At 43.6% G+C, this 115343-nt stretch carries 95 protein-coding genes, 6 tRNA genes and 1 riboswitch (1 of these 102 running past the window's edge); of the genes, 14 read left to right on the top strand and 87 right to left on the bottom strand.

Features of this window, described 5'->3' with window-relative positions:
• The 3 genes from pyk to DW251_RS07035 form a co-directional block, all read right to left on the bottom strand.
• Window positions 1–1254: the 5' portion of a pyruvate kinase gene (pyk, locus tag DW251_RS07045; RefSeq protein ID WP_118300564.1), read on the bottom strand. 201 nt of this gene lie to the left of the window's left edge; the window shows 1254 of its 1455 coding nt (coding positions 1–1254); it begins with the start codon at window positions 1252–1254; its stop codon lies off the left edge, out of view.
• Window positions 1255–1383: 129 nt separating this feature from the next.
• Window positions 1384–2256, bottom strand: a complete 873-nt coding sequence (locus tag DW251_RS07040) for a hypothetical protein (RefSeq protein WP_118300563.1) — start codon at window positions 2254–2256, stop codon at window positions 1384–1386.
• A gap of 35 nt (window positions 2257–2291) precedes the next feature.
• Complete coding sequence (locus DW251_RS07035) at window positions 2292–3233, bottom strand: magnesium transporter CorA family protein (protein ID WP_118300562.1); 942 nt, start codon at window positions 3231–3233, stop codon at window positions 2292–2294.
• Between the two features lie 297 nt (window positions 3234–3530).
• Between DW251_RS07035 and DW251_RS07030 the strand changes: the two genes are divergently transcribed.
• Window positions 3531–7790, top strand: coding sequence for a 2-hydroxyacyl-CoA dehydratase (locus DW251_RS07030; protein ID WP_118300561.1), 4260 nt, complete (start codon window positions 3531–3533; stop codon window positions 7788–7790).
• Between the two features lie 465 nt (window positions 7791–8255).
• On the opposite strand, the gene glyA is transcribed toward DW251_RS07030, so the two are convergent.
• From glyA to DW251_RS06995, 6 genes are all read right to left on the bottom strand, one after another.
• On the bottom strand, window positions 8256–9503 hold the full coding sequence (glyA, locus tag DW251_RS07025; protein ID WP_021869596.1) for a serine hydroxymethyltransferase: 1248 nt from the start codon (window positions 9501–9503) through the stop codon (window positions 8256–8258).
• Between the two features lie 350 nt (window positions 9504–9853).
• Complete coding sequence (gene recJ / locus DW251_RS07020) at window positions 9854–11575, bottom strand: single-stranded-DNA-specific exonuclease RecJ (RefSeq protein WP_118300560.1); 1722 nt, start codon at window positions 11573–11575, stop codon at window positions 9854–9856.
• 163 nt (window positions 11576–11738) lie between these two features.
• Window positions 11739–11812, bottom strand: a tRNA-Arg gene (locus tag DW251_RS07015).
• Window positions 11813–12294: 482 nt separating this feature from the next.
• Window positions 12295–13758 (bottom strand): alanine/glycine:cation symporter family protein, encoded by a 1464-nt coding sequence (locus DW251_RS07005; protein ID WP_118300558.1) that lies wholly within the window; start codon window positions 13756–13758, stop codon window positions 12295–12297.
• A gap of 33 nt (window positions 13759–13791) precedes the next feature.
• Window positions 13792–14970: a MalY/PatB family protein gene (locus DW251_RS07000; protein ID WP_118300557.1), complete on the bottom strand. Its 1179-nt coding sequence runs from the start codon at window positions 14968–14970 to the stop codon at window positions 13792–13794.
• Window positions 14971–15092: 122 nt separating this feature from the next.
• Window positions 15093–15566, bottom strand: a complete 474-nt coding sequence (locus DW251_RS06995) for a MarR family transcriptional regulator (protein ID WP_118300556.1) — start codon at window positions 15564–15566, stop codon at window positions 15093–15095.
• Between the two features lie 185 nt (window positions 15567–15751).
• On the opposite strand from DW251_RS06995, the gene DW251_RS18250 reads away from it, so the two are divergent.
• A complete protein-coding gene (locus DW251_RS18250) occupies window positions 15752–16525 on the top strand; it encodes a hypothetical protein (RefSeq protein ID WP_243034895.1) in 774 nt (257 codons plus the stop codon).
• Between the two features lie 76 nt (window positions 16526–16601).
• Here DW251_RS18250 and DW251_RS17905 read toward each other — a convergent pair whose 3' ends face one another.
• From DW251_RS17905 to DW251_RS06890, 18 genes are all read right to left on the bottom strand, one after another.
• Window positions 16602–16940, bottom strand: coding sequence for a hypothetical protein (locus DW251_RS17905; protein ID WP_182433590.1), 339 nt, complete (start codon window positions 16938–16940; stop codon window positions 16602–16604).
• A gap of 281 nt (window positions 16941–17221) precedes the next feature.
• A tRNA-Gln gene (locus DW251_RS06970) sits at window positions 17222–17294 on the bottom strand.
• 49 nt (window positions 17295–17343) lie between these two features.
• A tRNA-His gene (locus DW251_RS06965) sits at window positions 17344–17417 on the bottom strand.
• Window positions 17418–17449: 32 nt separating this feature from the next.
• Window positions 17450–17523: transfer RNA gene (locus DW251_RS06960), tRNA-Arg, on the bottom strand.
• A gap of 114 nt (window positions 17524–17637) precedes the next feature.
• Window positions 17638–18276 carry an ECF transporter S component gene (locus DW251_RS06955; RefSeq protein ID WP_118300553.1) on the bottom strand — a complete coding sequence of 213 codons (639 nt, stop codon included), beginning with the start codon at window positions 18274–18276 and terminating at the stop codon, window positions 17638–17640.
• 225 nt (window positions 18277–18501) lie between these two features.
• A riboswitch (FMN riboswitch) is annotated at window positions 18502–18620 on the bottom strand.
• A 68-nt stretch (window positions 18621–18688) separates the two neighbouring features.
• Window positions 18689–18759: transfer RNA gene (locus tag DW251_RS06950), tRNA-Gly, on the bottom strand.
• A gap of 28 nt (window positions 18760–18787) precedes the next feature.
• Window positions 18788–18862: transfer RNA gene (locus DW251_RS06945), tRNA-Pro, on the bottom strand.
• 188 nt (window positions 18863–19050) lie between these two features.
• A complete protein-coding gene (locus DW251_RS06940; protein WP_021871253.1) occupies window positions 19051–19548 on the bottom strand; it encodes a metallophosphoesterase in 498 nt (165 codons plus the stop codon).
• The gene (gene rdgB, locus DW251_RS06935; protein WP_118300552.1) at window positions 19545–20150 is read right to left on the bottom strand and encodes an RdgB/HAM1 family non-canonical purine NTP pyrophosphatase; all 606 of its coding nucleotides are present in this window, start codon (window positions 20148–20150) and stop codon (window positions 19545–19547) included. The genes DW251_RS06940 and rdgB overlap by 4 nt, the downstream gene beginning before the upstream one ends.
• Before the next feature lie 30 nt (window positions 20151–20180).
• A complete protein-coding gene (locus DW251_RS06930) occupies window positions 20181–21719 on the bottom strand; it encodes a lectin like domain-containing protein (protein WP_347474627.1) in 1539 nt (512 codons plus the stop codon).
• A complete protein-coding gene (locus DW251_RS06925) occupies window positions 21712–22881 on the bottom strand; it encodes a class I SAM-dependent RNA methyltransferase (protein WP_021871256.1) in 1170 nt (389 codons plus the stop codon). Before DW251_RS06925 ends, DW251_RS06930 begins: the two co-directional genes overlap by 8 nt.
• Before the next feature lie 86 nt (window positions 22882–22967).
• Window positions 22968–23522 carry a phosphodiesterase gene (gene yfcE / locus DW251_RS06920; RefSeq protein ID WP_021871257.1) on the bottom strand — a complete coding sequence of 185 codons (555 nt, stop codon included), beginning with the start codon at window positions 23520–23522 and terminating at the stop codon, window positions 22968–22970.
• Between the two features lie 101 nt (window positions 23523–23623).
• Entirely contained in the window at window positions 23624–23935 is a 312-nt protein-coding gene (locus DW251_RS06915; protein ID WP_021871258.1) for a rhodanese-like domain-containing protein, read from the bottom strand.
• 208 nt (window positions 23936–24143) lie between these two features.
• Window positions 24144–24326 (bottom strand): hypothetical protein, encoded by a 183-nt coding sequence (locus DW251_RS06910; protein ID WP_021871259.1) that lies wholly within the window; start codon window positions 24324–24326, stop codon window positions 24144–24146.
• A 512-nt stretch (window positions 24327–24838) separates the two neighbouring features.
• The gene (locus tag DW251_RS06905) at window positions 24839–25561 is read right to left on the bottom strand and encodes an NlpC/P60 family protein (protein ID WP_118300551.1); all 723 of its coding nucleotides are present in this window, start codon (window positions 25559–25561) and stop codon (window positions 24839–24841) included.
• Between the two features lie 227 nt (window positions 25562–25788).
• Window positions 25789–26508 carry a C40 family peptidase gene (locus DW251_RS06900; RefSeq protein ID WP_118300550.1) on the bottom strand — a complete coding sequence of 240 codons (720 nt, stop codon included), beginning with the start codon at window positions 26506–26508 and terminating at the stop codon, window positions 25789–25791.
• 173 nt (window positions 26509–26681) lie between these two features.
• A complete protein-coding gene (locus DW251_RS06895) occupies window positions 26682–27215 on the bottom strand; it encodes a hypothetical protein (RefSeq protein WP_021871262.1) in 534 nt (177 codons plus the stop codon).
• Complete coding sequence (locus tag DW251_RS06890; protein WP_118300549.1) at window positions 27215–29152, bottom strand: fructose-1,6-bisphosphatase; 1938 nt, start codon at window positions 29150–29152, stop codon at window positions 27215–27217. Before DW251_RS06890 ends, DW251_RS06895 begins: the two co-directional genes overlap by 1 nt.
• A 189-nt stretch (window positions 29153–29341) precedes the next feature.
• Here DW251_RS06890 and DW251_RS06885 point away from each other — a divergent pair, with 189 nt between their 5' ends.
• Window positions 29342–30145 (top strand): MBL fold metallo-hydrolase, encoded by an 804-nt coding sequence (locus tag DW251_RS06885; RefSeq protein WP_021871264.1) that lies wholly within the window; start codon window positions 29342–29344, stop codon window positions 30143–30145.
• 145 nt (window positions 30146–30290) lie between these two features.
• Here the strand turns inward: DW251_RS06885 and DW251_RS06880 are convergent, their stop codons facing one another.
• Complete coding sequence (locus DW251_RS06880) at window positions 30291–31469, bottom strand: iron-containing alcohol dehydrogenase (protein ID WP_118300548.1); 1179 nt, start codon at window positions 31467–31469, stop codon at window positions 30291–30293.
• 203 nt (window positions 31470–31672) lie between these two features.
• Here DW251_RS06880 and DW251_RS06875 point away from each other — a divergent pair, with 203 nt between their 5' ends.
• Window positions 31673–32743: a M23 family metallopeptidase gene (locus DW251_RS06875; RefSeq protein WP_118300547.1), complete on the top strand. Its 1071-nt coding sequence runs from the start codon at window positions 31673–31675 to the stop codon at window positions 32741–32743.
• Between the two features lie 47 nt (window positions 32744–32790).
• Here the strand turns inward: DW251_RS06875 and DW251_RS06870 are convergent, their stop codons facing one another.
• From DW251_RS06870 to murC, 24 genes are all read right to left on the bottom strand, one after another.
• Window positions 32791–34029: a DUF1015 family protein gene (locus DW251_RS06870; RefSeq protein WP_118300546.1), complete on the bottom strand. Its 1239-nt coding sequence runs from the start codon at window positions 34027–34029 to the stop codon at window positions 32791–32793.
• A gap of 57 nt (window positions 34030–34086) precedes the next feature.
• Entirely contained in the window at window positions 34087–35250 is a 1164-nt protein-coding gene (locus tag DW251_RS06865) for a phosphoglycerate dehydrogenase (protein WP_021871268.1), read from the bottom strand.
• Window positions 35251–35265: 15 nt separating this feature from the next.
• Window positions 35266–36348: a 3-phosphoserine/phosphohydroxythreonine transaminase gene (serC, locus tag DW251_RS06860; protein WP_118300545.1), complete on the bottom strand. Its 1083-nt coding sequence runs from the start codon at window positions 36346–36348 to the stop codon at window positions 35266–35268.
• A gap of 319 nt (window positions 36349–36667) precedes the next feature.
• Entirely contained in the window at window positions 36668–38350 is a 1683-nt protein-coding gene (gene ilvB, locus DW251_RS06855) for a biosynthetic-type acetolactate synthase large subunit (protein WP_118300544.1), read from the bottom strand.
• Window positions 38351–38391: 41 nt separating this feature from the next.
• Window positions 38392–40056 carry a dihydroxy-acid dehydratase gene (gene ilvD, locus DW251_RS06850; protein ID WP_021871271.1) on the bottom strand — a complete coding sequence of 555 codons (1665 nt, stop codon included), beginning with the start codon at window positions 40054–40056 and terminating at the stop codon, window positions 38392–38394.
• A gap of 79 nt (window positions 40057–40135) precedes the next feature.
• Window positions 40136–41221: a 3-isopropylmalate dehydrogenase gene (gene leuB, locus DW251_RS06845; RefSeq protein ID WP_118300543.1), complete on the bottom strand. Its 1086-nt coding sequence runs from the start codon at window positions 41219–41221 to the stop codon at window positions 40136–40138.
• A 168-nt stretch (window positions 41222–41389) separates the two neighbouring features.
• Window positions 41390–42025 (bottom strand): GNAT family N-acetyltransferase, encoded by a 636-nt coding sequence (locus tag DW251_RS06840; protein WP_021871273.1) that lies wholly within the window; start codon window positions 42023–42025, stop codon window positions 41390–41392.
• 18 nt (window positions 42026–42043) lie between these two features.
• Window positions 42044–44131 carry a M28 family peptidase gene (locus DW251_RS06835; protein ID WP_118300542.1) on the bottom strand — a complete coding sequence of 696 codons (2088 nt, stop codon included), beginning with the start codon at window positions 44129–44131 and terminating at the stop codon, window positions 42044–42046.
• A gap of 159 nt (window positions 44132–44290) precedes the next feature.
• Window positions 44291–45286: a hypothetical protein gene (locus DW251_RS06830; protein ID WP_118300541.1), complete on the bottom strand. Its 996-nt coding sequence runs from the start codon at window positions 45284–45286 to the stop codon at window positions 44291–44293.
• Window positions 45287–45498: 212 nt separating this feature from the next.
• Entirely contained in the window at window positions 45499–47058 is a 1560-nt protein-coding gene (gene rny, locus DW251_RS06825) for a ribonuclease Y (RefSeq protein ID WP_021871276.1), read from the bottom strand.
• A 140-nt stretch (window positions 47059–47198) separates the two neighbouring features.
• Entirely contained in the window at window positions 47199–47804 is a 606-nt protein-coding gene (locus DW251_RS06820) for a regulatory protein RecX (protein WP_118300540.1), read from the bottom strand.
• Window positions 47801–48916 carry a recombinase RecA gene (gene recA, locus DW251_RS06815; RefSeq protein ID WP_243034901.1) on the bottom strand — a complete coding sequence of 372 codons (1116 nt, stop codon included), beginning with the start codon at window positions 48914–48916 and terminating at the stop codon, window positions 47801–47803. Before recA ends, DW251_RS06820 begins: the two co-directional genes overlap by 4 nt.
• A gap of 722 nt (window positions 48917–49638) precedes the next feature.
• Window positions 49639–50634, bottom strand: coding sequence for a transporter substrate-binding domain-containing protein (locus DW251_RS06810; RefSeq protein ID WP_182433589.1), 996 nt, complete (start codon window positions 50632–50634; stop codon window positions 49639–49641).
• A gap of 48 nt (window positions 50635–50682) precedes the next feature.
• Window positions 50683–51405 (bottom strand): amino acid ABC transporter ATP-binding protein, encoded by a 723-nt coding sequence (locus tag DW251_RS06805; RefSeq protein ID WP_118300647.1) that lies wholly within the window; start codon window positions 51403–51405, stop codon window positions 50683–50685.
• A gap of 13 nt (window positions 51406–51418) precedes the next feature.
• On the bottom strand, window positions 51419–52072 hold the full coding sequence (locus tag DW251_RS06800; RefSeq protein WP_021871281.1) for an amino acid ABC transporter permease: 654 nt from the start codon (window positions 52070–52072) through the stop codon (window positions 51419–51421).
• A 23-nt stretch (window positions 52073–52095) separates the two neighbouring features.
• Window positions 52096–52524, bottom strand: a complete 429-nt coding sequence (locus DW251_RS06795) for a secondary thiamine-phosphate synthase enzyme YjbQ (protein WP_118300538.1) — start codon at window positions 52522–52524, stop codon at window positions 52096–52098.
• Between the two features lies 1 nt (window position 52525).
• Window positions 52526–53377, bottom strand: coding sequence for an amidohydrolase family protein (locus tag DW251_RS06790; RefSeq protein WP_118300537.1), 852 nt, complete (start codon window positions 53375–53377; stop codon window positions 52526–52528).
• Window positions 53378–53402: 25 nt separating this feature from the next.
• Window positions 53403–54212 (bottom strand): PfkB family carbohydrate kinase, encoded by an 810-nt coding sequence (locus tag DW251_RS06785; protein ID WP_021871284.1) that lies wholly within the window; start codon window positions 54210–54212, stop codon window positions 53403–53405.
• 264 nt (window positions 54213–54476) lie between these two features.
• The gene (locus DW251_RS06780; protein WP_021871285.1) at window positions 54477–55193 is read right to left on the bottom strand and encodes a GntR family transcriptional regulator; all 717 of its coding nucleotides are present in this window, start codon (window positions 55191–55193) and stop codon (window positions 54477–54479) included.
• 144 nt (window positions 55194–55337) lie between these two features.
• Window positions 55338–56381, bottom strand: a complete 1044-nt coding sequence (locus DW251_RS06775) for an acyltransferase (protein WP_118300536.1) — start codon at window positions 56379–56381, stop codon at window positions 55338–55340.
• A 112-nt stretch (window positions 56382–56493) separates the two neighbouring features.
• Complete coding sequence (locus tag DW251_RS06770; RefSeq protein ID WP_021871287.1) at window positions 56494–57696, bottom strand: ribose-phosphate pyrophosphokinase; 1203 nt, start codon at window positions 57694–57696, stop codon at window positions 56494–56496.
• A 107-nt stretch (window positions 57697–57803) separates the two neighbouring features.
• Window positions 57804–58781 (bottom strand): ATP-binding protein, encoded by a 978-nt coding sequence (locus tag DW251_RS06765; RefSeq protein ID WP_021871288.1) that lies wholly within the window; start codon window positions 58779–58781, stop codon window positions 57804–57806.
• 15 nt (window positions 58782–58796) lie between these two features.
• Window positions 58797–59876, bottom strand: a complete 1080-nt coding sequence (locus tag DW251_RS06760) for a DnaD domain protein (protein ID WP_021871289.1) — start codon at window positions 59874–59876, stop codon at window positions 58797–58799.
• Window positions 59877–60150: 274 nt separating this feature from the next.
• Window positions 60151–61536: a UDP-N-acetylmuramate--L-alanine ligase gene (gene murC / locus DW251_RS06755; RefSeq protein ID WP_021871290.1), complete on the bottom strand. Its 1386-nt coding sequence runs from the start codon at window positions 61534–61536 to the stop codon at window positions 60151–60153.
• 546 nt (window positions 61537–62082) lie between these two features.
• Here murC and DW251_RS06750 point away from each other — a divergent pair.
• Together DW251_RS06750 and DW251_RS06745 are read left to right on the top strand one after the other, a co-directional pair.
• Entirely contained in the window at window positions 62083–62715 is a 633-nt protein-coding gene (locus DW251_RS06750) for an ECF transporter S component (protein ID WP_021871291.1), read from the top strand.
• 84 nt (window positions 62716–62799) lie between these two features.
• Window positions 62800–63753 (top strand): P1 family peptidase, encoded by a 954-nt coding sequence (locus DW251_RS06745; protein ID WP_021871292.1) that lies wholly within the window; start codon window positions 62800–62802, stop codon window positions 63751–63753.
• Between the two features lie 96 nt (window positions 63754–63849).
• Here DW251_RS06745 and DW251_RS06740 read toward each other — a convergent pair whose 3' ends face one another.
• The 6 genes from DW251_RS06740 to DW251_RS06715 all read right to left on the bottom strand — a co-directional run bounded on the left by DW251_RS06740 (window position 63850) and on the right by DW251_RS06715 (window position 69798).
• A complete protein-coding gene (locus DW251_RS06740) occupies window positions 63850–65307 on the bottom strand; it encodes a sodium:solute symporter family protein (RefSeq protein ID WP_021871293.1) in 1458 nt (485 codons plus the stop codon).
• 198 nt (window positions 65308–65505) lie between these two features.
• The gene (gene gltA / locus DW251_RS06735; protein ID WP_118300535.1) at window positions 65506–66894 is read right to left on the bottom strand and encodes an NADPH-dependent glutamate synthase; all 1389 of its coding nucleotides are present in this window, start codon (window positions 66892–66894) and stop codon (window positions 65506–65508) included.
• On the bottom strand, window positions 66894–67784 hold the full coding sequence (locus DW251_RS06730; RefSeq protein ID WP_021871295.1) for a sulfide/dihydroorotate dehydrogenase-like FAD/NAD-binding protein: 891 nt from the start codon (window positions 67782–67784) through the stop codon (window positions 66894–66896). The genes gltA and DW251_RS06730 overlap by 1 nt, the downstream gene beginning before the upstream one ends.
• 64 nt (window positions 67785–67848) lie before the next feature.
• Window positions 67849–68760 carry an aldose 1-epimerase family protein gene (locus tag DW251_RS06725; RefSeq protein ID WP_021871296.1) on the bottom strand — a complete coding sequence of 304 codons (912 nt, stop codon included), beginning with the start codon at window positions 68758–68760 and terminating at the stop codon, window positions 67849–67851.
• Window positions 68761–68791: 31 nt separating this feature from the next.
• Window positions 68792–69289: a dihydrofolate reductase gene (locus tag DW251_RS06720; RefSeq protein ID WP_021871297.1), complete on the bottom strand. Its 498-nt coding sequence runs from the start codon at window positions 69287–69289 to the stop codon at window positions 68792–68794.
• A complete protein-coding gene (locus tag DW251_RS06715) occupies window positions 69286–69798 on the bottom strand; it encodes a dihydrofolate reductase (protein ID WP_021871298.1) in 513 nt (170 codons plus the stop codon). Before DW251_RS06715 ends, DW251_RS06720 begins: the two co-directional genes overlap by 4 nt.
• A gap of 242 nt (window positions 69799–70040) precedes the next feature.
• Between DW251_RS06715 and thyA the strand changes: the two genes are divergently transcribed.
• Window positions 70041–70871: a thymidylate synthase gene (gene thyA / locus DW251_RS06710; protein ID WP_021871299.1), complete on the top strand. Its 831-nt coding sequence runs from the start codon at window positions 70041–70043 to the stop codon at window positions 70869–70871.
• A 123-nt stretch (window positions 70872–70994) separates the two neighbouring features.
• Here the strand turns inward: thyA and addA are convergent, their stop codons facing one another.
• Window positions 70995–74792: a helicase-exonuclease AddAB subunit AddA gene (addA, locus tag DW251_RS06705; RefSeq protein ID WP_118300534.1), complete on the bottom strand. Its 3798-nt coding sequence runs from the start codon at window positions 74790–74792 to the stop codon at window positions 70995–70997.
• Between the two features lie 3 nt (window positions 74793–74795).
• On the bottom strand, window positions 74796–78272 hold the full coding sequence (addB, locus tag DW251_RS06700; RefSeq protein ID WP_118300533.1) for a helicase-exonuclease AddAB subunit AddB: 3477 nt from the start codon (window positions 78270–78272) through the stop codon (window positions 74796–74798).
• A gap of 53 nt (window positions 78273–78325) precedes the next feature.
• On the opposite strand from addB, the gene DW251_RS06695 reads away from it, so the two are divergent.
• Window positions 78326–78751, top strand: a complete 426-nt coding sequence (locus DW251_RS06695) for a hypothetical protein (protein ID WP_118300532.1) — start codon at window positions 78326–78328, stop codon at window positions 78749–78751.
• 82 nt (window positions 78752–78833) lie between these two features.
• Here DW251_RS06695 and hflX read toward each other — a convergent pair whose 3' ends face one another.
• Genes hflX through mscL form a run of 5 tightly spaced genes read right to left on the bottom strand, consistent with a single transcriptional unit; the run spans window position 78834 to window position 82630 of the window.
• Window positions 78834–80102 carry a GTPase HflX gene (gene hflX, locus DW251_RS06690; RefSeq protein ID WP_118300531.1) on the bottom strand — a complete coding sequence of 423 codons (1269 nt, stop codon included), beginning with the start codon at window positions 80100–80102 and terminating at the stop codon, window positions 78834–78836.
• A gap of 7 nt (window positions 80103–80109) precedes the next feature.
• Window positions 80110–81111, bottom strand: a complete 1002-nt coding sequence (locus DW251_RS06685) for a tetratricopeptide repeat protein (RefSeq protein WP_182433588.1) — start codon at window positions 81109–81111, stop codon at window positions 80110–80112.
• Window positions 81112–81115: 4 nt separating this feature from the next.
• Window positions 81116–81637: a dUTP diphosphatase gene (locus DW251_RS06680; RefSeq protein ID WP_021871305.1), complete on the bottom strand. Its 522-nt coding sequence runs from the start codon at window positions 81635–81637 to the stop codon at window positions 81116–81118.
• Between the two features lie 45 nt (window positions 81638–81682).
• Window positions 81683–82174: an anaerobic ribonucleoside-triphosphate reductase activating protein gene (gene nrdG, locus DW251_RS06675; protein WP_118300529.1), complete on the bottom strand. Its 492-nt coding sequence runs from the start codon at window positions 82172–82174 to the stop codon at window positions 81683–81685.
• A gap of 3 nt (window positions 82175–82177) precedes the next feature.
• Complete coding sequence (gene mscL, locus DW251_RS06670) at window positions 82178–82630, bottom strand: large conductance mechanosensitive channel protein MscL (RefSeq protein ID WP_021871307.1); 453 nt, start codon at window positions 82628–82630, stop codon at window positions 82178–82180.
• Window positions 82631–82831: 201 nt separating this feature from the next.
• Here mscL and DW251_RS06665 point away from each other — a divergent pair, with 201 nt between their 5' ends.
• Window positions 82832–83194 carry a helix-turn-helix transcriptional regulator gene (locus DW251_RS06665; protein WP_021871308.1) on the top strand — a complete coding sequence of 121 codons (363 nt, stop codon included), beginning with the start codon at window positions 82832–82834 and terminating at the stop codon, window positions 83192–83194.
• 226 nt (window positions 83195–83420) lie between these two features.
• Here DW251_RS06665 and nrdD read toward each other — a convergent pair whose 3' ends face one another.
• Window positions 83421–85553 (bottom strand): anaerobic ribonucleoside-triphosphate reductase, encoded by a 2133-nt coding sequence (nrdD, locus tag DW251_RS06660; RefSeq protein WP_021871309.1) that lies wholly within the window; start codon window positions 85551–85553, stop codon window positions 83421–83423.
• Between the two features lie 270 nt (window positions 85554–85823).
• Between nrdD and DW251_RS06655 the strand changes: the two genes are divergently transcribed.
• From DW251_RS06655 to DW251_RS06640, 4 genes are read left to right on the top strand one after another with little or no spacing between them, the layout of a single operon-like run.
• Window positions 85824–86732, top strand: coding sequence for a metallophosphoesterase (locus DW251_RS06655; protein WP_021871310.1), 909 nt, complete (start codon window positions 85824–85826; stop codon window positions 86730–86732).
• Between the two features lies 1 nt (window position 86733).
• Window positions 86734–87531: a segregation/condensation protein A gene (locus DW251_RS06650; RefSeq protein WP_118300528.1), complete on the top strand. Its 798-nt coding sequence runs from the start codon at window positions 86734–86736 to the stop codon at window positions 87529–87531.
• A 53-nt stretch (window positions 87532–87584) separates the two neighbouring features.
• Window positions 87585–88268, top strand: coding sequence for an SMC-Scp complex subunit ScpB (gene scpB / locus DW251_RS06645; protein WP_021871312.1), 684 nt, complete (start codon window positions 87585–87587; stop codon window positions 88266–88268).
• Window positions 88269–88278: 10 nt separating this feature from the next.
• A complete protein-coding gene (locus DW251_RS06640) occupies window positions 88279–88650 on the top strand; it encodes a helix-turn-helix transcriptional regulator (protein WP_021871313.1) in 372 nt (123 codons plus the stop codon).
• Between the two features lie 8 nt (window positions 88651–88658).
• On the opposite strand, the gene DW251_RS06635 is transcribed toward DW251_RS06640, so the two are convergent.
• The 18 genes from DW251_RS06635 to argC all read right to left on the bottom strand — a co-directional run bounded on the left by DW251_RS06635 (window position 88659) and on the right by argC (window position 110452).
• Window positions 88659–89435 carry a response regulator gene (locus DW251_RS06635; protein WP_021871314.1) on the bottom strand — a complete coding sequence of 259 codons (777 nt, stop codon included), beginning with the start codon at window positions 89433–89435 and terminating at the stop codon, window positions 88659–88661.
• Window positions 89407–91155 (bottom strand): sensor histidine kinase, encoded by a 1749-nt coding sequence (locus DW251_RS06630; RefSeq protein ID WP_118300527.1) that lies wholly within the window; start codon window positions 91153–91155, stop codon window positions 89407–89409. The genes DW251_RS06635 and DW251_RS06630 overlap by 29 nt, the downstream gene beginning before the upstream one ends.
• On the bottom strand, window positions 91152–92090 hold the full coding sequence (locus DW251_RS06625; RefSeq protein ID WP_243034894.1) for an extracellular solute-binding protein: 939 nt from the start codon (window positions 92088–92090) through the stop codon (window positions 91152–91154). Before DW251_RS06625 ends, DW251_RS06630 begins: the two co-directional genes overlap by 4 nt.
• Window positions 92091–92247: 157 nt before the next feature.
• On the bottom strand, window positions 92248–94038 hold the full coding sequence (locus DW251_RS06620; protein ID WP_021871317.1) for a histidine kinase: 1791 nt from the start codon (window positions 94036–94038) through the stop codon (window positions 92248–92250).
• Entirely contained in the window at window positions 94035–95474 is a 1440-nt protein-coding gene (locus DW251_RS06615; RefSeq protein WP_118300526.1) for a helix-turn-helix domain-containing protein, read from the bottom strand. The genes DW251_RS06620 and DW251_RS06615 overlap by 4 nt, the downstream gene beginning before the upstream one ends.
• A gap of 22 nt (window positions 95475–95496) precedes the next feature.
• On the bottom strand, window positions 95497–96336 hold the full coding sequence (locus DW251_RS06610; protein ID WP_021871319.1) for a carbohydrate ABC transporter permease: 840 nt from the start codon (window positions 96334–96336) through the stop codon (window positions 95497–95499).
• Window positions 96336–97202, bottom strand: a complete 867-nt coding sequence (locus DW251_RS06605; protein ID WP_243034893.1) for a sugar ABC transporter permease — start codon at window positions 97200–97202, stop codon at window positions 96336–96338. Before DW251_RS06605 ends, DW251_RS06610 begins: the two co-directional genes overlap by 1 nt.
• A gap of 40 nt (window positions 97203–97242) precedes the next feature.
• Complete coding sequence (locus DW251_RS06600) at window positions 97243–98253, bottom strand: aldo/keto reductase (protein WP_021871321.1); 1011 nt, start codon at window positions 98251–98253, stop codon at window positions 97243–97245.
• Between the two features lie 39 nt (window positions 98254–98292).
• A complete protein-coding gene (locus DW251_RS06595; protein ID WP_021871322.1) occupies window positions 98293–99246 on the bottom strand; it encodes a uroporphyrinogen decarboxylase family protein in 954 nt (317 codons plus the stop codon).
• A gap of 106 nt (window positions 99247–99352) precedes the next feature.
• Entirely contained in the window at window positions 99353–100711 is a 1359-nt protein-coding gene (locus tag DW251_RS06590) for an extracellular solute-binding protein (protein WP_118300524.1), read from the bottom strand.
• A gap of 383 nt (window positions 100712–101094) precedes the next feature.
• On the bottom strand, window positions 101095–102171 hold the full coding sequence (locus tag DW251_RS06580) for an ABC transporter ATP-binding protein (RefSeq protein ID WP_021871324.1): 1077 nt from the start codon (window positions 102169–102171) through the stop codon (window positions 101095–101097).
• Window positions 102172–102174: 3 nt separating this feature from the next.
• Window positions 102175–103884, bottom strand: a complete 1710-nt coding sequence (locus DW251_RS06575; protein WP_118300523.1) for an iron ABC transporter permease — start codon at window positions 103882–103884, stop codon at window positions 102175–102177.
• A 171-nt stretch (window positions 103885–104055) separates the two neighbouring features.
• Entirely contained in the window at window positions 104056–105240 is a 1185-nt protein-coding gene (locus DW251_RS06570; RefSeq protein WP_118300522.1) for an ABC transporter substrate-binding protein, read from the bottom strand.
• A gap of 177 nt (window positions 105241–105417) precedes the next feature.
• Window positions 105418–106656: an aspartate aminotransferase family protein gene (locus DW251_RS06565; protein ID WP_021871326.1), complete on the bottom strand. Its 1239-nt coding sequence runs from the start codon at window positions 106654–106656 to the stop codon at window positions 105418–105420.
• Entirely contained in the window at window positions 106649–107539 is an 891-nt protein-coding gene (argB, locus tag DW251_RS06560; protein ID WP_021871327.1) for an acetylglutamate kinase, read from the bottom strand. Before argB ends, DW251_RS06565 begins: the two co-directional genes overlap by 8 nt.
• A 93-nt stretch (window positions 107540–107632) precedes the next feature.
• Entirely contained in the window at window positions 107633–108856 is a 1224-nt protein-coding gene (argJ, locus tag DW251_RS06555; protein WP_347474632.1) for a bifunctional glutamate N-acetyltransferase/amino-acid acetyltransferase ArgJ, read from the bottom strand.
• A 65-nt stretch (window positions 108857–108921) separates the two neighbouring features.
• Window positions 108922–109386 (bottom strand): GNAT family N-acetyltransferase, encoded by a 465-nt coding sequence (locus tag DW251_RS06550; protein ID WP_021871329.1) that lies wholly within the window; start codon window positions 109384–109386, stop codon window positions 108922–108924.
• A 25-nt stretch (window positions 109387–109411) separates the two neighbouring features.
• Complete coding sequence (gene argC / locus DW251_RS06545; RefSeq protein WP_021871330.1) at window positions 109412–110452, bottom strand: N-acetyl-gamma-glutamyl-phosphate reductase; 1041 nt, start codon at window positions 110450–110452, stop codon at window positions 109412–109414.
• Between the two features lie 315 nt (window positions 110453–110767).
• On the opposite strand from argC, the gene DW251_RS06540 reads away from it, so the two are divergent.
• Window positions 110768–112000 (top strand): argininosuccinate synthase, encoded by a 1233-nt coding sequence (locus tag DW251_RS06540; protein ID WP_021871331.1) that lies wholly within the window; start codon window positions 110768–110770, stop codon window positions 111998–112000.
• 117 nt (window positions 112001–112117) lie between these two features.
• Here DW251_RS06540 and DW251_RS06535 read toward each other — a convergent pair whose 3' ends face one another.
• From DW251_RS06535 to yfcC, 3 genes are all read right to left on the bottom strand, one after another.
• Window positions 112118–112786 (bottom strand): Crp/Fnr family transcriptional regulator, encoded by a 669-nt coding sequence (locus DW251_RS06535; RefSeq protein WP_021871332.1) that lies wholly within the window; start codon window positions 112784–112786, stop codon window positions 112118–112120.
• A gap of 150 nt (window positions 112787–112936) precedes the next feature.
• Window positions 112937–113257, bottom strand: a complete 321-nt coding sequence (locus DW251_RS06530; RefSeq protein ID WP_021871333.1) for a cyclic-di-AMP receptor — start codon at window positions 113255–113257, stop codon at window positions 112937–112939.
• Window positions 113258–113383: 126 nt separating this feature from the next.
• Entirely contained in the window at window positions 113384–114895 is a 1512-nt protein-coding gene (gene yfcC, locus DW251_RS06525; RefSeq protein ID WP_021871334.1) for a putative basic amino acid antiporter YfcC, read from the bottom strand.
• Between the last annotated feature and the right edge of the window lie 448 nt (window positions 114896–115343).

The following is a 115343-nucleotide window of genomic DNA, read 5'->3' as shown; positions in this document are numbered from 1 at the left end:
AAGCATCATCTGACGGACAGTAGTAGTGCTTGGGGACATACCGATGATACGTGCTGCCGGTCTCCACTTGGAAAGCATCATGGATGTAAATCCTGTAATACTTGGAGCAATGATGTAATCAGCACCGATGTCATGTGCGGTAGAAACAGAAGCGGAGCAAACTGCATTGGAGATATTCTTCATATTCTCCTCAGTTACTTTACGACGGCGGTATGCGCTGTAGTCTAAGTAAGCTTCCGTCTCTTCAACGATAGATACCATCATCTTTAATGCGTCAACCGGATATTTACCCATAGCAGTCTCACCGGAAAGCATTACTGCGTCAGTACCGTCATAAACAGCGTTGGCAACGTCCGTAACCTCTGCTCTGGTAGGTCTTGGATTGCGGATCATGGAGTCTAACATCTGGGTTGCAGTGATAACAGTCTTGCAGGCCTCGTTGCACTTGCGGATGATCTCCTTCTGGATATGAGGAACTTCCTGTGCCGGGATCTCAACACCCATATCACCTCTTGCTACCATGATGCCGTCTGCAACTGCAATGATCTCATCTAAATTATCAATACCTTCTGCATTTTCGATCTTAGCGATGACTTTGATGGCAGAACCTTCAGAATCCAGCATAGACTTAATCTCACGGATACAGTCAGCAGTACGGACAAAAGAAGCTGCAATAAAATCAAAGCCCTGCTTGATGCCAAAACGGATATCTTCTTTATCTTTTTCAGTCAGCGCCGGAAGCTTGATCTTTACATTAGGAACATTTACACCCTTTTTCTCACCTAACTCACCACCATTGATAACAGTACAAACAATCTCTGTACCTTCTACCTTTTCCACTTCCAGCTCGATCAGACCGTCATCGATCAGGATCTTATTTCCGGCTGCAACGTCCTCATTCAGGCCAGAGTAGTTTATATGGGTAATAGTCTCATCACCAATGATCTCTCTGGTAGTTAAAGTAAAGGTCTGTCCTTCCTTTAAAGAAACTTTTTTTCCATCTTTTAATACACCGGTACGGATCTCCGGTCCCTTTGTATCAAGAAGAGCTGCTACCGGCCGGTCCAGTTCCTTTCTTACTTCTTTTAAGATTTCCAGACGGCTCTGATGCTCTGCATAATCACCGTGGGAGAAGTTAAAACGAGCTACGTCCATTCCATTTTTAGCCAGTTCCAGCATAATGTTCTTGTCATTTGTGTTGGGGCCCATAGTGCAGACGATCTTAGTTTTCTTCATGTTTTCAAATTCCTCCATAAATAAATGTTATTGGGGTTAATAGTATATCCGCTCTTCTACTGCCTTTTTATGCCCCTGAAACAAAGATAAAAAATCCCAGGGCAAGTGGGGATCTGCAGTATGGGAGCGCAGAGTATGCTGTTCACATTAATTATCTACATTATTGTTATCAGCATCCTCTTTTTTGACATGCTTGTGTGTATACAAATGATCCATGCAATATTCATAATTGCCTTCACATTTAGAACAATAACGGAATTCCATACCAGGACTGTCTTTATCTGTGCGTCCGCAGACTGCACATTTATGCCCTCTTTTTACCACCTTCATTTTCTGGGTAGTCTTCTGGAACTCCTGGGATCGTTTCTTCTGCTTAAAACCGGAAGGACCTGCAAAGGTCATCCAGCCAAAGAATACGCCAATAAGGATCAGACTTAAAACGATCTCGATCTTCTCGATCAGTCCGCCTGTAATAAAGGAATAAATATAAATTCCTGCCTCTGCCACTGCGATCCAGCTTGCCTTTAATGGCAGTACCATCATAAACAGTACCTGCATATCCGGAAACATCAGGGCAAATACAAAGAAGAAGGAATAAACCAAATAAGTTGGGAACAGTGGCAGTGAAAGCCCTGTTACCAGGTAAATGCCAATGGCAACAACCGAATGAAGGAGCACACCTCCGATAATGTAGCAGTTAAAGCGAAATCTTCCCCATACCTGCTCCACAATGGTACCAAAAGCACGGATACAGTAAATGCCAAGGGCGTTCATCAGCACAAACATAATGGCATCAGAACCTGTAATGGCCGGTGGATACACTAAAAATGTAACAATACGCCAGATCTGACCGTGAAGGATAGCCGCCGGGTTTAAGATCAGATAATTCATCACAAACTGCGGTGCTACCAGGAAAAGGACCACTCCAAGGATCTCCAGGGCGCATACAATATCAATGATACTTCTGAACCCCAGGAAATTTCCGTTCCGGCGTTTCCAGTTATTGGAAAATTTTCCCATTCAAAAACTCCTTTTTTAAACTGATTTAACTGATTTTAAAACAGATCTTTCTTATTAAATATATAAGCAACGATCAGTGTCAATACCAGTGTAAAGAAAAGCACGATGCCAAATCCATAAGGATGCTCTGCAAAAGGCATTCCGCTGGCTCTTACGTTCATACCGTAAAAACTTGCCACCATAGTTGAAATGGACATAACAATGGTAACGGTTGCCAGGAATTTCATAACAATGTTTAAGTTGTTTGAAATAACAGATGCAAAGGTATCCATGGTACCACTTAAAATGCCATTGTAAATGCTGGTCATCTCCATAGCCTGCTTATTCTCTACGATTACATCTTCCAGAAGATCAGTATCTTCCGGGTACTTCTTGATCTTGTCAATCCTTAATAACTTCTCCAGCACCACTTCGTTGGAACGAAGGGAGGTGGTAAAGTACACCAGTGATTTCTGAAGTTCTAACAGTTCGATCAGTTCCTCATTTTTCTGGGACTGGTGAAGTTTGTTTTCAATGACTTCACTCTTTTTATCGATAATGCGCAGGTACTGCAGATACTGGGTTGCATTTTTATAAAGGATCTGTAAGATAAACCTTGTTTTCATAAATGTGTGGAAATCTCTGACTCTTCCGTCCATAAAGGCAGTAAGGATCGGGGTCTCCTCCAGGCAGACGGTTATCAGCACATCCTTGGTGGTAATGATCGCCATAGGAATGGTCACAAACCAGTCTTTCCCGTTTCTTTCTTCTATAGAAGGAATATCCACCAATATCAGCGTATATTCATCTTCTGCTTCAATACGTGAGCGCTCTTCCTCATCCAGAGGTGCTTTCAGGTGGTCCGGATCGATCTGGCAGGCATCAGCAATCTCTAAGATCTCTGATGCAGTTGGATTGGTCAGGGCGATCCAGCAGCCTGGCTGCATCTCCTCTTTTTCGTGCATTGCACCGTCTTCTGTCTTGAAAATCCGTATCATGCGAAATCTCCCCCATTTTGAATTTTCACCCTACTCATTATAGTGACTGGCCCGGTTTTTGTCAAATCGTTTCATATTTTTTCAATTCTTCACAAATTCTTAACCCCCTTTAACAATTGCCAAGTAAAAGGTATTGTGTTAGACTGTAATGTGCTTTTTTGGGCTTTTCGCCCGGAATTGCAGTAAGAGACATGATGTTCTAACAAACAATTACGTTTCATAAGCTATAGGATGTACTCTCAGAGTCTTGAAAGTACATCAAATCACGAAGGAGGTAAGGGGCTATCCCCATATACTATGGATCAGACTACAACTTATTACACCCTGGGGATCGATATCGGTTCAACAACTGTCAAAGTTGCATTACTGGATCAGGATCTTCATATTATATTCTCCGATTATGAGCGTCATTATGCCAATATTCAGGAAACTCTGGCAGGCCTTTTAAAGAAAGCCTTAAACCAGACCGGCCCCATTGATATTATCCCGGTGATCACCGGCTCTGGCGGCCTTACACTTTCATCTCATTTACACGTTCCTTTTGTCCAGGAAGTTGTAGCAGTTGCATCTGCTCTCCAGGACTATGCGCCACAGACCGACGTAGCCATTGAGTTAGGCGGCGAAGATGCCAAGATCATTTACTTTACAGGGGGCATCGACCAGCGTATGAACGGTATCTGCGCAGGAGGAACCGGGTCTTTCATTGACCAGATGGCATCCCTTTTGCAGACCGATGCTGCTGGACTGAATACATATGCAAAAGATTACAAGGCTATCTACCCAATTGCAGCCCGCTGCGGTGTTTTCGCGAAATCGGATATCCAGCCGCTGATCAACGACGGCGCTACCAGAGAGGATCTGGCTGCCTCTATTTTCCAGGCAGTAGTAAACCAGACCATCAGCGGTCTTGCCTGTGGTAAGCCCATCCGTGGAAATGTTGCCTTTTTAGGAGGACCTTTGCATTTCCTTCCTGAACTGAGAAAAGCCTTTGTTCGCACGCTGCATCTGACTCCGGAGCAGACCATTGCACCGGATCACTCCCACCTGTTTGCAGCTGTAGGCGCTGCCATGAACCCAAAGGAAGGCCAGGAGCCGGTAGCTATTACCGACATGATCGACCGGCTTTCCAATGGCATTAAAATGGATTTTGAAGTAAAGCGTATGGATCCTCTGTTTAAGGATCAGGCAGAATATGATGCTTTTATCGCAGATCACGGCCACAACCATGTGCGCTCCGGCGATCTTTCTTCTTACAAAGGAAACTGCTATCTGGGCATTGATGCCGGTTCTACCACTACCAAAGCAGCTCTGGTGGGAGAAGACGGCACTTTATTATACCGTTTTTATGATAATAATAATGGAAGTCCTTTAGCAACTGCCATCCGTGCAGTAACAGAGATCAAAGAACAGCTTCCTAAAACAGCCCATATTGCTTACTCCTGCTCTACCGGATACGGGGAAGCCCTTTTAAAGGCTGCTCTTATGTTAGATGAAGGAGAAGTTGAGACCATTTCCCACTATTATGCAGCTGCTTTCTTTGAGCCGGAAGTTGACTGTATCCTGGACATAGGCGGACAGGATATGAAGTGCATTAAGATCAAAGACGGAACTGTAGACAGCGTACAGTTAAATGAGGCATGTTCCTCAGGATGTGGTTCTTTTATTGAAACTTTCGCAAAAAGCTTAAATTACAGCGTAAAAGATTTCGCAAAAGAAGCATTATTTGCCAAAAATCCTACAGATCTTGGTACCCGCTGTACTGTATTTATGAACTCCAACGTAAAACAGGCACAGAAAGAGGGCGCAACTGTTGCTGATATTTCCGCAGGTCTGGCTTACTCTGTTATTAAAAATGCTTTATTTAAGGTGATCAAGATCACCAACGCCTCTGATCTTGGAAAACATGTAGTTGTGCAGGGCGGTACCTTCTATAATGACGCCGTTCTTCGCAGCTTTGAGAAGATCTCTGGCTGCCGTGCAGTCCGCCCGGACATTGCCGGTATCATGGGAGCTTTCGGCGCAGCACTGATCGCAAAAGAACGTTTCCACATGGCCGGTGAAAAAGAGACCACCATGCTGCCTCTGGATAAGATCATCGGACTGCAGTACACCACCTCTATGACCAGGTGCAAAGGCTGCAATAACCATTGCGTTTTAACCATCAACCAGTTCGGAAGCGGACGCCACTATATTTCCGGGAACCGATGCGAGCGTGGTCTTGGACTTGCAAAAGCAAAAAAAGAGATCCCCAACCTGTTTGGCTACAAATATCACAGAATGTTCGACTATGAACCGCTGCCTTTAGATAAAGCAGACCGTGGCGTGGTTGGTATCCCGAGAGTTTTAAATATGTATGAAAACTTCCCATTCTGGGCTGTTTTCTTTAAAAAGCTACGCTACCATGTAACACTTTCCCCACAGTCTACCAGACAGATCTACGAACTGGGCATTGAGTCCATTCCAAGTGAGTCTGAGTGTTATCCGGCCAAGCTGGTACACGGCCATATTTCATGGCTCATACACCAGGGCGTGAAGTTCATCTTCTACCCATGTATCCCTTATGAGCGAAATGAAAGCCCGGAGGCAGGAAACCATTACAACTGTCCAATGGTTACTTCTTATGCGGAAAACATTAAAAATAACGTAGAAGAATTAGAAACAGAGCATGTAGATTTCATGAACCCATTCATGGCATTTACAAATGAAAAGATCTTAACAGACGGTCTGGTACGGGAATTTGGAAAAAAATTCCAGATCCCGGAAGCTGAGATCCGTATGGCAGCCCACGCTGGCTGGGAAGAACTGCTGGCATCCCGTTCTGATATGGAGAAAAAAGGGGAAGAAACTCTTTCCTGGATGAAAGAACACGGAAAGCGGGGCATTGTACTGGCCGGAAGACCTTACCATGTAGACCCGGAGATTCACCACGGTATCCCGGACCTGATCGCTTCCTATGGTTTTGCCGTGCTGACAGAAGACTCTGTTTCCCATATGGGTAAAGTGGAGCGGCCTTTAGTTGTCACCGACCAGTGGATGTACCATTCCCGTCTTTATGAAGCTGCAAGCTTTGTAAAAACCAGAGATGACCTGGATCTGATCCAGTTAAATTCCTTTGGCTGCGGTCTGGACGCTGTTACTACTGACCAGGTTGCTGAGATCTTAACTAAGTCAGGAAAGATCTATACTGTATTAAAGATTGACGAGGTAAATAACCTGGGAGCTGCCCGTATCCGTATCCGTTCTCTCATCGCAGCTCTGCGTGTACGTGACCAGAAGCATTATGAACGGAAAGTAGTTTCCAGCGCTTACAACCGTGTGATGTTTACCAGGGAAATGAAGAAGGATTACACCTTATTATGCCCCCAGATGTCACCGATCCATTTTGACCTGATCGAGCCTGCCATCCGCGCCTTTGGTTATAATATAGAAATCCTGCAGAATTACAACCGCAATGCCGTAGATGTAGGTCTTCAGTATGTAAATAATGATGCCTGCTACCCATCCCTGATCGTTATTGGTCAGATCATGGACGCACTGTTATCCGGAAAATATGATCTGAACCGCACAGCAGTCTTTATGAGCCAGACCGGCGGCGGCTGCCGTGCCTCCAACTATATCGGATTTATCCGCCGGGCACTTGAAAAAGCCGGTATGCCCCAGGTTCCGGTTATTTCTGTTAATGCAAACGGTATGGAGACCAATCCTGGTTTCTCTATTACGCTGCCACTGATGACCAAAGCCATGCAGGCTATTGTATACGGTGACATTTTCATGCGTGTCCTTTATGCAACCAGACCATATGAGGCAGTTCCGGGAAGTGCAGACGCACTCCATGAGAAATGGAAAAAGATCTGTATCAGATCCCTTTCCAAGAGACAGCCTGCCATGATGGAATTTGCCAGAAATATCCGCGGCATTATCCGTGATTTTGACAATCTGAATCGTCTTGATATTAAGAAGCCGAAGGTTGGTATTGTAGGCGAGATCCTTGTTAAGTTCTCTCCTCTGGCTAACAACCATGTAGTAGAGCTTCTGGAATCAGAAGGCGCAGAGGCTGTAATGCCTGATCTGCTGGATTTCCTTCTTTACTGCTTCTACAACAGTAATTTCAAGGCTGAACATCTTGGAATGAAGAAGTCCACTGCAAGACTCTGCAACGCAGGTATCGCTCTGTTAGAGTTCTTCAGAAAGACCGCAAGAAAAGAACTGGCTGCCAGCAAACATTTTACACCGCCATCTGAGATCCGTGATCTTGCAGAAATGGCAAAGGGCTTTGTATCCTTAGGAAACCAGACTGGCGAAGGCTGGTTTTTGACCGGCGAGATGCTGGAGCTGATCCACAGCGGTGTTAAAAATATCATCTGCACCCAGCCATTTGGCTGCCTGCCAAACCACATTGTCGGAAAAGGTGTGATCAAGGAACTTCGAAAGAGCTATCCAGAATCCAATATCATCGCTGTAGACTACGATCCAGGTGCCAGTGAAGTTAACCAATTGAACCGTATTAAATTGATGCTGGCTACGGCCCAGAAGAATCTGAAGGCGGAGAATGCCTAGCAAAAAACATTGAATGTATTTAAAATGCTTAAACATGGTATCTTGAAAAACAATTCCTCATATGCTATAATAGCTATTGAATAAATGATTGCAGGTATTCACAATAAGTAACAAAACGAAAACCCCAGGAACTGGCATTCCTGGGGTTTTCTATTCCGTTTATGTATGGTGGCTTAAACCATAGGCTGATTACCTGTCATCTCCGTCCAGCCATTTGCAAATAAAATAACTTACTACACTTGCCATAACGGAGATAAAAAATGATTGCAGGGCAGTCACAATAAACTCGCCTCCTTTCTGATACCAGTATGGAGGAGGTAACATTTCTATTGTACTATAGAAGGGGCATTTTTGCATCCATTATTTCGACAAAAAAGAGCCTGAAAATGTACATTGTAAAACCAATATTTCCAGGCTCTTTTCACTTTAAATCATTCTTAGTTCTTATTATGTTTATATATTTCTTTACTCATACAGCGGATACTTATCGCAAAGCTTAGTAACCTCTGCCTTAATATACTCTTTCTTATTCTCAAAGTCAGTAGCTGCCAGCCAGATGCACTCTGCGATCTTTGGCATATCCTCTTCCTTTAAGCCTCTGGTGGTAACAGCAGGTGTACCGATACGGACACCGGAAGTTACAAACGGGCTTCTTGGATCGTTAGGCACTGTGTTCTTGTTTAAGGTGATAAATACCTCGTCACATCGGTTCTGCAGCTCTTTACCGGAGATATCCATACCACGCAGGTCTAACAGCATCAGATGGTTGTCTGTGCCGCCTGTAAGGATCTTAAAGCCCTGCTTCTGCAGTGCATCTGCCAGTGCTTTTGCATTTAATACTACCTGATGTGCATACTCCTTAAATTCAGGCTTTAATGCTTCACCCAGGCACACTGCCTTTGCTGCGATCACGTGCTCCAATGGGCCACCCTGGGTTCCCGGGAAGATTGCTTTATTGAAATTGAACTTCTCAGCTGCTTCTTTATTTGCTAAGATCAGACCGCCTCTTGGTCCTCTTAAAGTCTTGTGGGTGGTGGTTGTAACAACATCTGCATACGGAATTGGGCTTGGATGCTCTCCTGCTGCTACAAGTCCGGCAATGTGAGCCATATCTACCATCAGGTAAGCTCCTACCTCGTCAGCAATCTCACGGAAACGCTTAAAATCAATGGTTCTTGCATAAGCGCTGGCACCTGCCACGATCAGCTTCGGCTTTGCTTCTTTTGCTTTTCTTTCCAGCTCATCATAATCAATAAAGCCTTCGTCATCTACTCCATAAGGAACAATGTTAAAATACAGTCCTGAGAAGTTTACAGGGCTCCCGTGTGTCAGATGACCGCCATGATCCAGGTTCATACCCATAACCGTATCTCCCGGTTTTAACATAGCAATAAATACCGCCATATTTGCCTGTGCGCCAGAGTGTGGCTGTACGTTCGCATAATCGCAGCCAAACAGCTTCTTTGCACGTTCAATGGCAATGGTTTCCAGTACGTCTACATACTGGCAGCCGCCGTAATAACGCTTGCCTGGATAACCTTCTGCGTACTTGTTAGTCAGTACAGTTCCCATAGCCATCATTACAGGTTCTGATACAATGTTTTCAGAGGCGATCAGCTCCAGATTTCTTCTCTGGCGGCCGCACTCTGCCTGAATTGCTTCTCCTACTTCCTTATCATAGGAAGTGATAAAGTCCATAACTGTATTTACCATTGTTCTACCTTCCTTTCAGTATTTACCCATACCTATAGTATTTTGTCAGTTTATTTATCCAGATATGGTGTTTTCTGCGATTATACCCCATAGTTATGCAAATTGCAAGTATCCCTTTACATACATTTCACAATTTTGGTCACAGTTCAGCCATGCGCTGGTTTGAATGAGGGAATGTGTTGCAAGCTTGCTTGCATAAGCACTTTCTCATCCAAATCAGCATATGGTGGAACCACCAAGCTTTTTGTTTTCATGAATATGGAAACAAGAAGATGTCATGGCTGAACTGTAACCAATTTTGACTAAAATCATTACTGTTTATGTGGCGCATGTGTACCAGAGGCATCTCCTTAATGAAACTTCCAGTCTTTTATCACCATCTGAAGGCTTCGGTTTCCATTATATTCATTTATTGTGGGGTAATAAATAATATCCATATTCCGGCTGTTTCCCATTTCTTCCATAAATAAGTCACCTTCTGTAAATACTACCCCATCCATGGAAAATCCCCGTTCATTCATCAGGGATAATTTTACTACATTCCGGTTGCGGCCAAATACTCTGGCACTTCGTATTTTCAGGGATTTTAAAGCAAACTGGGGTTTTTCATTTCCCTGTCCAAAAGGCTCCAGAAGTTCTAATTCCTGTATCAGGCTCTCTGTTATATATTCAAAAGGCATAGGAACATCGATCCATACTCTTGGGATAAAATCATCCTCTGTAAGCCGTTCTTTTGCATTTTCATTTAACCGTCTGCGAAATTCCTCTATATTGGCCTCTTCCAGCGAAAATCCCGCTGCCATGGGATGACCACCAAATTTTAACAGAAGATCTTTTACCTCCACTAAGGCACGGAACATGTGATATGCCTCTATAGATCGTCCTGAGCCTTTTGCGCAGCCCTCTGCCCTTGTAAGGACAAATACAGGCTTATTATACCGTTCACGGATCCTGCCGGCTACAATGCCTGCCAGTGACTCATGGCAGTCCGGCAGGAAAATCACCAGAACCTTATCATCCTTAAGCTCTGTTTCTACCTGAAGGATGGCAGCCTCTGTCCCTTCCTGTGTCATGTCCTTTCGTTCATCATTTAATGCCTTTAATTCATCTGCCAGTTCATCTGCCTGGGCCTTATTTTCTGCCAGAAGCAGTTCCATAGCCATCTGGGCTGTTTTTAAACGCCCGCTGGCATTCAGGCATGGTCCCAGCACAAAACCAATATGATAGGCGCTTATGTGCTCCGGGTCCAGTGTATTTTTCTCCATGAGACTTACAAGACCCTGGATCTTTGTATCTGCCAGCTTTTTAAGACCTTCTTTTACTACAATACGGTTTTCATCCTTAAGCTTCATCACATCGCCTACTGTAGCGATGGCCGCCAGCTCCAGCATATCCAGCCATTCCTGGCGGTCGATCCCGTATTCTTCAAAAAGCACCTGGATCAGTCTATATGCCACCATAGCGCCGCAGATCTCACTAAACGGATATTTACTGTCTTTTCTCTTAGGATTGACAATGGCATCCGCAGGAGGCACGATCTCCTCTCCTGAAACCTCATCTGCCTGGATATCGTGGTGATCTGTTACCACAACTGTCATTCCCAGCTTCTTTGCCTCTGCGATCTGATCAATGGCCGCAATGCCATTATCACAGGTAAGTATCATATGAATGCCGTCTGCAGCCGCTTTTTCAATAATATGTTCATTAATACCATAACCATCCTTAATGCGCTCCGGTATTACATAATCAACTTTCGCTCCTACCCGGCTCAGCCCCTTATAAAGGATGCAGGTAGAACACACACCGTCAATATCATAATCTCCCACGATCCGGATCCTGGCGCCGCTTCCTATCTTTTCCTTTAATATAGAAACAGCTTTTTCCATATCCGGGAGCAGCCGGGGATCATACAGATCCTTCAGGCTTCCGTTTAAGTATTTGTCAAATTCTTTTATATCCGTAATATCCCGGTTTCTGATGATCCGGGCGGTAATAGGACTGATATGAAACCTTGCCGCCAGACCATTAAAATCTGCTTTTTTTGCATGAAGCATCCAGACTGATTTTGTCATTCTTTTCTCCATCCTCTGTTGATCGATCCTTTTTCACTGCACTTTCCTGATCTGCCACTGGCAGGTTTTTCTGTTACATGATCAGCAACCCCATTACTGACAGGTTTGCATATAAACGCACAAGCACAAAAAAAGCAGATCCATAAAGAATCTGCTTTTTACATGCGCCAGAGAAGATTCGAACTCCCGACACTACGGTCCGTAGCCGTATGCTCTATCCAGCTGAGCTACTGACGCATTCGTTTGTGTTGCTTGCTGTATTCCTTAGCAACGTAGATTATTATAATAAATGATATAGTTTTTGTCAACACTTTTTTTAATATTTTTTCAGAATTTTGTTTTGTTAATTTTTAGTCGAAAAATATGTTCTTTTTTTACTTATAGCATTATCTGTATTGCTTATAAGTATAAACCTATCCCTCTTACAGTCTTCCTCCTATGTCAGACTGCTGTCTGCTTTTACAGATTTTTTTCATCCCGTAAATTTTTTCTTTTCTGCAATAAAACAGTCGGCCTCTGCATTGTCCATATGAACGGATGAAAAGATTCCTGTTTCGTAAAAGGAAACAACGCAAAACCAATCACAAATCAAACTATTTACGAAATCCTTTGATGCATTACACTCTATCACACCCGCTGCGTTTTCTTTTCTGGACATGACCATTTTCAAAAAACCTTAAAAAAGCTACCGCATACCAATTTGGTATGCGGTAGTCTTCTTATTTCAGTTTTTTTTCATATTCATCTGCTATTTCATTCCAGAGATCAGCATTTTTTATGCCGCAATTGTCTGGTCGGAAAATAGGATCCTTTCCATCCTTGAATTGTTTTTCATAATCATTCCAGACCTTCCTCACAATTGGGAACAGGAAAATCACTGCAATTAGTGTAACCCAGCAAGATGCTCCGGTTCCAATATCCGCACATAACCATGCAAATTCTGTACTTGAAATACAGCCAATAAAGATTGGAATTAAAAACCATACTTTAAACAAAATCTGTGCCATCTTACTTTTTGAATATCCCTTGAACATATAAATCAAATCAGATTCAGAAATATTAAAGCAGCCTACTAATGTCGTAAATGAAAATAATGCCAGCATAACCGCTATCATTGGATAACCGAAACCATGAATTACAGAATCCAGTGCTCCCTGTGTAAAACCAACACCAGCATTGACTCCGCTAATACCTTCATACAATACACTCCCCGCCGCATCTGTTACATTATATGTACCGGCAAGTAAAATCATTAAGGCTGTTGCGGTACAAACCAGTAATGTATCAACATATACGGATAAAGCCTGTGTCAAACCAACCTTTGCCGGGTGAGATACTCCCGCAATTGCTGCTGCTTGAGGTGTAGTTCCCATACCTGCTTCACTTGAATAGACACCTCTCTTGATACCATATGCAATTGCTGATCCCACCATACCACCAAAAATTGCATCTTTACCAAATGCACTTTTAAAAATAAGCGCAAATACTGCCGGAATTTTAGTGATATTAACGCCAAGTACAATTAAAGTAACTCCCAGGTACAGAAGGCACATGATCGGTACAATCTTTGATGTAAATCGAATAATACTTTTTAAGCCGCCTGAAATGATAATTGCGGCTATAATTACCATGATAACTCCCACAATCCAGTGTGGAACACCAAAAGCATTATACATTGCATCAGCAATGGAGTTCGGCTGTGTTGTATGCAAAATGCCACAATTCAAAAGGCTGCAAAATGCAAATACGGTTCCAAACCATCCAAGGCCAAGTCCCTTTTTTACAAAAAATGAAGTACCGCCCCGATACATTCCGTCAACCTTTTCTTTATACACCTGAGCTAACGTATTTTCTGCAAAAGAGGTTGCCGCTCCCAGAATTGCCATAACCCACATCCAGAATACTGCACCAGGGCCACCTGCTGCAATTGCAGTTGCAACGCCTACAATATTTCCCGTTCCAACTCTTGCCGCAACCGTCAAAGCAAATGCTTCAAATGATGTGGAGGATTCACTATCTGCACTCTTTTCAAAAACGCTATTCACCATTTGTTTTAAGTATCGAACTTGAAATCCCTTTAAGCCAACAGTATAGAGAAGTCCAACAAAAATGGAAATATAAATTAACGGGCTGCTCCACAAAACGGTGTCAAAAAAATTTAAAATGCTGGTAAGTACTTCCATACCAATCTCCCTTTCTCCTCTGTATTCAGTAAATTACACTTCTGGTTTCAATGCTTTATGAATCCGTTCCATACATTCTACAATCATACTTCTTGGACTGGCCATATTAATTCTTTCAAAGCCCTTTCCCTCATCTCCAAAAATATAACCTTCATCCAAGGCAACCTTCGCACTCTCGTGCATAAGCTTCTCCAGCTTTTTCTCATCATTGCAATATGCTCTGAAATCCAACCATATTAAATACGTTCCCTGTGTATCTGACATCGTAACTTCAGGCATATTTTTCTGAAGGAAATCATGTACATAAGCAATATTTTCATCAATATACTCTCGAACCTGATCAAGCCATTCTTCCCCGTGTGTATATGCAGCAATCATTGCAGAAATTCCCAGGGGTGCAGCCATCAAACCAAAGCAATCGTCTAACAGAAAATCAAATTTTGCTTTATATTCTTTATTCGGAATCACAATATTAGATATCTGCATTCCTGCCAAGTTAAATGTTTTACTTGGTGCAGTACATGCAATAATCTGATCTTTATAATCTGGTGCCACAGTTAAAAGTGGATGATGCTTCATGCCCTTTCTTGTCAAATCACAATGAATTTCGTCAGAAATAATCCATTTATTGTATTTCTTACAAAGATCCACTAACTGTCTCAACTCATCTTCAGTCCATACGCGACCTACCGGATTATGTGGACTGCAAATAATAATTCCCTTATTTTGCGGATTTTTCAATTTCTCTTCAAGATCAATATAATCCATCCTATACGTATTTCCATCATGGATCAGCGGATTATTTACAACCCTTCTTCCTGCATTTTCAATTTTAATTGTAAATGGGTAGTATACTGGCCGCTGAATGATGATTCCATCTCCCGGCTCTGTTAAGGCCCGAATCAGAAATGCAAGCGCAGGAACAACTCCAGGACTAAATGATAGTTCTTCTCTTTCTATTTTCCATCCATATTGTCTCATAAACCATCCTGATACAGCCTCATAGACATCTTGATTGTCATATGCTGTATAACCGTATATCTTCCTATCAATTCTTTGATGCAGTGCTTCTATAACAGGATCAGCACAAGGAAAATCCATATCTGCAACCCAAAAAGAAAGACTGTCTTTAGGTGCTCCTTCAGGCAAACAATCTCTTTTAAAGCTGTAGGTATTACTTCTGTCAATAATTTCATCAAAATTATACTTCATTTTTCCTCTCCTTTTGTATTATTTAGATACTTAATAGTTCTTATGGTAAGATAATATCATCTTTCTTTGCATATGTAAATACCTTAAATAAACAAAATAAAACATGCACTTTTGTGCATGTTTTACATTTTGCTGTCCTCTATATCTAATTTAAAGGTTTGGTTCATCCTATCCAATATCCTGCATACTACTTCTATTTCTTTTTCTGAAAACTCTGCTAAATACTCAAATGTCCGTTCATAGCAATGTTGCTCAAATTTTTCTCTTGCCTCGTACAAGCTCCATCCAGCAGACGTCAAATTCAAAAAAGTATTTCTCCTGTTTTTTTCATTTTTTATTTGTTCAATCAATCCTTTTGTCTGCAGTTTTTTCACCATCTGACTCGCTGCACTGCTGGTTTTGTTCAAATCTTGTGCTATATCTGAAACCGTCGTTCCTGGATGCTCCCCGATATATTTTATCAAATGAGCTTCAACCTGATATAAAATCACCTCCCCATATTTTCTCGACATAGAATCATATTCTTCCATTAAATCATATGCCCGATCGATTTGGTTCAACAATTCATCTAATAGTTTTGCCCGTTCCTTCTCCATTGACTTTTTTCATCCCTTCTTTATTCTATGATCTCTCGGAATCTTCAACTCAGTAAAATCAAGGCTTTCTGATTCCTTTTTATTAAATCCCCCACTTTTTTGCCAAAAACACTTGACAAATCGCTCAAAATTTACGGCGAAGCCGATTGAATATATTTTATTTTATCGACTGGAGGGCGATTTTTATGTTACCTGTTAATTGTGGCAGTCATGTTGACTACCAAAACTTTGTTGTTACTAATCTTCGTAAATATTATCCTAATCCAAATGCTCTTGCTCGTTCCACCTGGGATATCATTGAGCGGTTTTGGAATCTCAATTTATCTTTTACCGATACTTTTATGGCTGATAAATATTCAAAATTCGGACCAACTCCACGAACTCCTTCTTGCATGCAGCGTTCTCATCTTCTTTCCATTGACTTTAAAGTTACTTCATTAACGAAGTGGGCTGCTCAGCTTAAAATGAATCCTCTTTATGCTATCCTTAGTGGATTTGAAGTTGGTAACACTCCCGGTGTTTGTACTTTTTATGATTTTTTAAACCGCTTATGGAACTCTGATGATGATCATATGTCACCACACATCCATCCGCTGAAGACCAAGATTAAAAAGCCTAAAACAAAAGGTACAAAAGCTGATTCCGTGGAAAAAGTTACAGTTGCCGATCTTCTTCCGACCTTGGAGAAAACAGATTTCAAACTTGATGAACAGCCTTATTCTTCTCTCTTTAAAATCTATCAAAAGGAATTCCTTGAGATTTCTGTTTCTACAGGGCTTATCCATGCAGATGCTTTAGCATTAGCGGGTGATGGAACGCCTATTGTAACTTCACACAGAGAACGAAAAAAACGTATCTGCAAATGTAAAGAGAATGGTATCCATGACTGTAATTCTCTTCAAGCTCTTCACTCAGCCTTTCTCTATATTCTGACGGAAGATCGTCCCATTTTAACATAATACTCAACCAGGTCGCTATACAGGTACTTATAAAACAATCTTTAAAAATATAAAACTTTTTTTACGCATTTTCACCTTAATTTTTATCTGCATTTTTACTGCTGTCTGCACGCACTAATCCCATCACTTCCCAGATCCCATCAAAGGTTTCCTCATCTGCAAAAGAAAGCCACTGGGCCCCTTTCGTTTCTTTTTTCACCTGCTCAAAAGAAAGTCCTGCCCCGGTCATCCGGTCTCTCACATGTACATAACACATCAGCAGATCTTTTTCATCTTTCCCAGGCAATCTTTTGGCTAATTCCCGGCAGACCTTCTCCCGTTCTTCTTCTCCCCCCGGAAATATACGTTCTTTATATTTCTTCTCATCCTGTTCTCGTTCTGCCTTGCTCTTAAAGTTGATCCCAAGTATCTGCATGCCATTCTCCCTTTCTCAGTTATGTACTCTCGGAATCTTTTTGTACTTGATTTTGCGAGAAGATTTTTTGTCAATTGTGCCCAAATTTCTGAGGCGTACGCAGTGCGTACGTTGATGAAATTCGGGTGCAACTGGCGGAAAATCGGCCGCAAAGGCAAGTGCAGGAAAGACTCCGAGAGTACATAGTTATGTATATGATCAAAAATCCATTGTCCGTGCTTTCTCAATATGCTAAAAGCAGCCCGACTTCTGTTTTCACTGAAATCCGGCTGCTGTAGTCCCTGGGCTGGCGGGATTCGAACCCTCGTATGCAGGAGTCAAAGTCCTGTGCCTTTACCGCTTGGCGACAGCCCAAAAGTATAAGATATAAAAAATCCTCTTCCTGCTCCAGAAAGAGGATTAGGGTGAGTAGAGGGATTCGAACCCTCGGCCTCCAGAGCCACAATCTGGCGCGATAACCAACTTCGCCATACCCACCATCAATATTTTTTTATTAGGCTTTTGCCTAATGAGCCTGAAGGGATTCGAACCCCCGACCCACGGCTTAGAAGGCCGTTGCTCTATCCAACTGAGCTACAGACTCATTCGCCAGTGCTTACCGCACCAACGAGGTATATCTTATCATAGAGCTTTCAGAAATGCAAGCACTTTTTTCATTTTTTTTCAAATTAATTTTCAGTATCTTTTCACACCTTTTTCAGACTGCTTTTTTCACCCCATAAGATCCTGAAGTTCCATGGGAAGCTCCATGGATGAGAACACTGATACGCTTATAGATCACTGCTGTGATCACAGAAGTAAGTGTACCCTTTACCAGATTAAACGGTCCTACACAGAAAATAGCCAGTGTCCATACGCTGCTGACCGCCGGATTTACTGCTGCCCCTGCTTTAATAATAGTCTCAATAGGCATAAAGTTGGAATAAAACGGGATCATTACCAAAGCATTCATTACAACACCTGCTACTGCCATAAGAACAGTTCCCACTGCCATTCCTGCAAGAGCACCATTTTTGCTCTTTTTGAAGCGATAGATAAAGCCAGCCGGAAGGATCAATGCGCAGCTCATGACTACATTGGCAAATTCACCTACAAAACCAGTGGATGTTGGCTTTAAGATCAGTTTGATCAGGATTTTTACGATCTGCATCACAATACCTGCTACAGGTCCCAATGCGAAAGTTCCTACTAACATAGGCACTTCTGCAAAATCAAGTCCATAAAAGCTGGGTGCCAGAAATGGCAGCGGCACCTCAAACAGCATAAGCACTGCAGCCAGCGCGCCAAACATGCCCATAAGCACTACATTTTTCGTGTTCATCAGTTTTCTTTCCATAAATGATGTTCCTCCCTGTTCTGAAAATGTTCTCCCGGAATCTCTCTGTGCCTGATTTTGTAAGAAGTTTTTTTGTCAGTTGTACCCAAATTTCATCACTGTACATTTCCGATATACATGGCAATAAAAAAACGGATAGCTGATCAAGCTATCCGGGGATTACTGATATTTTTCTGTTCCTCTCATGCATTTCTATCTATGAAATACATCTGAGTCTGACAGACACATCTTCTTCTCTCATCCAGACTTTACTGTCGGTCCTGGAATCTCACCAGGTCGGCCACATAACATGGTTCGCGGACTATACCGCCGGTAGGGAATTCCACCCTGCCCCGAAGAACTTATCTGTGTATCAGTATACTATTTTCTATTTTCACAGTCAATAGATTGTGGTAAAAAAGAGTACACAAAAAGCAGGTGATGGGAATCGAACCCACGTATCTAGCTTGGAAGGCTAGTGTTCTACCATTGAACTACACCTGCATATCATATATCTATTCTTTTGTATAAGTCGGGGTGACAGGATTCGAACCTGCGACCTCCTGGTCCCAAACCAGGCGCTCTAGCCAAGCTGAGCCACACCCCGTCGCAACGTAAATTATTATATATGACCTTTATAATTTTGTCAACACTTTTTTATAAGTTTTTTTTAAGAGTTTTTTCAAGTATTTCACAAATAGTTTACAGTTCAGCCCTGGCATCTTCTTGTTTCCATGATCCATGAAAACAAGAAGCCTGGCGGATCCACCGTATGCTGAATTGGCTGAACTGTAACTATAAATAATGCTGCTCAAATCTGGCTTCCCCATTATCATCGATCTTCATCAGCATATAAGACGGTCTGTGGCCTTCCTGCCTTGGATAAGAGAGGCTGCCCGGATTTAAGGTAATAAGCTCTTTTTCACCGGATTTATCAATGTCAAAATAAGGTCTGTGGGTATGACCGAACATAACAATATCAAATCCCCGCTCTCTTGCTTCCTGTTTCAGATAAGCCGGGCCTGTTGATACATTATAATAATGTCCATGGGTCAGAAGTACCTTGTATTTTCCGATCATGATCTCTTTTTCCCTCTCTAACTGGGAGAAAAAGTCATTGTTTCCCATGATCATTTCCAGGTCACAGTCCTTATCTACCCATTTCATGATCTCATATTCACTGCCTTCCGCATCTCCCAAATGGATCAGCATATCAAAAGGCTTTGTTTTACGGATCACCCATTTTAAATTTTCATCTTTTCTGTGGGTATCACTGACGATCAATATTTTCATTTTCCTGCTTCCTCTTCCTTTAAAGCCTTTTTCATAGCTTCCAGTGCTTTTCCTCTGTGACTGATCTGGTTCTTTTCTTCCATGGTAAGTTCCGCTGATGTTTTTCCAAATTCCGGAAGATACAGAATAGGATCATAACCGAAACCACCATTTCCAGCCGGTTCCTTTGCGATCAGACCTTCCATATAGGCTTCTCGCTGGATCACTCTTCCATCCTCTAAGACAGCGGCAATATTACAGACAAAACGGGCACTGCGTTCTTTTCCCTCTGCACCGGAGAGGCGTTCAATGATATTGCGGTTTTTGATCTCATAAGAGGTGTCTTCCCCCATATATCTGGCAGAATAAACTCCCGGTTCACCGCCAATATAATCTACTGCCAGCCCGGAATCATCTGCTAAAACGATACCGCCTGTCTGCTTCCACACTGCCATTGCCTTGATCTTTGCATTTTCAGCAAATGTTTTTCCATCCTCCACAATATCCACATCAACTCCTGCTTCCTTCATAGAAAGCACCGGAAGTCCCAGATCAGAAAGGATTGCGCGGATCTCCCGCATTTTTCCTGCATTTCCAGTTGCAAATATGATTTTCTTTTCCATGTTATCACCTTTTCATATGGATATCAGCTTCTATTTTTCTGTATGAGTATATACTTTTAGGCACAGATTGCACTTCTGGGTCTCTTCTACATGTTCCCAGAGCGAACCGTTGTGGCTTAAATAACCTTCACCGTCTGTCAGGTCCACCTGGGCAATGCCATCTCCTGCATCATACTCAATGGCCACTGGATGAACAGTATCCGGTGTTTTTATTTCCACTATTATAGCAAATTTTTCCCCCTGGTCCAATACTATTTTTTCATTAAAAGGGATCGTATAATAACCGGTATATTCCATTTTTCCTTCTGCCAACAATATCCGCTTATTTAAAGCCATTTCCATCATATGATCCTGATGAAGTTTTTCTTTTCCTGTACTGTCCCTGTCCGGCAGATTTCTGGCTGCATAGATTTTATACTCTGTGCCAGCCCCTGTTGCATAAAAACCGGCTGCTGCCAGTTCTTCCTTGGTTTTTGTTTTGTAAGCATTGGCAAACCAGGCCGTGTCTTCCCCATATCCGATCTGTCCTACCCATCCACACAGATCACTTTGATAAATGTTGTCATAATTGTCTGTAGGCTCAATTCCCGTGTATACAATATTATGGACCCCGATATTCGTATCATAATAGGACACGTAAAAATAGCCCTGGTCACCAAAGTTCTCGCCCCAGCTGTTGGTACAGATAAAAGCGCCGTCCCCTTCCAGCTCCATATTGAAGTTTTCTTTTGGATAATCATCATCCCAGCCTACGATCACAGAATCATGGTTGGGCTTTTCCGTACCGATATAACAATAGGAATTGGTATCACGATTGTAATAAACAGACTCGCTTTCATAATCCCGCATGGACGTATAAAGGGAACTTTGCACACCGCCTTCCAGATAAACTGCTTTTTTGATCGCTTCGTAATCTTTTGACGGCAGTATCTGTATCTCCTGGACATGTTCCCTGGCTTTTAAACCATCTGGCGAGAAACCATCTCCATAAGGATCTTCCGACTCCCATACAGGGCCTTCCCAGGAGAGCAGATACGCCATAGACATGGTGTATTCTCCCCCCTCATCCTGTCCCAGGAGAAAATGATTGTGCATGGACATGTGATCCACTGAAAACGTCTCTTTCTGTTTGGGCAGCAGGGTAGACTCTAAAGCAGTAAGGGAAGCAAAGGCCCAGCAGGTGCCTAAAGAGCCCTGATTTCCGATTTTTGGTGCTCTTTCATGCTCTCTGTAGTCATAAGAAGAAGGCAGATCTACATTGGAAGGCCATTCCCGGTTCCAGATCTCAGGTACTGTTTTCCCAGTTCCGGACGTCTTTGGCTCCTCTGTATCATCTGTCTTTTCTGTACTGCCAGTTATTTCCCCGTCTTCGGCATCTTCCCCCTTTGTTTTTTCTTCGGTCTGGTCATTGGATCTGGAAGTCTCACTTTCTGCAGGAAGAGGCATTTCCCCATTTTGCAACGTACCGCAGCCTGTAAGAAGGACTGCGCACAATATTCCAGACAAAGCCGTTCCCGCAAACGTGGAAACGGCTTTTTTTAACTGCATTTTTATTCTTTTTTTAATCAACGTTTCGGTTCTCCTGACTGCGTTTTGGCGGTCTGGGACCCATGAACTGATAGAAATAGGTTTTTAACATACCATTGTAGATCTTGCGGTTTTTGTCTGCCTTGCGGCCAATGTATTTCTCTGCATCCTCATAAGAGGTGATCAGATACATGGACCAGGCATCCAATGCTGCAAAACGCTCACCGATCTCTGTATACAGAGCCGGGAGGTTCTTTTTCTCTTCAATACGCTCGCCATAAGGCGGGTTGGAAATGATAAAACCATATTTCTTCGGATGGCTGAGAGCGTTTACCGGACGCTGCTGGAAATGGATCATGTGGTCCACCCCTGCAGACTGGGCATTGGCTCTGGCTGCTTTCACAATATCCCCGTCAATATCATAGCCCTGGATATCTACTTTTACTGTATCATCTAACAGGTCGTTTGCTTCGTCCATGGCTTCATACCAATATTTTCTCTTAATAATATTCTTCCAGTCCTCAGATAAGAAGGAACGGTTCATACCTGGTGCCATATTGGCTGCCATCATGGCTGCCTCAATCGGGAAAGTACCGCTTCCGCAGAATGGATCTACCAGAATACGGTCCTTGTTCCATGGAGTAAGCATGATCAGGGCTGCTGCCAGTGTTTCTGTAATAGGCGCCTTGCTGGTAAGAGTACGGTAGCCTCTTTTATGAAGGGAGTCACCACTGGTATCTATGCCGATGGTAACAATATCCTTATATAAGAACACACGCAACGGGAATTTTGCCCCGTCCTCTGGGAACCAGGATACATGGTAATGCTCTTTCATCCGCTCTACCATGGCCTTTTTCATAATGGACTGGATATCGGAAGGGCTGAACAGCTTGCTTTTAATAGAAGAAGCCTTTGCAACCCAGAATTTTCCATCTTCCGGGATAAATTCTTCCCAGGCAATAGCTTTGGTTCCCTGAAACAGTTCCTCAAAGGTCTCTGCACGGAAACTGCCTGCTTTTAACAGGATACGCTCTGCAGTGCGTAAAAATACATTGGCACGGCAGATTGCTTCATCATCGCCAATAAAAGTAACTCTTCCATCTTCTACCTGGGAGATCTCATACCCCAGGTCCAGTATCTCTTTTTTTAATACAGCTTCCAGCCCAAAATGACAGGGTGCGATCAGTTCATAGGTCTGTTTCAATCCTTCGTCCTCACAGTTCTAAATTCATTCCATTTTAAGTTTCGTTTTCAGTTTCACATTATAAATGTAACGTTACCGTTCAGCATTTACAGCTTCAGTTCTTTTACTACTTCGCCGTCCAGGGAATAAATGGTAAATACACCATTTTCCAGGATCGCATAAGTATTTGGATTTCCGCCCTTAGGAATAGAAACGGAACCCGGATTTAATACGGTAATGGTTCCACATTCTGTTTCCACCTTTTCTGCTTTCAGCAGATGGGTATGTCCATGTACCAGGATATCTCCATCCTGCATAGGCGGCAGATGATCCTGATTAAATACGTGTCCATGGGTTGCGTAAAATGTCTTTCCGTCTAATACTAACAGCGCATAATCTGCCAGGATCGGGAACTGAAGTACCATCTGATCTACTTCTGTATCACAGTTGCCACGAACAGCGTAGATCTGGTCCTTTAATGGATTTAACATGGCAATGACTTCTTTTGGTGCATACTCCTTTGGAAGATCATTTCTCGGGCCATGATAAAGGATGTCTCCTAAAATGACCATTCTGGATGCTTTTGTTTCTTTATAAATGTCTAACAGTCTGCGGCAATAGTACGCAGAACCGTGGATATCGGATGCGAATAAAATTTTCATGAAATTTCTCCTTCCATTCGTTAATGGTGCAAGAAAAACAAATGCCGCCTTACAGCGGCGCTTGTTTTTCTCCTGCCCCATTATCTTACAGCCCCAAACTACTATCTGTCAATGTATTTTCCTCTGTAATTCACCATTCCGCCTGCAAGGTCTGCCACCTCATATCCCATGCGCCACAGGTCCCGGCAGATGACCATGCTTTTGGCGCCTCTTTCACACAAGAATACGGTCATTTCTCCATAATTTATCTCCCCCATATGATCCCAGAACTCATCATAGGGAATATTTTCACTTCCACGGATCCGTTCTTCTTCATACAGCCATGGTTCCCTTAAGTCAATGATCCGCCGTACCCGCCCGATCTCTATCCACCGGTCAAATTCCCAGTAAGGAAGCATTGGAAAACCAGTCATATTTCCACCTTCTTTCCAGATATGCGAATATACGAACTATTTCAAAACGTTATAGACAAGTCTTCCTATTATCAATATATGCCCGTCCTGTCTGGTGGGTACAATCTGGGAGCAGTACATAAAAAACGGTCACTGAAAGTCTGTTCCTTTCAATGACCGTTTTCTTTCTGGTATCTGTACTCTTGCCAGTACTTACAGATCCAGGGATTTAATATTCAGTTTTATTTCTGCTATTATTCTTCATGTTATTCTTAGATGTGGTCCTGGTTGTGTTCTCGGTTTTATTTTCGGTCTTGTTTTTAGCCTTGTTCTCCTGGTTCATGTTGCTGCAGTCATCCATCTGGTTGCTGTAGCGGTTACTGTAATCATTGCTGTAGTCATTCTTTGCCATTTCAATACCTCCAAAAAGATATTTTTTTATATTAACTTCAAGTTACAGCTTTATTATGGCTGTATCCTGATGGTTTATACGTGGCTTTTGCAGAATTTTATTTTACAGTTCAGCCATGCGCTGGTTTGAATGAGAAAGTGTGTTGCAAGCCTGCTTGCATAAGCACTTTTTCATCCAAATCAGCATATGGTGGGACCACCAAGCTTCTTGTTTTCATGAATATGGAAACAAGAAGATGTCATGGCTGAACTGTAACGTAATTCCCCCCTTTTTCCTGGGAATTTACTTGCATTTTCCCTGTATTTATATTATAACTAATGTGAGGCAACATGGTTTCCCTTAAACCATAGCCTCATCCTTATTAATTATTTATACTCCCCTTGAGAAAAGCCAGGATAGCTCCCCTATCCCGGCTTTTCTCCCGTTTATGAGACAAATTTCCCAACCTGCGAAAAAGGCCCTTCTGCCGCCGGCAGAAAGGCCTGTCTATTTTTCAATATCATTTTAATTCATTATCCCAGCACACTTACGATCTTCACCGGATTTTTGTAATTCCAGTTAGAAACCTTAATACCTGTTGCTTCGGTAGAAGCATGTACGATCTTTCCATCTCCTATGTACATTGCTACATGATTAATACTCTTTCCGCTTCCGTAAAAAAGCAGATCTCCCGGCTGCATCTTGGACGCGCTGATTGCAGTTCCCTGGGAAGCCTGGCTGCCTGAAGAACGGTTTAAAGAAATACCTAAACCATGCTGATACACATAGCGGGTAAATCCGGAACAGTCTGTTCCTGTATGTGGGTCACTGCCGCCGTAACGGTACGGACCACCTACAAACTGAAGGGCATAACTTACAAGCTGCTGTCTTTTGTAGCTGTTGGAGGACTCAATGGCTTCTTTCTGGACCTGTTCCATCTCGCCTGCTTCTGCTTCCTCTACCTCTGCATTTCCGGAAACAGGAAGATAACCTTCTGTATCATTTACGCGGATCTTCATCCAGCCATTTCCAAGGTCTTCTAATACTTCAAAAACACTGCCTGCTTTGGCTGTGGTCAAAACATCTTCTCCATCTTTTGTCTTGTTGATGTTTACGCTTTCTGCTGTAATAGTCGCAATATATGTTCCTGTTTTAAATCCAGGCCCGATGGCTGCCATGGAAGTCATCGGCACTGCTGTCATCAATATTCCACATACAAGTCCTGTTCTAACCAGTTTACCAAAAAAATTATGCATTCTCATCCCATCCTATTTGTTACGATTTATGTTAAATAGTTGCTTTTAAATGTTACATAAATATTACGTTAATTACATTTGTATTATATCACAGATGAGAGCTTCGTCAATATTTTTATTTTTTTTTAATATTTATTAATATTTTTGACAGATTTCACAATTTCTTCACAAAAAAATCCCCGGTACCTTGCTGGCACCAGGGATTTGTAATGATCTGATTGAATGACCTAGCTTAAAACACTGACAATCTTCACCGGCTTACGGTAGTTATAAGGAGAAGTCTTAATACCGGTAGCTTCTGTTGAAGCATGAACGATCTGTCCATTTCCAATGTACATTGCTATGTGATTGATACCTGCATCATCACCGTAGAAGATCAGATCTCCCGGCTGCATTTCCTCTTCTGAAACCTCAGTGCCATAGTTAGACTGCCCTTTGGAAGAATGAGGAAGACTGATGGAAGCAGTATTCTGCAAAATATATCTGGTAAAACCGGAGCAGTCTACTCCATTATTGGGGTCAACACCGCCAAATACATAGGTTCCGCCTACAAACTGAAGAGCAAATTCCACAGTCTGACGGCGCTGTCTGGCAGAAAGATCCACTGTTTCACGGTTTTTTTCTACAAGGGAAGCTTTTCCTGAAGTCTTAATATAACCTTCTCCGCTGCCTGTGCTGATCTTCACCCAGCCATTTCCCTGATTGGAGAGGACCTCATAGGTCTGTCCCCTTTTTACCTGTCCTACAGAACGGCTGTGTTCATTTGCGGAAAGATGTACTTCTACAGAAGGCGCTGCGATCGTCACCATATAAGAAGAGCGTGTCTGTACTTCTGCCCCTTTAGAAGCAGCCAGACTTTCTCCTGGATTTACAAAAAGAATACCTGATAAAAGAAAAAGACCTGCGGCAGCCTTTACCGCATGTCTCCGAAATAAAGTAAAATTCACGCTGAAAGTCTCCTAACTGTCGAAATAGAATTGTTACGGATTTGTTACGAACCAACAACGCAATTATATTATTTTTTCACAAAAATGTCAAGAATAAGACATGATTTATATACATAAATAGGCACTTTTTAAACCAAAAGTGCCTACTTACTTTATCGCAATCAATTGTAATCTTATCTTCCCGGTCCCTTAAACATCCAGAAGATCATTAAGATCAGAAGTACCGGCCAGATATAAGACAATACCCAGCCAGCCAGTCCTATGATCCCAAAGAACAGGCTCATAAGCAGGAAGATAATGAAAAATACGATCAGTCCTGCTGCCAGTCTCACATACCATTTGCTGAAATCTACATAATGTACATTTCTATGGTATGTATCCTGATAAGACTCTTCTCTGTCTACTGTGCCATAGGGGCCACTGTACTCACGGCTCTGGCTGTTATCATCTGCTTCCTGTGTCTCTCCGGAGCCATAAGTTTCATAGCCGTCCGGACGATCTTCTGTATTTAGTGCTGCATCTACGATCGTCCTGGCAATGATCCTTGGGCCTCCAAGGTTTTCGATCACCTCTGCCTCATCAGCCCCTTTGCTTATTTCATCTGAAATGTATGAATCATAATATCGTATATTTTCCTGAATCACGGAATACGGAACGCGCCCTTCCAGTTCTGTCCTCAGTCCCTGTAAAAATTCTGCTCTGGTCATTATTCAGCCCTTTCCTTTATTACGCCTTCCCGGTATGCCGCCACTAATTCTTTCAGGTCTGCGATCTGTTCCTTTAATTCACGGCCCTTATCCGTATCTGCCACCATGATCCTGACCTTCAGTTTTTCAACCACAGACACCTTCGGTGTACTGTCTTTCTTCGGGTCAAATGGCATATGCTCTGCCAGTGCCAGATGGTGTGAGTTGTAGATCAATGTATATCCTGCAATGCCGGTAGTGCTCTGATATGCCTTTGAAAGACCACCGTCGATCACAAAAAGCTTTCCCCCTGCTTTTACCGGTTTTTCCCCGTCTTTTAACTTAACAGGCACATGCCCGTTAATAATATGGGAACCTTCCGTTTTTAAGCCAAATTCTTCCAGGATCTTGTCACAGATCTCTACTTTTTCACACAGTTTGTAGTAAGGGTTCATCACCTCTTTATGTGTTGCCTTATCTTCTACAAAATAGTGTTCAAAGGTAGTCATCTTTGACTTTCCAAATACCGGAGATCTTGCTCCGCACCAGAGATACCACATCAGATCCAGTGCTTCTTCTTTTCCATCTGCACCGTCCGGAAGGAAGTAGGCATTATGTACCTGGCGGTTTAAGAAATCCATCAGGGACTTTCCTTTATAACCATTTCCACCGATCATAATGGTATCAAATGCTCCATCTTTTGTCATAGGAATACATCCGTGATACAGCAGATTGGAGTTGTAGCACTTGTAAATACCACCATGAGAATAGATAAATTTCACCTGACGCTGTAAAACCTCGCTGTGGCGGAATGACGCGCAGAGAGTGCGTAACAGTTCCTTTTCTCCTCTGGTCAGCTCCAGTGGATTTCGCGGGTCAATGGTTGGGAAATTCATATCCAGCATTGGGTATTCTTTTCCTTCAATGGTAACGGTTCCTTTCTTGTAATCCACTGCAGTTAAAAGCATGCGGTTTTCCATCTCATACTCCGGATGGCGCTGCATCATCGCTTCTTCTACCTTAAACTGGATCACAGCAATTGCCTTGTGCATCTTAGCTGCCAGGCCAGGATCTACTGCATCATAAATATTTTCATCCAGGATCTTTGGCATAAAGCGGACACATGGATCATCCTGGTAAACTTTTGCCGCAAACATGGACAGTGGACGCAGATTGATACCGTATCCATCTTCCAGCACATCAAAGCTGTTGTAGCTGATGGCTATACGAAGCACATTACAGATACAGGCCAGATTGCCGGCAGCTGCTCCCATCCAGGAAATATCATGATTTCCCCACTGGATGTCCACATCATGGAAGTTCATTAACTCCTTCATGATAATATCCGCTCTTGGTCCACGATCAAAAATATCGCCGATAATGTGAAGATTATCAATGGTCAGATTTTGGATCAAACGGCACAGCGCAACAATAAACTTGTCTGCTATACTGGTATCAATAATAGAATGGATGATCTCATTGTAGTAAAGTTTCTTGTTCTCATCGCTGTAGTCTACATGGAGAAGCTCATCAATAATATAAGCAAACTCCTTGGGCATCTTTTTTCTTACCTTCGAACGGGTATATTTGGAAGAAACTTCGCGGCAGATCTTAACCAGTCTGTAAATGGTGATCTTCTGCCAGTCTTCTGTATACCGTCCAACTTTCATCATCCTTGGAAGATGACGCTCTGGATAATAGATCAGATTTGCTAACTGTAACTGCTCCTCCTCCGGGATCAAATGTCCGAATGTTTCCTTGATCTTTTCACGGATGATACCGGAAGAAGACCGGAGTAAATGGATAAACGCTTCATACTCTCCATGAAGATCACTGAAAAAATACTCTGTTCCTTTTGGAAGACTACAGATCGCCATTAAGTTTACGATCTCACTGGTAGCTTCCTTAACTGACGGATATTCACGCGCCAGAAGCTGCAGATAAGCCAGATCCCTCATATTACATTCCCCCATCTTATCGCATTTTCCTTTCTTTACATGTCCCAAAAAAGACTTTATCAAGGAAATCTTGCGTTTTATATGGGATTATAGTACCATATTCTTATTGAAAATAAAAGTTTTTCCGCAGGAACACAAGCTTACATTTTGTTAAGATTTATGAAGAAATGCACAAGAAAGGATCGAAATATGGAAGAATTATACGTATTTGGTACCGGAAACGCACAGGCAACCCGCTGTTACAATACCTGCTTTGCCATAAAAGACGGAGATGAATTTTTTATGGTAGATGCCGGCGGCGGTAATGGTATTTTAGGTATTCTGGAAAAAATGAATGTGGACATGGCCCATATCCATCACATTTTTGTCACCCATGAGCACACCGACCATATCCTTGGAATTGTCTGGATGGTCCGCATGATCGCCACTGCCATGAAAAAAGGAAAATACGAAGGGGAACTTCGCATCTACTGCCATCCGGGACTGGCAGATACGATCTCTACCTTATGCCGTTTAACACTTCAGGGGAAATTTTATAAAATGATCGGGGAACAGATCTTCCTGATCCCGGTAGAAGACGGAGAAACCGTTTCTATTTTAGATTATGATGTAACTTTCTTTGATATTTTGTCTACAAAGGCAAAACAGTTCGGCTTCACCATGCACCTGAAAAACGGAAAGAAGTTCACCTGCGCCGGAGACGAGCCTTACAATCCGGAATGTAAGCCATATGTGGAAGGCAGTCAGTGGCTTCTTCACGAAGCATTCTGCCTCTATGGTGACAGAGAACGGTTCCAGCCTTATGAAAAACATCACAGCACAGTAAAAGAAGCCTGCGAACTGGCAGAAAGCCTTTCTATTCCAAATCTGGTGCTGTGGCATACAGAAGATAAAAACTTAAGCCACAGGAAAGAACTTTACACAGCAGAAGGAAAAGAATATTATCATGGAAATCTGCTGGTTCCTGATGACGGGGAGATTATAAAACTGTAAAACATGTCACTGATATTTTTTATGAACCCATGATAACGCAGCACAGCCTCCAGAATTGGAACATTTTGTTCCTTTTCTGAAGGCTGTTTCTATGTCTGCCGGAGTACCGCCTGCGCCAGCAGGCGTTCTCTCTTACTGCTGCTTTTTAATATGCCATCTTATAAATTTCAATAATATCCGGCTTGTCCAATACCTTAATACCTGCCAGTGTTCTTGTGCCGTGGTTGGTGCATTTTTCTGCCAGTTCTTCAAAAGATGCAGGATCCACATTCAGTTCTCTTAAAGAGGTTGGCATATTCAGGCTCTTGAAATAATCTTCTGTAGCCTTAATACCTGCCAAAGCGGTCTTTTCCGGATGCTCAAAATCCATTTCAATGTTCCATACATTCACTGCGTACTGGGCAAAGCGGCTTACATTATTTTCATATACATATCTTGCCCAAGATGCCCATAAAGCAGAAAGTCCTGCGCCGTGAGCAATTTTCTCATCCATACCGGATAATTCATGCTCCATCTGATGTACTGCCATAAAAACGGATCTTCCAAGGCCGGTCAGGTCATTGTGGGAAATAGTTCCTGCCCACATGATGGACGCTCTTGCTTCATAATCATTTGGATTTTCCAGTGCTGCTTTTCCAGCCGGGATCACTGTCTTTAAAACTCCCTCTGCAATACGGTCGGATAATGGTGTATCCTCACCAACACTGAAATAGCGTTCTAACGTATGCATCATAATATCCACAGCTCCGCAGCCGGTCTGGAACGGGCTTACAGTATAGGTCAGTTCCGGATTGCAGATAGAGAATAATGGTCTGTGTCCAGGGCTGTTAAATCCGCGTTTTAAGCCCAGTTCTGTATTGGTGATAACGCTGGAAGCACTCATTTCACTTCCGGTTGCAGACAGTGTAAGGATAACGCCTACCGGCAGAGCAGCCTTTGGAGTTTCCTCTTTCATATAGAACTTCCATACGTCTACATCCGGGTTTGCAATACCGTCTGCAATACATTTTGCAGAGTCGATGACACTTCCGCCGCCTACTGCAAGGATAAAGTCAACGCCTTCCTTTTTGCCCAGTTCAATGCCTTCTCTTGCCATAGCCAGAGTCGGATTTGCCTGAACGCCGCCTAAGGTCACATAGTCGATATTTTCTGCCTTTAAGGCATCTAATACAGTATCAAGAAGCCCGCTCTTCTGCGCGCTTGCACCGCCGTAATGAACGAAAACCTTCTTAAAACCGTACTCCTTTACCAGTTTTCCCACCTGCTTGTGAGTATCTTTTCCAAAAATCATCCGGGTTGGTGCATAAAATTCAAAATTCTGCATTGCCTTATCCTCCATACGATCATTGATTTTATACTGCCTGATCTTGGACCATTTAACATGGCCAATCTATTCATTATCTTACCATATTTTTCCTTTTGTAACAAGGGAACCCCTTGTAAGAAACATATCCCAGTCATAATCAGCATATGATTATGGGTACAGGTATCTTAAGCAAACTTGCTCCAGAACAAAAGGGGGATATTATGTCTTTTTCCAGAAAACGTTCATTTCGTTCATTTTTCTTTATCGGTACGGAACTTTTTGTCCTGGTTCTTTTATGTCTTTGCCTTTTTATGAAAAGAACGGACCGGCAGGCTGGTATTTTCCAGACTTCCGGTGATTTTATTAAATGGGTGGATTTTAATGTTACCTGTGAAGCGTTGGAGCAGGCGTTCCGGTACGATGTGGATACCTGCCAGGCAGAGGTTCATTTAAATTGGGTGGACCTGCTGGCGTATCTTGGAACACGCTATGGCGGGGATTTTTCCAGATATAAGAAAAGTGATATGAAAAAGGTGGCGGAACAGCTGATCAATGGTGAAATGACCATGGAAGAACTGACAAGCGATATGAAATATTATGACTATTACAGACAGGCTTATGGGGCGGTGTTAGACGGAATGGTAGGGACATTCCAGGCAGAGATCCCGGCGGATGAAGTGCCGGAAATGCTGCAGCAATCTGCGCAAAATACTGATACCGTCTGGGTCACAAAATACGGACTGAAAGCCTTCTTCCCACTGGCAAAGAACTTTCCTTACAACGACTTTGATGATTTCGGAGTCTCCCGCAGCTATGGCTTCAAGCGCCGCCACTTAGGCCATGACATGATGGGGCAGGTGGGAACTCCCATTATCGCAGTGGAGTCCGGCTATGTGGAAGCACTGGGCTGGAACCAGTACGGGGGCTGGCGGATCGGTATCCGCAGCTTTGACAAAAAGCGGTACTATTACTACGCCCACCTGCGCAAAAACTACCCCTTCCAGTCCAATTTAAAAGAAGGCAGCGCTGTCCAGGCCGGTGATGTCATCGGATATATGGGGCGCACCGGCTACAGTTCCAAAGAAAATACCAACAATATCGAAGAGTCCCACCTTCACTTCGGCCTGGAACTGGTCTTTGACGAGTCACAGAAAGAAAGTGACCATGAGATCTGGATCAACTGCTACGAACTGGTCAAATTCCTGCGCAGGAACCAGTGTGAAGCTGTAAAAGTAGAGGGCACCAAAGAATGGAGGCGGGTATATCAGACGAAAGATGTTCCCACTGCATAGAAAAAGACCAGCCGCACAATCGTGCGGCCGGCCTCAAATCAACTTATTTAACTTAATCTGTGGATAAATAATCCACTTCTTAACTTCGGCTCAAACCAGGTAGACTTAGGCGGCATTAAAAGGCCTGCGTCTGCTACTGCTAAAAGCTCTTCAATGGAAGTTGGATACATGGAAAAGGCAATCTCCATATCTTCGCTTACACGGCGTTCCAGCTCTTTTAAACCGCGGATGCCGCCGATAAAGTCGATACGCTTGTCGGTTCTTGGATCACCGATGCCAAGTACCGGTCCTAACAGCTGGTCCTGTAAAATGGAAACATCCAGACCCTTTACCGGGTCAGCGCTCTTGTACTGAGGAAGTACCTTTAAAGCATACCAGGTGTTGTCTAAGTACATGCCAAAGGTTCCTTTTTCAGCTGGAGCATATGGTTCTTTTCCAATTTCTTCCAGTTCAAATTTTTCTTTTACAGCCTCAAAGAACTGCTCCCTACTCAGCCCGTTTAAGTCCTTCACTACACGGTTGTATGGAAGGATCATCAGTTCCTCATCTGGGAATAAAACAGACAGGAAGTAGTTAAATGGCTCTTCTCCTGTGTATCCAGGATTTTCCGCCCTGCGCTTTAAGCCAACCTTCACAGCGGAAGCTGCTCTGTGGTGTCCGTCTGCAATATAGGTAGCCGGAATTGCCGCAAATGCCGCCTCAATGGCTTCTGTCTGTGCCGGATCATTGATCTTCCACACTCTGTGGCGGATGCCGTCATCAGATACAAAATCATAGAGAGCCGGTTTTGCCTTCTCTTCTGCTACGATGGCCTTCAAGGTCTCATTCTGTCTGTAAGCCAGGAAAATAGGGCCTGTCTGGGCATTTACAGTATCTACGTGGCGGATACGGTCTATTTCCTTGTCTTCTCTGGTGTTCTCATGCTTTTTGACCACACCGTTTACATAATCATCAATGGAACTGCAGGCAACGATACCTGTCTGGCTGCGTCCATCCATGGTCAGTTCATACAGATAATAATGATCTCCTGCATCTGTAACATATACCCCTTCTGCGATCTGGGTATCTAAAAGCTCTCTTGCTTTTTCGTATACACAGTCTGCATACGTATCCACATCATCGGAAAACTGAGTCTCTGCCCTGTCAATATTTAAGAAAGAAATAGGATTTCCCGCTACTGCCGCACATGCCTCTTTCCGGTTGTATACGTCATAAGGAAGAGCTGCAACCTTAGCTGCATTCTCCTTTGCAGGTCTGATACATATAAATGGTTTTACTACTGCCACTTTCTTCTCCTTCTGATCACCTTTATTTGTTACAGTTCGGTCATGACATCTGTAACATTATTTCACTACACGTACCCGTAAAACGCCCTCAATGGCCTTTAATTTCTCTACAGTAGTCTCTTCCGGCTTGTGTTCCAGATCTAATAAGGTATAAGCATACTTATCACGGCTCTTATTGGTCATATCAGAAATGTTCACGCCCTGGGCTGCCAGGATGGCAGTGATCTGTCCGATCATGTTAGGAATGTTCATGTGAAGAACGGCAATACGGCTTGCTGCCTGGCATACGCCCATATCGCAGGCCGGATAATTAACAGAATTCTTGATATTACCATTTTCCAGATAATCTGTGATCTCCTGTACTGCCATTACTGCACAGTTGTCCTCAGACTCTCTTGTGGAAGCGCCCAGATGAGGAGTCAGGATCACATGTTTCATATGTACTACCTTTGGATTTGGGAAGTCGCTGACATAACGGGCAACTTTTCCAGCCTCCAGTGCTGCGGCCATATCATCATCATTTACAAGAGTATCTCTTGCAAAGTTTAAGATCACCACGCCATCCTTCATCATATCCAGTTTTTCTTTGTTGATCATGCCCTTGGTAGACTCTAACAGCGGCACATGAACGGTGATATAATCGCACTCCTGGAAAATAGTATCCACGTTGGTGATGTGCTTTACATTTCTGGAAAGTCTCCATGCTGCGTTGACGGAGATGTATGGGTCGTAGCCGTAAACTTCCATTCCCAGATGGGTAGCTGCATTGGCAACCTCAGCACCAATAGCACCAAGTCCGATAACACCTAACTTCTTGCCCTTTAATTCCCAGCCTGCAAAAGCCTTTTTGCTCTTTTCGGTTGTTTTTGCAATGTTTTCATCCTCTGCATTGTCCTGGCACCATTTAATACCACCTACAATGTCACGGGATGCTAAAAACATACCTGCAAGAACCAGCTCTTTTACGCCGTTTGCATTAGCACCTGGTGTGTTAAATACAACTACACCGGCCTTTGCGCACTCATCTAACGGGATATTGTTTACACCTGCGCCTGCACGGCCTACTGCCAGAAGTCCCTCAGGCAGCTCCATTTCATGCATGGAAGCGCTTCGTACTAAAAAGGCATCTGCCTCTGCTTTGTTGTCGGTCATTTCATAATCAGCCGGGAACAGGTCCGTTCCGCAGGCTGCAATTGGATTTAAGCAATGGATCTTTTTCATAATACTCTCTCCTCTTTACAGATGCTTCTTCTCAAAGTCAGCCATAAACTCAACCAGCTTCTCTACACCGGCCTTTGGCATTGCATTGTAGATACTTGCGCGCATACCGCCTACGGTTCTGTGGCCCTTTAAGTTTTCAAGACCTGCTGCCTTTGACTCTTTTACAAATAAGGCATCCAGTTCTTCATTTCCGGTGATAAATGGTACGTTCATGATAGAACGGTCTTTCTTTACTACAGTGCCCTTAAACAGCTTGCTTTCGTCTAAGAAGTCGTAAAGGATCTTTGCTTTCTCCTCGTTGATCTTCTTCATCTCTTCCAGGCCGCCTTTTGCCTTTAACCACTTAAATACCTTTCCGCACATGTAAATACCGTAGGTAGGAGGTGTATTGTAAAGGGATTTTGCATCTGCATGGATCTTGTAGCGCAACATAGTTGGGGTTCCCTCTAATACGTCTTCTGTGATCAGGTCCTCACGGATGATAACGATAACAGTACCTGCAGGTCCTACGTTCTTCTGTGCGCCTGCAAAGATCAGGCCGTATTTGGATACGTCCACAGGCTCAGATAAGAAGCAGGAAGACTGATCTGCTACTAACAGTTTTCCCTTTGTATTCGGGAGAGTCCAGAACTTGGTTCCGTAAATTGTATTATTTTCACAGATGTACACATAATCTGCATCTTCAGATACAGGCAGATCGGAGCAATCCGGAATATAGCTGAAAGTCTTGTCAGCACTGGAAGCAATGGCATTTGCCTTTCCGTAAATAGATGCCTCTTTGTGTGCTTTCTTTGCCCACTGTCCGGTAATGATATAATCTGCCACACGATTCTTCATCAGGTTCATAGGAACCATGGCGAACTGGGTAGAACCGCCGCCCTGAAGGAAAAGCACCTTATAATTTTCCGGAATGTGCAAGAGATCGCGCAGATCTGATTCAGCATCTTCAATAATGGTCTCATATGACTTAGATCGATGACTCATCTCCATTACTGACATTCCTGTACCTCTGTAGTCCAGCATTTCTGCTGCTGCTTCGTTCAGGACTTCTTCCGGTAAAACTGCCGGTCCTGCTGAAAAGTTGTAAACTCTGCTCATAGTTTTCCTCCTCTTGGAATTCTCTTGGAATATTTGGTGCTTATTATTTTTAATTTTTGTGCACCCTTTTATCTATATATGCAAGCGGCTCCCCTGCATGATGCAAATGGGAAAATTTTCCTGCATCACACAGAGAAGCCACCTGTGTATATACGCCCTTGTATAAGTAATCCTATCTTTTTTCTTACTTTATCAGTATAAACCAATAACATGGTAACGTTCCAAGGTGTTAGAAATTACTATACAACGTTTCATTTTATTTTTCAAGCTAAATTTATCTGAAACTTTTTTTAGTTTTAAATAAATCATTGAAAATTATTTAGTTAATTTTCAAATCTGTATCATCAAATGCATCTGCGATCGGTGCTCCAGGAGATACCATTGGGAATACCTTGTCGTCGCAGCCGATCTGGCAGTCGATAACAACCGGGATATTTAAGGAGATGGCCTCTTTTAATACAGGAGCCAGTTCTTCCTTCTGGGTCACTCTGTAAGCCTTTGCGCCCATTGCCTCTGCGATCTTTACATAATCAACAGAGTCGTTAAGTACAGTCTGGGAATAACGCTTTCCGTAATACAGAGTCTGCCACTGACGCACCATACCTAATACATGGTTGTTGATGATCAGTTCAATCACCGGGATATTGTAACGGGTAGCTGTAGCAATCTCGTTCATGTTCATACGGAAGCAGCCGTCACCTGCAATGTTGATGACCGTCTTATCCTTGCAGCCCATTTTAGCGCCAATAGAAGCGCCCAGGCCGTATCCCATGGTTCCCAGTCCGCCGGAAGTAAGGAGAGTTCTCGGCTGACGGTATTTATAATACTGGGCAGCCCACATCTGGTGCTGTCCAACCTCGGTTACGATCACAGCGTCCCCGTCGGTCACTTCATTTACAGTCTGGATAATGAAAGGACCGGTCAGTACGTTCTTGTCATAACGCAGAGGATACATATCTTTCATACGCTCAATATGAGCGATCCATTCGTCATGGTTGATCGGATCCAGATGGGTATTTAACCGGCGTAAAATGGTCTTGGCATCTCCAATGATACTTGCGTCAACCTTGATATTTTTGTTGATCTCAGCACGGTCAATATCGATCTGTAAGATCTTTGCATTTTTCGCAAATTTAGATGCATTTCCGATCACACGGTCACTAAATCTGGCACCAACTACTACTAACAGGTCTGCCTCTGTAATGCCGTAGTTGGAAGTCTTGGTTCCGTGCATACCAACCATACCTGTATACAGCTCGTCAGTACCGTCAAATGCGCCCTTACCCATTAAACTGTCTGCAACCGGCGCCTGGATCTTGTGTGCAAACACCCGCAGTTCTTCAGACGCATTGGAGATAACAGCGCCGCCGCCTACGAAGATAAATGGCTTCTGTGCCTTGCGGATCATCTCTAAAGCACGTTCCACGTCTTCTTCTCTGATAGTATCAGTCTGAGGCTCGATCTTCTCCGGCTCCTGATACTCATAATCCGTGGTAGCCGCAGTTACGTCCTTGGTAATATCTACAAGAACAGGGCCCGGTCTTCCGCTCTGGGCGATGACGAAGGCTCTGCGGATCACCTTTGCCAGCCTGTTGATGTCTTTTACAATGAAATTGTACTTGGTGATCGGCATGGTCACACCTGTGATATCGATCTCCTGGAAACTGTCCTTACCTAAGAGGCTGTTTGCCACGTTACAGGTAATAGCCACTACTGGAACGGAGTCCATGTATGCAGTAGCAATACCTGTTACCAGGTTGGTTGCACCAGGGCCGGAAGTTGCCAGGCATACGCCTACCTTTCCGGTTGCTCTGGCATATCCGTCTGCTGCATGGGAAGCGCCCTGTTCATGAGATGTAAGGATATGGGTGATCTCATTCTGGTGCTGATACAGCGCATCATATATGTTCAGGATGGCACCGCCCGGATATCCGAAAACGGTGTCTACCCCCTGTTCTTTCAAACATTCTATAACGATTTCCGCACCTGTCAATTTACTCATTTGTCCTGTGCTCCTTTACGAAATAATCCTGTATGCTGTCCTTATTTTGCCTGAAGGATAGCGCCCTTGTCACCGGAAGTTACCAGTGAAGCATATCTTGCCAGATAACCGGTGGTTACCTTAGGCTCTCTTGGCTGCCATTTAGCCTTTCTGGCTGCCATTTCTTCATCAGAAACCAGTACGTTTAACTGATGATTATCAATATCAATGGAAATGATATCTCCCTCTTCTACTAAAGCGATCGGGCCGCCTACAGCTGCCTCAGGAGAAACATGTCCAATGGAAGCGCCTCTGGAAGCTCCGGAGAAACGTCCGTCTGTGATCAGTGCTACCGTAGAGCCAAGTCCCATTCCTGCAATAGCAGAAGTTGGGTTTAACATTTCTCTCATACCAGGACCGCCCTTTGGTCCCTCATAACGGATCACAACAACATCACCGTCAACGATCCTGCCGCCCTTGATAGCTGCAATAGCGTCTTCCTCACAGTCAAAGACTCTTGCCGGTCCTTCATGCTTTAACATTTCAGGAGCAACTGCAGAACGCTTTACAACGCCTGAATCTGGCGCCAGGTTGCCCTTTAAGATAGCGATACCGCCGGTCTGGCTGTATGGATTGTCGATTGGGCGGATGACATCCGGGTTCTTGTTTACACAGTCCTTGATGTTCTCTCCAACGGTCTTTCCTGTAACAGTCATGCAGTCCAGATTTAACAGGCCCTTCTTGCTGATCTCATTCATAACAGCGTAGATTCCGCCTGCCTCGTTCAGATCTTCGATGTAGGTGTGGCCTGCAGGTGCCAGGTGGCACAGGTTTGGTGTTCTTGCGCTGATCTCATTTGCAATGTCTACGTTTAACTCAACGCCGGCCTCATGTGCAATAGCCGGTAAGTGAAGCATACTGTTGGTAGAACATCCTAAAGCCATATCCATGGTTAAAGCATTCATAAATGCTTCTTTTGTCATAATATCTCTTGGACGGATGTTTCTTCTTAACATCTCCATTACCTGCATACCTGCATGCTTAGCCAGCTTGATACGCTCAGAGTAAACAGCTGGAATGGTTCCGTTTCCACGAAGTCCCATACCAAGAACCTCTGTTAAGCAGTTCATACTGTTTGCGGTGTACATACCAGAACAGGAACCACAGGTTGGACAGGTCTTATTTTCATATTCTTTTACATCTTCTTCGGTCATCTTTCCTGCTGCGTAGGCGCCAACTGCCTCGAACATACTGGAAAGGCTGGTCTTACATCCCTTTACGTGGCCTGCAAGCATTGGGCCGCCGCTGACAAATACAGTTGGGATATTTAATCTTGCTGCTGCCATTAACAGACCAGGAACGTTCTTGTCACAGTTTGGAACCATGACTAACGCATCAAACTGATGAGCCATTGCCATACATTCTGTAGAGTCAGCGATCAGATCTCTGGTAACCAGGGAATATTTCATGCCAACATGTCCCATGGCAATACCGTCACAGACTGCAATAGCCGGGAATACAACCGGAGTACCGCCGCCCATGGCAACGCCTAATTTTACAGCTTCTACGATCTTGTCCAGGTTCATATGTCCCGGAACGATCTCATTATAAGAACTTACAATACCAACTAATGGCTTGTTCATTTCTTCTTCTGTCATACCAAGTGCATTAAAAAGAGAACGGTGAGGTGCCTGCTGCATCCCTTTTCTTACTGCATCACTTCTCATATTTTTTATCCTCCTGAAATTCTGGCACATTTTCCAGTTTTCTTTTCGGGAAAATATGCCCTTTTCTCTGAATACTTAATTAGTGGATACGCTCTGCAACCAGATCGCCCATCTGGGTGGTTCCAACCTTGGTACAGCCTTCTGACATAATATCGCCGGTGCGGTATCCGTCTGCCAGTACCTGACGTACAGCTGCTTCTACTGCCAGTGCCTCTTTGTCCAGATCACAGGAATAGCGAAGAAGCATTGCTGCGGAAAGAATAGTTGCTAATGGGTTTGCAATGTCTTTTCCTGCAATATCCGGTGCGGAACCATGGCTTGGCTCATACAGACCGAACTTGGACTCATTTAAGCTTGCTGAAGATAACATTCCAATAGAACCGGTGATCATACTTGCTTCATCAGAAAGGATATCACCAAACATGTTTTCAGTCAAAACTACGTCAAACTGTCCCGGGTTCATAACCAGCTGCATTGCACAGTTGTCAACTAACATGTGGCTTACTTCTACTTCCGGATAATCCTTTGCAACTTCATTTACAACCTTACGCCATAAACGGGAAGTGTCTAACACATTTGCCTTATCAACACTTACCAGCTTTTTACGGCGCTTCATAGCGATCTCAAAACCTTTGATTGCAATACGGCGGATCTCATGCTCGCTGTATGGCATGGAGTCTACTGCGTACAGTTCTCCGTCCTTTTCCTCGGTGCTTCTTGCTCCGAAGTAAACACCGCCGGTCAGTTCACGCATAATGACCATATCAAAGCCGTTTCCAATGATCTCTTTCTTTAATGGGCACGCATCTGCTAACTGCTCAAAAAGATACGCCGGACGGATATTTGCAAACAGTCCTAAACCTTTACGAATCTTTAAAAGTCCTGCTTCCGGTCTTAACTCAGGTGCTACATCATACCATCTGGAGTTGCCAACATCACCGCCTACAGCTCCTAACAGCACTGCATCTGAATTTCTGGCTGTTTCCAGGGCTTCATCTGTCAGCGGAACACCATATGCATCAATGGAGCAGCCGCCCATTAAAATATCTGTATAATTGAACTTATGTCCGTAAACTTCTCCTACTTTATCTAATACCTTTTTAGCCTCTCTTACGATCTCAGGGCCAATACCATCTCCTGGAATTGCAACGATATTATAATTCATAATTATTATCCCCTCTGTTTATTATTCCTTTTGGTTATACATTATGTAATAACTGTAATTTCTATCAATCATATCTCATTTGGGGCTTCATTTCAACTGTTCCAGGTCATTTTCCCTATGACAAAATATACATGTTTGGAATTGCCGGTATAACTTTAAATCATATTTCTACTGGATCTCACGGATCAGGCAGTACTGTTTTAAATCAAAATGCTTCTGGACAATGCCAAAAAGTTTAAAACCAAAATGTTCATACATAGGCACATTGTCCGGGTTGTGAGTCTCCAGTGAAACCATAAGATGATGCTCCTGGGCATAATGGATCACTTCTTCCATCAGGATGGCCGCCAGACCATGATGCTGCATGTCAGGATCCACTGCCAGGTAGATCACATGAAGACGTTCTTCCTGGTGAAGCTGGTCTGTCCAGCGTGAATTTAAGTAATCACGGCCTCTCATAAAATTCCACAAGGTCTTAAGGCTTGGGTCCTCTTTGATCAGATATTCATCTGTTTTCAAGCTGGCCCAGGCTTCTGTCAGATAAAAGGTAAGGGGATTATAAGGCTCTGACTCATCCGATACCACCAACAGGGAATTCATTTCCTCGCTGTCAGAATAGATCTCACAGGTTTCAATAAATTCCGTAAGATCACACTTAAAAAGCTCCGGCAGCAGCCGCTCCCTGGTCTCTTTTTCCGGTATCAGCTTGCAGTATAAAGGGTCATGGGCGAAACATTTCACCAACAGCTTTTCCAGTTTTGGCAGGTCTTCTTTCTTTACTCTGTATAACGTCTGACTTTCCATACTATATGTCTATTCTCCTTACTGTTTTTGAACGCAGCCTTCCATGGCAGCTAAAAGCTTCTCCACAGAAGATGCCATATAATCAATATCATCCCGGTAGCACTGCTCCTGGGCATTTGCCGCCTGGAGCAGGATCTTGTACTCTTCTTCCTGATCCGGTCTTTCTCCTGCTTTCTGCAGTTTATTCTTTTCTTTTAAGCTTACTACCAGATCATACAGGTTTTCGTGGTGGATAATACGGCCATAGCCCCATTTTAACCGGTCTGCAGGCTGGTTTAATACATACTCTGTAAAATAACGGAATACTTCCCGGTCAAACAGGAAGGCATACCGGTTGTTGTCGATCTCATAAACGGCTTCCAAAGCGCCTTCCGGGTCATCCTCTTTTAAGCAGCCGAGAGCCTTGTAAATGACTTTCAGGTTCTCCCCTACTCCCTGCTGAGGGAACAGTACATCATCATGCCAGTTTAAGCGGACAAAATAGTCCTGTTCCTTGCGGAAGATATAAAGGAGGGAGCTGTTTAAGGCTGCATATTCGGCTGCCATGGCCTTTGCTTCTTCATATTTTCCTGCTTCCAGAAGGTTTTTGTAAGTTTCATTGATCTTCTGGATCTGGTCATATAACTGACGTCCCAGCTCTTTTGCCTTTTTCAGGCGTTCTAACAGGACCGTCTCATTTGCCTCTGTCTTTTCACACAGCTTTCTGTCCACGCTGTCTTCCACTGCTGCAAACAGCCGTTCAAAGTCCATAGGTACTACTGCTGTATGGTCAAATGCCAGCACCAGCTTTCCATAAAGATTGTGATGGAAGCGGTAAACCGGCTCATCATAGAAATCTTCATTGTCAAACTGGGAATGATAATGGGTCTCCATAAACTCTCCATCGCTAAACTCATTTACAGAGGATGGAATACCTGCAATGGCAATGGAAAAATCATCGGACCAGGTCTGGATGGGGAAGTGGACTTCCAGGCCTTCCGGGTATGCCTCTTTAGACGGTTGGATATGTTCGGTTGCCTTCTTCATAAAGGAAGCGTATTCATAGGTACAGCGGACTGCATCCTTCTTTCCATGGGCATGGGCCGGAAGCTCGAAGTTAAAGTCTGCGATCACCTTTCCCTGCCACTCCGGATGGGCGGTAAATACCTGTTCGTAGGCACCGGTGGACCAATCATATTTGGAGTCTACCACACCCCACTCTTCTGCTGCCATAGCACAGAATACAAGAGTTTTTCTTGGCTTATATCCCATATCGATAAAGGTCCTTGCAATTCCAAGCATCATGGCAACAGCTGCGTTATCATCCTGGAAACCAGTAAAATAAGAGTCATAATGGGCAGACAGCATGATCATCTGCTCCGGCTCTTCTCCCGGGATCATACCGGTAATGTTATAAGACTCCCGGTCACGGATCACTGTAGACTGGGCATCAAATAATACCTGGATCTCCTTAAAATCTCCTGTATAATTTCCAGTTTTTTCCATATTTCCCATGTCTTCTTTTAAAATAGCTGCATCTGCCTGGGAAATGGAGAAAGCAGCCGCTTCTTTGGGACCTGCAATGTCCTGGGCATTTAAGGAAGTATCATGGATCTCCCCATATCCCTGATCCTGGACAGCGATCAGCGCAGCTGCTCCCTTTAAATGAGCCTGGTAAACAGGGAAATTGATCCACCATTCTTCTCTCTGGTTGATATCGATGAGCACCAGTTTGCCTTTTACATCTATATTTTCATAATTTTCCGCTGTGCCCCGTCCTAAGTAGACCATAGAAAATTCCTGAAAACCTTCTGTATGGAAATCGGTCTGGTAGGCACCTAACTGAAATTCGTATTCTTTTCCTTCTTTATCACGGTAACGAAGGACTGCGTGATGAAAGTCCCAGCTGTCCACTTTGATCTTGTCCTTCTGAACATTCTGAAGGCCCATTTCCTGCATTTCTTTTAAAAGCAGTTCTCCTGTCTCCCACTCTGCTTTAGAGCCGGCTGTGCGGTATCCAAGCACCGGATTGGTCTTTGGTCCTTCCATTCTTTTTGCAAGATCGTAAGATTTTTTTACATCAACAGCCTGTCCAAAGGCTTCTTCCCATTCCCTTAAACTGTTCATTCTTCTGTCCTCTTTCTTCTATGTACTCTTCTAATCTCTGTATGAGAACACATCTATCTCAAATGCTGCATTTATAATAACACAAAATAAGCCGCTGCAAAATGTCTTTTTACACTTTGCAGCGGCTTAAACTTCTTAATAATATGTTCTACCGAAAACTTACTGGGCGATCCAAGCTCCGTCTTCACCTACCAGATAATTGTCCGGTGTCATGCAGTTGGTGAGCATATCACCGTTTTCAGAGCAGTAGTAGCTCTTTCCTTCCCAGTCGATCCAGCCGGTCTTCATATAACCGTTTTCATCAAAGAAGTACCACTTTCCGCCTAATTCTTCCCACTTATTTGCAGGATAGGTGCCGTCTGCTCTGCGATACCACCATCTTCCATCCGCTCCCTGTTTCCATTCACCGGTAGTACCGGAAGCTGTATTTACATTGGATGCATTGGGATCTGCCTTAAACTGTGCTACTTTTTCTCCACTGATATAAACGCTGTTTGACTCAGTCCAGTCACCTTTTACAGTAGGATCGTACTTATTGACCGCACGTACCTTTACCATATAGGTTTCATTTGGTTTCATCATACGTTCCCTGCAGTTAGCGGAATTGGTATTGGTCTCCAAAGAAGTTCCTACGATCTTTCCTTCTCTGTATACACGAACCTCATAACTTCCTGCTGTACTGATAGCCGGCCATGTAGCAATTCCATTATCTGATAAAGTAATTCCTTCCATATCTTTCAAGCTGTTCTGGAGAGAAGAAAGGGTAACATCCAACAGCAAAACAGAGCTGGATTGCTGTCTGGTGGACTTTTTAAATTCCGCGCCGCCCTTTAATGTAACTTTATCCTTTGTAAGGGCTGTAAAATAATAATCATCATCTGCTGTCAGGGTGATCCGGATCTCCGGTGTCATATCTTCTGTCCAGTAAAATCCTTCATTTAAGATCTCGTAACCATCCACACTATAGCGGTTGCTGCTGCTTTCGATCTCAATGATCTCCTGTCCAAAATCAGTCTCCGGTTCAATATCCGCTTTAATGCTCACTGATACAGATGTGATCTTTTTTCTGCTGGCTGCATAACCTGGAAAAGCACTCATCATTGCAAGTACGCCTGCCATTGCAGCAGCGATCAGTCTTTTTTTGCTGTATGCCATTTTTATTCCTCCTTTTTCTCACAAACCATCTATGCATCAAAACAAATTTTTAATGCACACACCTGTTCAAACAGGTTTCTCTCTCTACTCTAAGGGTATCTGTTTTCCCTTATACTGTCAATAAAGTTTTCCTTACGATTTTATCAGAAAGTTTAAAGGAAATGGGGTTAAAAAAAGCTCCATCGCAATGATGAAGCTTTTTCATATGATTTTTACTTAGCATAGTCCGTTACTCTGGATTCACGGATCACATTGACTTTGATCTGTCCCGGATATTCCAGTTCGTCTTCAATACGTTTGGAAATATCTCTTGCCAGCAATACCATATCGTCATCGCTGACCTGTTCAGGAATAACCATAATACGGACTTCCCGTCCTGCCTGAATAGCAAAAGACTTATCTACGCCCTTGAAGGAATTTGTAATATCTTCAAGCTGTTTCAATCTGTTTGTATATGTTTCCAGTGTTTCTCTTCTTGCACCAGGTCTTGCAGCAGAGATCGTATCTGCAGCCTGAACGATGCAGGAAATAAGATTGGTTGGTTCTGTGTCTCCATGGTGAGACTCTACAGCGTTGATAACAACTGCAGACTCCTTGTACTTTCTGCAAAGATCTGCACCCAGCTGTACATGAGTACCTTCCATGTCATGGTCAACAGACTTTCCAATATCATGGAGTAAGCCGGCACGTTTTGCCAGACGTACATCCACACCCAGCTCAGAAGCTAAAAGCCCTGATAACTGTGCTACTTCGATCGAATGCTTTAATGCATTCTGACCATAGCTTGTTCTGAACTTCATCCGTCCTAACAGTTTTACCAGTTCTGGATGGATGCCATGGATACCAACTTCGAGGCAGGCAGCTTCGCCCTCTTCCCTCATATTGTTCTCCACTTCTTTCTGCGCTTTTTCTACCATCTCTTCGATTCTTGCCGGATGGATACGGCCGTCCACGATCAGACGTTCCAGTGCAATTCTTGCTACTTCCCTGCGGATCGGATCAAATCCGGATAAAACAACCGCTTCAGGAGTATCATCAATGATCAGTTCCACACCCGTTAAAGTCTCAAGAGTACGGATATTACGTCCCTCACGACCAATAATGCGTCCCTTCATCTCATCATTTGGAAGCTGTACTACAGATACAGTCGTCTCAGCCACATGATCTGCTGCACACCGCTGGATGGCAGTTACAACTAAATCTCTGGCTTTCTTATCAGCTTCTTCTTTTGCCTTGTTCTCAAGTTCTTTGATCAGCTTTGCTGTATCATGCTTTACGTCTTCTTCAACAGATTTTAAAAGATATTCTTTTGCCTGTTCGGAGGTAAGACCGGAAATTCGTTCCAGTTCCTGTATTCCCTGCTCATACTGGGCTTCCACTTCTGCGGTACGTTCACCGAGAATGTTTTCCCTTCTGACCAGATCAGCCTCCTTCTTTTCAAGGGCATCTGCCTTTTTTTCAACGTTTTCTTCTTTGCTTAATACACGCTTCTCGTAACGCTGAAGTTCTGCTCTTCTTTCCTTGGTTTCTTTTTCCAACTCATTTTTTGTCTTTAAAGATTCTTCCTTGGCTTCCAGGAGAGCTTCTCGCTTCTTTGTTTCTGCAGTCTTTAATGCTTCATCTATTATCTCTCTGGCTTTTTCTTCTGCACTTCCTACTTTACTGTCATACTGCTTGCGCTCATAGGAACGGCCTGCAGAATGTGCAATAAAACCAGCAATAATAGCCGCGATTACCGCGCCGATCAAAACAGGAATTATGATCTGCAACACAGGAGCACCTCCTTATATTTAGTTTTCATTGTACGAAATACAACATATTAATTTTATACTTTTTTCAGAATTGTGTCAAGTATATTCCTCTTATTTTCCCGTTGTACCGACAACATAAACAAAAGACAGCCGGGTCTTCTTTAATAATCTGCCACATCCCTCAAAACTCGACTGATCACCTCAAAGGAGAAGCCTTTCCGTCCTAAAAAAGCTGCCAGCTTCTGTATCTCTTTTTTATCTTCCGGGATTCTTCCCCCGGTCTTCTTTTTTAAAAGGGCACGGACTGTTTCTTCCTCGTCTACAGGATTTTCTTCTAACATCTGGCGGATCTGATCCCGGTCTACTCCCTTTTGCTGCAGTTCATAGGTGATCTGCCGTTTGCTCTTTCTTCCTTTATTTACATGGATATAATTTTCTGTATAGGCATTGTCATCAATAAAGTGGTATTCCTGAAGAAATGAAAGTACACGCTCCGTAACTGACTGTGGATAACCGTCATCTTTTAATTTCTTTATCATCTCCGCCTGTGTACGGCCCTGTGACTGAAGAAGATATAATGCCCGGTCCCTGGCTCTTTTAAGAAGTATTTCTTCTTCGATCATTTCATATGTTTTTGCAGGAAGATCATTTCCCTCTTCTATATGAAAGCGGGCTGCTTCGCTTTTATATAAAACAAATGCAAAGTCTCCCTCCAGGAAGACTTTGCATTTTCTCTTATCTACAGGCACAACTGCCTTAACGATCATTCTTCTTCAGCCTCACCAGCCATCAGCTCTTCTTCTGTGCCTTCCGGAAGAATGGAACCGGTCAGTTCTTCCTCTTTCTTAGCTGCCTCTCTTGCCTGTGCCTCTGCTTCTTCAGCACCTGGCAGATTGTACTTTACACGTACCTGGGCTTCGATCTCTTCACAGATCGCAGGATGAGAAAGAAGGTACTGCTTTGCGTTCTCACGTCCCTGTCCGATCTTGGAGCCATCATAAGCGAACCATGCACCGCTCTTTTCTACAATATTCTCTTTTACAGCAAGATCTAAGATATCGCCTTCCTTGGAAATTCCCTTTCCGAACATAATATCAAATTCTGCCTCTTTAAATGGCGGAGCGATCTTATTCTTTACAACCTTTACGCGGACACGGTTTCCTACTACTTCGCCGCCCTGCTTTAATGTCTCGATCCTGCGCACATCCATACGGACAGAAGAATAGAACTTAAGGGCACGACCACCGGTAGTAACTTCCGGATTTCCGAACATAACGCCTACTTTTTCGCGCAGCTGGTTGATAAAGATAACGATACAGTTGGACTTGCTGATGATGGCAGTCAGTTTTCTTAATGCCTGGGACATGAGACGGGCCTGAAGACCTACGTGGGAGTCACCCATCTCACCATCGATCTCAGCTTTTGGAACCAGGGCTGCTACAGAGTCCACGATCACAATATCTACTGCACCGGAACGTACCATAGTCTCTGTGATCTCTAAAGCCTGTTCCCCGTTATCCGGCTGTGAAATATACAGATCATCAATATCTACACCGATATTCTTTGCATATACAGGATCTAAGGCATGTTCTGCATCGATAAAGCCTGCGATACCGCCTCTTTTCTGTACCTCTGCTACCATATGAAGGGCAACGGTAGTCTTACCGGAAGACTCAGGACCGTACACTTCAATAATCCTTCCCTTTGGAACACCTCCCAGTCCTAATGCAATATCAAGACTGATGGAACCGGTAGGAACTGTTTCAATATTCATATTTACACCGGACTCACCTAATTTCATAACGGAGCCCTTGCCGTATGCCTTTTCAATCTGAGTCAAAGCAGCATCTAATGCTTTTAACTTTTCCTCTTTATTCATATCTCTATTCACGCTCATCTTTTCTTCTTTGCCCATGTTTTCCTGCTACTAAAAACATATACACCTGTGTATATGCTAGATGATCCGCTACAATCTCACGATTTGTAGTTACTGCTTCAATGTGTATGCTTTGGCGGTCGCAAGCAACACGCTACTCACAAGTTCTTGTACACTCCACAGTCGTAAATTCCCAACTAAGCCATTGGTACATACCTATCAATTCATTTCATTGATAGATATAGGTTTCATCTATATAGCTTTTCCTTTCCTAGTTTTTATTTGTTTATCACTTGGTTTTTGTGGATTTTAAACCATTACTCAATTACAGCCAACAAGGTTCTACCCTATAGTTAGCAAGACATTTCTTAATACATCTTCCCGAGAAAATAAATGCGAACAAGTGTTCTGTCGTGTACCATAATCATAGTACAGTTATTAAAAATTGTCAACCTGCTTTTCGATTTCTTCTTTGTAATGTAATTTCTTCTTTGTAAAGTTACTTTGTAAATCCTTTTGGTAAAAGCGGGCGAATGCCCCTGGAAGGGAGTTTTTAATGTCTTTGCAGTGTGAATACCTGCGGGAGTTGGTTTTACAATAACATATTTATTTTCTGTTTGCAAGATGCATTAAAAGGGTTTAAAAAGGCCGCAGCCCGGAAAAGATCCCGGACCACGGCTATATGAAAAAACAACTGAGCGAAATAAAAGAATTGTATAACAAAATTACTGTGCAATAAAGTCTTCCAGAGCCTTTGCATCCAGTTCTGCTGCTGCGTCAGACTGCATCTGATCCCATAAGCCTTCTGCCTTAATATCAGAGAAGAAGCCATTGCACCAGTTTGCAAAATCTTCATTTCCGTACGCCATACACAGACCACAGCCTTTATCAAATTCATCCGTTGGTTCCCATGTAAGCTTATCCACTACTACCAGATCATCATTAGCAGCTACAGACATTGCTGCCGAAACTGCATTCATACAAGCCAGATCTGCTTTTCCGTTCTTAACAGCCAGAAGCATGTTCGGAGTATTATCTAATTCCTGGATCTCAGCATCTGGATAGAGATATTTTGTCATTGTAATATCAATGGATCCCATCTGTCCCGCAACCTTAACACCTTTTAATGTTCCGGTAAACATATCACTGTTTTCATTGTCCTTCTTTGCAACATAACATTCATCAGATTTATGATATACATCTGTAAACAGCCAGGTCTTCTTGCGCTCATCAGTAGGAGACAGACGTGTTACAAAATATACCTGGTTTGCCTGCAGTGCGGACATACAGCCTGTAAAATCACTTTCATAAAAATCAACTGTCACTTCACGCCCCAGGTAATCACTGAGACGTTTTGCCATCTCATACATTCCTTCTACTTCAAATCCCACCAGCTCATCTTTGCCATCTTTAACTGTGTGGAAACAGAATGTAGGATTATTTCCAATGATTCCCACTTTTAATTTTCCGTTTTTGATGATATCTTCAAAGATCGGACCATGCTCCTGTTTTGCAAATTCTTCCGGAGAAACAGAACCTGAGGAAGCTCCTGATGTGGTTTCCTGGGCTTTTTCTTCTGCTGTAGTCTGTGCAGCAGTCTCTGCCTGAGTTTCCGCAGGCGCAGCTGCAGTCGTTTCCTTGGCACCGCCAGAACATGCTGCAAGAGAGAGTGCCATCATGCCCGCCATACAAAGAGCCGCCATTTTTTTCATTTTCCTCATAGTCATTTCCTCCTTAAATAATATCTTGTCATAATATTTTCTTTATCTTTATAACATCTTGCTTAAAAATTCCTTCGTCCTTTTATGCTGTGGATTTGTGATCACATCTTTAGGATTACCTTCCTCTACAATATATCCTCCATCCATAAATACCAGCCGGTCACCTACTTCTCTGGCAAATCCCATCTCATGGGTCACTACTACCATAGTCATGCCATTTTCCGCAAGCTGGCGCATGATTTTCAAAACTTCTCCTACCATTTCCGGATCCAGCGCAGAAGTTGCTTCATCAAAAAGGATAACTTCCGGATCCATTGCCAGTGTTCTTGCAATGGCTACTCGCTGCTTCTGGCCACCGGAAAGTTTGGATGGATACACATCTGCCTTGCTTTCCAGGCCTACCTGCTTTAAAAGCTCCATAGCCTTTTTTTCAGCTTGTTCCTTGGGAATTTTTTTTACTTTTCGCAGACCGATGGTCACATTGTCCAGTACACTTAAATTTTCAAACAGATTAAATAGCTGGAACACCATTCCAAATTTTTCACGATACTCATCTAACTTCAGATCTTTTCTTAAAATAGACTGTCCGTGAAACAGGATATCACCGCCTGTAGGTGTTTCTAAAAGGTTTAAGCAGCGCAGCAATGTGGATTTTCCGGAGCCGGACGGACCGATCACTACCACTGCTTCCCCTTTCAGAACCTTCATATCTACGCCTTTTAACACTTCAAGACTTCCAAAATTTTTCTTTAATCCTTTTACCTGGATCACGGCTTCTCTCTGATCAGTCATGTGCACGCAGCCTCCTCTCCAGTATTCCTACCAGTTTCTTTAAGACATAGGTGATCACAAAATAAATAAAGGCAGTTACGATCAACGGCTCAAATGCCAGGAACGTATTAGCACGTACTGAATTTGATGTATAGGTCAGCTCATGAAGTGCAATAACGGATACAATGGACGTATTTTTAATAAGAAGGATGAATTCATTACACAGGGACGGGAGTACATTTTTAATTGCCTGTGGAATGATGATGTAAAAGTTCGCCTGTAGTTTGGACATTCCAATACATCTGGCAGCTTCCATCTGGCCTTTGTTTACCGCCTGCATTCCGGCTCTTGTATGTTCTGCAATGTACACAGAACTATTAACTGTCAAAGATACAACTGCCGCCCAGAACTGTGGAAGCGACGTTGCGATCCCGTAGTACACAATGAATATCTGTACCATAATAGGAACACCGCGGATAAAATTAATCCACCAGTCAATGATCGTACTTATGATTTTATAGTTCTGCACACGGATCATGCCCATGATCACACCAACTATACTGGAAAGGATCAAAGTCCAGAATGCCAGCTGAAGCGTTACTTTTAAGCCGTCCATATAATAGAACCAATATTTTGATAAAAATGTAAAATTCAGTCCAAAGATCATATTGGTCACTCCTTACAAAAATGCTATTCCCCCATTACCTCAATGAAATAATGACGGATCTGTAAACCATCCAGTTCCGCAAAATATATGTTCTGTTCTCCGCCCGTCATCATTTTCCCGTCAATCACCGGGAAAATACAGTGATTTCCTACCAGCATGGACTTTAAATGACCCGGGGCATTTCCTGAACAGGTTCCATAAGTTGGAAGCATATGGGTATGTACGTAAGGAAAATCTTTTGGAACAATGCGTTCCAGCTGCATTTCTATATCTTTTTCTACACAAGGAAGTGCTTCGTTGATCATAATTCCGGTAGTTGTATGTTTGGTGATAACAGCAACCATTCCGTTTTTGATTCCGCTGTCTGCTACAGCTTTTTTCACTTCATTTGTGATGTTGATCATATCAAATTCATGTTTTGTCACAACTTCGTTTTCATACAGTTTTACCATGTTAATCCTCCAGTCCTAAAAAGCGAATTGCATTTTCTCCAAGAATAGCTTTTTTTACATCTTCACGAAGCGGCAGGTTCAGGATACCATCCAGACTTCTTACATGGCGGAAACGTGGATTGTTGGAACCAAACATAACCTTATCCTGGAAGCAGTTCTGAAGCCAGTTTAAATTCATATTAACAGAAAACAGATGACTATAATAATTCCTTGGAGAATCCATATAGACCATAGAAGTATCCGCATATACATTTGGATATTTCATTAACATCATGATGGTCTCTTCCCACCATGGCCATCCCATGTGAGCCAGACAGAAGCGAAGGTTAGGATAATTGACTGCTACATCTTCAAAAAGGATCGGTTCTGAATACTTGGAAGGAGTATCCGGTTCCCAACTGTAACCAGCGTGGAACATGATTGGTTTGTTATGCTCCTCACAAACTTCATAAAGCGGTGCCAGCAGCGGATCGTCTGCATACATGTGAAGGCGTGAAAGATTTAACTTAAGTCCGAAAAGCTTCTGTGTTTCAAAAGCATATGTTAATTTTTCTTTTGCCTTTGGATCTCTTGGATCTATACTTGCAAATCCGATAAAACGTTCTGGACAGGAAGCTACGATCTTTTCCATCTCTTCATTGCTGACAATGGGTCTTCCCATCTGAGTGGAATAGTCTTCCGGAAGCCATACAACTTTATCAATCCTTGCATCATCAATTAAAAGTTTCTCAAATTCAATAGGATTACGTCCTGATTTGAATACTCCAAATTGCTGCTTACGAAAGCTCAAATCTTCCGGATCTTCATTAATTACATCAAGCAGAACAGGATGGGCATGAATATCAATAATCATAAATTTATACTCCTTTTCATATTTTTTACAGATATGGATTAAATGTAGAAATCACTTTTGCGGATTGTTCAGCGCCTCTTCTCATACATTCCTGTATACTCTTTCCGTCTATTATGCCGCTTATAAATCCTGCAAAATAAGAATCACCTGCACCTACCGTATTTACAACATGTTCCACGGGAACGATCTCGCCTTTATAAAATGTTGAACCGTCATAGGCAATAGAACCAAGCTTTCCAAATGTAGCGATCATCAGTTTTACACCTTTTGAATGTGCATACTTAAGAAATGCTTTTCCTTCTTCAAAGTCATTCCCAAAAGATACCAGACCACAGTCAATATTTTGAATCACCTCTTCCAAATCAGGATGTTTCAGATTATTCCCAAGATCAAAAAATACTTTTGTACCACTTTTTCGTATATCTCCCAACCTGTGATTTAAACGTCCCGTAAAATCACTGTGCATCATATCATGGCGGCAGATATATTCCAGAGTTTCTTCTGAAAACTCATAATCCTGCATGATCCCCCGTACAGGAGTTCCGTGTACCCGGTCATTGTCCACCAAATGTAAAGGTACTCTTGGTGTCATACCTCCTGGTATTACTTCCAGATGAGAGCAATCGATATTTCTTTCGTGGAACATTTTTACCGCTTCTTTTCCGTATTCATCATCAGATACAGCGGAAATAATGGATGCTTCCATATCTTTTCCTTTTTTTATGTCCAGCAGATTGAATAGCACATCTACCCCATTACCCGTTATGTAATAACGATTGTTAAAATCCGGATAATAATCAACGCATACATAACCTGCTGCTGCAAATTTTACCATATTACCCTCACTTTCTTTTTATAACATCTTGTTTCTGTTCTAGATACATCTCGTATCAGCTTGATGTCATTATATAACGTTATATAATGTTTGGCAATAGCGTTTTTACATTTTTGTGATTTTTGTGGTATTTAATTATTATTTTTTGTGCATTTTGCAGTGTCAAGGTATAAAAAAAGATACCGTAAAGTTATCAATTTTGTAACTTACGATATCTATTCCTTTTACTTTACTAAATTCACCTTTATTTTTATTTTATAAAGATCACATTATAATTGTTAATTTATACCGTTCCGGATTGATTACCAACTTTGTATAATGAATCGCATCCCCATTTTGATCAAATGCCATATCTTTCTGTAAAATCAATGCCTGACGTTCACGCACTTCCAGCTTTTGTGCCTCGAACTTTGTAGCATAGCAAATATCCATAATTTTACTAAAATGGCTTGGTTCCGTCCCGTGTCGACGGAATATTTCAAACGTAGAACCACAAAGATCTTCGCTCATCAAATAAGAAAAACGTTTCGGAAAATAACCATCTTCCACCATCACAGGTACCCCATCACATTTGCGTACACGAAGCACTCTTAAAATCGGTTCTTCCTCTGGAACATGAAGGTGATGGCTGATAGACGGCAAATTACTGACCCATCCTGCAGATATCAATTCTGAAGACGGTACCTTACCATCCTTAATACACATTTCTGTAAATCCTCTCATCTGCCCTTCGTTAAAATTATTTAATTTCCTGGCTGAAACGAAAGTTCCGATTCCCTGACGTTTTGTTACATAGCCTTCGTCTGCCAAGATCTCGAATGCTTTACGCACCGTGATACGGCTGACATTATATTCTCTGCTGATATCCTGCTCTGAGCCTAAACGGTCATCTTCTTTTAAAATGCCATCTCTAATCTGTGCTTTTACTGAATCCACAAGCTGCTGATACAATGGAGTAGAATATTCTTTATTAATAGCCATATCATTCCCTCATTTCTGTCCTTGTAACAAGAACATAGTTGTTATAATACATCTTATACTGATTTTAACATATTCATAAAAAAAGTACAACCTTTCATCTTTCTTATATAAAAAATTTATCATCAATGCACAATATCAGGCATTTTACTGTCCGCGGCCGCCGGAAAGAATTTCATAAATTCCGGGAACTGTATGTTTTAACAGCTCTCCCAGGACCTTGCTTATACCAAGGATCAGAAAAGGCATAGTCAGGAAAAATACTGCTGCAGCCCCCTGATTTCCTTTAAAAAGTACAGCTCCGGCTTTGTTAAAGAAACGGGCCCATGGAAAATGGATGGCATAAAGGAAAAAGCTGTTTTTTACTGTAGAAGTGGCTGGTCTGAAGGGTATTTCTTTTAAAATACTGTAGAAAATAAGCACTCCCAGTAAACGGGTCAGAACAGTATGGACCGGTGTAAAATGTAAAGTTGCTCCAGGTCTTCCAAGAAACCATAGGGTAAGCCAGCAAAGAATAAGAATGGCAAACCAGATTTTTTTCCCGGAAGATGTATTTTCTCCTTCCACCTTTTCAGAAAAAAGCACAGCATACCCGGCTGCACTGTAGTAGAACAGAGCATCCAGATTTAAGATGGGTAAACTTACATTTTTCCACAGAGCAGTTATAAGAAGGAGCAACCATAACAGACCGCTCCATTTCCGGCAGATGATCCAGTACAGAAAAGGCGCCAGAACCACTAAAAGCAGCAGCTGGAACAGATACCAGAACACGGGATTATATTTATAATATGCTACCGCCTGAAACAGTTCTTTTAAACCAAAAGCAACCGGCTCTTTTCCAATGATCTTTTTCACAAAAGAAAGCCTTGTGACTACAACGTAACCCAGATAATAAAGAATATTCCACAAAACATAAGGAAGAAGAAGGCTTTTGCACCGGCTCTTCCATTTGGAAACTGTTTTTGAAAACTGGAAATTTCTGTAAAAAAGATAGGCAGAGATCATGAAAAAGCCGGGAACTGCGATCTGTCCTAAGGTCTGAGCGAAAAAGAACTCCAGCCTGTAAACCATTGTTTCCCTTCCTAATTCCCCTAAAAACAACTCTGTATTTTCAGAATGGACCCATACCACCATCAGGCTGAGGATAAAACTCATCCACCAGATATGTTCCCGAAACCATTTTTCCCTCATATCTTTTTTCCAACTTTCTGCCAAAAGGGGCCATGCAAAACAGCTTGTTTCCTGCTATTTTGTCACAGCCCCTGTAAACTTATATGTTATATAACTGGATCAGCGCTCCTGGTTAAGCATTATTTTCGCTGTTTTTAGCTGCCTGCTGCTCTTTATATCTTTCAAGAAGCTTGTTGATCCTCTTGGTAGGTGTCAGCAGATCGCTTAAGGATGCGTCATGGTTCAGGTTATCAATGATAAGGGCAATGTACTTGCTCATATCTACATCAATATAGTATGGTCTGCTTAACAGATCTGGTGTCTGGTATACCAGGTTGGTAGTAAGGATACGGTCAATGAGACCATCCTGATAATACTGGTCAAACTTTGCAAGTCCGCCGGTGAACAGACCGAAAGTAGCACAGATAAATACTTTTCTTGCTTTTCTGCGCTTTAATTCCTTTGCAACATCTAACATGCTCTCGCCGGAAGAGATCATATCATCAATGATCAGTACGTCTTTTCCTTCTACGCTGGAACCTAAGAACTCATGAGCAACGATCGGGTTTCTGCCGTTTACGATCTTGGTGTAATCACGGCGCTTATAGAACATACCCATATCCAGTCCCAGCATATTTGCGAAGTAGATGGCACGGCTGGTACCGCCTTCATCCGGGCTGATGACCATCATGTGGTCGCTGTCGATCTGCAGATCCGGCTCATTCTTTAACAGATGCTTTAAGAACTGATAGATCGGCTGTACAGTCTCAAATCCCTTTAACGGAATTGAATTCTGTACTCTTGGGTCATGTGCATCGAAAGTAATGATGTTTTCAACACCCATATTTACAAGTTCCTGAAGAGCCATTGCACAGTCTAAGGACTCTCTTCCGGAACGCTTATGCTGACGGCTTTCATACAGGAATGGCATGATAACGTTAATTCTGCGTGCCTTGCCTGCTGCTGCAGCGATAATTCTCTTCAGATCCTGGAAATGATCATCTGGAGACATATGATTTGTCATTCCAAACAGTGAATAGGTCAGACTGTAATTACATACATCTACCATAATATAGAGGTCATCACCTCTGACAGATTCTTCAATTGTTCCTTTTCCTTCACCGGAACCAAACCTTGGTGTGTTTGCTTCCAGAATATAGGAATCTCTCTGATATCCGGAAAATGCGATAGTTGACTTATGTTCGCTTTCTCTCTCTCTTCTCCACTCTACCAGATAATCGTCCACCTTTTTTCCAAGACCTGTGCAGCTCTTTAAAGGAATAAGGCCTAAAGGACCTACCGGAATTGTTTCAATGATTTTTTCCTCATATAACATGATATTTATCCTCCTGTTTTAACCGGCATTGCCTTGTTATCTCATACGAATGCCAGCATATATCTTTATACCATTTTTCGTTTGTATCCGTCAAGATATCTTAAGGGTTATCTTTTTAACAGACGGATATCCCTGCCGTAAAGAGGGATAATACGGTAACGCATGATACGGGAAGTCACACGGTCCGTATAGGAGTCACGCAGCTGGGTCAGGGAAAGATTGGTGGAAATGATAGTGGAACGGTTCATATTCATTCTCTCATTGATGCAGTAAAATAACTGGGAGGAAGTAAAACTGTTGTTTAATTCGGTTCCCAGATCATCAATGATCAGAAGGTCACAATCCAGGATATACCGGTAAGTGTCCTTCATCTCTTCTGCCTGATCATAATCAAATTTGTTTCTTGAAAACACTTCAAAGAGATCACTGGCAGAAAAATAGATCACGGAATGATAGGTATCCATCAGCTTTCTGGCAATGCAGTTGGTGAGAAATGTTTTTCCCACTCCTGTGCTTCCTGTAAAAAGCAGGTTGTCCTGGTGACTGTCAAAATTCTGTGCAAATTCCATACAGCTTTTTACCACCCGGCGCATATAATCTGCATTGGTCATACCAATCTCCGGAATGATCTGGCTGTTATCATAATACTGAAATGTAAGATGATCAAAATTTTCCTGTTCCAGCACACGTTCCAGATTAGACTGGGCATAAAGCAGTTTCATCTGGGCCCGCAAAAAGCAATGGCACTTGTGGCCATCCACCCAGCCGGTATCCCTGCAGTCTTTACAGCGGTAATGGAGTTCTAAATAATCATCCGAATAACCAGCTGCCTTGATAAGAAGGGCCTTCTGTTCCTTCAGATCTGCCAGCTTTTCCCGAAGTTCGTAGATTGCTTCCTGATTTCCCTCTAAAAGTTTTCTGGCACAGGCAACGGACCGCTCCGCGATCTCTGCCTCTAATTCCTTTACAGCCGGAACTTTTTGATAGATCTCTTTTTTCCGCGCTTCCTGACTGTGCTGGTTTTCCATCTGCTGTTTTCCATATTCTCTCATAATGGCGTCATACTGAGAATTGCTCAATGCCATAAGTCTGTCTCCTTATTATTCCGGACTGTCCATCCATTCTTTCACATTCTGAAGCATCAGGGCGTCATAATCTGTATCCCTCTGTTTAAAATTGTGAAACTGATTTTGGGAAGTTTTTCTGTTATTTTGTGCTGCTGCCCCGTTTCCATAACTCTGAAGCCGCTTAACAGCACCATTTTGGGCACGTTCCGCCCTGCGGGCATCCATTCCCTTTACATCTGCTAAGGTTTTCACGCCCGCTTTCTTCCAGTCTGTAAGAATGGAGTCTGCATACTGAAAACTTGGGGTATGGATCGCATTAATGGTACGACTGCATGCTTCTAAGACCAGTTCACGGTCAAAGCCATAATCCTTAAACCATTTTTCCATGATCTTCTGCTCTGGGACTGCCGGTTTGCGGCTGTTTAAACCAAAAGCTTTCATGACCGCAAAAGCGTCTTTTGTATACGCAGTACTGTATTCCTGGGCTTCTTCGGCTGTGCGTATTCCTTTTTCATGCCAGTTTAAGGCTACTGTTTCCAGATAGCGCACCGATGTATGGCCATTCTGGGCACAGTATTCTGCCAGATACTCTAACAAGCCGATATTCATACCGAGAGTGTCATAAAGATAGGCAAATACCTGACAATCCCTGGGCGTAAACGCTTTGTTTAAAAACTTCTGTGCAATGTATAAAAGCTGTGAAAATTCCTCATCCTTATTTAAACGGCTTACCTGTTCTGCAGAATAGGCAGGAGCTGAAACAGGTGCCTGGGATGCAGCTGTTTCCTTTGATGCCGCCGGGGGTACTTCTATATCTATAGACCAGCTAGTACGATTTTGTTCTGCTGATATACCTTCCAAGGTATTATCCTGTACATTTTCTAAGACCCCGGCCTTCTGCCAGTAATTAATGGCTCTTTTTACATCTGCTTCTGTATGGTTTAGGGCATCTGCGATCTGTTCTAACGTCAGATCTTCCTGGTTTTGATGGCGAAGAATGTAAAGATAAACTTTTACATACTCCCCGTTGGCAGCTGCCATATAATTATCAATAAATGCATCGGCTACAGGGGTCACACCTGTACTTAACCGGTCCTTAAAAATCCTGCTCATCCTTACCACTCCTCATTGTTTTCATCATAACACATCCACATAAAAAAGAAAACAGGTGCATTTTTACACATCCACAAATGTGGATATTGTGGATAATGTGGACAGCGGTTTCCGTTTTTCCTGCTGCCACACTGACATACACCTGTCTTCTCCGCATAAAACCTTATGTTTTTAAATCGTGCGACATTATATTATGTTAATCTGGAAATCCACATTTTTTCGTTCTGAAAAATGTTGAAAACGCTGTGGATATTGTGGACAAATCGAGAGTACATCACTCTCCAAGGAGCTTTTCTCCCACTCTTACGATATCTCCGGCCCCCATAGTTATCAACACATCACCCTGCATACAATGTTCAAGGATAAATGTTTCAATTTCATCAAAAGATGGGATATAGTGGGCTGGTGTTCCCAGTTTTTCGATCCTGGAAGCAATATCAGCAGAGCTTACACCTAAGGTATCTGTCTCTCTGGCTGCATAGATGTCTGCCAGGATCACTTCATCTGCTGCGGAAAGCGCCTGGGCAAATTCGTCTAAAAATGCCTTTGTACGGGTATAGGTATGTGGCTGGAATACACACCACAGTTTCTTGTGCGGATAATTTTTAGCCGCTGACAGTGTAGCCGCAATCTCCTGTGGATGGTGTGCGTAATCATCGATAATGGTCACGCCGCCGATCTCACCTTTTTTCTCAAATCTGCGGTCTGTTCCCTTAAAGTTTTTAAGACCGGACATAATAGCGTCAAAGCCAATGCCCAGTTCCATAGCTACTGCAATGGCTGCCAGGGAATTGTATACATTGTGCTCGCCTGTTACACCTAAGGTAATGCGGTTGACGATCTCACCCTGGACAACCAGGTCGTAGGAAGGTCTTGCAAATTCATCATAGGTGATATTCTGGGCTGTATACATGCTGGAAAGGTCTTTTCCGAAGGTTACGATACGGCATGGTAAGCCGGATGTGATTTCGTTTATGTTTTCGATACTGCTGTTGATGACTAAAAGTCCGCCTTTTGGAAGTTTTTCTGCAAATAAGCGGAAGGAATGACGGATGTCGTTAATGTCTTTGAAGAAGTCCAAGTGGTCTTCTTCAATGTTCAAGATCACTTCTATGGTTGGATAGAAGGATAAGAAGCTGTTGGTGTACTCGCAGGCTTCTGTTACAAACAGGTCCGGTCCGCCTACACGGATGTTGCCGCCGATGTCTTTTAAAATACCGCCTACGGAAATGGTAGGGTCTGTATCAGCTGCTAACAGGATGTCTGTGATCATGGATGTGGTAGTTGTCTTTCCATGGGTTCCGGAAACTGCAACAGACTCTTTGTAGTTGCGCATTAATTCGCCTAAGAGTTCTGCTCTGGTAAGCATTGGGATGTTCTTGTCTTTTGCTGCCTTGAATTCCGGATTGTCCGGGTGGATAGCTGCAGTATAGACTACAACCTGGATGCCTGGCTCGGCTTCAATGTTAGAGGCTTTCTGGCCGTAGTAAATTCTGGCGCCCTTTTCTTCCAGGTGACGGGTTAAAGGGGACTCTTTTGAGTCGGAACCGGTAATAGTGAAGCCTTCTTCTAAGAGGATCTCAGCAAGACCGCTCATACTGATACCGCCGATGCCGATGAAATGGATGTGGATCGGGGTGGTGAAATCTATTTGATACATGGTGTGTCCTTTCTACGCGCTCTACTGTCTGCTTCGCAGACGGGTTGTTCGTTAATGGGCTTGAAAAAAACAAATGCCGCTTTCGCGGCGCTTGTTTTTTTCGGCACCCATTACATTATAACCACATTTACCCTGAAATGCTACTGGATTTTCTGTCAAATGTACTGCCAGCTTTATGCTTTTTTCCTTTGTACCTGCATAAAAACTTGCTGTTTTCCAGATTTATGCTATATTAAATTTGAACGTTATTCTTAGGAAAATGTATCATGATCAGACCTTTTTATAAATTATATACTTTGCAGGAATTTGCCCGTGCAGACCTTTTATGGCTGTAACCAGATGCTTTTTACCTGTATCATGTATACAACTTTATTCTACTTGATTTTCTATGATCTTATGGTCTGGAACTGAGCTTTTTACTCTTAAGTTTCCGTTCATTGTATCCCCAAAACAAACTAAATAAAGGCTGAAAAACAGGGGGAGCTGTGAAACTGCAGATATGCAGATAGAACCAGTGCCGTTTTATCAGCGAAAAAGGAGAACACAATGAAAACAACAACTGCAAATCCCGTAACTTCTGAGATGTCCCGTTCACGGACCACTTTTATGGTGAAGTTAGCTCTTATGGTTGCCATTATCTTTGTCATGGCATTTTCACCTCTTGGTTATCTGCGTACCCCGGGACTTACCATTACCTTTTTAACTGTGCCTGTTGCTGTAGGCGCCATTATCCTTGGTCCAACAGCCGGCGCCATCTGCGGCGGCGCTTTTGGTCTGACCAGTGCCATTATGGCTCTTACCGGTGGTTCTGCTTTCAGCGCAGCTTTATTACAGATCAACCCATTTGGTCTTTTATTTACTTTATTAGTTCCCCGTATCCTGGAGGGATGGCTGTGCGGCCTGATCTTCGCTGCTCTTAAGAAAGTTTCCAAAAACGGAGCTTTCGTTATTGCAAGCCTTTCCTGCCCGCTGTTAAACACCCTGCTGTTTATGAGTTCCCTGGTACTGTTCTTCTTCCATACAGAATACATCCAGAACATTGCTTCCGGGCTTGGAACTTCCAATCCACTGTTCTTTGTTGTCCTGTTTGTAGGTATTCAGGGTGCTATTGAAGCTGTTGTATGCACCATTCTTGGAAGTGCTGTTTCCAGAGCACTGACAGCTGCTTTAAAGAAATAACTTAATTTAACATGAAAATACGATTTCCCGGGCAGTTTTGTCCGGGAAAAATATTATAAAGATGTATAAGGAGATTTGTTTATTATGAAATTATTTCCGCCTTTGAAAGAGATTTCTATTACCGAAATTGAAGGGCTCCGCATAGGAAATGCCCAGGACTTAAATGCCATGACTGGTGTCACTGTGCTTCGTTTTGATGAGGGAGCCAAGGCCGGCTGCGATATCAGCGGCGGTGGTCCGGCTTCCAGGGAAACACCTCTTACTTCTCCTGTTACTGCTGATAATCCCATTAATGCCATTGTATTATCCGGCGGCTCTGCTTTTGGACTGGCTGCCAGTGACGGTGTTATGCGTTATCTGGAGGAACATGGAATTGGCTATGATACCGGCTTTGCAAAAGTACCCTTAGTATGCCAGTCCTGTATTTATGACCTGGGGATCGGCCGGGCAGATGTGCGGCCGGATGCTGCCATGGGATATGCGGCATGTGAAGATGCGGAAAAGAACCATCCGGAAAGCGGTATCACCGGCGCAGGAACAGGCGCCAGTGTTGGAAAGATCTGTGGACGGGAATATGCCACAAAAACAGGTCTTGGAATTTATGCTGTCAGCGCAGGAAGCCTGAAAGTTGCCGCTGTCGTTGTTTTAAATGCCCTGGGTGATATTTATGATCCATCTACCGGCGAAAAGATCGCAGGACCAAAACTTCCTGGTATGGACGGCTTTGCAGACTCCAGAGAAGCACTTTACAAACTGAGCCAGCAGACCGATCTGTTCCGTGCTAAAAATTCCAATACTACCATTGGTGCTATTATCACAAATGGTGATTTCTCCAAGGCTGAATTAAATAAGATCGCTTCCATGACCCGCAGCGCCTATTCACGCTGTATCAACCCGGTAGGAACCATGGCAGACGGCGACTCTATCTACGCTGCTTCCTGCGGCCCAAGAGTGACTGCAGATGTAAATATGACTGGAACTCTGGCTGCTGAAGTAATGGCAGAAGCGATCCAGATCGCTGTAAAAGCTGCGAAATAACCCTTCTAAAACACAAAAACCGCCAGTGGCGGTTTCAAACAAATCTCATATATTTTCCCCCGCCTGCAGATCACAGACGGGGGATATTTTTATACCTTAGTCATCCTCTTCCGGTGCTAATTCCGTTGTCTCATGCTCAGGAGGCATGATCTTAGAAAATACGATAAATCCGATGAAAGCTGCTACCAGGCCAGGAATGATCGGCTGGCTGAACTTAATGCCAAAGAGCACGCCTCCGGAAATATGCTCCAGATAAACAACAACGATTGTTCCTGCAAGCAGGGATGCAATGGTTCCTGCCTTGGAAGCTTTCTTCCAGTAATGTCCCATAACATATGGGAAGAAGGAACCGGCTGCACGTAAGGTAAAGCAGAACATCAGGATAGAAACAATGCTCTGGGTATTAAACAGTGCAATAAACATAGATGCAACGCCTACCAGACACATAACGATCTTTGTTACGTTCATAACAGACTGGCTGGAAGCATCCGGTTTTAATACTGCTTTGTAAATATCATTTGCGAAAATAGATCCGGCACCTAACAGGTCAGAGTCGGAACTGGACATGGTTGCGGAAATGATGCCTGCAAACAGCAGACCGCAGATCAGTGCCGGCATGGTGTTCATAGCCAGTACCGGAAGGGCGTAACGGGCGCCTACAGAAGCAAATTTATCTGCGCTGAACTTGCCCATGTTGATCAGTGCCAGTGTAATGATACCTAAAATAGTAGGAACAAATGCGTAAATAAAGTTTACAAGAGCTGCCAGCCATGCGCCGCCCTTTGCTGCTTTCTCATCTTTTGCAGCATAGAAACGGGATACTGCTTCCTGTCCAACAGAGAAGGTTGCTGTATACATAACAACCAGGGAAATAATGCCAAATACATCATAGCCCTTAAACATGCTCAATGTTCCCGGCTCAATGTTTGCAGTTACGCTGCTCCAGCCACCTGCGTAATTTAATGCGAAAGGAATTGCAATGATCATACCGATGACGATCAGGAATACCTGCACAAAGTCAGTCAGTGTAACACTCCACAAGCCGCCCATAATGGAATAAGCAGTAACTACCACTGCCACGATCACAACTGCCACCTGGTAATCAATATTTAACATGGTGGAAAGGATAACCGCTGAGGCAATAAACTGTCCTGCTGTCAGTCCTACCAAAGGAAGCAGCATGATGATCGCTGTGATCAGACCACATTCCTTGCCATAACGTCTGCGGAAATATTCCGGAACGGTCTTAACAGTAGCCGCACGGAATTTCGGTGCAATAAAACTTAAGATTACAAAGGCAATACCCATGGTGGTAATATACCAGGAAGCACTCAGTCCAAAGCCGGACATACCATTCTGTACAACACCCAGGGAACTGCCACCGCCGATCTCCGTTGCAGCCAGTGTTCCTGCCATTAAAAGGGGACCTAATCGTCTTCCTGCTACCATAAAGTCTGTGTTGCTTGTGATCTTGGTGGAAGAATACCAGCCGATCCATAACATAAACAGAAGATACACGACCACAATAGCCGTTACAATAATGTTAGTTCCCATACACATTACCTCCTATGTACGCCCCCGTATTAAGAGCCGCTTTTTATGTATTTATATTAGCACAATCTTTACTTGTTGAAAATATAAAAATCCTGTTAAATTTTATAAATTAAAAATAAAAAAATACCCCTCTGCAGCCTCTTAACGATCAACTGCAAAGGGATATCTGTTTTTAATTCAAATAGGATTTAGAAAATATTACTTATTGCCTTTCAAGTACTCATCAATACCTCTGGCGCCTGCTTTACCAGCTTCCATTGCAAGGATAACGGTTGCTGCGCCTGTTACAGCGTCGCCGCCTGCGTATACGCCTTCCTTGGTGGTCTTGCCGTTGGTTTCATCAGCGATGATGCATTTCCACTTGTTGGTCTCCAGTCCTTCTGTGGTAGAGGAGATCAGTGGGTTTGGAGAAGTACCAAGGGACATGATAACGGTATCTACGTCGATGGTGTAATCAGAACCTTCTACCTCTACTGGTCTGCGGCGTCCGGAAGCATCTGGCTCGCCCAGTTCCATCTTACGTACTACCATGCCGGTTACCCAGTCATTTTCATCAGTTAAGATTTCTACAGGGTTGGTCAGAAGGTCGAAGATAACGCCTTCTTCTTTTGCATGATGAACTTCCTCAGCACGGGCTGGAAGCTCTGCTTCACTTCTTCTGTATACAACATGTACTTCTGCGCCCAGACGAAGAGCGGTTCTTGCAGCATCCATTGCTACGTTTCCGCCGCCTACGATGGCAACTTTCTTGCCTAAGTAGATCGGGGTGTCATAGTCATCGCGGAATGCCTTCATCAGGTTGCTTCTGGTCAGGTACTCATTTGCGGATAATACGCCGTTTGCGTTCTCACCAGGGATACCCATGAACTTAGGAAGTCCGGCACCGGAACCGATAAATACAGCCTTGAAGCCTTCCTCTTCCATCAGTTCGTCAATGGTAACGGACTTGCCGATGATAACGTCTGTTTCGATCTTAACGCCTAATTTCTTAACGTTCTCTACTTCCGGACGTACAACTCTGGTCTTTGGAAGACGGAACTCAGGAATACCATAAGTAAGAACGCCGCCTGGCTCATGAAGTGCCTCGAAAATGGTTACTTCGTAGCCCAGTTTTGCAAGATCTCCTGCACAGGTCAGACCGGAAGGACCGGAACCGATCACAGCTACCTTGATACCATTGGTGGTCTCTGGCTTAGCCGGTACAACGCCGTTCTCTCTGGACCAGTCTGCTACGAAACGCTCCAGTTTACCGATGGAAATAGGATCGCCCTTAAAGCCGCGGATACATTTTCCTTCACACTGGCTCTCCTGTGGACAAACACGTCCGCAGACTGCTGGCAGTGCACTGGACTCAGCGATAGTTGCTGCTGCGTCTTTGAACTTGCCTTCTTTTACTTCTGAAATGAATTTTGGAATGTTGATAGATACAGGGCAGCCCTTAACGCACTGTGCGTTCTTGCAGTTTAAGCAGCGGGTTGCTTCTTCCTGTGCTTCTTCCTGGTTATATCCAAGACATACTTCCTCAAAATTAGTAGCTCTTACCTTTGGATCCTGTTCTCTTACAGGTACTCTCTTTAATACGTCCATTATTCTTCACCTCCGCAGTTTCCGCATCCGCCGTGATGTGTCTTGCCTTCCTGGAATTTCAGGATCGCACGGCCTTCTTCTGTCTTATACATCTGCTGACGTTTCATAGCCTGGTCGAAATCTACCAGATGTCCGTCAAACTCAGGTCCGTCTACACATGCGAACTTCACTTCACCGCCTACAGAAACACGGCATGCTCCACACATACCAGTTCCATCTACCATGATCGGGTTCAGGCTGACGATAGTTGGAATTCCCAGTTCCTTGGTCAGCTTACATACGAATTTCATCATGATCATTGGTCCGATGGCAACACATACATCGTACTTTTTACCCTGATTTTCAACCAGGTCTTTGATAACCTCAGTTACCATGCCCTTACGCTCGTAAGAACCATCATCTGTAGTTACGTACAGATTTCCTGCAACTGCTTTTAACTTATCTTCCAGAATTAAAAGACTCTTGGTCTTGGAACCTTCAATTACATCTACATCAATGCCATGTTCATGCATCCACTTAACCTGCGGGTAAACAGGAGCAGAACCAACACCACCTGCTACGAACAGGTATTTTCTCTTCTTAACTTCTTCTAAGTCTTCTTTTACAAACTCAGATGGCTGTCCTAAAGGACCTACGAAATCCTGGAAATAATCTCCGGCTTTCAGTTCTGCCATACGCATGGTAGAAGCACCTACGATCTGGAATACGATGGTTACCAGACCCTTCTCACGGTCGAAATCGCAGATAGTAAGGGGAATTCTCTCTCCTACTTCATCCATCTTAACGATAACGAATTCTCCTGGCTGACAGGCTCTTGCTACACGGGGTGCTTCCACATCCATCAGATAGATCTTGTCTGCCAGACATTCTGCATTTACAATCTTGTACATGTTTTCCCTCCTAAAATGTTTTATGTCCAGTGGACATTATTTTTTCTATTATAGACCAGGCAGATCACTCTATCCTGATGCTGTAACCTTTTTCCCAGGTCTCCCATGCTTTTAAGCTCTGGATGCCCTGTCTTTCTTTTAACTCTCCGGTAAAATTCTTTGAGTCACATACTCCATACCATGGTTCAAGACATACAAAGGGGTGTGTCTTTTCTATGGTCCAGACTCCTACAAAAGGAAATCCGTCGCATAATACTGTAACATATGGCTTTCCATCTGTCAAAAGTCCTACACTGCTGATCTGCTCATGATCGAACATATAAGTCAGTGCTGTATCGAAAAATCCTGGTGTTACAGGAACTTTTCCATCTGTAAGTTTCAGATCACCCTGAAGAGAACGGTCCTCATATCCCTCTGCATTAGGAGCCTGATAATGAAGACTGTCCTGATGTTCCCCTGCTTTTACCCCTTCTTTGTTAAATACAAGGGTATAATCGTAAATGTTCTTTCCTTCCGGAACCTGAAATGCCGGATGACCACCGATCATAAACAGCATTTCTTTTCCATTTAAGTTGGTCACTTTCCAGGACGTTTCAATGGTACGTCCTTTTAAACGGTGTGTGATCTCCAGTTCAAAATGGAACGGATATTTTTCCATTGTCTCCGGCGTGTCTTTTAATACGTATGTACACTCATCCATATCGCAAAGGACCGGCTCAAAGTCCATATCTCTTGCAAATCCATGAGAAGAAATATTGTATTCCTTTCCCTCATAGCGGTATTTTCCATTTACAGATTTGGCAATAAATGGAAAAAGGATAGGTGAATGACGGTTCCATACTGCCGGGTCTGCGCTCCACAGGATCTCCCTGTCTGCTTTTTTATCATAGATCCTGGAAAGCTGAGAACCATGACGCTCAACCATGATCAGAAGTTCTTCGTTTTCCAGTGTAAACACGCTGCCGTCACTTTTCATGTTTTTCTCCCCCCAATATCAAATTTTTACATCAGACCTGCTTTCTTACAAAAATTTCCGGTGTATAACACAGACTGAAATAAGTCTGTTCTTCTCCTTCTTCCACCATCTCCCATTCCTGGGATTTCCATAAATTTACAGGAAACTTTACATCTGCATCATATTCATAATCAATATGAGTCAGATAAACGGTATTGCAATAAGGCAGGAACTGTCGGAAAATGCTTTCTCCGCCGATCACATATATATCCTCAGAAGAAAACTGTTTTAAATATTCCAGTGCTTCATCAATATTGTGACATACAACAGCGCCTTTTATCTTATAGGCCGGATTTTCTGAAAGTACCACATTGACGCGGTTTCCAAGAGGCTGTCCACCGGGAAGTCCTTCCAGAGTCTTTCGTCCCATGACCACTACTTTGCCCTGAGTCTCTTTTAAGAAACTCTGCTGCATAGCCGGAATCGTCACTAAGGGCTGTGCTCCTCTGCCAATAGCCCCATTGTTATCAGCTGTTACAAGAAATTTCATCCATTCTGCCTTTCGTAGATCCTGAATTCATAGTCCATTGCAGGCTGTTCGCCTTCTGGTTCATTGGTATATCTGTCACTGACAGATGTTAACTTCCAGCCTGCCTGCTTTTCTAAATCCGGCAGATAGGTATCTGCCTCAAATGTATGGTAAACGTGGGTAATATACGCTTTTTCACACCATGGCAGGAAGGCTTTGTAGATCATGCCACCGCCAATGATGAAAACATCTTCTTTGGGATATTCCTTTAATTTTTCAAGTGTCTCTTCTACGCTGTGGCAGATGACCACACCTTCCGGCACAAAATCCTTATTTCCGGTAAGGACAATGTTCACACGGTTCTTTAATGGCTTTCCCCCTGGAAAACTTTCCAGAGTCTTTCGTCCCATGACTACTATTTTTCCTTTTGTAGTCTCACGGAAATATTTCATGTCACCGGAAATATGGGCTAAAAGTCCGCCATTTTTTCCAATTCCCCAGTTTTCATCTGCTGCTGCGATCAAATTCATGTCCAAACCCCTTGTTTATATTTTAACTACCAGAAGAATTATAACACGTAGTTTTTAAAATTGGAAGATACCAATACCTTTTAGATACCTTTTGCTGAAATTTGTTACAGTTTTGCTGTACTGCATGTCTGAGATTTGCTATACTAGGTAATGGACCGTCTGCGTAAGCAGACAACAGAGCGCGCCCGCGCGTGTCCATAAGTCTATATTCTATGCCATCGCAAAAGGAGACACAAAACCACATGAGTTACGCAGATCAGCTTTTTATACAAAATTGCAAAGACATTCTTACAAACGGAGTCTGGGATACTGACCATGAAGTGCGCCCTGTATGGGAAGACGGCACTCCGGCTCACACCATTAAAAAATTCGGCATTGTAAACCGATACGACTTAAGAAAAGAGTTTCCGGTGATCACACTGCGCCGCACTTATTTTAAATCCGCAGTGGATGAGCTGCTGTGGATCTGGCAGAAAAAGTCCAACAATGTACATGACTTAAAGAGCCATATCTGGGACTCCTGGGCTGATGAGACCGGCAGTATCGGAAAAGCCTACGGATACCAGCTGGGCGTGAAGCATCATTATAAAGAAGGGGATTTCGACCAGGTAGACCGTATCCTTTATGATTTAAAGCACAATCCTTTAAGCCGCCGCATTATGTCCAATATCTACAATCACCATGATTTAAGCGAAATGCACCTGTATCCATGTGCCTACAGCATGACCTTTAATGTATCCGGCGATACCTTAAACGGTATCTTAAACCAGCGTTCCCAGGATATGCTTACTGCAAACAGCTGGAATGTATGCCAGTACGCAGTCCTGATGCACATGTTCGCTCAGGCAAGCGGCTTAAAAGTAGGAGAACTGGTCCATGTGATCGCAGACGCCCATATTTATGACCGCCACATTCCTATGGTAGAAGAACTTCTGAAAAAAGAGCCTTTGCCGGGACCAACTTTATGGGTCGATCCGGAGGTAAAAGATTTCTACCAGTTTACAACAGACAGCTTCAAGCTGGAAAATTACCAGTATCATCCGTTTGATCATAAAGTTCCTGTAGCGATCTGATCAGCAATTTAAAAATACGCCGTTAGGCTTACAGTCTAAAACCGCCCTGCCATCTTTTACATTCAGATGACAGGGCGGTTTTCTGGTTTTCTATTATCGTTACTGTTTAACCATTACATCTTACTATCCCAACTGGATTGCTTTTCTTAATCCAAAGGAATAGATCCATTTTTCTTTTACTTTCTTTCCTGTGAGCTGGGTCAGGGCTCTTCCATAGTAATCTAACTGCACCTGATACCGTTCTTTTAACAGTTCTTCTCCTTTTTGTGTATCTTCTTTGGGTACATAATCTGTTTTGTAGTCAATGAGGATAAATCCATCGGCTTCTTCTATATAAGCGTCGATCACTCCCTGGATCAGCACCAGTTCCTCAGACTGCAGCCCTTTTCCCATTTCACTGGCAGGGATACCTACCATAAACTGGCGCTCCCTGTAAAGTTTTCCTTCCTTTTCAGCCTGTTTCATCCGCTTACCCAGAGGACTTTCCAGAAATTTCCATATATCCCATGGAAAGATGGACTCATAGGCTTCTTCTGTAAGAAAGCCTCGCTGAAACAGGTCTAACAGATCCCCTTCCAGTTTTCTCTGGTCTGTAACAGCAAGCAGATCCAGACATTCTAAGGCACGGTGATAAGCCGTTCCTCTGAATGCACCTTTCTTTCCAGTTTCTGTCTGTTTTTTGCCATCTTCTGCTTCACTGCTTTCCGGTTCCATTTCATGTTCGTGGTCCAGTCTGACTTCGGACAGGTCCTTTCGTTCTGTTCCGATATTTTCTTCTTCACGCCCGATCTGACTCTGTTTTTTCAGTTCCGACACGGACATCTGTGTATACAGGCCTGTATCTTCCAGATAAGGATACTCATAACTTAGCGCCTGATCCAGCTGCTCTTTCATCTGTTCATCGTAAACCTGTTTTGTATCCAGTTTTAACAACTCTTCTTTTACATTTTTCTTTTCCAGCTGCCGCTGCAGTTCTCTGCCGATCAGATGGGTAAGCTGCACCTGTTTTACTTCCATATGTCCAGCGGGAACTGCTGCTTTTGCCATAAGCACCCAGTCTAAAAATGAATTTGCCCCGGACAGGACTGTATAGGGGATCTGTCCATCTGTTAAGGAGAGCTGATCCCATTTTTCCAGTTTATTTTCTAGGGAACGGTCTGTTCCTGTCATGACCAGCACTTCCTTTGCACGGGTCATGGCAACATAAAGAACTCTCAACTCTTCTCCCATAGACTCCAGTTCCATCCGCCGTCTGATGGCCATTTTTTTAAGAGTAGGCGCCTTGGTGCGCAGGTTCAGATCCATTTCATCTGCAGCTGCCCCCAGATCTGCATCTAAAAGCAGCTGGCCATAGGCATCCTGCTTGTTAAATTTCTTTCCCATTCCGGCTAAAAATACAACTGGAAATTCCAGACCCTTACTTTTGTGGATACTCATGATCCGCACAGAATTGCTTTCATCTCCTAAAGAGGCTTCTCCAAAGTCTGTATCATATTTTTTCAGCTTTTCAATGTATCTTACAAAATGAAATAAGCCTCTGTAGCTGGTGGAAGCATAGGCTGCCGCTTTTTCTGCCAGCATATCCAGATTGGCCTTTCTTGTCTCTCCTGCCGGCATGGAGGACACATAATCATAATATCCTGTTTTCCGGTAGATCTGATAAAGAAGCTCATGGACAGGCAGATACCGGCTGTCCTGGCGCAGTTCTTCTGTAAAAGCTGCAAAATATTCCAGTTTTTTCCAGATAGATTTAGCGGTTGCTTTCGGGATCTCTACCTGGCCGATCCGGATCTGCTCTGTTTCCGGATCTTTCTTTTCATCTTCATCCGGATTTTCATCAGAAACAGCCTGTGGATAGATCTCCTCCCACAATTTCCAGGCACCATATACCCCACGGTCCTGTTTTTTCTGGAGATACCGTTTATAGGCAGCGATCATCCATGCCATTTCATCATCCGTCATCCCGACCATAGGGGAGCGCAAAACAGCTGCCATAGGAATATCCTGCATAGGATTATCGATCACAGACAGAAGGCTGAGTACGGTTTCCACTTCCGCTGTTGCAAAATATCCGGTCCTTGTCTGGGCAGTTGCCGGTATTCCTTCATTCATCAGAACATTTACAAAGACCTCAGACCAGCCACTCATACTGCGCAGCAGGATCACCATATCCTTATAGCAGGCTTTTCTGTAACTCTGCCCGTCCTTATCCCACACATACAGACCGTTTTTTTCATCTGTAAAGCTTTTGATCTGTTCTGCGATCATTTTTGCTTCCAGTTCCCTGGCTGTATAATCTGCTGCCTCTTCGTCTAGCTGCTTAAAAGCTTCTGTTCCCGTATCTGCCACAAGAAACTGGACCGGGATCCCCGCTTTTTTCTCTGTCTCTTCAAACGCAGCTCCCGGATAAAGGGCCGTTTCTTCTGTATAACGGATGCCTCCCAGATTTTTCGTCATGATCTGATAGAAAATATCATTGATACAGGTAAGTACACTGGCACGGCTGCGGAAGTTCTGCTGCAGCTCGATCATCTGATGACTGCTTTCTTCCCTGCTGTAAGTATCATATTTTTCCATAAATAACTCCGGCCTTGCCAGACGGAAACGGTAGATACTCTGTTTTACATCACCGACCATAAATACATTTGGCTGGCCCAGCCGTTCCCTGGAAATACTCTGGATCAATGTCTCCTGTACCAGATTGCTGTCCTGATACTCATCTACCAGTATTTCTTCGTATTGTCCGCTTAACTCCCCGGCTGCCTGTGAAGGAACCCGGGTCCCATCTTCCTCTTCTACTGTAAGCACCTGCAGCGTAAGATGTTCCAGGTCATTAAAATCCAGCACATTCCGCTCTCTTTTTGCTTCTGTGTAGGCTGCGTCAAAACGCTTTACCATATCTAAAAGAACCTGGATTACAATTCTGGTATTTCTGATCCCCTCTATTGCTGCTTCCGGTGACTGGCTTCCATAGGTATCCCTGCATTTTTCTGCCGCTTTTTTCACCCTGATGCGCAGATCACTTACATAGGCCTTTTTCTCCGGATCGATTTCCTTGCTTCTGGCTGCTGCCAGACGGTCAAAGGTCAGTTCTGATACTGCATGATAAAAAGCCTCATAAGAGCCGGAAGCTGCTGCTTCCCTGATCTTTTTTAACCGGCTCACATCATTCATCAGCATCGGTTCATAGACAAAAGGACCATTTTCTTCCCTTGCCACCTCCAGGGCTTCTTCTGCCTGGGCAGCCAGTTCTCCCATCTGAAGGCTGATATCCCTTAAAAGAAATCTCATCCACTCACTGGAGTCCAGATCCCCCTCTGCTTCTTTTTCCATCTGCTGTCTGCACTGATCTAACCACTGGTCCGGCCAGGGATGGCTCTGGGAAAAGGTCCATGCCTGAAGGATCACATCTTCCATTGCCTTATCTGATTTTCCACTTCCAAACTGCTCCGAAAACTGTAAAAAGCCGTCATCTGCAGTTTCGTAACATTCTTCTAAGACCTGCTCCATTACATCCCCTTTTAAAAGAGTCAGTTCTCCTTCATCTCCAATGCGGAAAGCCGGGTCAATATCCAGTGCATTATAATGGTTCCGGATCAGATCCAGGCAGAAACTGTCAATGGTCATGATCTTTGCCTGGGGGATCAGGGCTGACTGAAGCCACAGGTGCTCATTTCCAGGATCTTCTTTCAGCTTTTTTTCCACAGCTGCCCCGATCCGCTCCCGCATCTCAGAAGCTGCCGCATTGGTAAAAGTCATAACAAGAAGCTGGTCAATATTTAAAGGATGGGTTCCTTCACTGATCATGGAAATGATCCTTTCAACCAGCACCGCTGTTTTTCCGCTTCCTGCTGCTGCAGATACCAGCAGGTTTCTGTTTCTGCTGTCTATAACCTGCTGCTGTTTTTCTGTCCATTTCATCTTTTATTCATCCCCTTCCCCGTTTTTATCTTCCTTCATGCCACCCTTTTCCTCGATTTCCTGCCATACTTCCTCCGGCTTCATAGAGTGAAGCCGCCTGAAACCATAGCCCGCCGTTTTCGTATCAAAACCGCAGACTGCATGGTACGGGCAGTAATCACAGGCCGTTCTGTCTCCGTCTTTATAAGGTGCCAGTCCATTTTCACCTTTTAAAATAGCCTGTCCGGACTGTTTTAACCGTTTTCCCACAAATCGGCGAAGAGCCTGGAAACGTGCTTCTCCTGCCACACTGGATTTTGCTTCCTGTACATAACCGTCTTTTACAGCAACGGGTATTACGTCTGACTCCTTCTGGATCTCACGATCCAGGTGATGGATCACCTCCAGATCGCTGTTTACCAGTCCGTTCATACGAAGCTGCTTTAAGATCTGTTTTTCGATCTCCTCCGGTGTCATTTCCCCTTCTTTTTTGATCATGGGGTCTTTGATATTGTAATAGAAAATTCCTGCCGGAACTGCGGTTTTTTCCGGATTTTTCCGTTCTTCCATTTCCAGGGCCGCATCCATATATACCACCAGCTGAAGCTGCAGGCCATAGTACAGTGCTGCCAGATCAAAGGAGGTATTTCCTGATTTATAGTCAATGATCTTTACATACACATGTTTTTCATCTTCACAGAGATCCAGACGGTCGATCCGGCCCTTTAACAGCAGTTCTTCATCCTCTGACAGGCGGATCTTCATTGCCTTTAAATTGTCAATAGCAGAAAAGGACACTTCAAAACCGGAGGGCACAAAATCCCCTTTCTTCACCTGCTCTGCCAGCGCCCAGATGGTACGGTCGGTAATCCGCTCCACACGCTTTGCCAGATAAGTATTTCTGGCAGAACTGGACATAATGGTATTTCCGTACTGGGATGTCACCTGGTCCACACATTTTTTCACCAGTTCTTTTCGTTCTTCTTCTGTAATATTGCTCCAGTCCATCCCATTTTCATGGATCACCTCAAAACACTGGTCTAAGGACTGGTGGAACAGATTTCCCATATCCACTGCCTCTAACTGGTACTCCTGACGTTCCATTAATTCCAGACCGTATTTCAAGAAATGAGCATAGGCGCAGGCAGCAAACTGCTCTAACCTGGTAACACTTCCCTGAAGTTTCTGTCCGTAAAGGGCTCTGGCTGCCGCACGGCCGATTCCCTTATCTTCATAAACAAAAAAGGCTGCATCTGTCAGTTTTTCTACCAGTTTCCTGTACTCTTCCTGTCCATAAAAACGACGGAACAATTCCAGAAAGGTTCCCTGGGCTTCTTTTAACTGTTCCAGATTTTTATCTCCTGCTTCCCGCAGTCCTGCCATCAGCTTTTTTAAACCATCTTCCGCTGTCCATACCGGCCATTCCTCTTCCCGCTTTTCCCTTGGCACCATTTCCGGGAACAGTCTGCGGATCTCCCCGATCAGACTGGAAGGATGGCAGCTTTTGCCCTGACCATTCATAGCCGCATAGGTGATCACCAGCTGCCTGGAAGGCTTGGAAAGCATGAGATACAGATAGAATTTCTGGATACAGCCCTCTTCCCTTGCAGTAGGTGCAAGTTCCATATGAAGGCTCTTAAACACTTCTCTGTCCCCGTCATTTAACAGGCTTCCTCCCGCCTTTCTCTGAGGAACAATGCCTTCGTTCACACCTGTGAAAAATAATACTTTTACAGACTCCAGACGGCTTCGGGTAATATCTCCGATCATCACCTGGTCTGCTGTTGCAGGAAGGACACCGATCTTGATCTCTTCAAAACCTGCATCCAGGATCTGGATATAATTTTTCATATCCGCCTTTTCGTCCCCTAAAAGGCCCTCTAACCGTTCTAACAGCTCCATGACCCGCTCATAGACCTGGCTGTATTCTCTGGCCCGGTTCTCATCTCCCGGTTCCTTCCGCTCCAGAAAATAGTTGCTGAAACTTTCCAGCTTTTCTTCCAGCTTCATGCTTTCAAGGACCTGGCGCAAAACCGTGGTAACAGAAGAAATGGTGGCATTTTCCTCTTTAAAAGCCTGGCGCAGGACCTTTAAAGGTTCTAACATCCACTGACGGTACTGGTTCAGTTCTTCCAGACTCAGCCGTTCCCCGCCTCTGCATGGCTTTTCCCAGGTCATATCCCAGTTTTTCCAGCCTTTGATCCCCAGGGCTCTTGCATAGTTTTCCATCCGGTCTGTAAGAACCTGTGCTTCCTCCCTGGAATAGGTTTCATCATAGACAAAACCTGTTTTCAGATAACGGAAAATGCTTTCGTAAGAAGCATCTTTTACACCATCTAACGCAGCCCTTATAAGCTCGATAAAAGGATTTTCCAGAATACTCTTTTTATCATCCAGAAAATACGGGATCCCTGCCTCATCAAACCGGTGGGCGATCTCTTTTCCATAAGAAGCCAGATCTCCTGTGACTACTGCCAGATCCCGGTAGCGCATGCCTTCCTTCTGCACTTTTTCATTAATGCAGCTGCACACATATTCCGTCTCTTCTGCCGGATTTTTTCCCCGGAAGATCTGAATGTCCTGAGGATCATTTTTCCATATTTTCCCATTATAACGGTATAAATTCTGCTCCAAAAAATCCAGCTGGGGGCTTTCCTTAAAACGCCAGGCCGGGCGGTTATCACACCATACTTCCTTTAAAACAGGAATATGATGTTCCTCTGCCATTTTTCTCAGCCTGCATACAGTATGCCGTCCCATGTAAAATAAATGCTGCATGGTACATTCTTTATAAAGCATTTCCCTTGGATCTGCAGTAACACAGCAGATCACCTCCCTGCTGTGGATCATAAACAGTTCTGCAAGACGGTACTGCACCGGCGTAAAACCGGTATAACCATCCAAAAGGATCACGCTGTTTTTTAAAGGTTCCCACTGTGGCAGTTTTCTGCACAGAATATCCAGGATCTCTTCTGCCGTAATATAATGAGACTCAATATAATCTTTAAATCCCCCATAAACCGTCTTCAGATCCCTCAGTTTATCTTTTAACAGCACACGGTCTGTTTCTTCCTCTACCATTGCCAGGTCTTCTACGCTTACCCCGTACTGACAAAGCTCCGAGATCTGGGATTTTAACTGGTTGATAAAGCCTGGCTGTTCCAGATGGCCTCCGTACAGTTTCAGTTCTTTTTTCAGTTTTCCCGCTACCTTTCGGATGACCATGGATTTTCCCATATCATCTAAAACCTGGGGCAGCTGTACTCCCAGATCTTCAAAAACCCTGTATGCAAGACGTTTAAAGCTTAAAACATCAATATTAAGAAGTCCATGTCTGGGGTGTAAGCGCACCAGTTCTTTCTGGGTCTGCATGGTATACTGTTCCGGCACAATAAAAAGATACTGTATGTCCGGATGTTCTTCGGACTCTTTTATCACCTTTTCGTAAAGATACCTTGTTTTTCCGGAGCCGCTGCCCCCTGCAATAAACTGCAATGACATATTTTCACCTTTCCTTTCATATGCTGTAACAAATTCTACCAGAGGTCCTGATCATGAGCTCCAAGACAAAAATCGTAGTGCTGCGGATGAAAGAAGTGATCTACACTGCCATTTTCGTAGGTCTGGCCATCCTTCTTCTCATCCTGTGCTTTATTATGTTCCGTCCTGAAAAAAAGGCCGATCCTTCTGCCAGCACGTACATACCCGGCAAATACAGTGCCAGCCTCACTCTTGGAAATGAACATGTAAATGTGGAAGTCACTGTAGACGCTGACCAGATCCTGGATGTAAGCCTGGTCCATTTAAACGAAGCAGTTTCAACCATGTACCCTTTAATGCAGCCTTCTATGAATGAACTTGCGCCCCAGATCTTAAACACCCAGTCTACCAAAGACCTTACGTTCCCTGAGTCTTCCCGTTATACCTGTATGACACTTTTAAAAGCAGTAGACAATGCCCTTGAAAAAGCCAGGGAATAAGAAAAACCGGCACAAACCTATCCAAAATCTGCAAAAAGGCCGCCGCAAAGATCTTCTTCCTCTTGCGGCAGCCTTTTTCTCATCATTCCTTTTCTTCCGGTCCATCCCCATACAGTCCTGCAAACAGTTCTGCCGGCACATAGGCCGTTACTTTGATCCCCTCTTCTGTATATTCTTCTGAAAGCAGCTGTCCATATTTGCGGATGGTCTGCAGCTTTCCTGCCTGGGAATAAGAATAGGTCTTTTCCAGATAAACTCTCCTGCTGCGGATGATATTACCCAGTATCTCCTCTAATTCTTTTAAACCATCCCCGTTTTTAGCAGAAATACGCACCTGGTAATCTGCGGAGAAATCCCTTGGAATCGGCAGGCCGCTTTCTTCTAAACGGTCTGTTTTATTAAACACAGTAACGATGGTCTTATCTGTGATCCCCAGTTCCCGCAAAGTTTCTTTTACAACATGCATATGCATATCCATCTGGGGATTGGAACAGTCCACTACATGAAGGACGATATCACTGTAGCGTGCCTCTTCCAGGGTACTTTTAAATGCTTCTACCAGATGGTGGGGCAGTTTGTTGATAAAACCAACGGTATCTGTAAGAAGGATCTGCTGTCCGTCTCCCAGTGTAAAACTGCGGGTCGTTGGGTCCAGCGTAGCAAAAAGTTTATCCTCTGCCAGGATCCCCGCTCCAGTAAGACGATTTAACAACGTGGACTTTCCTGCATTGGTATAGCCTACGATCGCAGCTGTCAACGCATGGTCTTTTCCACGTTGCTGTCTGGTCACTTCCCGGTGGCGTTTTACATCTTCCAGCTCTTTCTTTAACTGACCAATGCGCTGGTGAATAAGACGGCGGTCTGTTTCCAGTTTTTTCTCACCAGGTCCTCTTGTACCGATACCGCCTCCCAGTCTGGAAAGAGAGGAACGCATTCCCACCAGACGGATGGCACGGTATTTTAACTGGGCCAGTTCTACCTGGATCTTGCCTTCCCTTGTATTGGCTCTGGCTGCAAAGATATCCAGGATGACCATGGTACGGTCCATCACCTTTGTATCCAGTATATCTTCCAGATTTTTGAGCTGTGCAGGGGAAAGTTCATCGTCACAGATCACGCCTGTAGCCCCTGTTTCGTAAAGCATCTCCCGCAGTTCCTGCAGTTTTCCTTTTCCCAGATAGGTTCCCGGATGAACGCTTTCCCGGTTCTGGATCACACGGCCTACAGTCTTTGCCCCGGCTGTATCTGCCAGTTCTTTTAACTCATCTAAAGAGCGTTCTGCCATATCTGTTTCACTGGTACTTACTGCTGCCAGTATTACCCGTTCTTCCAGTTCCTTTAAATCAATCACCGGTGTATTATTCCTCCTGTCTGGTCTTTAAAAAGTCGATCTCATGCCGGGCGTCTTCATCATCCCCAAATACCTTGATATAAGTCTCAAATTCTGCCTGTGCCTGACGGTACTGCTGTCTGTATTCCAGGCAGACTGCCTTGTTATAAGCCAGTTCTTTTAAAAGTGTAAGTCCCTGGGTATCTTCTTTCGGGATCGCAGCAGCTGCCTGATCCAGTTCTGCCCCGGTTCCTGCTTTATATCCGGTGATCAGGGCATTATATCCCTTGTCAAACGTATCAGCAGCTGTTTCATAATCCTCTTCAGCCATCTGGCATAGACCCAGCTGATTATAAATCCTGCTTTCCAGTTTTTCTCCCGTTTTTCCACTGTTTAATGCCTCTTCATAAAGACTTTTTGCTGTTTCAGAGTCCTGTGCCTTTACGCAGGCAGAACCTGCAGCAATCAGTGCCTCTTCATATCCCGGTGAACGGACGCCTTCTTTTTCCATTCCCAGTGCTTCTCTGTAATAAGAAACTGCCTGATCCTTGTCCTCTAACTTTCCTGCGCAGACCGCCTTCATATACAGGCTGGAGATCTTATCTCCGCCCTGCTCTGCTACCAGGTCATAGGTGTGGGAAGCTGCCTCATAGTCTGCCAGAAACATTTCCGCTTCTGCCCGGTACCACAACACATCTGCATTAAATGCAGAGGCTTTATTTGACTTGTTTCCTGCCTTTTCAAGAGCCTGGTCAAAATCAGCCACAGCGCCTTCTAAGTCACCGGAATTTAATTTTTCAATTCCCTCTTTTCTCAGCTGTGTCTTTCCGGGACCGGCAAATCTTTCCACCAGTTTTCCAACGCCAAATACCAGAAGGACCACTAAAAGGATACAGCAAAGTCCAATAAGAACATTTTTCAGGCGCCTGTTCCTTCTGCGCCTTCTAAGGGTACTGGATCTGCTCCTTCCACTGGAATATCTTCCTCTCCCTGCGCTTCTCCTGCTTCTGTTTACAGGTCTGTTTCCCATATTACTAACCTCTTTTACTGTCTGTACTGCCAAAACCGCCGTTTCTCTGTTCGCTGCAGTCATCATCTTCTGTAATTCCAAATGGGAAGAAAATTCCCTGGGCAAATCCTGCACCTTCTGACAGTTCTACGGTCTTGTCTTCCTTTGTATCATTGGTCAGTTTGATAAAAATATGACCCTCATTATCAGAGAAGAAATAGTCACTGTCAATGATGCCAACTGTATTATTTAACTGCAGACGGTACTTAAATCCAAGGCTGCTTCTTGGGAATACAGCAAGTACCCAGCCCTCATTCATCTCTGCACGGATGCCTGTAGGGATCTTAACGATCTCACCCGGACGGATGGTCACAGCTACCGGTGTATAAAAATCATAACCTGCGGATCCTGCAGTTGCCCTTGCAGGCAGACGGATCCCTTCATAAATTCTTTTGATCTCTTCTGTTTCAATGGGACCGAAGGTATCTTTCCAGTCACCTTCAAACTGTTCATAACTTACTTTATGAAATTTTGCAATTCTTTCCATGTGTGTGTTTACTCCTGTCTTTCTATGCTGCTTTTCTTCTTTTCATTACTCCTGGTAAAGACGGACCTCTCCTGCGCGAAGGGATGCTTTTACATCGATCACACGCTGGTTGGCACTGCCTTTCCAGTGAAGATTATTGTCTTTTTCTTCGATCTTAAATTTCCCGTCTACGATCACATCTATATTGGAAAGAAATGACAGATGGCAGATCTCTTCCCATTCATAACCGGTATACAGCCAGATGGTCTTATCTGGAAATTTTTCCCGGATCTCTTTTGCAAGTGCCCCGATCTCTTCCCTGTTTTCCAGATGAAAGGGATCGCCGCCGCTGAAAGTCACACCGGAAACATAGTCTTTTTTCAGTTCTTCAAATAATTCTTCTTTTGCCTGCTCATCAAAAACCAGTCCGCCATTAATATCCCATGTAACAGGATTATGGCACTGAGGACAATGATGGCTGCAGCCTGCCACCCAAAGCACAGTCCGCAGCCCTTCTCCATTGAGCATATCGTCTTTCGTTATGTTATGGTAACGCATATCTTACTTCTCCAGTTCTGAGGTACAATGTGGACACCGAACTGCCTTAATAGGAATCATGCTCTTGCAATATGGGCATTCTTTCTCTGTAGGCGCTTTTGGTGCTTCCGAAGCCTTTCCAATTTTTTCCAGTTTATTGATCGCCTTGATGACCATAAATACAACAAAAGCCATCAGCAAGAAATTGATCGCCTGGGTGATAAAAGAACCATAATTAATGGTAGCTGTCACTTCATTGGCTGCTGCCAGTGTTGGATATTTGTTGCCGTCTAAGGCAATAAACATGTTGGAAAAATCGATCTTTCCAGTGAAAATACTTAATACCGGCATAAAAATATCATTTACAAGGGAATTAACGATTGATGTAAATGCACTGCCAATGATCATACCTACGGCCAGATCGATCATGTTGCCCTTTAATGCAAACGCTTTGAATTCTTCCAAAAACTTTTTCATCTGTCCCGCCTCCATTTTCATTTACAGTAATGCTGTTGGTATCAGTCTATCATAATCCAGGGGATTTTTCCACTTGATTTTCCTGTATGTGCTCTGTATGCACTATTTAATGCATAATTTATACACTCTTTTTCAAGCTAATGTTTTTTGTGTTACTGGGATAAAATACTAATATAATCGTACTTGACAGAAGGAGAAGCTATGAGTTTTGAACTGGACCGCATAGAGGAGCTGTGTAATGACCGTGGTTGGAGCCATTACCGCCTTGCAAAGGAAATGGATATTTCCCCAAACAGCATAGGAAATCTTTTCCGCCGCACCACTGTGCCCAGTATTCCTACACTCCGCCATATATGCCAGGTATTCGGTATCTCCATGGGAGAGTTTTACAGTACAGACGGCAGCCAGACGATCTTAAACAAGCAACAGAAATATGTACTTGACCTTTATAACCAGCTTGGTCCGTCTAATAAGATCCGGGCAGAATCTTATCTGGAAGGATTGGCTGACGGGTCTTATCGGAAGAAAAGGAATAAAAAAGAGAAAGAAAAAGACAGCCGATGATTTTGTCGGGCTGTCTTTTTCTTGTGTACTTTTGTTCGTGTACGGTCCACTCGCAAACACGCGCTAGCGTGCTCTACTGTCTGCTATCGCAAACGGATCGTTCGTTAGACTCGCAAACACGCGCTACCGCGCTCCACCGCCTGCTATCGCAGGCAGTTTGCTCGTTGATGACGCAAGAAAAACAAATGCCGCCTTTTCGGCGGCGCTTGTTTTTCTTCTGCGTTCATCACATGCTTACTCTCTCTGCGATCTCGGCCATTTTGGATTCGTTTAGTCTTGTATCGCCTTTGACCCTTGAATAACTTAAATATCCGTTCATTCTGTCGATCTTCGTCAGGTTTTTGCTGCCGCAGGCCGGGCAGACATCCATTTCCAGTTCTTCGTGGCCGCAGTCATCACAGTAAGCCAGTGACAGGTTTACGCCTTCGTAAAATCCCATTCTCATGGCTCTGCGCACCAGGGTGCGGATGGCTTCTTTATTGTAGCTGATGGGGTATTTTACATACTGGATCTTGCCGCCGTTGCTTAACTCCCAGAAACGGTATTCCAGATCCTGTTTTTCAATCGGGGTGATATCTTCGGTTACGTGGCAGTGGAAGCCGTTGCTTACATACTCTCTGTCAGATACATTTTCAATAATGCCGTATTTTTTACGGAACTGCTTTACCTGCAGGCCGCAAAGGTTCTCTGCCGGTGTTGCATAGATGGCATAGAGATTGCCGTCTTCTTCTTTAAACTCATCGATCTTTTTATTGATATGCTCCAATACTTCCAGTGCAAACTGACCGTCTTCTACTAAAGACTTCTTATTATACAGCTGCTGCAGCTCATTAAACGCTGTAATACCAAAGGAAGCAGTAGCAGTTTTTAATAATGGTTTTATTTTGTCGTGAAGACCTAAATGGCCGCCGTAAAATCCGCCTTCACAGTATGCCAGCGGATTGGTAGAAGCTTTCATCTCACCTAAGTATGCATAGGTACGGATATGGATCCTTCTGATCAGTTCCAGATAGTAATCTAAAACCTCATAAAAATCACGGTTTTCCTGTCTTGCCTTTGCCAGAATCATAGGAAGATGAAGGCTGACTACACCGATATTAAAACGTCCTTCAAATACGGGCTCGTCTTTGTCATCTGCCGGATGCATGCCCCCTCTTTCATACCACGGTGACAGGAACGCACGACAGCCCATTGGAGAGATGATCTTTCCGTATTTTTTGTACATGCTGGCAATATAGCCTTCTCCTGTAAGGGAAAGCCAGTCCGGATACATGGTCTTGCTGGAGCAGTCAATACCTGCCTCAAATACATCCTCTAACTCACCGCCTGGTCCGTGAAGCTTTTCATCATAGAGAAATACCACTTTCGGGAACAGTACCGGCTTTTTGTGGCCTGCTTTTCCCTGTCCGCCTTTTCGCACTTTTAACATGGTCATGGTCGCCATTTTTGCAAAGCGGCTGGTTCCTGTACCTGCAGTCATTGTGATAAACGGATAGTCACCGCGGCTGGAAGAAACGGAGTTAAACTTGTATTCCCATCCCTGAAATCCCTGTTCCATATCTCTCTGTACATCTGCCCAGGCAACTTCTTCTACTTTTTCTTCCGGCAATCCCAATTTTCTGTACTTTTCAAGATATTTTGCATAAGACTTTTCTGCATAAGGCGCCAGGATATTCTCCACACTTGGCACTGTAAAACCGCCATACTGCTGGCTGGCTGCACTTAAAACAATATCACCGATCACGTCAAAGGCTACATCCAGTGTTTTCGGCTCATTGTACCACAGATTTCCCATTTCAAAACCGCCGGTAAGCACAGATTTTACATCAAAGAGACAGCAGTTCATAGTATCTCTTCTGGCAGACATATCGTGAATGTAGATATAACCTTCCCTGCACGCCTGCAGTTCTTCTACTGTCATAAAAAACTTCTGATAAAGGGATTTATTCAGCTCATTAAAGATCAGACTGCGCTTGGTGGAAACCAGAGCACTGTCTGTATTGCTGTTTTCCTTATCTCCAATGTACATAATGGACTGGCTTTTCTTGTATACATCATCCAGCATCCGCACAAAATCCTGCTTATAATTGCGGTAGTCCCGGTAACTTTTTGCAACCAGCGGATTGACCTTTTCCAGCGCTCCTTCTACAATGTTGTGCATCTGAGCGATGGGGATCAGTTCCTGGTCCATCTCCTCTGCCTTTTCTTCCACAAATTCACAGATAAAATTCCGCTCTGCCCTTGAAAATGTGATCATGGCTCTCTCTGCTGACTTGCTGATAGCAGAAAGCACCTTCTGCACATTAAAATCTTCCCTGGTACCGTCTTTTTTTACAACCTTTATCTTACTGCAGTCCATTCTTTCACCTTTCCTGTCTGTTTTTTTGCTTGTATACTATATATTGTGTTTCATTTATCTTTTATATACTATATATCTTTTCTCGCGTATGTTATCGTATCATGCCTGTTTCCGTCCGTCAAGACCCACGTTTTCACTATTTTCTTGAAAATAATAACTATAAAAGATATAATGTAAGGAGCAAACCGTCTGCGATAGCAGACAGTGGAGCGCGATAGCGCGGGGTTTGTGAGTTTACTGAGCAAAACAAAAAACGAGTAAGGAGACAACATGCTGATCACCTATCTGACTGCTACCGCCTGTGCAGTTGCTGCCATATGCCTTGGCAGATCAGAATATGAAAAGAAGGCTCTGTCTGTGGAGGAAATGAACCTTTATAGTGACAAAGTATCCAAAGACCGTACCTTTATTTTTCTGTCCGATCTCCATGAAAACACCTTTGGACCGGACAATGAAAAACTGATCCGGGCTATTGATAAAATACGGCCGGATGCTATCTTAAACGGCGGCGATCTTATTGTCACAAAAGGAAAACATGCAAAGACCAGGCATGCCCTTTCCCTTATAAAAGAACTTGCCACCCGCTATCCTGTTTACTGCGGGGAAGGAAACCATGAAAACCGGATCGACTGGGAGCCGGAAACTTATGGTGTATCCGGAAGCCAATACCGGAAGGAATTAAAAAAAGCAGGGGCTATCTGCCTGAAAGACCAGTCTGCCTTATTTGACCATGAGATAGAAATAACAGGACTGGATCTGGATCATCCATTTTATGGAAAAGCATTGTTCCATCCTCTTCCTTCCATGCCTTCTGATTACATAGAAAAAAAAGCTGGAAAAGCGGACCCGGATCATTTTCAGATCCTGTTAGCCCACTCTCCTTTATATTTCGATGCCTGTGCAAAATGGGGCGCTGATCTTACCCTGTCAGGCCATTTTCACGGAGGGACCATACGGCTTCCCGGACTTGGCGGTGTTATGACCCCTCAATATCAGTTTTTCCTTCCCTGGTGCGCCGGGATCTTTGAAAAACAGGGGCATTACATGGCAGTAAGCCGCGGTCTTGGAACCCATTCCATCAACATACGTTTAAACAACCGGCCACAGCTTTTAGTGATCCGCATCTGTCACCCAAAAGAGGGAAGCTGTGCAAAGCCCACCCTGAAAAGGATATTATAAAATGGAAACCATTACCTATAAACTGGAGCATTTTGAAGGTCCTCTGGACCTGCTCCTTCATTTGATTGAGAAAAACAAAGTGGATATCTACGATATTCCCATTGTAGAGATCACCGCCCAGTATCTGGAATATGTGCGTAACATGGAACGGGAAGACTTAAACCTCGTCAGCGAATTCCTTGTTATGGCAGCCACACTGTTAGATATTAAAGCAAAAATGCTCCTTCCAAAAGAGGTGGATGAAGAAGGAGAAGAAGTGGATCCCCGTGCAGAGCTGGTAGCCCGCCTGTTAGAATATAAACGCTATAAGATACTGGCAGAAGAACTGGCAGACCGTGAGGAAAACGCTGCCGGTCATTTTTACAAGGCATCTTCTCTTCCGCCGGAAGTAGCTAAATACCGGCCGCCTACAGATTTAGATGAACTGCTTGATGGTCTTACCCTTGCAAAATTACAGCGTATTTTTGAGCAGGCAATGAAGCGCAAAGAATACAAAGTAGACCCCATCCGAAGCAAATTCGGCACCATTCACCGGGAACCGGTCAGTCTGGAACAGAAGATCACCTCTGTTATGGATTATGCAAGAAAAGCCCGCCGTTTCAGTTTCCGCCAGCTTCTTGAGAAACAGACGGATAAACTGGAAGTAGTCGTTACATTTTTAGCGGTCCTTGAATTAATGAAAATTGGAAAGATCCATTTAACCCAGGAAGAAACTTTCGGGGAAATGGACATTGAGACCATAGAACCGGAAGGTCAGGAAGAAGACTTAAACTTAGAGCAGGTAAGCGACCTTGTGTAGCGCCGCAATCCCCGGCTGCCACACAACAGATATCTGCCCCAGGAGGACATAAATTGGAAGAATTAACCATAGACAATACACCTGTAACCAACGAAAAAGACCAGGAAGCCGTTATTGAAGCCGTCCTGTTTACCATGGGCAGCGCCGTAGAATTAAAACAGCTGGCTACTGCCATCGGACAGGATAAAGAAACAGCAAAAGCAGCGGTGGAACGGCTGATGAAACGCTATCAGACCGGCAAACATGGCATGGAAATCTTACAGTTAGAAGACAGCTACCAGATGTGTACCCAGTCAAAATACTACTCCAACCTGATCCGTATTGCCTCTGCCCCTAAAAAGCAGGTGCTTTCTGATATTGTTTTAGAGACACTTTCCATCATTGCCTACCGTCAGCCTGTGACCAAGCTGGAGATTGAGAAGATCCGCGGCGTCAAATCGGACCACGCAGTCAACCGTCTGGTGGAATACAACCTGGTTTATGAGGCAGGCCGTTTGGATGCACCGGGACGTCCGGCGCTCTTCGCCACTACGGAAGAATTTATGCGCCGCTTCGGCATTGGTACCTTAAGCGATCTTCCAAATATGGATCCGGAACAGGAAGACGAGATCCGGACAGCAGTGGAAGAAGAACTTAAGTTTAAATTAGAAGAACTTGGAAGTTCCAATGCAACCGAAGAGGCGCAGGAACTGTTGGAAGCTGCTGTAACAAAGGAACAGGAGCAGGAAAAAGAATAGGAGGCTTACCATGATCACTTACCAACGTTTATGGGAAACAATGAAAAAGCGGGGCATTACCCAGTATCATCTGATCAAACGTGAGAAATTCAGTGCCGGACAGATCGGACGTCTGAAAAATAACCAGACCGTTTCCACCCAGACTTTAGATACCCTGTGCCGGCTGCTCTCCTGCCGCATTGAAGATATTGTTACCTACATACCCGATGGCGGAGAACATTTGCCTGACCCAGAGCCGGATCAGACCAGCCCGGTTCCTTCTAAAAAAGTCACCAAAAGTGAAAAGCCGGATAAAAGTGACAAAACGGAAAAAAGCGATAAAAAGAATAAAAAGAAGAGCAAAAAGAAAAATAAAGACAAAGATAAGAAACAGGGAGACTGATGAATACGTCAGCCTCCCTTTACAAATTTTGTAGGTGATTTTAAGGTATATTTCTTAAATACAGAGCAGAAATGTTTATAATCGGAAAATCCCACTGCTTCTGAGATCTCACTGATCCGGTATTCTTTGGTGTTTAACAGGGTGATCGCCTGCTGTACCCGGTATTTGTTCAGGAAATCAAGGAAGGTCTGTCCTGTGATCTCTTTAAACTTACGGCTTAAATAGCTGGCGCTGACTCCCATTTCTTCGGAAATGGACTCAATACTCAGCTTCTCTCCATACCGCGTCCGGATGGCTTCCAACAGCTTTGAAACATAACCATTTTCTGAACGGTCCAGTTTCATATAATATTCCAGGTTCAGGTTGCCGCCTTCTAACTCTGCCTGTTCCATGGCATATTCTACCTGACGCACGCTGGTGATCTCTTCTCCCAGTTTTTTCATGATCTGGGCCAGCTTTTCTTCATCTACCGGCTTTAACAGATACTCGCAGACTCTTGCCTCAATAGCCCTTCTGGCATAGTCAAACTCTGCATAGCTGGTAAGAAGGATGCTTTTAAACTTTACTTTTTCTGATGCCTTCTGTATCATTTCAATACCATCCATAAAAGGCATACAGATATCAGCGATCACCACATCCGGCTTGTACTCCAGGATCCGTTCATAGCCTTCCTGTCCATTGGAAGCCTCTGCCACTACCACACAGTCCATGGAAAGCCAGTCTATGGTAAATACAAGACCCTTTCGTATCATGTCCTCATCTTCCACTATCATTACCCGAAGCATCGTTATTATCCCCCTGTACTGAATGCACATTTTTTTCTGCTACTGCCGGAAGTGTGACTACCAAAGTGGTTCCATGGCCTTCCAGGCTGCGTATTTCCACACCATAAGGATATCCATAGAGAAGCTGGATCCTGCGGTGTATATTATAAAGTCCGGAATGTCTTCCCGGCGCTTCTTTCTGGTTCATAAGAGCACACAGTTTTTCAACCATAGCAGCACTCATTCCCACTCCGTCATCCCGGCAGATCATCATCAGTTTTTCCTCATGGATGTATGCCTTTAACTCTACATGAAGATTTAACTGATTGCCAAAGCCATATTTTACAGAATTTTCGATCATAGGCTGCAACACCAGCTTTGGGATCAGACATTGCATACACTCCGGCGCAATATCGATCTTATATTCAAACCTGCTTCCAAAACGCATTTCCAGAATGGACAGATAATTATTTAAATGTCCCAGGTCCTCTTCCAAAGTAACCTGCTCCCTGCTGCCATCCAGGCTGTAACGCAAAAGCTTGGATAATGAAAATACCATGCGTTCTGCAGTTGCAGGTTCCAGTTTACACATATACCGGATATTTTCCAGTGTATTATAGAGAAAATGGGGATTAAACTGGGATTCCAGCTGCTTTGTCTGGGCCAGAGCCAGAAGTTCTGTCATTTTCTGGTTGTTCTCCATCTGCTCTTTCAGGCTGGTAATGGTCTCATTGTAGGCTTCCGCGATCATCTTAAATTCATTGTCACGGTCAATAGCTCCTGTCCGTTCCAGATTTCCCTGTCTGGCAAGTTCCATTCCATCTAACAGTTTATACAGATCTTCCGTCTTTCGCTCTGTCACCTGTTTGGACTGGAACAGTACCCAGGCAGTCATCAAAAGCAAGGCCACTGCTACCAGTATACCAGCAAAGACCAAAGATGTAAGCACATTTTGCACATCGGACATAACATAAATATGAAAACGGCCGTTTTCCAGGTTATTTTGTGATGTAAAATAAGTCTTCTGGTCCAAGCGCATGTAAGCTCCTGCTTCTTTTACTGCCGGCCGTACCTGATTGCTGTCTGTAAGGAACAGGCCATTATTGCAAAAATACGCCCAGCCATAGCGGTCTGTCACTGCCACCTGTTCTCCTGACCGGGCAAGGGTCCTTAAAAGCCCGCTTCCCGGAACTGCAAGAATGATATAACGTCCGTTTCCATCTTCTGAACCTACCCAGCGCCCGAAAACAGCTGTACTTGCCCCGCTGTCCCAGCCATTCATCAGCCGGAAGGCCGTTTGTCCCGGTCTGGCATCCATAGCTGCATAAATTCCCCACTCTACTTCCTGTCTCTTGTTAAGATAAGAGGGCAGTTTCTCTTTATTCGATAAAAGCAGCCTTCCTCTCTGGTCTACTAAATACAGTTCCGGTTCATATCCCGCCTGTTCAGAGATCCCATAAAAGATCTGGAAAATGCGGTTTCGCTCCAGTACATAACCTGGGCCCGATACTGCCTGAGGAAGTTCTGCCAGCGTTTCAATCCCCTGTTCACAGCTTTCCACTGTCTGTTTTACCCGTCCAGTCACATAAGCCAGATAGTCCCGGTTGGCCCGTTCTCTCCCATGAAGCAGAACTGCCATAAAAAGAATCCCGCAGAAAAATGTAAACAGCACTGCTGGAAGGATGGCATAAATGGCAAACATCCGCCATAATTCATCCCGAAAATAACGTTCCCGTTTCATTTCCCGGACACCTCCCTGAAAATATCTACAAACCTGTTCTGCCACTGCTCCTTCTTTTCATTGACCAGTGCTTCATCCGCTGTGATCATATGAATCTCCTCTTTATCCGGAAGATAGGCAGCTGCTTCTACATCCTTTCGCACAGAGCGGCGGTCCAGGCTGTCTGCGATCACAGTCTGGGCAGCTTTTCCTGTAACAAAATCCACATATTCTTCTGCCTCTTTTTTATGTTTGCTTCCTTTTACGATACATACCACATCCGGAGTAGAAATAACTCCCTCTTTCATGTAAACCAGCTTTACAGGCGCGCCCTTTGACACATAACCGGCACCGCCTTCTTCAAAGGTAAGACCTGCTGCGTATCGTCCCTCTGCCACTCCCTGGTAAACTTCTGAGGAACTTTTTAAAAGCACACCATCCAGATTTTCACAAAACTTTCTTACATAATCCCAGCCTTTTTCCGGATCACCATCTCCCATAGCATAAAGCATGTTGATCAGATGCTCACTGGCAGATGAAGAAGTGGACGGGTCGCACATGGCGATCTTTCCCTTTAACCGTTCATCTAACAGGTCTTCATATCCCTGGATCTTCATACCTCCAAGAAGATTGGTATTGACCATAAGCACACTGGGGATGTCTGTAAAACGGGTCATATTTCCCTCTTTGTTTTTAAATTCCTCCCGGACATATTCTTCATTTTCACTGATATAAGGCTCAAATATGTCTTTTCCTGCTCCCGCTGTATATAGAGAACCGCCCCAGAACACATCACATACCGGCTCGTCCCCTTCTTTCGCCCACTTTAAAAGTTCTCCGGTTCCCCCGGTACGCACCTGTACAGGAATTCCTGTCTGGGACTCAAATTCAGATACGATCGGGTTAATAAAATCCAAAGGATGAGGGCTGTATACAACCAGGCTGTCTGTATCCATTTCAGCGCTTCTTCCCCGGTTTTTCACAGCATGTAACCCACTGCATCCAAAAAGGCAAACGGATAGGGAAGCTGCCATCACTGCCAGACGTAATAAATGTATTCTTTTATTTTTGTGACCTTTTTTAAACATTCCCTATCCCCCTCTTTCATCCTATTCAAATGATCTCTTTCTTCTCACCGTCTGCCGGCAGCCGGATCTGGATGGTCGTTCCATTTTCTCCGCTTGTAACGGTAAGTTTCGCCCGGTCTCCATAAAGCATTTTCAGACGTTCTATGATATTTGGAACTCCGATATTGCGAAATACTTTCTTCCGGTCCTTTTCATCCGGCTCTGTCCGTTTTCCTTTTGTCAGCCTTTCTACTGCCTCTTCATCCATTCCGATCCCATTATCTTCCACTGACAGGATCATTTCTGAAAGTTTTCCCTGTTCATCCCTGATCCCCTTTGCAGACAGGCAGACAATAAACAATTCGTCCATTCCCCGCATACCGTGGACGAAGCTGTTTTCCACGATTGGCTGCAGCAGCATAGTTGGTATCTCCACACTTTTCAGTTCCTGGGGATAGTCCAGACGGATCTCAATATTGCTGCCTCTGATATTTTTATAAATATCAATAAAACACTGCAGCAGTTCAAATTCTTTTTCCAGGGCAATAAACTGATGATCTGAATATTTTGTGATATTGCGGAAATATTTTCCAATGAGCTGTACAATGCGGCTGACTTCCGGTGTATGGTTCACCTTTGCAATGGCATTGATAGTCTCCAGACTGTTATAGATAAAATGGGGATTAATCTGTGTATGGAGGAAACGGTACTTGTAATCCACTGCCTCCATTTTTGCGCTGTTTTTCTGTGCCTCTGCCTGCACCAGCTCTTCGATCAGCTTCTTATTCTGCAGGGACATTTCATTAAAACGTCTGGCTATTTTTCCAATGTCATCATTCATATAGACCGGTGCCTGGATGCCGATCTCACCTTTTGCCGCATTCTGGATGGTATCTGAAAGGGCATTGATCTGTCGGCTTACTTTTCTGGTAAGATACTGCATTAATATACAGCCACAAATTAAAGTGACTACTGTAAGAACTGCCGCAACGATCTGTACTTTCAGGCGCATATGATAAATGCTGCTGATGGGCGTAATACCGATCACACTCCATTCACTGTTTTTTATACTGTTTTCTACAATATAATAGGATTGTCCGGCTATCTTCTGATACCCGTTTTCCAGCCCATCTTCCCGGATCTTGTCTGCCAGTTCTTCACTGTTTGTCTCCACATGGACGCAGTTTTGGTCCCTGTCGTAAAATACAAGTCCGATCCCCTGACTTAAGACTTCTGCCAGTTTAAAAGCCCGGTCCTTGATCCGCACGATCAGATATCCTTCATGTTTTAATGTACTTCTCTGCCTGACACTGTGCATCAGATAAATACGGTTATCTTCATCTGAGATCCATACATACCCGTTTTTCATGGTATTTTTTTTATAATTCTCCAAAGCATCCTGGGAAAATGTACGTATCTCGCCTTTGTTTTTTCCTATCTTCTCAATGGTATCACAGGTATAGCCACCATCTGTAACCAGACAGGCATAATCAAAATATGTATTTTCCGCAACGATCTGGTTTAAACGGTATTTCAGTTCTCTCTTTTTATAATCACTTTTATCTGCATCACAGGCTGCTATACTGTCCGGGATCTGAAACATGGTAATATTATTAAACAGCTGTTTTTCTGTATCAGACACCCGCCGGTTAAAATCGATCCCGGCCTGCTGGCTGATCACGGTAAGATTATCAATATTATTGCGCACCAGGATCCTGGTACAGTAATCCGTAAGCACAAACACAGCTACTACAATACAAAATACCAAACTGAACCCAAATACAAAAAACAGTTTTTTCTGAAACGGCAGGTCTTCATATCTTTTTAACTGGTTCATTGACAATTTCCTTTTTTCATTCTGTATTCACTGGGTGTCATATGCACATTTTTGCGGAAAGCATTATAAAAACTGATATAGTTTTCATATCCCACTGCTATGGATATTTCATCAATGGTCATTCTGGTATCATCTAAAAGTTTTCTTGCTATATTTAACTTTTCCTGGATCATATGCTGCTGGAATGTGATCCCCGTTTCTTTCTTTATGATCGTAGAAAGATAATTGGGGCTGACTGCCAGTTCTTCCGCCACAGTTTCCAGCCTCAGGCTTTCCAGACAGTGATTTTTTATATATCTTACTGCCAGCAGTACCAGTTCTGACTTTCCGCTGCTTTTTTCCCGGATCTCGTCAATCTTTGCCAGAAACGTCTTTAACCAGCTGGCAAACATTTTCTGTGAAGTAATACCTGCCACCTCAAAGGACAGATGATCCAATTCCCCTCTCCAGGTCTTGTGTTCCTCCATAATACGGCCGCAAAAGAAAAGAGCCATGATCTGTATGGCAACATAGCTTCCTGAGGTACACATAAGGAATTCTTCGATGATCCGTTCATAATCTTCCATTCCTTTTATACTGTCTGCAAGGCGGAGGGCATTTTCCTGCAGATCAGAGACCTGCATATGATTTTCTTTTTTACTTTTCTTCAGAAGATCCTCATATGCCTCTAAATATAACGAATAGAAGGAAGCTGTCTCCTCTTTCTCACTGCTGATACCAAGGGCAGACAGTTCCTCCAACGTGGTTAACTTCTCTTTTAATTTTTCTATTTCTGCCTGCCAGCCACTGTTTTCCCTTTTTTCCGTGACTAACAGGATGATCCGTTCTTCTGTTACAATGGAATAAGCATTTCCGGAAGATAATAAAGTCAGTGTTTCAACACGCTCCAAAAGGGCCTTGGATGGCTCTCCTTTCAGAGCGCCGATCATCACCAAGCCCCTTTTTACTGGTTCCTTTTCACTTTCTGTGATATTGCCCACCGTATCATCCCGGTGGTTTGTGATGGCTACTGTCATCATTGCCTTTACTGTATTGATCTTCTGGTTTTCCAGGCTGTGCTTTTTATCCAGCTTACGCACAGCCCGCTTCAAACTGTCATTTAATTCCTCATCATCAATGGGTTTTAAAATATAATCAAATACAGCCAGTTTAATGGCGCGGGATGCATACTGGAATTTATCATATCCCGTGATCACAATTATGATCCTGTCTTCTGCCTTACCGGACTCCTCCACCATGGTAAATCCATCCAGATATGGCATATTAATATCACTGATGATAATATCCGGATCCGTTTTCTCGATCAGCTCTTTACCGCTTCTTCCATCATAAGCAGTTCCCGCAAGTTCGATCCCCAAATTTTCCCATTCAAGGGAATATTCAAGGGAAAGAACCGTATTTTTATTATCGTCGATCAAAACTGCTTTATAGGCCATATTTTCTCCCTTTATCCTGTCATCACCCTTTTACTGCTCCCATCATTATACCACCTACCACATACTTCTGCATACTGAAATATACGATCAGGATCGGTAATGTCGCCAGGATAAAAAAGGCAAATGCAAGGTTCAGATCGGAAGTATATTCATTAAAGTAAGCCATCTGGGCAAGGATCAGTGTTCTGGCAAACGGCTTTCTTAAAAGGATGATGGCTGTTGTATAATCATTCCATACAAACAGTGTGTTTAATACCAGCTGGGTTGCATTTACCGGCTTCATTAACGGGAAAACAACTTTCCAGAACATTTTAAAACGGTTACATCCATCGATCCTTGCTGACTCTTCCAGATCTAAGGGGATCGCCTTCACAAAACCGGTCACTACCAGGATGCTGATAGGGATCTGCAGTCCGGTCCTTGCGATCACAAAGCCTAAATTGGAGTTTGTAAGGTTCAGTTTGAAAAAGTTAATATAAAATGGAAGCATGATACACTGGATCGGGATCAGCATACCGGATATAAAAATAAGATAGATCCATTTATATACCCTGGTCGTATATCGTGCCAGCACATAAGCTGCCATGGATGTGATCAGCATCAGAAGGACCACTACCGGCACCGTAGTCAGGATACTGTTTTTATATCCTGTAAGGAACTGGTCATTTTCCGTGATCACACGCTGGAAATTCATCAAGGTAGGATGTGTCGGCCATGCCAGGCGGTTGATCGTAAGGTCATTTTTATTTTTCAGCGCATATACGATACTGATATAAAAAGGTGAGATCACGACCAGCATGACACATGTGATCAGAACTTTCTGTATTACAGATAATAAATGTCTTTTTTTCGTAGTTCCCATTATTGATCCACCTCCAATTTAGCTCCTATGGATGTAATGCACTGGGTAATGACCACCAGCACTACGGTTATGATGATCGCTGCTGCCTGACCAATGCCTGCCTTGTTAAAGCCAAATATGTAATCATATACATACATGGATACAGTCTGTGCTGCCTCCATATTTCTTGCTACTGCCATTGGATAATCAAAACATTTAAGGCCCCAGGCGATCAGCAGTGTCACATTAGAAACGATCGCCGGAAGGATCAGGGGGAAGGTGATCAGTCTTGTTCTCTGCCACCAGGTAGCGCCGTCTACTTTTGCTGCCTCATAATATTCTCCGGAAATAGACTGAAGCCCAGCCAGATAGATCAGCATGCAGTAACCCATATCTCTCCAGATGGCGATAATGGCCATAGCTGGAACTACCTGGGAAGAAAGTCCCAAAGGACTCATTTTCTGAAACAGAGGAGAATATACATCTGTAAATACATAACTCCATACGATAGCACCACTGGTAAGGGCTACTGTAAATGGAATAAACATAATGGTCCTTGCCAGGTTATTAAACCTGGAAGATCTTGATAGCATCAGTGCTAATGCCAGTCCCAGCACATTGGCCCCGATCACATAGATAACGGTAAACTGGACGGTATGAAAAAATGCCTGCTGGAAATACTTGTTTGTGATCAGTTCCATGTAGTTTCTCAGACCTACAAAATCATAACTCTGGCTCACTACACTGGCACGGTTTGTAAATGAATAAGGAATACCCTGTATAAATGGAACGATCACTACAAAACAGTACAACAACATGGCGGGAAAAAGAAATAAGAAATTCCCTGCATGAGTTCGCAACTTCTTCACCGATCTTTTCTGTTTCATTATCTTTTCCCCGCCTCTCTTTTTATTCCTGCTTGATCACTTACTGCTCTTTGGAGATCTGGTCGATCAGATCCAGTTCTTCTTTTGCAAATGTTGTATGTCCCACAATTCCAATATTACTTAATATCTGCTCCGGCTTAGACGCACCGATAAGTACACTGGTAACATCACTGTCTTTTAACAGCCAGGAAAGTGCCATCTGTGGAAGGCTCTGTCCTCTTTCTTTTGCAAGAGCATCCAGCTTCTTAATCTTTTCGATCTTTTCCGGAGTAATGTCTGATGCATGGAGAAATCTTCCGTCTCTTGCCACACGGCTGTCAGCTGGGATACCGTTAATGTATTTTTCTGATAACATTCCCTGTGCCAGAGGACTAAAGCAGATCAGACCCATTCCTGACTCACGTGCATAATCTTTTAAGCCATTTTTCTCCACTGTACGATCAAAAATGTTGTAACGGTTCTGATTGATGATCAGCGGCAGGTGGATCTCTTTTGCGATCTCTAATGCCTTCTTTGCATGTTCCCCGTCATAATTGGAAATTCCTGCATACAATGCTTTTCCGGAGCGGACGATCTGATCTAAAGCCAGGATCGTTTCCTCTAATGGTGTCTCCGGGTCCATTCTGTGATGGTAGAAAATATCCACATAGTCTAATTGCATTCTCTTTAAAGACTCATCCAGGCTGGCAATGAGATATTTTCTGGAACCCCAGTTTCCGTAAGGGCCATCCCACATGTCATATCCGGCTTTTGTACTGATGATCAGTTCATTTCTGTATGGACGTAAAAAATCACGCATGATCCGTCCAAAGTTTTCCTCTGCAGATCCGTAGATTGGGCCATAGTTATTTGCCAGGTCAAAATGAGTAATACCATTGTCAAAAGCTGTAAAGCAAAGGTTCTTCATCATGTCATAGTTATCTTTGGAACCGAAATTGTGCCACAGTCCTAAAGATACTGCCGGAAGCTTCAGTCCGCTTTTGCCGCAGCGATTGTACTGCATGGTCTCATATCTTTTTCTGTCTGCCTTATATTCATCAACGTAATACATAAAATTCTCCTTTTTATATCTATACTTTTTAAGAACTTATCAGAGCTTTCTTGCTGCGTCTACGATCCATTTAATGCGTTCTTCCGGAAGTTCATCATGGATGCTGCAGTCCGGTCCGATAATATAGCCTCTCTTGCCGCTTGCCTCAACCAGACGTTTTACTTCTGCCTCGATTTCTTCTTTTGTTCCTGTGTAGATCAGACTTCCCGGCCGGTTGTCAAAGCCGCCCCATACAGTCCGTCCGAATTTTTCTTTTGCTTCTTTTACATCCAGACCTTCAATATATCTTGCCCAGCTTACTACTGCTGTCTTATAGTCCGCCCAGTCCTCTAAGCGGTTTGGAATACCTTCCCATCCACAGCAGTGGAGCACGTTCATATCACTTAATGTATTGGCATAATCTAAAACTTCTTTCTCCGGCGGAGTGATGTATTTTCTGTATGTCTCATATGTAAAGCGGTTTTCTTCTGCATTCTGTACGCTGTAGAAGATACCTGCAACCTTTGCCTCTTCTATGATCCCTTTTACAAGGACCTTTACATCCTGGGCAATCACATTTTCCGCATATAATACAGCTTCCGGATCTTCTTCCATAAACTGCATCATTTTCGGATATCCGATCTCCAGACGTAAATAAGATAACGGGCAGAAGATCAGATAAAATGCCAGGCACTCACCATTGATCTCTTCCATGATCTTCTTTGTACGGTTGATCTGGCCTCTGATGTGTGGATGATGGGCTCCCAACGGCTTTATATCATAAAGCTGTTTTGCAGACTGGATATCTTTTAACACAGGTGCCGGCCAGCAGAAATATTTATCTGCGGAAAGTTTGATAAAATCAACATCTGTTTCCTTGTAAAAATCCATCTGCGCCTTGATAAACAACTCATCTTTCCATAAAGTAGGCGGAATGTGTTTCCACAAACACACCGGAATATGATCCACCTCTTCCCCTTTAAATGCCCTTGTCACTCTCTCTATTTTATCCATGTAAGATTTCCTTTCTTCTGAACAGAGGCCGCTGCAATACGATCTCCTAAGATCCTGCAGCAGCCCCTGTTTAGCATCTACACTTATTATTTTCTGCTTATTTTACTTATTTGCTTGTTGCGATAATATCATCAAACAGGGACTGAATATTGTTCAGACACTCTTCGTGAGTCATCGGCTTGCCTGTGCATACGCTCTCTGCATAAGAGATAAGTCCTTTTCTCCATGCATTTACAAATTCTGTGTTAAATGGTTTTGTAAAGATTCCCTGGGAAATAGAGCTGTTTGCCTTCAATTCTGCCATGGATTTAACCACCGGAAGAAGCTTATCAGAAGACTCACCGGTGATCAGAGGCATCATGGTTGTTTCAGACCACGTTAAAGCACCATCTGTTACCCAATACTCTAAAAATTCAACAGCCTCTTCTGCACAATCAGAATTTGGATTCACCATAAAGGACTGGTCTACCATTGTACACAGCTTTGCGCTTCCTTCATCGTCGATCGGAGGCAGGAAGAAATCAAATTCAAAATCAGTTCCTTCGGATTTAGCAAGCATTTCACCAATATTCCAGTTTCCGGTAAAGATCATTGCCCCCTGTCCGGTTACGAACAGCTCCAGAGCTTTATCCTGGTTGTTTGCCATTGCATCCATACGTGGATAAGTCATTCTCTTATCCCATACGCTTAATGCTTCATCCATGTAATCGTAATCCGTCAGCTTCTTTTCACCGCTCATCAGCTTCTCATACAGATCCAGATCACCGGCAGCTACAGCTCTTGGAACAATGATACCTCTTGTTTCAATATCACCGGTAGAACCTTCTCCGTACAGGTCGATAAATGGATCAATGCCTTTGCTGTGTAATGTTTCAACTAACTGGTCAAATTCTGTAAGGGTCTTTGGAAGTTCCAGACCATTTTCCTTAAACATCTTTACATTGTAGAAAAAGCCGGATGCCTTAAAGTCAATAGGTACTGCATATACTTTTCCGTTTGCGGAAGCATCATTTAGATCTTCCGGGGAAACATTTAAATTCTTGATCACATCATTATCCGTCAGATCCATTGCATATCCGTTTTCGATCAGATCCGGATAGGTAGCCGGGTTACCCATGATAATATCAGGCTGTTCTCCAGATGCCAAAGCTGTGGATAACTGTGGGAAGTAATCGGTTCCCTGATTATAGAAGATATTTTCAAAGGTAATGTTTGGATGTGTTTTCTTAAATTCTTCTTCCAGTTTTTCAAGACCCTGCTGTTTCACGGACTGTCCCATATAGTGGAACACAGTAAGAGTCTTTTCTTCTCCTGAACCGCCTTCTGTTGCTGCCTCGCTTGCTGCTTCTGTTTTTCCAGTATCAGCTGCCTTGGTCTCTGTTGTGCCAGAGCCGCCGGAACAACCGGTAAGTACCTCTGCCGCCATAACCACACTCAGCCCTATTGCCAATGACTTTTTCAACATACTTTATTTCCTCCTTCTTACTATGTTCTCTCGGAATCTTTCTGTGCCTGATTTTGTGAGAAGATTTTTTGTCAGTTGTTCCCAAATTTCTGAGGCGTACGCGGTGCGTACGTTGATGAAATTCGGGTGCGACTGGCGGAAAATCGGCCACAAAGGCAGGTGCAGTAAAGACTTCGAGAGGACATTTATTAATATTTCTGATTTCTTTGATAGTTCTTATTATACAGAAAAACCATCTGTTTTAATATTTATCAGATTTCAGAAAATATATATCAGGTTTATCATGTTTTTAGATACATAGCAATTCGGGGTGGCAATAAAAAAGCGTATCCAAAGTTTATATTTTCTCAGGATACGCTTTTATAAGTCGCTAGATTACTATTTTACAGGATATAAACACCATGAGGATCAAAGTCCAGATATGCCTTTTCACCTACTTCATAGATCCGGCGGTTTACAGGATTGTAGTCTGTGATCTGGATCTCCATATCACCTACCATTACCTGGTAATACTGATAGGAACCCATGAAGGTTGACAGTGTAACAGTTCCTTCCAGAAGTCCTTTTTCAGAAAGAACAACTGCTTCCGGACGGAGAACCAGGCTTGCTTCCTCACCAGCAACCTTCTCACCATAGTTGTTGACTTCGATCTCTTCACCGATTACATCGATCACAGCCTTTTCTCCATTCACAGACTTAACTTTTGCCTTTAAGAAGTTGGCTTCACCAATAAAGTCTGCTACGAAACGGCTCTTTGGATGATAGTAGATCTCTCTTGGAGTACCGATCTGCTCTACTTTGCCCTTGCTCATGATAATGATCTTGTCAGAAATACTCATTGCCTCTGACTGATCATGGGTTACATAGATAGCGGTAATTCCCACCTTCTGCTGGATCTTACGGATCTCAGTACGCATGGTCACACGCAGCTTTGCATCCAGGTTACTTAAAGGCTCATCAAAAAGCAAAACACTTGGTTCAATGACCAGAGCCCGGGCCAGAGCAACTCGCTGCTGCTGTCCACCGGAAAGCTGGTTGGTCATACGTGACTCCATTCCGTCCATTTCTACCAGTTTCAGGATGTTTAAAACTCTCTCTCTGATCTCTTCCTTTGGCACCTTGCGGATCTTTAAGCCGTAAGCTACGTTATCAAATACATTGTAATGTGGCAGCAGAGCGTAGCTCTGGAATACCATTGCAGTATCACGTTTATTTGGTGTCAGGCTGTTGATGGCCTCATCACCTAAGTAGATCTCGCCTTCATCCGGGCTTTCAAAACCTGCGATCATACGCAGTGTAGTCGTTTTTCCGCAGCCGGAAGGTCCCAGTAAGGTAACAAATGTACCTGGTTCAATATCCAGTGTGGTATCCTGGACTGCATAAAACTCTTTTCCTGTTTTAGGATCATTATATATTTTAGAAATATGTTCCAGACGAACACCTTTTTTCTGCTTTTCCATAACCTATTCCTCCGTTTTGATTTTTCTGCTGACTCCGAAGAATTTCATCAGCGTGTTCATGATCAGCACTGCACCGTAGGTAATGATGATCAGTACGGTTGCATAAGCGCAGGCAACACCGTAGTTTCCTTTTTCTGCCTGCTCGTTGATCTGACAGGTGATCAGCAGGAAGTCAGGAGTTACTAACAGGATGATGGCTGAAATAGCGGTAATACTGCGGACAAACGCAGTTACCAGGCCGCTGAAGAAGGAATCCTTAATAAGGGGTAATGTAACAGTCATAAATACTCTTGCTGAGTTTGCACCCATGTCGTAGGCAGACTCTTCAATGGATTTATCGATCTGGCGCAGAGCGGAGATACCGCTTCGTGTACCGGTAGGAAGGCTTCGAACAATAAATACAATGATCAGGATAGCGCCGGTTCCATAAAGGCCGCTCATAAAGCCGCTTCGGAACAGACCGTTTGCATAACCACGGATATATCCGATACCAAGAACCGTACCAGGTACAGCCATTGCTAACATAGATACGAATTCAATGAAGTTTCTTCCTTTAAAGCGCTTCTTAACAACCAGATAGGAAATGACCATGGATAAGAATGCAGTAAGAGGAGCTGCGATCAGGGACAGAACAAAGGAGTCTTTAAATGCCTTCAGTCCGCTGGTCTTAAACATGTACTGGAACCATTTAAGGCTTAAGCTGTAATCTCTGCCCCAAAGGGTAAACAGTGCGCCGAAAGGAACCATGATGTACATCAAAAGTACGAAAGCTGCTACCACGCCGCAGAAAATAGTCAGCGGAACGGTTACGCTCTTATCTTCGATAAGCATTCTCATACGGGAAGCTTTACCAGTAAGAGTAGCAGCTGTTTTCTTCTCCAGGTAATATTTCTGGATCAGGAACAGAATAACAGTCAGTGAAAGCAGGACCACAGACATGGCTGCTGCACCGGTGGAGTCGTAAGCACCTGTTACCTGCAGATAAATGGTAGTTGCCAGAGTATCGTAGGAACCACCGATCAGCATCGGGTTTGCAAAGTCTGCTACAGACTCAATAAAGGTTACCAGGAATGCATTTCCAAGACCTGGAAGCAGAAGCGGGAAAGTTACGCTTGTGAATACTTTCCAACGGGTAGCTCCCATATCTCTGGTCGCTTCTTCCAGTGACGGGTCAATGTTCTTTAACAGTCCCTTTAACATCAGATAGCATACAGGGAAGAATGTAAGTGTCTGAACAACGGAGATACCTAACAGTCCGTAAATATTAGAGTCGTAGATACCTAAAAGGGAACGGGTGATGATACCGCTTCGTCCGAACAGCATGATCATGGACAGAGACAGTACGAATGGCGGAGATACAACAGGAAGCATCGATACCAGACCAAATAACTTTTCCAGTATCTTTGTTTTCAATTTAACATATACTTCTACATAAGCAAATAATAAACCAATGGCTGTAGAAGCAAAACCTACGATAAATCCAAGTGTCAGTGTGTTTTTAAACGCATTGCGGAAACGTTCCAGATTTAAAACACGCTTAAATACATCCAGTGTAATGGTTCCCTCTGCATAAAAGCTGTCTACTAACAGCATTAACAGCGGATACAGAATAAACAGCGCCAAAAAAACCAGAAGGACAACAATCATTGAGACCATGATCGGGTCAGCAAAAAATTTCTTCCGTTCCAGCTGTGCACTTTGTTTTCCGGCCATTGCGAGACCCCCTTTTATAATTTACTATGAATTTTACAACCAATTCTGTCTTTGATTTGAAAATGCTGCGCAATGTTTATTCCATTACGCAGCATTTTCTGCTTAGCTTACTTTATATAAGCTTTACTTTCTTTTTAAGAATGACTTTTTGCAGTCCGTCTATTATTCTGATTACTCAGTTAAGAAACGGCTGGAGTCAGCGCCTTCAGATGTGCTTCCTAATGCTTCGAAGAAGTCTTCTACATACTTAGCACTGTTCTCTTTTGCATCTTCAAAGTCATAGTCAATGGTATTGGTCATATCCAGACCGAACTTTTCAGCTTCTTCTGGCTGAGTTGCGTTCTTTAATACCAGGAACTGATAAGAACCATTCTCTTTTGCATGGTCTACACAGTCAGGAGATAATGCATACTCGATCCACAGTTTTGCTGCATTTGGATGAGAAGCGCCCTTTAAGATAGCGGTTGCACCAACTTCGAAGGATGTTCCGTCTTCTGGAACGATCAGCTGGATGTTGTCATATCCCTGAAGGATCTGATAAATACCATCATGTAAGAAACCAATAGCGATTACACACTCGCCAGGGCCAACCATCTTGGAAGGACCGGAACCGGACTTGGTGTACTGGGCAATGTTCTTGTCCAGAGCCTTGAAGTATTCCATAGCTTCGTCATGGCCCTTCATCTGGATCATGGTGTTGATGATCAGTTTAGCAGTACCAGCGGTATTCGGGTTGGACATCATGATCAGGCCCTTGTACTCTTCCTTGGTCAGATCATCCCATGTCTTAGGTGCTTCCAGACCTAAACGCTCCAGCTCTTCTGTATTGACCATGAAGCCCAGGATGCCTTTGTAGATACCATACCAGCAGTTGGTAGAATCTTTGTACTCATCACCGATCAGGTTTACAGCGTTGATCGCGTCATATGGTTCCAGCAGACCAGCTGCAACTGCTTCGTTGTAAGGATCCATGGTTCCGCCGAACCATACATCTGCTGAAGGCTTTCCAGCTTCTTCAGAAACCTTGGTGTAAACTTCTGAAGTAGAAAGTCTCTGGTATTTTGTCTTAATTCCGTAGAGTTTTTCAAAGTTCTGGCAGGCTGCTGATAAGTATTCCTCTTCGCAGGAACCATATACAGTTAATTCGCCCTCAGCCTTAGCTGCTTCGATCAGAGCATCCATATCCCCGCCGGCTGCTTCTGTCTTCTCATCAGCTTTGCTCTCTTCGCTGCTTTCTGCGGCTGCTCCGGTTGCTGCTGCAGTTGTCTCCGGAGCTGCTGCAGGTTTGGAACCGCCACATGCTGTCAGGCCTAACGCCATGGTACAAGCCAGTAACAATGCAAGTTTTTTCTTCATAATAAAAACCCTCCTGTCTTTTCTGTTGACTTAAGTCTACCAGAAATCAGGAGGGGAAAAAACTGTATTTTTTGTTATTTTGTCGTATTTTCTGAACTATGTAGTTCATTATTCGTGCATTTTTGCCACTTTTTCTCAACTACCGGACTCTTTGCGTTCGTTATGAGAACTTTTTCACTACATTTCTTTGATCACAGCTTCCAGTCTCTTAACCATTTCGTCTACATCGCTCTTTTCAATGATCAGCGGCGGAACGAAACGGATAATATTGGCGCCTGCACTGATGAGCACCAGCTTCTGCTCTAATAATGCCTTGGACACGATCGGACCTACAGGAACTGTAAATTCCAGACCCTGGATCAGACCAACACCACGGTGGTCTTTTACTACATCATACTTATCCTTTAAGCCTTCCAGCTTTTCATAGAGATAAGCACCAACTTCCTTTACATGGTCTGCAATGTGGCGTTTTTCAAAAATATCCAGAACTGCGTCTGCTGCAGCTGTTACCAGTGGATTTCCGCCATAGGTAGTTCCATGGTCACCTGGGACCATAGCAGTAGCTGCCTTACCGCAGGCTAAGAATGCACCGATCGGAACACCATTTCCCAAAGCCTTTGCAACGGTCATTACATCTGGTTTTACGCCATATTTCTGCCATGCAAACATTTCTCCGGAACGTCCCATACCACACTGGATCTCATCTAAGATAAGCAGCAGATCATGTTCATCGCAGAGAGCACGGACACCCTTTAAGAATTCTTCTGTTGCAGGATAAATTCCGCCTTCGCCCTGGATAGTCTCCATAATGATAGCGCAGGTCTTGTCTGTAATCTGTGCCTTTACGCTGTCCAGATCATTAAAGTTGGCAAAACGTACACCTGGAAGCAGTGGATTAAACGGAGTTCTGTAATGTGCATTTCCAGTTACAGACAAAGCACCTATACTTCTTCCGTGGAAGGAATGGTTCATGGCAATGATCTCACCAGTCATGTCCACTTCTTTTTCCTCACAGCCATCGCAGCCGTCTCCCATGGTCTCATGAAGTTTATTATAATGATATCTCTTTGCGATCTTTAATGCGCCTTCAATAGCCTCTGTACCGCTGTTGGTAAAGAATACCTTATCCATTCCGGATACCTTTAACAGCTTTTCGCCCGCACTGATAGAAGGCTGGTTATAAAACAGATTGGAGATATGGGTCAGCTTATCCATCTGGGCCTTTACTGCATTTGTATACTCTTCATCACAGTATCCCAGTCCCATAACTGCAATACCTGCACCAAAATCCAGGTATTCATTTCCTTCTGTATCCCACAAGGTTATGCCTTTTCCATGGTCAAATACTACAGGAAACCGGTTATATGTTTTATACAGGACATGTTCTGCCCGATCGATCATTTTCTCATCAGCCATGATAATACCTCACATCTTCCTTTGAATTATAAATAGCAGTACCAATACCTTTATCTGTAAAGATCTCCAGAAGCAGGCAGTGTGGAATACGTCCGTCTAAGATATGTACTCTGGAAACACCATTTTCAATGGCATCAATACAGTTCTGCAGCTTTGGAAGCATGCCGCCGCCTAAGCTTCCGCTGTCTACAAAGGCCTGAGCCTCTTCTACGGTCATTTCAGAGATAAGGGAACTCTTGTCCTCAAAATCCTTGTATACCCCTTCTACGTCTGTTAAGAAAGCCAGCTTTTCTGCTTTTACAGCTCTTGCAATGGCACAGGCTGCGTCATCTGCGTTAATGTTATAGCTTAAGAAATTCTCGTCATATCCAATTGGGCAGATGATCGGAAGGAAATCTTTCTCTAACAGATCATAGATGACCTGAGGATCTACCTCATCTACTTCCCCTACAAAGCCGATATCTCCTCCCTTGGAAAGCTTCTTGTGGCATTTTAACATCATGCCGTCTTTGCCGCTGATGCCTACTGCCTTGATGCCCAGCTCATTTACCAGCTGTACCAGGCTCTTATTGACTTTATTTAATACCATTTCTGCAATTTCCATGGTTGGCTCATCGGTTACACGAAGACCATTGACAAAATGTGGCTCCATGCCTACTTTTCCAACCCAGCGGCTGATCTCCTTGCCGCCGCCGTGTACGATGATCGGTTTAAATCCTACTAATTTCAACAGTACTACGTCCTGGATGACTTTTTTCTTTAATTCTTCGTCTACCATGGCGCTGCCGCCGTATTTTACAACGACGATCTTTCGGTTAAAACGCTGTATGTATGGCAGTGCCTCAATGAGCACCGCTGCTTTTTGCATTGGTTCAAGGTTCATGTTTGGTTCCTCCTGTATGTTTTGTGTACGTCCAAATGTTCATGGGGTACATTTCGGGATGCTTTTTTATTGTGTTTTTTATATCAAAACTGTTTATGAACGGTAATCTGCATTGATCTTTACATAATCAAAGGTCAGGTCGCAGCCCCATGCAGTTGCCTGGGCATCACCCATTTTAATGTCTGCAATGGCGGTAACTTCCGGCTCAGAAAGGATCTTGGTTGCCTCTTCTTCGCTGTAGTCCACTGCAACGCCGTCTTTGATGATCTGCATATGTCCAGCTGCGCTTTCAAAGAACAGATCTACCTTTTCCGGATCAAACTGTGCCCCTGAGTAGCCCATTGCGCAAAGGATACGGCCCCAGTTTGCGTCATGTCCGAAAATAGCTGCCTTTGTCAGGCTGGATGTGATAACAGATTTTGCTAAAACTTTCGCCTGATCCTTCGTTTCTGCGCCTACGATCTTTACTTCAAATAAAGCGGTGCAGCCTTCTCCGTCACCGGCCATTTTCTTAGCCAGAGTTTCGTTGATGTAGTTTAATGCTTCGCAGAATAATGCGTAATCTTCATTTTTCTCTGTAATTTCCTTGTTTCCTGCAAGGCCATTTGCCAGAAGGAGAACGGTATCATTGGTGGAAGTATCACCATCTACAGAAATCATATTGTAGGTATCTTTAATGTCTTCGCTTAATGCTTCCTGAAGCAGTTCTTTGCTGATGGCTGCGTCCGTAGTAACAAAGCTTAACATGGTACACATATTTGGATGGATCATGCCGGAACCTTTGCACATACCGCCAATAGTAACGGTGGTTCCGTTCATGTCGATCTGTACTGCTACCTGCTTGTTCTTTGTATCGGTAGTCATAATAGCCTTGGAAGCCTCGGTGCCTTTCTCCAGGCTGTCACCAAGCAGTGGCGCCATGGCCTTTACACCTGCTGCGATCTTGTCGATTGGAAGCTGCATACCGATGACACCGGTAGAAGCAACTAAAACGCCGTCTGCTGCCACGCCTAAGGTTTCTGCTGCAGCCTTTGCCGTCTGTGCGCAGTAGCCCATTCCTTCTTCACCGGTACATGCATTTGCAATACCTGCGTTAATGATCACTGCCTGTGCGTCAGCGCCGCTTGTCACCTGGTTCTTGTCCCATTTTACAGGAGCTGCTTTTACCAGGTTGGTGGTAAAGGTTCCTGCACTTTTACAAGGTTCTTTACTGTAGATCATCGCCATATCCTGACGGTTTTTGTATTTAATGCCTGCTGCTGTAGATGCTGCCATAAAGCCTTTGGCTGCGGTAACGCCGCCTTCGATCATTTTTATCTTTTCGTTCATAATATTATTCCCTCTTTTCTGCTTCGCAACTGTTTGTTTTTCTCTGCGCCACTTTACTTCACAAACCGAATTATATTTTCTTCATTTAAAATAAACTCATAACTGTTAAAATCTTCACGCTCTGTCCAGCCGATGCCCTGCCAGAACGCATTTCCAATGTGGTTGTCTTTAAAGGCCACCAGGGAGATCTTGCTCACTCCCTCTTTCTGCATGGCCTTGATGGCTGCACGTACCATTTTGTAGCCAATTCCATGATGACGGTAGCCGTCTTCCACACATACATGATAGAAACAGCCGGTACGTCCGTCATGTCCGCAGAGGATATTTCCAACGATATGCCCGTTCTGGACTGCCACTACGCTGGTGGTCGGATTTCGCTTTAAGAAGCGTTCCACCCCTTCTCTTGAATCATCAATGCTCCGGATACGGAAGCCTGATATCTTCGTCCATAATTTATATACCTGATCGTAATCTTCCATGGTCATTTCCCGAACCAGGATATCCATTGTCCCTGCCATTTTTATTCCTTTCCGGCTGCTTATCTTATGGGAACATCGGGATCTGCTTTAATCCTGTATTCTCTGGAAGACCGAACAGTAAGTTCATGTTCTGGATGGCCTGTCCTGCAGCACCTTTTACCATATTGTCAATTGCGCCCATCATAACGATGCGGTTGGTTCTTGGGTCGATCTTGAAGTTTACATCTGCAAAGTTGCTTCCTTCTACCCAGCGTGTCTGAGGAACTACGTCCTTGTCCAGAACACGTACAAAATATTCATCCTTATAATACTTGTCGTAAGCGGCTCTTACCTCTTCCCAGGTCACTTCTTTTGTAAGGGAAGCATAAGCAGTTACCAGGATGCCTCTGTTCATTGGAACCAGATGAGGGGTGAAGCTGATCACAACCGGCTTTCCTGCTGCATAGGACAGCTGCTCTTCGATCTCCGGTGTATGTCTGTGGGAAGCTACGCCGTATGCCTTGATATTTTCATTGACCTCGCAGAAAAGGCTGTCTACTTTCGCGCTTCTGCCTGCGCCGGAGGTACCGGATTTTGCATCAATGATAATGGTGTTTGGATCAATGAGACCTTCTTTTACTAAAGGATAAGTAGATAAGAAGGAGCAGGTTGGGAAGCATCCCGGATTTGCAATGATCCTTGCATTCTTGATCTTTTCTCTGTTTACTTCCGGAAGTCCGTATACAGCTTCCTTAATATATTCTGGTGATCCGTGGGTCAGCTTGTACCATTTTTCATAAACTGCTACATCTTTAATACGGAAGTCAGCGCTTAAGTCGATGATCTTTACTTTAGAAAGAATCTCTTCGTTTACTAATGTGGAGCAAAGGCCCTGAGGCGTTGCAGTGAAGATTACATCTACCTGGTCAGCCAGTTCCTTCATATTATCATCCATACATTTATCATCTACGATCTTGAACATGTTCTGGTAAATGGAAGCATATTTCTGATCGATATAACTTCTGGAACCATACCATTTGATCTCTACGTCATCTCTCTGCAGCAGCAGCCTTGCCAGTTCCCCGCCTGCATAACCTGTAGATCCGATAATACCTGCTTTTATCATATCCTTACTCTCCTCTGTATATATTTTCATTATTTAGTCATTTTTATAAACTGCAACCTACTACAGTGCTAAAGCCTGTTACCTTATTATAGTTACTTTTTCCTTAATTGAAAAGTGTGTTTTCATAAGGTTTTTTATTTTTTCTCTGTATAAGATTTCATAATTATACATCTCCAATGCATAATATGCAATACTTTTTTGAAATTTCTATTTTAAGGCTTGCATTTTCCTGTATTATGTTGTATATTTATGAAAGCTTAGTGATTAAAACATGATCAAAACAAATATCAAAGCAATTTTCAGGAGGATGTACTGATGAAAGAGAAAGTAGTTTTAGCATATTCAGGCGGTCTGGATACCACCGCTATCATTCCGTGGTTAAAGGAGCATTTCAACTATGATGTTGTTTGCTGCTGTATCGACTGTGGACAGGGAAAAGAATTAGAGGGACTGGAAGAAAGAGCAAAGCTGTCCGGCGCTTCTAAATTATATATTGAAGATTTAGTAGATGATTTCTGCGACAACTACATTATGCCATGTGTAAAGGCAAATGCAGTTTACGAAAATGAATACTTATTAGGTACTTCCATGGCTCGTCCTGCAATCGCAAAGAGACTGGTTGATATCGCACGTAAAGAAGGCGCTGTTGCCATCTGCCACGGTGCTACCGGTAAGGGAAATGACCAGATCCGTTTTGAGCTGTCTATCAAGGCACTGGCTCCGGACATCAAGATCATCGCTCCATGGCGTATGACTGACGTATGGACCATGCAGTCCCGTGAGGATGAGATCGAATACTGCAAACAGCATGGCATTGACCTTCCATTTGACCACAGCCACAGCTACAGCCGTGACAGCAACATCTGGCATGTAAGCCACGAAGGTCTGGAACTGGAAGATCCTTCCTTAGAGCCAAACTTCTCCAACATGCTGGTTATGGGTGTCACCCCGGAACAGGCACCAGATGAGGATGAATATGTTACTATGACCTTTGAAAAAGGTGTTCCTACCAGCGTAAACGGCGTTAAGATGAAAGTTTCTGATATTATCCGCAAGTTAAATGAGCTGGGCGGAAAGCATGGTATCGGTATTGTAGATATCGTTGAGAACCGTGTAGTAGGTATGAAATCCCGTGGCGTTTATGAGACTCCAGGCGGAACTATCTTAATGGCAGCTCACAGACAGCTGGAAGAGCTGGTTCTTGACCGTGCTACTATGGAAGTTAAGAAGGATATGGGCAATAAGCTGGCTCAGATCGTTTACGAAGGAAAATGGTTTACTCCTCTTTGCGACGCTGTAAAGGCATTCGTAGAGTCCACCCAGGAATATGTAACCGGTGAAGTTAAGTTCAAACTTTACAAGGGCAACATCATCAAAGCCGGAACCACTTCTCCATACTCCTTATACAGCGAGTCCTTAGCATCCTTCACAACCGGTGACCTTTACGACCACCACGATGCAGACGGCTTCATCACTCTGTTCGGACTTCCATTAAAGGTTCGCGCTATGAAGTTAGCTGAGCTGAAGAAAGAGAATAATCAGAAGTAATTTTACTGTCAGGCAAATGCCATACAGTTGGTCTGAATTGATCTGAATATGAAAATCAATACCCCGTAGCGAGATCTGAATGATCCAATCGCTCCGGGGTATTTTTATGCATCGATCTTATTTTAATTTATTTAATATAAAATGATTTTTCTTAAATTCCAGGATCCCTTCTGCTTTCATTTTTCCCAGTTCACTGGACATGGCGCTGCGGTCTACGCCTAAATAGTCAGCCAGTTCCTGACGGTTATAGGGTATATCAAAGCTGTAGCTGCCTTCCTGTAAAGCTTTGCGTGATAAATAGGAACGCAGTTTATCCCTGGTAGTCTTCTGGGATATATGTTCCAATTTTTCTTCTGCACGGCCTTTGTTTGCACTCATGATCCTGATCAGATTATGGACCATCATGCTGTGAAACGGGCATGCCATCGTGCAGAAAGTAAGGGAACGTTCATAATCTAAAAACAGGACTTCGCTGTTTTCTGCTGCTTTAATACCTACAGGCAATATTTTACTGCCTGCGCTGGCGTAATTTTCACCGAATATCTCTCCCGGCATAATATGGATCGTCTCTTTTTGCTGATGCCAGAAATCTTCCTGAATGATCGCCAGGCGTCCCTTTAAAACAACCATGATATATCCCAGTTCTTCTCCTGCCTGAAAGATCCACTGGTCTTTTTCAAATACTGCCATCTGTCCGTCACAGCATTTGATCAGTGTATACAGCTCTTCTTCCCTGATCCCACTAAATATAGGCATCTTCCCAATACAACTTAATGCTTCTTCCATGTGTCTTTTCCTCGCAGTCTTTCGCTTTTCGTTGTTTTTACAACTTTTTGGTAACATTATATAATGAGTGCAGGAGAAAAACAAGCGGTGCCAAAAAAATCCACCCTGCAACAGCCTCGCAAGGTGGATCTCTCTTTCACTATTTATAATTTAATACTTCATCATCCGGTCAACATCCAGGAAAAATACAATGGCACCGCCTACCTTTACGCCTTTGGTAACATCTACCATAGTCATTCCATTATATTCGCAAACCTGACGTTCTTCCATTCGTTCTGTACAGCTCTGGCGGATATAATCCAGGATCTCCTCTTCCCGCTCTTTTTCAATGCATACCATCAATGTGATATTTTTCTTATTCAGATACAGTCCTTCTGTACTAAACTTCGTTGCCATCACACGATTGTGGATAAAAGTACTTGAAAGCTTTGGATAATCCTGTTCCTGAACAATAATGATCATCAACTCCATTTTGCTGCACTCCTTTCACGTTTCCGCCTTTTGCGGACGTTTAAGGAATATTATAATCTCAGTAAAATGGATAAGCAAGTTAAGCTTTTGTTATGGCAATTATGACGTTACAGTTGAACTGTAACATTATGACAGTCCGATGACAACGCCAAGGACCACTGCCAGGGAAGCAAATACAACCAGGACTGCCTGGAACTTGATCTGGAACTTTGCCCAACTCCCCCACTCCAGTTTTGCTGCAGCCAATGCGCCTAACAGACAGCCGGAAGTAGGTACGATAAAGTTTGTAAATGCATCACCAAGCTGGAATGCAAGAACAGCTACCTGACGCTCTACGCCTACCAGATCCGCCAAAGGTGCCATGATCGGCATGGTAAGTGCTGCCTGTCCGGAACCGGATACAACGAAGAAGTTGAATACGGACTGGAATACGTACATAAGCCATGCGGAAACTACTGGCGGGAAGTTCTGCATTGCACCGCTAAGGCTGTGGAGAATGGTGTTTAATACAGTTCCGGAGGAAGCATCGGTTCCACCTAAGATAATGATGATACCCTGTGCCATACCTACGCACATTGCTGCACCTAACAGATCAGCTGCACCCTGATTGAATGCTGCCGGGATATCATTTAAGTGCATATCATTCAGACGGAAGATCAGTCCGATCACACCGGCAACCAGACCCATTACGAAGAACTGGGAAGCAATCTCAGGAATATAGTATCCATCTTTTACAACGCCCCAAACAGTCCAGATCATACATACAAGGATATCTAAAAGAACCAGTTTGTGACCTAAAGTAAATGGCTTTTCTTCGTTTTCATTATTTTTAAAATCTTCTCTGTATTCACGGTCAGATTCATATGCAACAGACATGGTCGGATTCTTTTTAACCTTTACTGCATAGCGCATGGTAAATACAATGGTTAAACCGGTAAAGAAGATCCATAACGGAATACGGAACCATGCACCTGACATAACAGGGATACCTGCAACGCCCTGTGCAACTGCCAGACCAAATGGGTTCTGCCAGGAGCTACCGAAACCGATCTGGGTTGCCACGTAACTGCACATGATACCTACAACTGCATCATATCCCATAGCAATGAACATAGGAACCAGGATCATAACAAATGGGATCGCCTCTTCGCCCATTCCAAATACAGCACCGCCTAAGGAGAACAGTGTGATCAGGATCGGGATCAGGATGATCTCTTTACCATTTGTCAGGCTGATAACACGCATGATACCACCTTCAACAGCACCGGTTCTGAGAACGATACCAAAAGCACCGCCCACTACCAGGGTAAATGCGATAATGGCTACGGCTCCGCCGCCCCTGCTTCCTGCAGTCATACCTTCAAATACATAGTTGACGATACCGCCGCGGCCGCCAAAATCTTCAGTACCAAAGATCGGTGCAGCCTGGGTCACCTTGTTGCCGTTTTCATCCAGAATATACTGGAAACTGTCCGGATCAACAACGGTTCTTGTTTTTTCTGATCCATTAACCGTATAGGTGATCTCTTTTGTATCATACTTTCCTAACGGAATGAAACAGGTCAGCAATGCAGCTACCAGGATAACCCCAAAAATGATGATATAAGTATGGGGCATCTGAAACTTTTTCTTCTCCATTTTTTCCTCCAATCTTACCTGGCACAGGAGAATGTACATCAGGTATTTTTCTCTTTGAAACACCCCTTCTCTGCGGCTTAACAGAGGACAGCATTTCCAGTATACAGGCGCATGGTCCGATATACTTGGTATGCTTAAAGACAAAAAAGGGAACCATCAGACACAAACCGACGGTTCCCTTACATCTATACATACCTTCAAAACCACATATTGACTAATGATCATCATTCCGAATACTTTACAACCTTTGTTATCCAACTCTGCGGTGGTCATTCGAAAAATCTTCGATTTTCCTCATGTCATTGACTTCGCCAATGTCTGAAGTCTTCCAGATCCGACCTTATGAAAGTAAACTTTCAACGGTCTCCTCTGTAATCCTTCCGCCGCTCTCTCAGACCTTATTGGTCAAGCCCTCGACCGATTAGTATCAGTCAGCTCCATGCATTAC

It is taken from the genome of Clostridium sp. AM22-11AC (assembly GCF_003473545.1).
In the GTDB taxonomy this organism is placed as follows: Bacteria; Bacillota; Clostridia; order Lachnospirales; family Lachnospiraceae; genus Enterocloster.
This window is presented reverse-complemented; position numbering and strand designations above follow the sequence as displayed.

Coding starts and splice junctions, on each gene's coding strand:
- DW251_RS06760 (WP_021871289.1), bottom strand. CDS start 59,876: ATGAGCAGGATTTTTAAGGACCGGTTAAGTACAGGTGTGACCCCTGTA.
- DW251_RS06590 (WP_118300524.1), bottom strand. CDS start 100,711: ATGTTGAAAAAGTCATTGGCAATAGGGCTGAGTGTGGTTATGGCGGCA.
- thyA (WP_021871299.1), top strand. CDS start 70,041: ATGAGTTACGCAGATCAGCTTTTTATACAAAATTGCAAAGACATTCTT.
- DW251_RS06635 (WP_021871314.1), bottom strand. CDS start 89,435: ATGCTTCGGGTAATGATAGTGGAAGATGAGGACATGATACGAAAGGGT.
- DW251_RS06620 (WP_021871317.1), bottom strand. CDS start 94,038: ATGAACCAGTTAAAAAGATATGAAGACCTGCCGTTTCAGAAAAAACTG.
- DW251_RS17905 (WP_182433590.1), bottom strand. CDS start 16,940: ATGCAGATACTTGGGATCAACTTTAAGAGCAAGGCAGAACGAGAACAG.
- DW251_RS06835 (WP_118300542.1), bottom strand. CDS start 44,131: ATGAACAGTTTAAGGGAATGGGAAGAAGCCTTTGGACAGGCTGTTGAT.
- DW251_RS06720 (WP_021871297.1), bottom strand. CDS start 69,289: ATGAAATTTCTTGTAACAGCTGATAACAATGGGGCTATTGGCAGAGGA.
- gltA (WP_118300535.1), bottom strand. CDS start 66,894: ATGGACGTATTAAAGAGAGTACCTGTAAGAGAACAGGATCCAAAGGTA.
- DW251_RS06880 (WP_118300548.1), bottom strand. CDS start 31,469: ATGCAGAATTTTGAATTTTATGCACCAACCCGGATGATTTTTGGAAAA.
- DW251_RS06715 (WP_021871298.1), bottom strand. CDS start 69,798: ATGAATTTGATCGCAGCAGCAGATGAAAACTGGGGAATTGGAAAAAAT.
- DW251_RS06885 (WP_021871264.1), top strand. CDS start 29,342: ATGGAAGAATTATACGTATTTGGTACCGGAAACGCACAGGCAACCCGC.
- DW251_RS06910 (WP_021871259.1), bottom strand. CDS start 24,326: ATGGCAAAGAATGACTACAGCAATGATTACAGTAACCGCTACAGCAAC.
- DW251_RS06840 (WP_021871273.1), bottom strand. CDS start 42,025: ATGGAAAGTCAGACGTTATACAGAGTAAAGAAAGAAGACCTGCCAAAA.
- DW251_RS06780 (WP_021871285.1), bottom strand. CDS start 55,193: ATGGCTATTAATAAAGAATATTCTACTCCATTGTATCAGCAGCTTGTG.
- DW251_RS06800 (WP_021871281.1), bottom strand. CDS start 52,072: ATGATCTTTGGACTGAATTTTACATTTTTATCAAAATATTGGTTCTAT.
- DW251_RS06865 (WP_021871268.1), bottom strand. CDS start 35,250: ATGAAAAAGATCCATTGCTTAAATCCAATTGCAGCCTGCGGAACGGAC.
- DW251_RS06955 (WP_118300553.1), bottom strand. CDS start 18,276: ATGGAAAGAAAACTGATGAACACGAAAAATGTAGTGCTTATGGGCATG.
- DW251_RS06795 (WP_118300538.1), bottom strand. CDS start 52,524: ATGGTAAAACTGTATGAAAACGAAGTTGTGACAAAACATGAATTTGAT.
- DW251_RS06770 (WP_021871287.1), bottom strand. CDS start 57,696: ATGTTATATGAGGAAAAAATCATTGAAACAATTCCGGTAGGTCCTTTA.
- addA (WP_118300534.1), bottom strand. CDS start 74,792: ATGAAATGGACAGAAAAACAGCAGCAGGTTATAGACAGCAGAAACAGA.
- DW251_RS06605 (WP_243034893.1), bottom strand. CDS start 97,202: ATGAAACAGAAAAGATCGGTGAAGAAGTTGCGAACTCATGCAGGGAAT.
- addB (WP_118300533.1), bottom strand. CDS start 78,272: ATGTCATTGCAGTTTATTGCAGGGGGCAGCGGCTCCGGAAAAACAAGG.
- DW251_RS06680 (WP_021871305.1), bottom strand. CDS start 81,637: ATGGAAAGAATTGCAAAATTTCATAAAGTAAGTTATGAACAGTTTGAA.
- mscL (WP_021871307.1), bottom strand. CDS start 82,630: ATGAAAAAGTTTTTGGAAGAATTCAAAGCGTTTGCATTAAAGGGCAAC.
- nrdG (WP_118300529.1), bottom strand. CDS start 82,174: ATGCGTTACCATAACATAACGAAAGACGATATGCTCAATGGAGAAGGG.
- DW251_RS07030 (WP_118300561.1), top strand. CDS start 3,531: ATGGATCAGACTACAACTTATTACACCCTGGGGATCGATATCGGTTCA.
- DW251_RS06740 (WP_021871293.1), bottom strand. CDS start 65,307: ATGGGAACTAACATTATTGTAACGGCTATTGTGGTCGTGTATCTTCTG.
- DW251_RS06595 (WP_021871322.1), bottom strand. CDS start 99,246: ATGGATAAAATAGAGAGAGTGACAAGGGCATTTAAAGGGGAAGAGGTG.
- DW251_RS06775 (WP_118300536.1), bottom strand. CDS start 56,381: ATGAGGGAAAAATGGTTTCGGGAACATATCTGGTGGATGAGTTTTATC.
- argB (WP_021871327.1), bottom strand. CDS start 107,539: ATGAACCTTGAACCAATGCAAAAAGCAGCGGTGCTCATTGAGGCACTG.
- DW251_RS06765 (WP_021871288.1), bottom strand. CDS start 58,781: ATGGCATTGAGCAATTCTCAGTATGACGCCATTATGAGAGAATATGGA.
- DW251_RS06730 (WP_021871295.1), bottom strand. CDS start 67,784: ATGTACAAGATTGTAAATGCAGAATGTCTGGCAGACAAGATCTATCTG.
- DW251_RS06625 (WP_243034894.1), bottom strand. CDS start 92,090: ATGGATACAGACAGCCTGGTTGTATACAGCCCTCATCCTTTGGATTTT.
- DW251_RS06785 (WP_021871284.1), bottom strand. CDS start 54,212: ATGGTAAAATTTGCAGCAGCAGGTTATGTATGCGTTGATTATTATCCG.
- leuB (WP_118300543.1), bottom strand. CDS start 41,221: ATGAATTATAATATCGTTGCAATTCCAGGAGATGGTATTGGCCCTGAG.
- DW251_RS06830 (WP_118300541.1), bottom strand. CDS start 45,286: ATGGCATACAGCAAAAAAAGACTGATCGCTGCTGCAATGGCAGGCGTA.
- DW251_RS06820 (WP_118300540.1), bottom strand. CDS start 47,804: ATGATCGTTAAGGCAGTTGTGCCTGTAGATAAGAGAAAATGCAAAGTC.
- DW251_RS06650 (WP_118300528.1), top strand. CDS start 86,734: ATGGAAACCATTACCTATAAACTGGAGCATTTTGAAGGTCCTCTGGAC.
- DW251_RS06790 (WP_118300537.1), bottom strand. CDS start 53,377: ATGATTATTGATATTCATGCCCATCCTGTTCTGCTTGATGTAATTAAT.
- DW251_RS06540 (WP_021871331.1), top strand. CDS start 110,768: ATGAAAGAGAAAGTAGTTTTAGCATATTCAGGCGGTCTGGATACCACC.
- DW251_RS06750 (WP_021871291.1), top strand. CDS start 62,083: ATGAAAACAACAACTGCAAATCCCGTAACTTCTGAGATGTCCCGTTCA.
- yfcE (WP_021871257.1), bottom strand. CDS start 23,522: ATGAAAATTTTATTCGCATCCGATATCCACGGTTCTGCGTACTATTGC.
- DW251_RS06905 (WP_118300551.1), bottom strand. CDS start 25,561: ATGCATAATTTTTTTGGTAAACTGGTTAGAACAGGACTTGTATGTGGA.
- DW251_RS06940 (WP_021871253.1), bottom strand. CDS start 19,548: ATGAAAATATTGATCGTCAGTGATACCCACAGAAAAGATGAAAATTTA.
- DW251_RS06530 (WP_021871333.1), bottom strand. CDS start 113,257: ATGGAGTTGATGATCATTATTGTTCAGGAACAGGATTATCCAAAGCTT.
- DW251_RS07005 (WP_118300558.1), bottom strand. CDS start 13,758: ATGGAAGTACTTACCAGCATTTTAAATTTTTTTGACACCGTTTTGTGG.
- DW251_RS06610 (WP_021871319.1), bottom strand. CDS start 96,336: ATGGGAACTACGAAAAAAAGACATTTATTATCTGTAATACAGAAAGTT.
- recA (WP_243034901.1), bottom strand. CDS start 48,916: ATGAATAAAGAGGAAAAGTTAAAAGCATTAGATGCTGCTTTGACTCAG.
- DW251_RS06575 (WP_118300523.1), bottom strand. CDS start 103,884: ATGGCCGGAAAACAAAGTGCACAGCTGGAACGGAAGAAATTTTTTGCT.
- DW251_RS06875 (WP_118300547.1), top strand. CDS start 31,673: ATGTCTTTTTCCAGAAAACGTTCATTTCGTTCATTTTTCTTTATCGGT.
- DW251_RS06725 (WP_021871296.1), bottom strand. CDS start 68,760: ATGAAAAGTGACGGCAGCGTGTTTACACTGGAAAACGAAGAACTTCTG.
- serC (WP_118300545.1), bottom strand. CDS start 36,348: ATGAGCAGAGTTTACAACTTTTCAGCAGGACCGGCAGTTTTACCGGAA.
- DW251_RS06630 (WP_118300527.1), bottom strand. CDS start 91,155: ATGAAACGGGAACGTTATTTTCGGGATGAATTATGGCGGATGTTTGCC.
- recJ (WP_118300560.1), bottom strand. CDS start 11,575: ATGACAAAATCAGTCTGGATGCTTCATGCAAAAAAAGCAGATTTTAAT.
- DW251_RS06580 (WP_021871324.1), bottom strand. CDS start 102,171: ATGGAAAAGCAGAAAAAAGGTGTTCGTCTGGAACATATTTCTAAAATA.
- DW251_RS06915 (WP_021871258.1), bottom strand. CDS start 23,935: ATGACTGGTTTTCCAATGCTTCCTTACTGGGAATTTGACCGGTGGATA.
- DW251_RS06535 (WP_021871332.1), bottom strand. CDS start 112,786: ATGGAAGAAGCATTAAGTTGTATTGGGAAGATGCCTATATTTAGTGGG.
- DW251_RS06665 (WP_021871308.1), top strand. CDS start 82,832: ATGAGTTTTGAACTGGACCGCATAGAGGAGCTGTGTAATGACCGTGGT.
- DW251_RS06615 (WP_118300526.1), bottom strand. CDS start 95,474: ATGGCCTATAAAGCAGTTTTGATCGACGATAATAAAAATACGGTTCTT.
- DW251_RS06655 (WP_021871310.1), top strand. CDS start 85,824: ATGCTGATCACCTATCTGACTGCTACCGCCTGTGCAGTTGCTGCCATA.
- DW251_RS06570 (WP_118300522.1), bottom strand. CDS start 105,240: ATGAAGAAAAAACTTGCATTGTTACTGGCTTGTACCATGGCGTTAGGC.
- DW251_RS06565 (WP_021871326.1), bottom strand. CDS start 106,656: ATGGCTGATGAGAAAATGATCGATCGGGCAGAACATGTCCTGTATAAA.
- DW251_RS06895 (WP_021871262.1), bottom strand. CDS start 27,215: ATGACCAGAGCAGAATTTTTACAGGGACTGAGGACAGAACTGGAAGGG.
- DW251_RS06685 (WP_182433588.1), bottom strand. CDS start 81,111: ATGGGAAACAGACCTGTAAACAGAAGCAGGAGAAGCGCAGGGAGAGGA.
- DW251_RS07040 (WP_118300563.1), bottom strand. CDS start 2,256: ATGGGAAAATTTTCCAATAACTGGAAACGCCGGAACGGAAATTTCCTG.
- DW251_RS18250 (WP_243034895.1), top strand. CDS start 15,752: ATGTTACCTGTTAATTGTGGCAGTCATGTTGACTACCAAAACTTTGTT.
- DW251_RS07000 (WP_118300557.1), bottom strand. CDS start 14,970: ATGAAGTATAATTTTGATGAAATTATTGACAGAAGTAATACCTACAGC.
- ilvD (WP_021871271.1), bottom strand. CDS start 40,056: ATGAGAAGTGATGCAGTAAGAAAAGGGATGCAGCAGGCACCTCACCGT.
- murC (WP_021871290.1), bottom strand. CDS start 61,536: ATGTATCAAATAGATTTCACCACCCCGATCCACATCCATTTCATCGGC.
- glyA (WP_021869596.1), bottom strand. CDS start 9,503: ATGGTAAATACAGTTATGGACTTTATCACTTCCTATGATAAGGAAGTA.
- DW251_RS06995 (WP_118300556.1), bottom strand. CDS start 15,566: ATGGAGAAGGAACGGGCAAAACTATTAGATGAATTGTTGAACCAAATC.
- DW251_RS06810 (WP_182433589.1), bottom strand. CDS start 50,634: ATGAGGAAAATGAAAAAAATGGCGGCTCTTTGTATGGCGGGCATGATG.
- rdgB (WP_118300552.1), bottom strand. CDS start 20,150: ATGGAAAAGAAAATCATATTTGCAACTGGAAATGCAGGAAAAATGCGG.
- DW251_RS06890 (WP_118300549.1), bottom strand. CDS start 29,152: ATGAGGGATCTGGCTTATCTGCAGCTTCTGGCGCGTGAATATCCGTCA.
- DW251_RS06640 (WP_021871313.1), top strand. CDS start 88,279: ATGATCACTTACCAACGTTTATGGGAAACAATGAAAAAGCGGGGCATT.
- DW251_RS06550 (WP_021871329.1), bottom strand. CDS start 109,386: ATGGCAGGGACAATGGATATCCTGGTTCGGGAAATGACCATGGAAGAT.
- yfcC (WP_021871334.1), bottom strand. CDS start 114,895: ATGGAGAAGAAAAAGTTTCAGATGCCCCATACTTATATCATCATTTTT.
- DW251_RS07035 (WP_118300562.1), bottom strand. CDS start 3,233: ATGATACGGATTTTCAAGACAGAAGACGGTGCAATGCACGAAAAAGAG.
- DW251_RS06695 (WP_118300532.1), top strand. CDS start 78,326: ATGAGCTCCAAGACAAAAATCGTAGTGCTGCGGATGAAAGAAGTGATC.
- nrdD (WP_021871309.1), bottom strand. CDS start 85,553: ATGGACTGCAGTAAGATAAAGGTTGTAAAAAAAGACGGTACCAGGGAA.
- ilvB (WP_118300544.1), bottom strand. CDS start 38,350: ATGAGTAAATTGACAGGTGCGGAAATCGTTATAGAATGTTTGAAAGAA.
- DW251_RS06745 (WP_021871292.1), top strand. CDS start 62,800: ATGAAATTATTTCCGCCTTTGAAAGAGATTTCTATTACCGAAATTGAA.
- DW251_RS06600 (WP_021871321.1), bottom strand. CDS start 98,253: ATGTATTACGTTGATGAATATAAGGCAGACAGAAAAAGATATGAGACC.
- argC (WP_021871330.1), bottom strand. CDS start 110,452: ATGATAAAAGCAGGTATTATCGGATCTACAGGTTATGCAGGCGGGGAA.